This window comes from Colwellia sp. SU-HH01217 (genome assembly GCF_057543495.1).
This window is the reverse complement of sequence record NZ_BAAJLX010000009.1, coordinates 57,239-156,383: the sequence shown is the minus strand read 5'-3', so window position 1 is coordinate 156,383 and position 99,145 is coordinate 57,239. Positions and strand designations below refer to the sequence as shown.

89 protein-coding genes (1 of these 89 only partly in view) are annotated in these 99,145 nt (G+C 38.5%); 61 read left to right on the top strand and 28 right to left on the bottom strand.

Translation table 11 applies throughout. The annotated features are described in order from the left end of the window. On the bottom strand, positions 1-92 hold a 92-nt coding region (locus AC27G3_RS12525), incomplete at its 3' end, for a transposase (RefSeq protein WP_487122024.1). Positions 93-481: 389 nt separating this feature from the next. Then, on the bottom strand, positions 482-724 hold the full coding sequence (locus AC27G3_RS12520) for a hypothetical protein (RefSeq protein WP_487122012.1): 243 nt from the start codon (positions 722-724) through the stop codon (positions 482-484). A gap of 751 nt (positions 725-1,475) precedes the next feature. Here AC27G3_RS12520 and AC27G3_RS12515 point away from each other — a divergent pair. The 7 genes from AC27G3_RS12515 to AC27G3_RS12485 all read left to right on the top strand — a co-directional run bounded on the left by AC27G3_RS12515 (position 1,476) and on the right by AC27G3_RS12485 (position 12,228). Continuing rightward, on the top strand, positions 1,476-3,821 hold the full coding sequence (locus AC27G3_RS12515; protein ID WP_487122010.1) for a S9 family peptidase: 2,346 nt from the start codon (positions 1,476-1,478) through the stop codon (positions 3,819-3,821). A 347-nt stretch (positions 3,822-4,168) separates the two neighbouring features. Next, positions 4,169-4,936, top strand: a complete 768-nt coding sequence (locus AC27G3_RS12510) for a gamma-glutamyl-gamma-aminobutyrate hydrolase family protein (RefSeq protein WP_487122008.1) — start codon at positions 4,169-4,171, stop codon at positions 4,934-4,936. A gap of 4 nt (positions 4,937-4,940) precedes the next feature. Then, positions 4,941-6,293 carry a glutamine synthetase family protein gene (locus AC27G3_RS12505; RefSeq protein ID WP_487122022.1) on the top strand — a complete coding sequence of 451 codons (1,353 nt, stop codon included), beginning with the start codon at positions 4,941-4,943 and terminating at the stop codon, positions 6,291-6,293. Between the two features lie 13 nt (positions 6,294-6,306). Continuing rightward, positions 6,307-7,692, top strand: coding sequence for an aspartate aminotransferase family protein (locus AC27G3_RS12500; protein ID WP_487122007.1), 1,386 nt, complete (start codon positions 6,307-6,309; stop codon positions 7,690-7,692). 84 nt (positions 7,693-7,776) lie between these two features. Beyond that, positions 7,777-8,631, top strand: a complete 855-nt coding sequence (locus AC27G3_RS12495; RefSeq protein WP_487122005.1) for a hypothetical protein — start codon at positions 7,777-7,779, stop codon at positions 8,629-8,631. Between the two features lie 236 nt (positions 8,632-8,867). Then, on the top strand, positions 8,868-11,000 hold the full coding sequence (locus AC27G3_RS12490; RefSeq protein ID WP_487122003.1) for a TonB-dependent receptor: 2,133 nt from the start codon (positions 8,868-8,870) through the stop codon (positions 10,998-11,000). Between the two features lie 115 nt (positions 11,001-11,115). Further along, positions 11,116-12,228: a PepSY-associated TM helix domain-containing protein gene (locus AC27G3_RS12485; RefSeq protein ID WP_487122002.1), complete on the top strand. Its 1,113-nt coding sequence runs from the start codon at positions 11,116-11,118 to the stop codon at positions 12,226-12,228. A gap of 88 nt (positions 12,229-12,316) precedes the next feature. Here the strand turns inward: AC27G3_RS12485 and AC27G3_RS12480 are convergent, their stop codons facing one another. Together AC27G3_RS12480 and AC27G3_RS12475 are read right to left on the bottom strand one after the other, a co-directional pair. Next, positions 12,317-14,035 (bottom strand): amidohydrolase, encoded by a 1,719-nt coding sequence (locus AC27G3_RS12480; protein WP_487122001.1) that lies wholly within the window; start codon positions 14,033-14,035, stop codon positions 12,317-12,319. A 45-nt stretch (positions 14,036-14,080) separates the two neighbouring features. After that, positions 14,081-15,373, bottom strand: a complete 1,293-nt coding sequence (locus AC27G3_RS12475) for an NAD(P)/FAD-dependent oxidoreductase (RefSeq protein ID WP_487121999.1) — start codon at positions 15,371-15,373, stop codon at positions 14,081-14,083. Positions 15,374-15,579: 206 nt separating this feature from the next. Here AC27G3_RS12475 and AC27G3_RS12470 point away from each other — a divergent pair, with 206 nt between their 5' ends. The 3 genes from AC27G3_RS12470 to AC27G3_RS12460 all read left to right on the top strand — a co-directional run bounded on the left by AC27G3_RS12470 (position 15,580) and on the right by AC27G3_RS12460 (position 18,930). Further along, a complete protein-coding gene (locus tag AC27G3_RS12470; RefSeq protein ID WP_487121997.1) occupies positions 15,580-16,128 on the top strand; it encodes a cupin domain-containing protein in 549 nt (182 codons plus the stop codon). A gap of 336 nt (positions 16,129-16,464) precedes the next feature. Further along, positions 16,465-17,247 (top strand): substrate-binding periplasmic protein, encoded by a 783-nt coding sequence (locus AC27G3_RS12465; protein ID WP_487121996.1) that lies wholly within the window; start codon positions 16,465-16,467, stop codon positions 17,245-17,247. Positions 17,248-17,295: 48 nt separating this feature from the next. Next, positions 17,296-18,930, top strand: coding sequence for a methyl-accepting chemotaxis protein (locus AC27G3_RS12460; RefSeq protein WP_487121994.1), 1,635 nt, complete (start codon positions 17,296-17,298; stop codon positions 18,928-18,930). A 306-nt stretch (positions 18,931-19,236) separates the two neighbouring features. Here AC27G3_RS12460 and AC27G3_RS12455 read toward each other — a convergent pair whose 3' ends face one another. Next, positions 19,237-21,681 carry a TonB-dependent receptor gene (locus AC27G3_RS12455; RefSeq protein WP_487121992.1) on the bottom strand — a complete coding sequence of 815 codons (2,445 nt, stop codon included), beginning with the start codon at positions 21,679-21,681 and terminating at the stop codon, positions 19,237-19,239. 453 nt (positions 21,682-22,134) lie between these two features. Further along, positions 22,135-23,628 (bottom strand): aldehyde dehydrogenase, encoded by a 1,494-nt coding sequence (locus AC27G3_RS12450; RefSeq protein ID WP_487121990.1) that lies wholly within the window; start codon positions 23,626-23,628, stop codon positions 22,135-22,137. Positions 23,629-23,831: 203 nt separating this feature from the next. Here AC27G3_RS12450 and AC27G3_RS12445 point away from each other — a divergent pair, with 203 nt between their 5' ends. Then, positions 23,832-25,124: an NAD(P)/FAD-dependent oxidoreductase gene (locus AC27G3_RS12445; protein WP_487121989.1), complete on the top strand. Its 1,293-nt coding sequence runs from the start codon at positions 23,832-23,834 to the stop codon at positions 25,122-25,124. A gap of 17 nt (positions 25,125-25,141) precedes the next feature. Here AC27G3_RS12445 and AC27G3_RS12440 read toward each other — a convergent pair whose 3' ends face one another. Then, a complete protein-coding gene (locus AC27G3_RS12440; protein ID WP_487121988.1) occupies positions 25,142-25,555 on the bottom strand; it encodes a hypothetical protein in 414 nt (137 codons plus the stop codon). A 186-nt stretch (positions 25,556-25,741) separates the two neighbouring features. On the opposite strand from AC27G3_RS12440, the gene AC27G3_RS12435 reads away from it, so the two are divergent. Both AC27G3_RS12435 and AC27G3_RS12430 read left to right on the top strand, forming a co-directional pair. Then, complete coding sequence (locus AC27G3_RS12435) at positions 25,742-26,164, top strand: hypothetical protein (protein ID WP_487121986.1); 423 nt, start codon at positions 25,742-25,744, stop codon at positions 26,162-26,164. Further along, positions 26,161-26,361 (top strand): helix-turn-helix transcriptional regulator, encoded by a 201-nt coding sequence (locus AC27G3_RS12430; protein ID WP_487121985.1) that lies wholly within the window; start codon positions 26,161-26,163, stop codon positions 26,359-26,361. Before AC27G3_RS12435 ends, AC27G3_RS12430 begins: the two co-directional genes overlap by 4 nt. 4 nt (positions 26,362-26,365) lie before the next feature. On the opposite strand, the gene AC27G3_RS12425 is transcribed toward AC27G3_RS12430, so the two are convergent. After that, the gene (locus AC27G3_RS12425) at positions 26,366-26,968 is read right to left on the bottom strand and encodes a pentapeptide repeat-containing protein (protein ID WP_487121984.1); all 603 of its coding nucleotides are present in this window, start codon (positions 26,966-26,968) and stop codon (positions 26,366-26,368) included. 147 nt (positions 26,969-27,115) lie between these two features. On the opposite strand from AC27G3_RS12425, the gene AC27G3_RS12420 reads away from it, so the two are divergent. The 5 genes from AC27G3_RS12420 (at position 27,116) to glpG (ending at position 31,686) form a co-directional block, all read left to right on the top strand. After that, a complete protein-coding gene (locus AC27G3_RS12420; RefSeq protein WP_487121982.1) occupies positions 27,116-27,928 on the top strand; it encodes an alpha/beta hydrolase in 813 nt (270 codons plus the stop codon). 240 nt (positions 27,929-28,168) lie between these two features. Continuing rightward, on the top strand, positions 28,169-29,362 hold the full coding sequence (locus AC27G3_RS12415) for a glycine C-acetyltransferase (protein ID WP_487121980.1): 1,194 nt from the start codon (positions 28,169-28,171) through the stop codon (positions 29,360-29,362). Positions 29,363-29,431: 69 nt separating this feature from the next. Further along, on the top strand, positions 29,432-30,466 hold the full coding sequence (tdh, locus tag AC27G3_RS12410; protein WP_487121978.1) for an L-threonine 3-dehydrogenase: 1,035 nt from the start codon (positions 29,432-29,434) through the stop codon (positions 30,464-30,466). Between the two features lie 22 nt (positions 30,467-30,488). Next, positions 30,489-30,821, top strand: a complete 333-nt coding sequence (glpE, locus tag AC27G3_RS12405; protein WP_487121976.1) for a thiosulfate sulfurtransferase GlpE — start codon at positions 30,489-30,491, stop codon at positions 30,819-30,821. A 4-nt stretch (positions 30,822-30,825) separates the two neighbouring features. Beyond that, positions 30,826-31,686, top strand: coding sequence for a rhomboid family intramembrane serine protease GlpG (glpG, locus tag AC27G3_RS12400; RefSeq protein ID WP_487121974.1), 861 nt, complete (start codon positions 30,826-30,828; stop codon positions 31,684-31,686). A gap of 207 nt (positions 31,687-31,893) precedes the next feature. Here the strand turns inward: glpG and AC27G3_RS12395 are convergent, their stop codons facing one another. Beyond that, complete coding sequence (locus tag AC27G3_RS12395; RefSeq protein ID WP_487121973.1) at positions 31,894-32,286, bottom strand: flagellar basal body-associated protein FliL; 393 nt, start codon at positions 32,284-32,286, stop codon at positions 31,894-31,896. A gap of 220 nt (positions 32,287-32,506) precedes the next feature. Between AC27G3_RS12395 and AC27G3_RS12390 the strand changes: the two genes are divergently transcribed. Together AC27G3_RS12390 and ubiA are read left to right on the top strand one after the other, a co-directional pair. Then, entirely contained in the window at positions 32,507-33,094 is a 588-nt protein-coding gene (locus AC27G3_RS12390; protein WP_487121971.1) for a chorismate--pyruvate lyase family protein, read from the top strand. Further along, the gene (gene ubiA / locus AC27G3_RS12385) at positions 33,087-33,947 is read left to right on the top strand and encodes a 4-hydroxybenzoate octaprenyltransferase (protein WP_487121969.1); all 861 of its coding nucleotides are present in this window, start codon (positions 33,087-33,089) and stop codon (positions 33,945-33,947) included. Before AC27G3_RS12390 ends, ubiA begins: the two co-directional genes overlap by 8 nt. A gap of 54 nt (positions 33,948-34,001) precedes the next feature. On the opposite strand, the gene plsB is transcribed toward ubiA, so the two are convergent. Next, positions 34,002-36,455 carry a glycerol-3-phosphate 1-O-acyltransferase PlsB gene (gene plsB / locus AC27G3_RS12380; RefSeq protein WP_487121968.1) on the bottom strand — a complete coding sequence of 818 codons (2,454 nt, stop codon included), beginning with the start codon at positions 36,453-36,455 and terminating at the stop codon, positions 34,002-34,004. Positions 36,456-36,646: 191 nt separating this feature from the next. Here plsB and AC27G3_RS12375 point away from each other — a divergent pair, with 191 nt between their 5' ends. Continuing rightward, positions 36,647-37,120: a LabA-like NYN domain-containing protein gene (locus AC27G3_RS12375; protein WP_487121966.1), complete on the top strand. Its 474-nt coding sequence runs from the start codon at positions 36,647-36,649 to the stop codon at positions 37,118-37,120. Positions 37,121-37,152: 32 nt separating this feature from the next. On the opposite strand, the gene AC27G3_RS12370 is transcribed toward AC27G3_RS12375, so the two are convergent. Continuing rightward, a complete protein-coding gene (locus AC27G3_RS12370) occupies positions 37,153-38,058 on the bottom strand; it encodes a LysR family transcriptional regulator (RefSeq protein ID WP_487121964.1) in 906 nt (301 codons plus the stop codon). A gap of 168 nt (positions 38,059-38,226) precedes the next feature. On the opposite strand from AC27G3_RS12370, the gene AC27G3_RS12365 reads away from it, so the two are divergent. After that, positions 38,227-38,754 carry an NADPH-dependent FMN reductase gene (locus AC27G3_RS12365; RefSeq protein WP_487121962.1) on the top strand — a complete coding sequence of 176 codons (528 nt, stop codon included), beginning with the start codon at positions 38,227-38,229 and terminating at the stop codon, positions 38,752-38,754. A gap of 30 nt (positions 38,755-38,784) precedes the next feature. On the opposite strand, the gene yegD is transcribed toward AC27G3_RS12365, so the two are convergent. After that, positions 38,785-40,143, bottom strand: a complete 1,359-nt coding sequence (gene yegD / locus AC27G3_RS12360; RefSeq protein WP_487121961.1) for a molecular chaperone — start codon at positions 40,141-40,143, stop codon at positions 38,785-38,787. 253 nt (positions 40,144-40,396) lie between these two features. On the opposite strand from yegD, the gene yghU reads away from it, so the two are divergent. Further along, on the top strand, positions 40,397-41,269 hold the full coding sequence (yghU, locus tag AC27G3_RS12355) for a glutathione-dependent disulfide-bond oxidoreductase (protein ID WP_487121959.1): 873 nt from the start codon (positions 40,397-40,399) through the stop codon (positions 41,267-41,269). On the opposite strand, the gene AC27G3_RS12350 is transcribed toward yghU, so the two are convergent. Then, positions 41,252-41,449, bottom strand: coding sequence for a hypothetical protein (locus AC27G3_RS12350; RefSeq protein ID WP_487121957.1), 198 nt, complete (start codon positions 41,447-41,449; stop codon positions 41,252-41,254). The two genes, yghU and AC27G3_RS12350, sit on opposite strands and share 18 nt — an antisense overlap. 98 nt (positions 41,450-41,547) lie before the next feature. On the opposite strand from AC27G3_RS12350, the gene AC27G3_RS12345 reads away from it, so the two are divergent. From AC27G3_RS12345 to AC27G3_RS12320, 6 genes are all read left to right on the top strand, one after another. Further along, the gene (locus AC27G3_RS12345) at positions 41,548-42,384 is read left to right on the top strand and encodes a hypothetical protein (RefSeq protein WP_487121955.1); all 837 of its coding nucleotides are present in this window, start codon (positions 41,548-41,550) and stop codon (positions 42,382-42,384) included. Between the two features lie 159 nt (positions 42,385-42,543). After that, a complete protein-coding gene (lexA, locus tag AC27G3_RS12340) occupies positions 42,544-43,158 on the top strand; it encodes a transcriptional repressor LexA (protein ID WP_487121954.1) in 615 nt (204 codons plus the stop codon). A 705-nt stretch (positions 43,159-43,863) separates the two neighbouring features. Beyond that, positions 43,864-45,342 (top strand): cytochrome c oxidase subunit II, encoded by a 1,479-nt coding sequence (gene coxB / locus AC27G3_RS12335; protein WP_487122020.1) that lies wholly within the window; start codon positions 43,864-43,866, stop codon positions 45,340-45,342. 12 nt (positions 45,343-45,354) lie between these two features. Beyond that, positions 45,355-46,965, top strand: a complete 1,611-nt coding sequence (gene ctaD / locus AC27G3_RS12330) for a cytochrome c oxidase subunit I (RefSeq protein WP_487121952.1) — start codon at positions 45,355-45,357, stop codon at positions 46,963-46,965. A gap of 2 nt (positions 46,966-46,967) precedes the next feature. Next, positions 46,968-47,549 (top strand): cytochrome c oxidase assembly protein, encoded by a 582-nt coding sequence (locus tag AC27G3_RS12325; protein ID WP_487121951.1) that lies wholly within the window; start codon positions 46,968-46,970, stop codon positions 47,547-47,549. 33 nt (positions 47,550-47,582) lie between these two features. After that, a complete protein-coding gene (locus AC27G3_RS12320; protein ID WP_487121949.1) occupies positions 47,583-48,467 on the top strand; it encodes a cytochrome c oxidase subunit 3 in 885 nt (294 codons plus the stop codon). A gap of 429 nt (positions 48,468-48,896) precedes the next feature. Here AC27G3_RS12320 and AC27G3_RS12315 read toward each other — a convergent pair whose 3' ends face one another. Next, on the bottom strand, positions 48,897-49,106 hold the full coding sequence (locus AC27G3_RS12315; protein WP_487121947.1) for a DUF2909 domain-containing protein: 210 nt from the start codon (positions 49,104-49,106) through the stop codon (positions 48,897-48,899). A gap of 48 nt (positions 49,107-49,154) precedes the next feature. Here AC27G3_RS12315 and AC27G3_RS12310 point away from each other — a divergent pair, with 48 nt between their 5' ends. From AC27G3_RS12310 to rsgA, 6 genes are all read left to right on the top strand, one after another. Beyond that, the gene (locus AC27G3_RS12310) at positions 49,155-49,970 is read left to right on the top strand and encodes an SURF1 family protein (RefSeq protein ID WP_487121946.1); all 816 of its coding nucleotides are present in this window, start codon (positions 49,155-49,157) and stop codon (positions 49,968-49,970) included. Next, positions 49,963-50,562, top strand: coding sequence for a hypothetical protein (locus AC27G3_RS12305; protein ID WP_487121944.1), 600 nt, complete (start codon positions 49,963-49,965; stop codon positions 50,560-50,562). The genes AC27G3_RS12310 and AC27G3_RS12305 overlap by 8 nt, the downstream gene beginning before the upstream one ends. Next, positions 50,563-51,570, top strand: a complete 1,008-nt coding sequence (locus AC27G3_RS12300; protein ID WP_487121943.1) for a COX15/CtaA family protein — start codon at positions 50,563-50,565, stop codon at positions 51,568-51,570. A 22-nt stretch (positions 51,571-51,592) separates the two neighbouring features. After that, the gene (cyoE, locus tag AC27G3_RS12295; protein WP_487121942.1) at positions 51,593-52,525 is read left to right on the top strand and encodes a heme o synthase; all 933 of its coding nucleotides are present in this window, start codon (positions 51,593-51,595) and stop codon (positions 52,523-52,525) included. A gap of 14 nt (positions 52,526-52,539) precedes the next feature. Next, entirely contained in the window at positions 52,540-53,184 is a 645-nt protein-coding gene (locus AC27G3_RS12290) for an SCO family protein (protein ID WP_487121940.1), read from the top strand. Between the two features lie 260 nt (positions 53,185-53,444). Further along, entirely contained in the window at positions 53,445-54,485 is a 1,041-nt protein-coding gene (rsgA, locus tag AC27G3_RS12285; RefSeq protein WP_487121938.1) for a ribosome small subunit-dependent GTPase A, read from the top strand. A gap of 155 nt (positions 54,486-54,640) precedes the next feature. Here rsgA and AC27G3_RS12280 read toward each other — a convergent pair whose 3' ends face one another. From AC27G3_RS12280 to AC27G3_RS12265, 4 genes are all read right to left on the bottom strand, one after another. After that, entirely contained in the window at positions 54,641-55,201 is a 561-nt protein-coding gene (locus AC27G3_RS12280) for an SOS response-associated peptidase (protein ID WP_487121937.1), read from the bottom strand. Positions 55,202-55,208: 7 nt separating this feature from the next. After that, on the bottom strand, positions 55,209-56,462 hold the full coding sequence (locus AC27G3_RS12275) for a Y-family DNA polymerase (protein WP_487121936.1): 1,254 nt from the start codon (positions 56,460-56,462) through the stop codon (positions 55,209-55,211). Then, positions 56,450-56,863: a LexA family protein gene (locus tag AC27G3_RS12270; RefSeq protein WP_487121934.1), complete on the bottom strand. Its 414-nt coding sequence runs from the start codon at positions 56,861-56,863 to the stop codon at positions 56,450-56,452. Before AC27G3_RS12270 ends, AC27G3_RS12275 begins: the two co-directional genes overlap by 13 nt. A gap of 225 nt (positions 56,864-57,088) precedes the next feature. After that, positions 57,089-58,141 carry a polysaccharide deacetylase family protein gene (locus tag AC27G3_RS12265; protein ID WP_487121932.1) on the bottom strand — a complete coding sequence of 351 codons (1,053 nt, stop codon included), beginning with the start codon at positions 58,139-58,141 and terminating at the stop codon, positions 57,089-57,091. 155 nt (positions 58,142-58,296) lie between these two features. On the opposite strand from AC27G3_RS12265, the gene AC27G3_RS12260 reads away from it, so the two are divergent. After that, positions 58,297-59,670 carry an MATE family efflux transporter gene (locus AC27G3_RS12260; protein WP_487121930.1) on the top strand — a complete coding sequence of 458 codons (1,374 nt, stop codon included), beginning with the start codon at positions 58,297-58,299 and terminating at the stop codon, positions 59,668-59,670. Here AC27G3_RS12260 and AC27G3_RS12255 read toward each other — a convergent pair. After that, positions 59,667-59,927: a hypothetical protein gene (locus AC27G3_RS12255; RefSeq protein ID WP_487121929.1), complete on the bottom strand. Its 261-nt coding sequence runs from the start codon at positions 59,925-59,927 to the stop codon at positions 59,667-59,669. The genes AC27G3_RS12260 and AC27G3_RS12255 overlap by 4 nt on opposite strands. Before the next feature lie 6 nt (positions 59,928-59,933). Further along, on the bottom strand, positions 59,934-60,512 hold the full coding sequence (nfuA, locus tag AC27G3_RS12250) for a Fe-S biogenesis protein NfuA (protein WP_487121927.1): 579 nt from the start codon (positions 60,510-60,512) through the stop codon (positions 59,934-59,936). Between the two features lie 240 nt (positions 60,513-60,752). Here nfuA and AC27G3_RS12245 point away from each other — a divergent pair, with 240 nt between their 5' ends. Beyond that, positions 60,753-63,329, top strand: a complete 2,577-nt coding sequence (locus AC27G3_RS12245) for a M14 family zinc carboxypeptidase (RefSeq protein WP_487121925.1) — start codon at positions 60,753-60,755, stop codon at positions 63,327-63,329. A 12-nt stretch (positions 63,330-63,341) separates the two neighbouring features. Here AC27G3_RS12245 and AC27G3_RS12240 read toward each other — a convergent pair whose 3' ends face one another. Continuing rightward, complete coding sequence (locus AC27G3_RS12240; protein WP_487121923.1) at positions 63,342-64,109, bottom strand: ComF family protein; 768 nt, start codon at positions 64,107-64,109, stop codon at positions 63,342-63,344. A 63-nt stretch (positions 64,110-64,172) separates the two neighbouring features. On the opposite strand from AC27G3_RS12240, the gene bioH reads away from it, so the two are divergent. The 3 genes from bioH (at position 64,173) to AC27G3_RS12225 (ending at position 66,332) form a co-directional block, all read left to right on the top strand. Further along, positions 64,173-64,994 carry a pimeloyl-ACP methyl ester esterase BioH gene (bioH, locus tag AC27G3_RS12235; protein WP_487121921.1) on the top strand — a complete coding sequence of 274 codons (822 nt, stop codon included), beginning with the start codon at positions 64,173-64,175 and terminating at the stop codon, positions 64,992-64,994. Between the two features lie 99 nt (positions 64,995-65,093). Next, positions 65,094-65,390, top strand: a complete 297-nt coding sequence (locus tag AC27G3_RS12230; protein WP_487121920.1) for a hypothetical protein — start codon at positions 65,094-65,096, stop codon at positions 65,388-65,390. Positions 65,391-65,399: 9 nt separating this feature from the next. Next, entirely contained in the window at positions 65,400-66,332 is a 933-nt protein-coding gene (locus AC27G3_RS12225) for a putative metalloprotease CJM1_0395 family protein (RefSeq protein WP_487121918.1), read from the top strand. Positions 66,333-66,438: 106 nt separating this feature from the next. Here the strand turns inward: AC27G3_RS12225 and pyrE are convergent, their stop codons facing one another. Further along, positions 66,439-67,092 (bottom strand): orotate phosphoribosyltransferase, encoded by a 654-nt coding sequence (pyrE, locus tag AC27G3_RS12220; RefSeq protein ID WP_487121916.1) that lies wholly within the window; start codon positions 67,090-67,092, stop codon positions 66,439-66,441. 41 nt (positions 67,093-67,133) lie between these two features. Continuing rightward, a complete protein-coding gene (rph, locus tag AC27G3_RS12215) occupies positions 67,134-67,847 on the bottom strand; it encodes a ribonuclease PH (RefSeq protein WP_487121915.1) in 714 nt (237 codons plus the stop codon). Between the two features lie 187 nt (positions 67,848-68,034). Between rph and AC27G3_RS12210 the strand changes: the two genes are divergently transcribed. Genes AC27G3_RS12210 through AC27G3_RS12200 form a run of 3 tightly spaced genes read left to right on the top strand, consistent with a single transcriptional unit; the run spans position 68,035 to position 71,003 of the window. After that, entirely contained in the window at positions 68,035-68,541 is a 507-nt protein-coding gene (locus AC27G3_RS12210; RefSeq protein WP_487121913.1) for a thioredoxin family protein, read from the top strand. Between the two features lie 18 nt (positions 68,542-68,559). Further along, positions 68,560-69,288 (top strand): gluconate 2-dehydrogenase subunit 3 family protein, encoded by a 729-nt coding sequence (locus tag AC27G3_RS12205; RefSeq protein WP_487121911.1) that lies wholly within the window; start codon positions 68,560-68,562, stop codon positions 69,286-69,288. After that, positions 69,285-71,003: a GMC family oxidoreductase gene (locus tag AC27G3_RS12200; RefSeq protein ID WP_487121909.1), complete on the top strand. Its 1,719-nt coding sequence runs from the start codon at positions 69,285-69,287 to the stop codon at positions 71,001-71,003. Before AC27G3_RS12205 ends, AC27G3_RS12200 begins: the two co-directional genes overlap by 4 nt. Positions 71,004-71,021: 18 nt before the next feature. Here AC27G3_RS12200 and AC27G3_RS12195 read toward each other — a convergent pair whose 3' ends face one another. Together AC27G3_RS12195 and AC27G3_RS12190 are read right to left on the bottom strand one after the other, a co-directional pair. Beyond that, positions 71,022-71,702: a Fe2+-dependent dioxygenase gene (locus AC27G3_RS12195; protein WP_487121907.1), complete on the bottom strand. Its 681-nt coding sequence runs from the start codon at positions 71,700-71,702 to the stop codon at positions 71,022-71,024. A 141-nt stretch (positions 71,703-71,843) separates the two neighbouring features. Further along, positions 71,844-74,087 (bottom strand): TonB-dependent receptor, encoded by a 2,244-nt coding sequence (locus AC27G3_RS12190; RefSeq protein WP_487121906.1) that lies wholly within the window; start codon positions 74,085-74,087, stop codon positions 71,844-71,846. Positions 74,088-74,387: 300 nt separating this feature from the next. On the opposite strand from AC27G3_RS12190, the gene AC27G3_RS12185 reads away from it, so the two are divergent. From AC27G3_RS12185 to AC27G3_RS12115, 15 genes are all read left to right on the top strand, one after another. Next, positions 74,388-75,290, top strand: coding sequence for a DUF3450 family protein (locus tag AC27G3_RS12185; RefSeq protein ID WP_487121904.1), 903 nt, complete (start codon positions 74,388-74,390; stop codon positions 75,288-75,290). Next, positions 75,290-76,696 carry a MotA/TolQ/ExbB proton channel family protein gene (locus AC27G3_RS12180; protein WP_487121902.1) on the top strand — a complete coding sequence of 469 codons (1,407 nt, stop codon included), beginning with the start codon at positions 75,290-75,292 and terminating at the stop codon, positions 76,694-76,696. The genes AC27G3_RS12185 and AC27G3_RS12180 overlap by 1 nt, the downstream gene beginning before the upstream one ends. After that, on the top strand, positions 76,693-77,190 hold the full coding sequence (locus tag AC27G3_RS12175; RefSeq protein ID WP_487121900.1) for a MotA/TolQ/ExbB proton channel family protein: 498 nt from the start codon (positions 76,693-76,695) through the stop codon (positions 77,188-77,190). Before AC27G3_RS12180 ends, AC27G3_RS12175 begins: the two co-directional genes overlap by 4 nt. 2 nt (positions 77,191-77,192) lie before the next feature. Then, complete coding sequence (locus AC27G3_RS12170; protein ID WP_487121898.1) at positions 77,193-77,600, top strand: ExbD/TolR family protein; 408 nt, start codon at positions 77,193-77,195, stop codon at positions 77,598-77,600. A 9-nt stretch (positions 77,601-77,609) separates the two neighbouring features. Further along, complete coding sequence (locus tag AC27G3_RS12165; RefSeq protein WP_487121896.1) at positions 77,610-78,305, top strand: energy transducer TonB; 696 nt, start codon at positions 77,610-77,612, stop codon at positions 78,303-78,305. Between the two features lie 10 nt (positions 78,306-78,315). After that, complete coding sequence (locus AC27G3_RS12160; protein WP_487121894.1) at positions 78,316-79,743, top strand: tetratricopeptide repeat protein; 1,428 nt, start codon at positions 78,316-78,318, stop codon at positions 79,741-79,743. A 163-nt stretch (positions 79,744-79,906) separates the two neighbouring features. Continuing rightward, positions 79,907-80,770, top strand: a complete 864-nt coding sequence (locus AC27G3_RS12155; RefSeq protein ID WP_487122018.1) for a YicC/YloC family endoribonuclease — start codon at positions 79,907-79,909, stop codon at positions 80,768-80,770. A gap of 168 nt (positions 80,771-80,938) precedes the next feature. After that, complete coding sequence (locus AC27G3_RS12150; RefSeq protein ID WP_487121893.1) at positions 80,939-82,126, top strand: tyrosine-type recombinase/integrase; 1,188 nt, start codon at positions 80,939-80,941, stop codon at positions 82,124-82,126. Positions 82,127-82,191: 65 nt separating this feature from the next. Next, entirely contained in the window at positions 82,192-82,365 is a 174-nt protein-coding gene (gene mads1 / locus AC27G3_RS12145; RefSeq protein ID WP_035850715.1) for a methylation-associated defense system helix-turn-helix domain-containing protein MAD1, read from the top strand. A gap of 45 nt (positions 82,366-82,410) precedes the next feature. After that, entirely contained in the window at positions 82,411-85,428 is a 3,018-nt protein-coding gene (locus AC27G3_RS12140; protein ID WP_487121891.1) for a type I restriction endonuclease subunit R, read from the top strand. Further along, on the top strand, positions 85,421-86,731 hold the full coding sequence (locus AC27G3_RS12135) for a restriction endonuclease subunit S (RefSeq protein WP_487121889.1): 1,311 nt from the start codon (positions 85,421-85,423) through the stop codon (positions 86,729-86,731). The genes AC27G3_RS12140 and AC27G3_RS12135 overlap by 8 nt, the downstream gene beginning before the upstream one ends. After that, entirely contained in the window at positions 86,728-87,912 is a 1,185-nt protein-coding gene (locus AC27G3_RS12130; protein ID WP_487121887.1) for an AAA family ATPase, read from the top strand. Before AC27G3_RS12135 ends, AC27G3_RS12130 begins: the two co-directional genes overlap by 4 nt. Then, a complete protein-coding gene (locus AC27G3_RS12125; RefSeq protein WP_487121886.1) occupies positions 87,909-89,537 on the top strand; it encodes a type I restriction-modification system subunit M in 1,629 nt (542 codons plus the stop codon). Before AC27G3_RS12130 ends, AC27G3_RS12125 begins: the two co-directional genes overlap by 4 nt. 500 nt (positions 89,538-90,037) lie before the next feature. Beyond that, on the top strand, positions 90,038-90,868 hold the full coding sequence (locus AC27G3_RS12120; RefSeq protein ID WP_487121884.1) for a plasmid recombination protein: 831 nt from the start codon (positions 90,038-90,040) through the stop codon (positions 90,866-90,868). Continuing rightward, a complete protein-coding gene (locus AC27G3_RS12115; RefSeq protein WP_487121882.1) occupies positions 90,865-91,437 on the top strand; it encodes a hypothetical protein in 573 nt (190 codons plus the stop codon). Before AC27G3_RS12120 ends, AC27G3_RS12115 begins: the two co-directional genes overlap by 4 nt. A gap of 79 nt (positions 91,438-91,516) precedes the next feature. On the opposite strand, the gene AC27G3_RS12110 is transcribed toward AC27G3_RS12115, so the two are convergent. The 3 genes from AC27G3_RS12110 to AC27G3_RS12100 are packed head-to-tail and all read right to left on the bottom strand — an operon-like array spanning position 91,517 to position 92,467. After that, the gene (locus AC27G3_RS12110) at positions 91,517-91,936 is read right to left on the bottom strand and encodes a hypothetical protein (protein WP_487121880.1); all 420 of its coding nucleotides are present in this window, start codon (positions 91,934-91,936) and stop codon (positions 91,517-91,519) included. Continuing rightward, the gene (locus tag AC27G3_RS12105) at positions 91,933-92,274 is read right to left on the bottom strand and encodes a hypothetical protein (RefSeq protein WP_487121878.1); all 342 of its coding nucleotides are present in this window, start codon (positions 92,272-92,274) and stop codon (positions 91,933-91,935) included. The genes AC27G3_RS12110 and AC27G3_RS12105 overlap by 4 nt, the downstream gene beginning before the upstream one ends. Before the next feature lies 1 nt (position 92,275). Beyond that, positions 92,276-92,467: a helix-turn-helix transcriptional regulator gene (locus AC27G3_RS12100; RefSeq protein ID WP_487121877.1), complete on the bottom strand. Its 192-nt coding sequence runs from the start codon at positions 92,465-92,467 to the stop codon at positions 92,276-92,278. A 117-nt stretch (positions 92,468-92,584) separates the two neighbouring features. Here AC27G3_RS12100 and AC27G3_RS12095 point away from each other — a divergent pair, with 117 nt between their 5' ends. From AC27G3_RS12095 to AC27G3_RS12085, 3 genes are all read left to right on the top strand, one after another. Further along, positions 92,585-93,724, top strand: a complete 1,140-nt coding sequence (locus tag AC27G3_RS12095; RefSeq protein ID WP_487121875.1) for a hypothetical protein — start codon at positions 92,585-92,587, stop codon at positions 93,722-93,724. A 547-nt stretch (positions 93,725-94,271) separates the two neighbouring features. Then, a complete protein-coding gene (locus AC27G3_RS12090; protein ID WP_487121873.1) occupies positions 94,272-97,478 on the top strand; it encodes a DEAD/DEAH box helicase in 3,207 nt (1,068 codons plus the stop codon). Between the two features lie 502 nt (positions 97,479-97,980). Continuing rightward, a protein-coding gene (locus AC27G3_RS12085) for a serine/threonine-protein kinase (protein WP_487121872.1) crosses the window boundary here: on the top strand, positions 97,981-99,145 show its beginning. The gene runs 1,301 nt beyond the window's last position; 1,165 of the gene's 2,466 nt are visible here — the first part of the coding sequence; the start codon lies at positions 97,981-97,983; its stop codon lies off the right edge, out of view.

Sequence of the window (99,145 nt, the reverse complement as noted above, 5' to 3'; positions counted from 1 at the left end):
CCCGAAACTTCAGCAACTGAATAACCACGCTCAGTGATTTGTTTTACTGCTTCTATTTTAAATTCTTGGGTATACCGTTTGCCTTTGCTCATAAACACCTCTAGTTGAAGTTACAATATAACTCATTTGGTGTCTAGCAAAGTCTGGGAAGTCCATTTGTTCTTTACGATAAGCGTTGCATTGAAGATAAACTAACATCCTTTGCCGTGGTTTCATCACGATGTTTATATCCATGACTGATAACTAACTTTGCACATTCACGTTTAAATTCTGCTGATAATATTTTCTTTGGTATTTTGACCTCGTTATTTTAAGTAATAATACTTCTAACGAAGTCTCTAGTTAAATTATACCGTTCACCTTTGATAATGCTGTTATTTGAAGATTTCGACTTTGAGCTTGTTAGCTGCGAAACTGTCCAGTTCTTTTCAGGTGTTGATGAAGAATACTTTAACAGCTCAATGATAACTTTTTCAGCTTGCTATACTGTATGACCACCATAGAATAAGCCACAATCAACAGAGTCCCACTCTGTTAACTCCTGCTTATTTTTATCATCAAGATTTATACCTTCAACTGTTACAGCAGTTAATGATGTGTCTGGTTCTAGTAAGTGTAATGATAAACGAAGTGCCCACCACTCATGAAAATCATCGCCAGTATTGGAGGCTCTGATACCTAGATATTCTGGCTTTATATTCTGATAATGTCTTAAAAAATCCATCTGACACATCCTGCACCTATAGGGTATCTACTTAATTAATAGGCGGAGAATGTCCCTGTAATAAATCAACTAAACACATAATGCTTCATTACAAAAATTAGGGCAAGTAGAGGCTTATAACAGTACGGTGAATAGCAATTTACAATGATTTGATGGTATAATTGAGTTGGATGTCATTCAATAATAGATCTAACGAGGAGCTAGAAATACAGCTCTAAGTGGTGGTTATTTTCTGGAAAATGGTATTATCAAAAAACTAATATTTAGAGAAAATAGCGTAAAATAGCTACTTTTCTGGAGAAGGCTCATAAGCCTTATAATGAAAACCTTTCCAGATTTATTTCAGAATCTACTTGTAATGGTGGTTTGTTACTATGACTTGATAGCTCTGAAAAGTTACTCTCACATGTTTAGAGCTTCGGAAATATAAAGGCTCTAAACTGTAACAACTCAATTTTATTGATAGGTTTATAATTAATATAACAGGTAGTTTTTCGTGAATAACCAATTGTTATCTGTTTGTCATTTTTAACATAAACCTTTTTATAAAACTCCCTTAAAGATAACCTTACCGCATATATTTAACCGCTTGACGTATTGATACTTCGTCCAAATTCAAAACTATGTTATTTTTGTAACATACAAAACAGGTGGAAAGTTGAATCAATTCATCGCCTGTATCGTGGTAATTATTTCTCTTTTCAAAAACACTATTATGGAAACGCATATGCAAAAAGCTAGGCAGAAAAATATGTCAACAAAATCACTTGTGATCAGTGCCATGTTTGCAGCAGGTTTATTAACTTCTGGGTGTGGTAGCACTGATAATACAGGCTCTGCAACTAGCCTAACTAAAAACCATGTCGCTGCACCACTTGAAAACTTAACAAAAGTTGATTATCAACGCGCAGAAAAGCAATTACGCGCCACTACGTCCTCGCTTGTTTTTGGTACAGTTGAATCGCCAAAGTGGTTAGACAACAACCGTATGTCGTATCGTGTGCCTACTGAAAACGGGCATCAATTTATTATTGCCGATATGAAGTCAGGGACTAAAAAACCAGCGTTTGATCATAAGGCAATTGCCGATGCTTTATCGTCTGATAAACAGAAGTATCTTGGAGAAAACTTACCCTTTACTCAATATCAGTTTAATGATGATTATTCTGTTATTACATTCAAAGTAGCAGACAAGTCTTATAACTGTGAGTTAACGTTAAAACAATGTGGCGTAGAGGCAAAGAAGCCTGATTACAAAAATGAAGTGTTATCGCCAGATGGCACACAATCAGCATTTATTCGGGAGTTTAACCTTTGGGTACGCGACACAGAAACATTGGTAGAAACACAATTAACTACCGATGGTATTCAACATTTTGGTTATGCAACGAATAATGCTGGCTGGGTTAGAAGTAAAACACCTGTCTTGTTATGGTCTCCAGACTCTAAAAAAATAGCGACTTTTCAGCACGATTCAAGAAAAGTGGGCGACATGCATTTAGTGAGCACTAAAGTCGGCCACCCTGAACTGGATTCATGGAAGTATTCATTACCGGGTGATAAAGCTATTTTTACTGTGCAACGGGTTATTATTGATGTCGCGGCAAAAAAAGTGACTCGATTAAAAATGTCACCGGATGCACAACGTTCAACTATTACCGATCATATTTATAGCCGAGGCAAGTTTCTCGATGTGCAGTGGAGTGAAAATAGTAAGTCGTTAGCCTTTGTTTCGGTGTCGCGTGATCATAAACAAGCGACTTTACGTATTGCTAATACGAGAACCGGCAATGTTAAAACGATTATGGACGAAAAAGCGCGCACCTTTTTTGAGTCGGGCACTGGAAAAGTTAATTGGCAGTACTTGCCTGAGTCGAATGAAATTTTATGGTTTTCTCAACGTTCAGATTGGGGGCATTTATACCTTTACGATCTAACAACCGCCAAGCTTAAGCATACTGTTACACAAGGTGATTGGAATGTATTACAAGTCGTTAAAATAGACAAAGCACAACGTGTTTTATATTTTACTGGCGCTGGACGAGAAGCAGGGGACCCTTACTTTCAATACCTATATTCGGTTAACTTCGATGGTAGCAACCTAACGTTACTTACGTCTGAACAAGCCAATCATAAAATTACCTTGAGTGAAAAGGGTGATTATTTCTTAGATCGCTTTTCAACACCTTCCACACCTGAAGTTTCGCAAATAAAACGTTTCAACGGCGAATTAGCTTTGGCGCTTGAAAAATCCGACATCTCAGCATTAGTGGCTAATGGTTGGCGAGCGCCTGAATCGTTTGTTGTTAAAGATAGAAATGGCAAGTTTGATATTCATGGCTTGATGTACAAACCGAGTAATTTTGATGCCACTAAATCTTATCCGATTATTAATTACTTATATCCCGGTCCACAAACGGGCAGCATTGGTAGTCGCTCTTTTTCAGCTTCTCGTGGTGATAAACAAGCGATGGCGGAGCTTGGTTTTATTTTAATCGAGATTGACGCTCTAGGAACACCTATGCGTTCTAAAAGCTTCCATGAGTTTTATTATGGCAATATGGGCGACAGTGGCGTACCTGATCAAAAATCTGCCATAGAACAACTTGCAAAGAAATACTCATGGCTAGATCTTAATCGTGTCGGTATTTGGGGGCATTCGGGTGGTGGGTTTGCATCAACTAATGCAATTTTAAAATACCCTGATTTCTATAAAGTGGCCGTTTCTGGTGCTGGTAATCATGATAACCGCCTGTATGCTGATCCATGGGGTGAAAAGTGGCAAGGGTTATTGGTAACTAATAAAGACGGTAGCACTAATTACGACAACCAAGCGAATCAGTTATTGGTGGGGAGTCTTAAAGGTAAATTATTATTAGCTCACGGCACATTGGACGATAATGTACCACCTAACAATACTTTAGTCGTGGTTGATGCGTTAATCGCAGCGAATAAAGATTTTGACTTGTTAATGCTACCTAATCGTCGACACGGCTTTGCTCGTGAAGCATATATGATGCGCAAGCGTTGGGACTATTTTGTTAAACACCTAATGGGTGCTAATCCGCCAAAAGAATATGCTTTTGATAAACAATAAGCGCAGTTAAGTGTTTTACCTGAACTCAAATGGCTATTTGCCATTTGAGTTCACCTATTAGTTTTATCAGCTGATTCTCATTAACTCTCCATCCTTTTTTGTAAACTATTTCAATCAAACTTCCTTCTGCTCCTGTTCAATATATTTAACTGTTTTGCGAGTGAACGCTAATTAATTATTGGTTTTTGTGCTTTGAACCTCTTTGTTAATGGTTCTTTAGTCTTTTTTGTTAGGCAAAATTAATAATGTATTAAATTTTAATAGACGTTCATTATTTTAGTGTGCTACTGTTTGTTAAATCGAACACTTGATGTTTTATCTTGTGGAAAATGAATAATGAGCGTTTTATGAATCAAGCTAAGTTACCCGTTGTTGGCGTTATTTGTGACCGAGATATTATCGGACCACATCCATTTCACATCGCAGGTGATAAATATCTTCAAGCAATTATTTCAGGCAGTCATTGTTTACCCATACTTATTCCGGCGTTAGCAGACGACAACACCATTGAACAATTAATGACCATGGTTGATGGCGTTTTACTAACGGGCGGTTATTCAATGGTGGATCCTCAGGAATATCAACAAGAAGCGCTTACTGGTACGCAACTTGATACAGCAAGAGATAACACCAGTTTGCCTTTAGCAAGGTTGGCTGTAGAAATGGGCATACCTGTATTGGGCATATGCAGAGGGTTTCAAGAAATGAATGTCGCATTTGGTGGCAGTTTGCATCAAGCGCTTCATCAGCATGGTCAATTTTTTGAACACCGTGAAAATAAAAACTTACCGTTAGAAAAACAATATGCAGATAGTCATAAAGTTAAGTTAACGTCTAACGGTAAATTAGCTGAAATACTAAATGAAAGTAGTATTGAAGTTAATTCACTACATACTCAGGGCGTTGATCGTCTTGCGGGAAATTTATTAATAGAAGCGGTTGCAGAAGATGGCTTAATCGAAGCTTTTTCTGTTGTTAACGCAACAACATTCGCAATGGCTGTTCAGTGGCATCCAGAATGGCAAATTCATAATAATCCTCATAGTACAAAATTATTTCATGCATTTGGTCAGGCATGTTTAGCAAAACAACAAACGAGAGAAAGTCATGAGTAATTCAATGAAAAATATCAGTGCTTGGTTAAAAGAGCACAAGGTTAAACATGTACAAAGTTTAATTGGCGACCATACCGGCATTGCCCGCGGTAAAGTTTTTCCTGTTGATAAATTTATTGAAGATGGTGGCTGTCGTTTAGGTGAAACGATTCTTTTACAAGGTGCTACTGGTGATCTTGCCGCAGGAAAGTACTTATACACTTTAGCGGATGAACGCGATATTGATATGATTTTACAACCAGATGCTAATGCGTGTTACATGCTGCCTTGGGCAGATGAGCCGACTGCAATGATTATTCATGACTGCGTTGATAATGAAAATAATGGCATTGAACTCTCGCCTCGCCATTTATTAAGAAAAGTTATCGCGCTGTACGCAGACAAAGGTTGGAAAGCAGTGGTAGCCCCTGAAATGGAGTTGTATTTAACGAAAACCAATATTGATACCAACCAACCACTAGAAGCACCATTAGGTAAATCGGGTCGGGCAGAAATTGGTCGTCAATCTTTTGGTATCGATGCGATTAGTGAATTTGATCCGCTATTAAAAGATATTTATTTGTGGGCAGGCGAACAAGGTTTAGAACTTGATATTGTGGTTCATGAAGAAGGGCGTGCTCAATTCGAGTTTAATTTTAATCATGGTGATCCACTTAACTTAGCTGATCAAGTGTTTGTTTTTAAACGCACTGTTAAAGCCGCAGCCGAAAAACACGGAGTTACCGCCACTTTTATGGCAAAACCGATTTCGGATCAACCCGGCAGTGCTATGCATATTCACCAAAGTATTGTTGATATAGCAAGTGGTACAAATATTTTTTCAGATGAAAATAGTGATTCTGGCTTTAGTGAAGCTTTTTATCATTATATGGGCGGTTTACAAAAATACACGTCGCAAGTGATGCCAATGTACGCGCCTAATGTGAATTCTTATCGTCGTTTTCTATTAGATCAAGCCACGCCTACTAACTTACATTGGGGTATTGAAAATCGCACCGTTGGCTTACGTGTACCAGATGCACCAGCTATAGCTAAACGCGTTGAAAACCGCTTACCAGGCGCAGATGCGAATCCTTATTTAGCCATTGCAGCCACTTTAATTTGTGGTTACATCGGTATGATGGAAAAAATTACACCGTCAGCAGAAACCACGCATAAAGCCAATAAAGAGCCAAATGAACACTTGCCAAGAAACATAGAAGCATCAATAGAGATGATGGGATGTAGTGACACCTTGCGTGAATATTTAGGTGACACCTTTGTTGATGGCTTTTTGGCGACAAGAGAAGCTGAATATAACAATTTCAAAAGCGTTGTCACCTCATGGGAACGCCATTATTTACTAACGACCGTTTAATTGGGAGAGCGAGATGAGCACTACTTCAACGAGTAAAGCCAGCAGCTTTAACGACATACAAACCAAAGATATTAACCATCATTTTTCGCCGTTTAGCGATAACAAAGAGTTAGCTGAAATTGGCTCACGCGTTATTACTAAAGCAAAAGGCGTTTATATTTATGATGATAATGGCAATAAATTACTCGATGGTATGGCGGGTCTTTGGTGTGTCAATATCGGCTATGGTCGTCAAGAGTTAGTTGATGTGGCGTCAGCGCAAATGACAGAGCTACCTTATTACAACTTATTTTTTAAAACGACCCATGCGCCTGCTGCTAAATTGGCAGAAAAAATTACCTCGTTAGCGCCTGCGCACATGAATAAAGTATTTTTTACTGGTTCGGGCTCAGAAGCAAATGACACGGTATTTAGAATGGTACGTCGTTACTGGGATCTAAAAGGCAAACCGACTAAAAAAACATTTATCAGTCGAGAAAATGCTTACCATGGTTCAACGGTGGTTGGTGCCAGCCTAGGCGGTATGGGTTATATGCATGAGCAAGGTGATTTACCGATTGAAGGTGTTACACATGTTGAACAGCCTTACTTTTTTAAGGAAGGAGGAGACTTAACCCCTGAAGCTTTTGGTATTAAAGCAGCACAAAGCTTAGAAGCTAAAATTTTAGAGTTGGGCGAAGACAATATAGCGGCATTTATTGCTGAACCTTTTCAAGGGGCAGGTGGCGTAATTATTCCTCCGGCAAGTTATTGGCCTGAAATTAAACGCATTTTATCAAAATACGATATTTTATTGGTCGTTGATGAAGTGATTTCAGGGTTTGGCCGAACAGGTGAATGGTTTGCTAGTCAGTACTATGATTTAAAACCTGATTTAATGCCTATTGCCAAAGGATTATCATCAGGCTATTTACCTATTGGCGGGGTAATAGTTGGCGATCGTGTGGCTGATACCCTTATCGAAAAAGGCGGTGATTTTAATCACGGTTTTACTTATTCAGGACACCCTGTTGCGGCCGCAGTAGCATTAAAGAATATTGAAATTTTAGAGTCTGAAGGCATTGTTGATCGAGTTAAAAATGACATTGCTCCTTACTTACAAAAAAGATGGCAAGAACTAGCTGCTCATCCAATTGTTGGAGAAACACGCGGTTTAGGTATGGTGGCAGGTCTTGAACTCGTTAAAGATAAAACGACCAACAAGCGCATAGCGCCTAACTGTAAAGCGGGTGGTGTCTGCCGTGATTATTCAATGGCGAATGGCTTAATTATGCGACCTTGTGGCGATACGATGATTATTTCACCACCGCTTATTATTACACGTGAAGAGGTTGACGAATTAATTGAAAAAGCGGTTAAAACACTAGATGAAACTGCAAAGTTTTATAACTTGATGTAAATATTCCTATTAAGCCACTTTTATAGTGGCTTAATTGTTTTTGTGCTTTACAAAGAGAAGAACCGAATTATGGCGGAAGTAACAATGAATCAAACCTTTATGAAACATTTTCATTCATGGGGCTATCAAGGATTTAAATACCTTATTTATACGTTATTAGCGATCAATGTGTATTTATTTTTTAGTGAAGAATGGTTAGCCAGTAAGGTTATTTTTGCTTCTGGTATTACGCTAGATTCGGTTATTGAAGCCTTTTCTTCAACCATTGATACTGCCGCTTGGCTAGTGTTGTTATTATTGTTTGAATTAGAAACCTCGGTAATTGACGATGAAAATTTAAAAGGTAAAGTGAAATGGACGTTACATGGCGTGCGAGCATTTTGTTATATTTTTATTGTTTACTCACTCTACGGCTACATGACTAAAATTGGCTTAATCTCCCAATTTTCTCCTCATCAAATTAAAGATTTATGTACCTTAGCGTCAGATTGGCGCTTTATGGATACGCTTAATGTGTATAACGAATTCACCAAAGAAACCTGTAAAACCTTATCAACAACAGGTACAGAGTTTTTCTCTCATGTAAAATTTAAAATTATTACCAATGAAACAAAACTGTCAGAAGTTAACGCGCTAGCTTGGGTAGATGTGATCAATGCTTCTGCATGGGTGTCTGTAGTTTTAATGCTAGAAATTGATGTTCATACCCAACTCGGTAATATTTCCAGTAAATTTTGGGAAAAATATAACCGCTTTGTAAAAGTTACGGTATATGGCGTATTACTTATTGCAGCTATTTTTTGGGGCGTTACCGGTAACTTTTTAGAATTTTGGGATGCATTTCTGTGGATCGTGGCATTCGTACTAATAGAAATGAATATGTTCGAGTGGCAAGCAGAGGTTGCCGAGCGTAAGCGTCAGGCAAAGCTTAACTCTTAATAAGTTAAACCTTCATTACATAGCAGTATAAAAAATAGCCAAGCATTATTCAGTGCTTGGCTATTTTTTTATCGAATTTTGATAGACAAAAATTACCGAGTCACTAAAAGCTAACTTCATTTTTGATCAATGATTAATTTGTTCATTATAAAAACAGAGTAAAAATAACTTGAGAATAATAACGATTACTATTAACATTTGTGCGAATTTTTTAATGCCCCCCAAACGGAACGATAATGATCAAAACAAGACTATCCTTAATTGCTCTGCTATTAACGCCGAGTGCCATAGCACAAACATTGCCGCAAAACGAATATACAGACGAACAAAGCTTAGAGCGTATCGTTGTTACTGGTAGCCGAATTGTTGAAAGTATTGATGAAGTCCCTGCTTCGATTACCATTATCACTCGTCAGCAAATTGAAGCACAACTGAAAGTATCACCAGAGCTGCAAACATTATTAGCGACTTTAGTGCCGGGCTTAGCGCCAAGTACAGGTACGTCAAGTAACTCAAGTCAAACCTTGCGTGGGCGTTCTCCACTGGTGATGATTGATGGAGTTCCACAGTCAACACCATTACGTAATGGTGCATTAGGAATTAGAACAATCGATGCCAATGCCATAGAGCGTATTGAAGTTATAAAAGGAGCAACGTCTATTTATGGTAATGGTGCCGCAGGCGGTATTATTAACTACATTACTAAAAAAGCGAATGACGATAGTAAGTTAAGCGGAATGATTGGTTTGTCTAGCCGCTTTAGCGCGGTAAAGTTAGAAGACAGTAACGGCCAACGAATAGAAGGCATGATTAACGGACAAGTTGACAAATTTAGTTATGTGGCCAGTGGAAGCTATGAAGAAAATGGCTTGCAAAGAGATGCCGAAGGCGATGTTATTGGCCTGAAATACGGTTTGTCTGATGCGAAGATGCAAAACTATTTCACCAAATTAGGTTATCAATTTACTGACGATATCTCATTACAATTTGTGTATAACTACTATAAATCTGAGCAAGACAGCAACCTTATTGATGTCGTTGGTAGCGTTAATACTGGTGTGAAAACATATGCGATCGAAGCGCCAGCAGGTAGCTCGGCACTTGGAGAGCCTCAAGGGCCTAATAACAGCAACATGATGTTGAAGTATACCGATGAAGCGCTGTTTGAAAATACTCAATTAGTGGTTGATGCTTACGCACAAGAAGTAGAAAACGTGTTCTTTTACTCGCTAACTTTAGCCAACCAAGATGAAGGATACGGGGGAGGCCAGTCGGTAATTAAATCAGATAAAAAAGGATTACGTGTCACTTTTAATAGTCAAGTTGAATGGGACAATATCGAAGGCACATTTATTTATGGTATTGACGCACTTAACGATGTTACGTCGCAACCTATGGTTGATGGCCGCATCTGGGTGCCTGAAATGGATATGGAGAATCTTGCTGGCTTCTTTCAAACTAAGTGGGTATTTAACGACGACTTTATCGTTAAAGCAGGTATTCGACGTGAAGAAATAGACTTAGGTGTGGATGATTATCAAACACTAAAATTATGTAAATCGGTTAATGTGTGTTCTGTACCTGTAGATGTAACCGGCGATACTCTTAATTATCGTGCAACCACTTACAATGTTGGTATTCGTTATAACATGGCCGACTACTTTCAGCCTTTTGCTAGTTACTCACAAGGATCTGATATTTCAGATATCGGCCGTTTATTACGTACAGCAACGGTTACTGATATTGCTTTAATACAAACAGAAGCTTCAATTATTGATAACTATGAAATTGGTTTTACCTCACAGTTTGAAAAACTGCGTTTTGAGTTTTCAGCTTATCGTAGTACTTCTGAATTAGGCACCACGAATCAGTATGATCCAGCTACAGGTGTTTATATGCCTGTGAGAGCACCACAAGAAATATATGGTTATGAAGCCGTGGGTTTTTATAATGTGAGTGATACGTTAGATATCACTGCAACTTATTCTTGGATAGAAGGTAAGGATACAGCCAATGATGTTTATTTAGGTGCTCAGCAAATTAGTGCTCCTAAAGCTACGGTAAACATAAACTGGCAACCAATTGATGATGCAAACCTAAATATTAGTTATTTGTATGTGGGTGATCGTAAAAAATTCGAACCAGTAAATGGAGAATATGTCGGCGATAAAGCACCAATTGACAGTTATCATGTGGTTAATCTTAGTGGTAATTATTACTTTAACCAAGATTGGTCAGCGTTTATCGGGGTAGAAAACTTGCTTAATCAAGATTACTACCCAGCAAAATCGCAAGCGTATGCTTATAGCGGTTATAACGTGAAAGGACTAGGTACGACAGTAAATATTGGCGTGGATTATCAGTTCTAAAGAGGAATTGATATTTCAAATGAAAAGCAAAGTCAGTAGTATGGCTTTGCTTTTTGAGTTTACATAACTCGTATTTACAAAAGCACTATTATTTTTAAAACGTGAGAAACCTATTTTGTTAAAGCTTGTTCTGCGGCGTCTTCATTTAATATTAGCCTTTGCCAGTGGTTTATTTTTAATTAATCTGAGTATTTCTGGAGCTCTCTTAGTCTATGGCAAAGAAATACAAAGCTTTATTAATCCTCAATATTGGTCACTTTCAAAGAGCGAATATGATACTGCACCGCGCCGGTTAACTTTAGCTGAACTTATTGCAAAAATTGAGCAACAAACCGACGAAAAAATACAATTTATTCAACAAGAAGACGATCGCTTGCTACCTTGGCAAGTCAGGTTGGTTAATACTAATTATCTCAGTGTTAACCCTTACACTGGAGAAATTATACTCAGCTATCAATACACGGATACATTCTACGGCTTTATTATGTCTTGGCATCGTTGGTTAATTTATACTGATGAACGTGACGAGAAGCCAATGCAGTTATGGGTAGCAATTGCGAGTCTCATTTTAATTATTGAAGTGCTGGTCGGGACAATTTTATGGTTAAGGCCTAAGCATAGAATTAAACGTCTTAAAGTGAGATGGCAGGCAAAAAACAAAATACGTATAACTCAGTTACATGGCACTTTAGGTTTACTTTTTGGCTTACCTCTGCTGCTTATAGCATTTTCAGGCATTGGCTTTTTTTGGCAAGATGCCACTAAACAGGTAGTACAATGGTTCAGTTTTAGTGAAGTAGAGCAGCATGACTTTAAACCGCCAGTGTTAAAGACAAGCAAAACGCTTCAATTAGATAAAGCTTATGAAACAGCAAGCGCTGCACTACCAACTGGACAAGTTTTTCGAGTATATCCACCACAAAATAGTGAAAGCCCGTTAGCTTTACGTATTAAAATGCCTAACGAAACTCATGGCTATAGCTGGAGTTGGGCAAACCCTTATACCGGACAATTACTGCATGCTTATGATGCCAGTAAAGCATCTATGGCGACAAAGGTTTGGCATTTTAAATATAAATTTCATATCGGAGAGTTTATCGGTTGGCCAGTTAGAGTATTGTGGCTGTTTATTTGTTTACTTCCCTGCTTTTTTATTATCTCTGGGGGGTACTTATGGCTTCAACGTAAACCCAACAAGAATCTAGCAGTACAGAACAAAGCGCATTAACTTTAATCATAGCGTTAATAAAGCCAATGCAATACAGCATTAGCTTTAGTGAGGTTGATGTTGTTAGTGCGCACCTAGTGCGAGTATATTATTGTGAATAAACAGATTTACCGCCAAGTATGGTTTCAACAACTTTCACGTTATGGATATCATACTGGTCTACTTCAAATAAGTTTTTGTCTAGAATAACAAAATCAGCTTTTTTCCCCACTTCAATAGAGCCAATTTTTTCATCCATATGAATTTGATAAGCGCCGCCCAAGGTGTAGCCTTTAATTAACGACGCAATATCTAAACGTTCATGTTTTCCTGGTTGGATCGGTGCATTTGCTTGTTCTGGTGTTTGGCGGGTGTGGCCTATTTCCATATTGAAAATTGGCGACATGCCTAACGAACCTGCACCTGAAGCAGGGAAGTCACTGCCAAATGATAATTTAACGCCTGCATGGTTCAAACTATTGAAACGAAAATAGCGGTTAAACTGATCTTCACTAACGAATTCTTTACCAAATTCATCATAAGATGCCCATAAAGGCGTACTTTGGGCGATTACATTTAAGCGCGCAAAGCGTTTAATATCATTATCTGTCATTACTTGAATATGACAAATAGCAAAGCGACTAGTGCTGTTATTTTGCGTCGGGTCATTGCGGACTAATTCAATGGCATTTAAGGTTTCTGATATGGCACGTTCACCTAATGCATGAATATGGACATCAATATTTTCATTACTTGCTTGTGCGATCAAAGTATTCATTTGTGCTTGGCTGAATACGGTAACACCTTTATTGCCTGGTTCGCCTTGGTAGTCTTCAAACATACCGGCAGTTTTGCCTTCAATAGTGCCATCATTCATTATTTTTAATGTATTGATGTGGTACATATCGTGTTTACTGGTTTTGCGTTTATTAGTAATAATGTCAATTGCCCCAGCGGCTTTGTCAGCATGACCAATCATATGCGAACCAACCATTCTTACGGTCATTTCACCACGGCTATCTACTTTTTCTAACACTTTCATTTGCAGCGATTCAACATCTGACGCGCCTGCATCAAAAACTGCGGTTATGCCATAGCTGTTCATTATTTTAATCACGTCAGCGGTACCAAGAGCGACACTGTTAACATTGATAATATCGAGCTTTTCAATGCCGTCCATTGCCGTTGCTTCAAGTAAATAGCCCGTTGGATTACCCTGTTTATCACGTTTGTAGTAACTAAAATCAGGAACAGGATCTGGTGTCTCTTTATTAATGCCTAATAACTGCATCGCTTTGGTATTTGCCCAAGCCCCATGAAAGCCTTCATCCATAATAAAGACAGGGCGATCTGATACGACTTTGTCGATCATTTTGCTCGTAGGACCTTGAGGGCCAAATGCACTCGCTAAAAAGCCATAACCAAAAAGCACTTTGGCATCAGGGTTTTGCTGTGCATATTCTTTAATTTGTTTGTTCCAATGTTCAGGACCCGCAAAGCTGTCTAAAGAAAGGCTACGAATATAAGCCCCTCCCATAACAGGGTGAGCATGTGAGTCGATAAAACCGGGCAACATCATTTTACCGTTTAAGTCTTGTTTTTTAGTCTCTTTGCCAACCCATTTTTGAGCGTCGGTTAAACTACCAGTAAAGACAATATCACCGTTTTTTACCGCAACGGCTTCTACCCAAAGTTGCGTGTTATCTACCGTATAAATTTTGCCGTTAAATAGCAGTAGATCAGCATCGCTAGTTGCAGAGGTTTGGGCGAATACCGCCGTTGTCATCATGAACAGTACAGTAACAATAATGGTTTTACATAGTTTCATAGAGTTCTCGCCATGGTTAATTGTTTTTGTTAGTTGGTTTATTTGTTAAAACTTGTCGATCATTTTGTGATACATCATGCCTAAAGCCAGTAGTGGTGAACGTAAATGTTTACCGCCGGGAAATGTAAGATGTTTTACTTTGGCAAATGTATCAAAACCTTCTGATGGGCCATCAATGGCTTGTGCAAGTAATTGTGCAGCAACATGGGTGATATTAACGCCATGACCAGAATAGGCTTGAGCATAGTAAACATTACTGGCTAAACGGCCTATTTGCGGTAATCGATTCGCGCCTATGCCAATCATGCCGCCCCATTGGTAATCAATGTTTATACCTTGCAATTGTGGAAATACATTAAGCATTTTAGGTTTGAGTGCTGCTTCTATACTTTTAGGGTCGCGTCCTGAGTAGTTGCACATGCCGCCAAATAACAAACGCTTATCAGCTGAAAGTCGGAAGTAGTCTAGATCGATTTTTAAATCACAAACCGCATGGTTACCGGGTAATAATTGTTGATAAACAGCCTCTTCTAGCGGTTCTGTAGCAATAATGTAGCTACCTGCGGGTAATATTTTATTTGATATTTTAGGCATTAAGTTACCTAAGTAAGCGTTCCCGGCGAGGATAAGGTTTTTCGCTAAAATTTGTCCACCAGCTGTTTTAATCGTGAGTATGTCGCCTTGAATAATTTCTTCAACGCTTGAATTCTCAAATATTTGTACACCCAAGTTAGCCGCAGCTTTGGCTTCTCCTGTACATAAATTTAGTGGGTGTAAGTGACCACTTCCTTTGTCTTCCATGCCACCAATGAAGTTTTCAGAACCAATGACTTTATTTTTTAACTCATGGCTGTCTAGCAGGGTTATTTGATGGGGGTAATCGCTAGCCGATAAAATTTCATAATCTTCTTCTAACGATTTTAGATGCTTTGAACGCGTCGCTAAATCGCAATACCCCATAGTAAGATCGCAGGAAATTTTATATTTATTAATACGATCAATGACAATATTATTGGCGGTTCTACCTAATTGTGTTATCGCGTTAATCCCTTCTTGGCCAATTGTTTGTTTAAAGCCGTTAAGGTCATGGCCTATCCCTCTAATTATTTGCCCGCCGTTTCTGCCTGAAGCACCCCAACCAATTTTATGTTGCTCTAATAAAACAACCTTATAACCACGCTCAGCTAATTCAACAGCACTCGCTACCCCTGTAAAACCGCCCCCTACAATACAGATATCAACACTTAAAGATCCCTGTAAACTTGGGTAACTGTTTGAGTTATTCAAAGAGGCAAAGTAATAAGATGCGGGATAATTATCATTATGAATGGCTGTCATTATTCTTACCCTCAGAAGGTGTTAATTGCTCAGTAAAAAAGCGAGATATACGATTGATAAAATGTAAATTATAATAATCAGTGTAAAGTATATCGAACGATACTAACTCAAACAATGACTTATGCCAAGCAATTGATATATAATCTTGTTAATAATGTTAACGCACTGAAAAATGGCGTTAATGGTTAATTATCGGGGAAATTCAAGTGGACGTAGGCGCAAGATTAAAAGCAATAAGAACGCTGAGAAATATTTCACAACGCGAGTTGGCAAAACGCGCTGGTGTAACCAATAGCACCATTTCTATGATAGAAAAAAATAGCGTTAGCCCTTCAATTAGTTCGTTGAAAAAGGTCTTGAATGGTATTCCAATTTCTTTGGTTGAGTTTTTTAATGAAGACTATAACAGCGAACAAAACAAGCAAGTGGTTTATACCCAAGACGAATTAATGGACATTGGTGCTGGCGATGTTCAAATGAATTTAGTGGGTAAATCTTTCCCGCGTCGCCAAATGACATTTTTAGTTGAAACATATCCGCCTAATGCCGACACTGGTACAGAAATGTTGCAAAATGATGCCGAAGAGGGCGGTTATATTATTGAAGGGCAAATAGAATTAACTGTTGGTAGTGATGTTTATATCTTAAAAGCCAATGACAGTTATTATTTCGATAACAATAAACCCCATCGCTTTAGAAATCCGTTTGATGAAGTATGTAAAATTGTCAGTGCGACCACACCCGCTAATTTTTAATTAATGGACGATGGCAGCTTTTTATAAATTAACAAAAAATTTTTCGTTAAAATTTAAACAAAAAAAAGCTCAGCTAAAATAATTGCTGAGCCGTTTAATCAGGGAGATATAACAAAAAATACTTTTCAACCTCTTCGTTGAGCAGTGAATCTATCTTAAAATCTCTTCGTGTTTCTTACTGTACCCATTACGTAAAAGTTTGTAACCAAACTCATTTACCTCTTCTTAATAACTCCTAATCTGGCGGGTAATTTTTGCGATTAATTTTAATTAGACTAACCTTACTGGTATACAACAAATAAGTGGGAATAAGCATATCGTTCAGGGAGATTGATATTGAAACTAATTATATTTTTAACGACGTTAATTTTATTGTTAGAAGTTGCTATTGCACAAGATGTGCAGGTGTTTACGGTCAATGAACCGCCAGCTAATTACATTAATGGTGCAGGTGCAGCAGAAGGTTATGTGGTCGATATTGTTAACTTGTTGCAAAAAAAAGTAGGTAACCGTTCAAAAGTAATTTTTTTACCTGAAGCAAGAGCATTAGAAATGGTAAAAGAAACGCCAAATGTGTTGTTTTTCAGCTTGTCGAAAACAGTACCGCGCGAAGAAAATTATCATTGGATCGGTCAGGTAATGTCGAAAAAGTGGCAAGTGTACGCATTAGAGTCTAACGATATAACAATAAATAACTTACGTGATTTAGAAAATTTATATTCAATTGGCTTAGTAAGAGGGGATGTAAGAGAAGAATGGCTGCAGAGTCAAAACTTTACCAATTTACATTCAGTTACTCAGCATAATCAAAATATATTGCGTTTACTGATGGGGAGAGTACCTGTCATTGTGTACGAAGAGCAAGGGTTAGCTTATTTTAGTCATGAAATGGGCATTGATTTTACTTTATTTAAGCCTGTTTATACCTTGCGTCAGTCAGCGGTTTATATCGTTATGTCAAAAGCAACACCAACCCACACTGTTAAGCTGTGGCAAGATGCATTTGAGCAGTTAACGCAATCGGGAGAGATTAAAAAAATATCGTTGGCTTGGCAACAAAAGTTAAAACAAGAGTTCAATATTTCTAGTGAGATATCAAAGGGAATTTTGTTCTTTTAAAACCGAGTTACAACCCCGCAGGGAATTTAAATAAAACAAGGTAGCAAGATGAATATTAATTTAATACGAGTTCGTTACACGCTTATTTTTAGTAGCTTAGCAGTATTTTTTATTGTGTTAGTGGTTATGAACTTTAGTTTGGTTTCAATGACAGAAAAAAGTTTAATCCGATTTGGCAGTAATTTTAATCCAGCGATTTCGGCGGTGATTAATGCCGACAGAGATCTCTATCAAGCTAAAGTTGCTGAATTAAAAATGCTTGCTGCTCCACCGAATAGCCAACAAGCCAGTGATCTTTATCAAGCGTATCAAGAAAATGCAAAACAAGCTTTTGATCGAATGAATCAATACAAGCAGTTGCTGTCTCAATACCCTGATATTATTACTAAGTTATCTAAATTTGAAGCAAGCTTTAAAATTTGGCAACAAGCATCTGAGCAAGTGTTTGCTTTAGTCAATAACAACCAAGTAAATGAGGCAATCGCCTATAGTGAAGGAGAAGCAAATTTACGCTTTGATCAACTAAGAGAGTTTTATAACTTAGCAGGTGAAGAAGCAGACAAAAAAAGTCTTTTAGTCAGTAAAGAAACTATTTCATCGGTTGATAATCAACAAACGTTTCTCTTTATCATTAGTACTATTGTAGTGCTACTTACGCTTGTTACCGGTTATGCAGCACCAAAAGCGATGGCAGATGCATTAGACGATTTATCGTCAAAACTGAAAGCGTTAAATAATGGCGACGGTGATTTAACGCGCAGAATAAAAAGTAGTAGAAAAGATGAAATTGGCACAGTAGCGAATGACTTTGACGAATTTGTTGATAGTTTAGCTATTTTAATCAAATCTATTGTTGAGCAATCTTCGAAAGTGATTGAAGGCGTGGATCAATTAGACGGTGGTGCTAAAAATATCAGTCACACTAGTGAGAAGCAGTTAGAGTCAGTTGAAATGATCGTCACAGCGGTTAATGAAATGTCTTATGCTATCGCTGAGGTCGCTAAAAACGCCCAATTAACCTCAACGGATACTTTAGAAGTCAATCGTTTATCTCAAGAAGGCAGTGAAATTACTAAAGAAGCGGTTGCTGAAATAAAAGGCTTATCAGTTGCAGTTGAAGAAGCGACAACGGTGATTTCAGCATTGTCAGATAACTCTCAAGATATTGCTTCTGTACTCGATGTGATCAGAGGGATTGCAGAACAGACCAACTTATTAGCATTGAATGCTGCTATTGAGGCCGCCAGAGCAGGCGAGCAGGGACGGGGCTTTGCAGTAGTTGCCGATGAGGTTAGAAATTTAGCTAGTAAAACACAACAGTCTACAGAAAATATTCAACTGATGATCGAAGCGTTGAAGCAAGGAGTAGAACAAGCCGTGACTGCAATTAACAAAGGTAATGCAGCAACGCAAGTCAGTGTTGAGTTATCGGAAAAAACATTAGAAGCGCTAGAGAAAATTCATGATGCGTCGAATCGAGTATCTGATGTTGCTGCACAAACAGCAACAGCGACAGAAGAGCAAAGCCAAGTGGCAGACGATTTAAGCCAAAATTTAACTATGATGTCAGATCAAACTAAAGAGAACCATGATGTCTCTCATGAAAACAGCCAATTAGCTGAATCGACCATGCACTTAGCGACCGCATTGAGTAACTCTGTAACGCGATTTAAATTGACTTAACAAGTGCAAAGCGCTGATTTACTAAGATAACCTGAGCTAGGCTTAACAAATATTTCTCTAGCAGCTATTTTTCCTTACTTCTTCGTTAAATTTCTGCAATAGGGCAGCTATTGACGCGAAATTTGCCTTGAATTAAGAAAAACTATCAAGCTAGAGCGGAGTAAAATAATTATTTACTTATTTTTCAAACTGTTAACCCTCTCTTAAATCGAGTTCAGGTTAAGATAGGTTTTGAGTAAGTGGTGGTGATTAAAAAGGCGAGTAATTAGCAACTACTCGCCTTTATTCATTAGAGATATGTAGTATCTAGAAAGAATATTTAACTTTCACACCGCCATTAATTCCACGACCAATACCAAAGTTATTAACTCCGGTGTCATCTAAACCAGTATCAAAATACTCTTCATCGGTAATATTGTTGATGTAAGCGGATAATGACCAAGACATACTGCTCGCACTAAACTGCGCTCCCAGTAAACCGTATGAGGGTTGAGCAAAAATATCATTACCGCCCATAAATTCATCGCCAAAAGTTTCCGTTTGCCAGTTATAAGATACTTGCATTGATAAGTCGATGTCATTGTCTAGGTACCAATAATAGCTACCAACAAAACTAATAGTAACATCAGGAGCAGCCAACTTTTGCCCAACCAGTGATGAGCCATCTAAGTCTAAACCTTCCTTTACTTCAGAGTCTTGTACGGCTGAAGCTAGGAATAATCTTAAATTTTCTGTCGGTAGGTAAGTAATATCAAATTCAATACCTTGACCTGCAGCTTGACCAATGTTTTTGATGACACTACCGCCATTAGCAGCGAAAAGTCCTTGGAAGTCTTGGTAGTCGTAGTAATAAAGACCGACATTAACTTTTACTGTGTTATCGTAAAAATCACCTTTCATACCAATTTCATAGCTATCAACAATTTCGGGGTCGTAACTTGCTAACGTGGTGCCTGCTGGCATTTCGCCACCATAAAATTCATCACCCCAAAAACTAACATCGGTTTCGTCAATCACGCCATCTGGTGTGTAATCATACCAATCGTCAGCATCACTCCAACCTGTCCAATCTTGGTAGTTAATATTGAAAGCGAAAGTATTAAAACCACCAGCTTTATAACCACGAGAGTAGTTAGCATACACGTTTATATCGTCAGTAAGTCGGTGGTTTAAGGCGATTCGAGGAGTAAACTCAGACCAATCTTGCTCTTGATCTATCCATTGCCCGCCTGTGTGACCGCCAACTAACCAATAGTGGCCTAACCAGCCGTCAGGCTCAGGTAAATTCAAACCAAATTCTTTATTGTCATAAGAAAAACGACCACCGACAGTTAAGTCTGTTTTGCTGGTCATTGACCAAGTTACGTCACCGTAAATGCCGTAACCTGAGTTAGTGCCACGAGCATATATTTCTTCTCGTACGCCGTTAACACCATCACCTGGTCCTGGAATTTCACCGTCTGCAACAAGTTGATCTATTTCCGCAGCATCGGCGATAGGGTCTAAACCATACCAACCGTCTACCATAAATTCATGACAATCAGCGTAGTAGTTATCTGGTTGGCTAGTATGAGAAGCCATGGGCTGATCCCATTCTTCTAAATTAGGTAGTTGGGCACAAAAAGCATCGTCATCGTAGCCATTGTAAAAGTATGAACTGACTTTTTCTTGATAAGCACTTACGCCGATAAACCAAAAAATATCAGAGTCGTTATTAGAGGTAATTCGAAATTCTTGGCTGAGGTATTCGTTGTCATCATTTTGAGCGTAATTACCTAGCGCCATCGCTGTACCGTCGTAATCCTCTAAATAGTTCCAAGTATTGTTTTTCATCGCCGTTTGCGAAAGAAAGGTAACGCCATCAAAGTCGTGCGTAAAATCTACGGTAGCGGCAAAAACTTCAGCAATATCTTGCCCATCTTTACCTAAATCTGATGAAACGGTGCGCTTATCACTTTCTTCCCAAATCGAGCGATAAATACCACCGTCTTGATCTCGGTCTTCATAATTTAAACTCACTTTAAGTTGGCTATCAGTCCACCCCTCGTAAGTAAAGTTAACACGCAAGGCACTAACCGATTTATCGCGAAGTGTGCCGCCTTCAGAGTTATTAATATAACTATCTTGAGACTGGTGATAAGCCGCAAAGCGAATATAAGCATCGTCATTTACTGTAGTATTAAATACCCCGGTAAAGTCGTACATGCTGTCACTGCCAACACCAAACTCAACGCTACCTTCAGTGGCATCAATGGCTTCATTGGTGTACATACTGATTGCACCTGAAGCAGCATTTCTACCAAATAATGTCCCTTGTGGGCCCTTGGTAACCTCTACCCGAGACATATCATAAAAACTTGATAATGCTCCGCCGCTTCTGCCTTGGTACACACCATCAAGGTATAAACCAATCGATGCATCGCCGCCAATACCGTAATCTGAGGTAACAATACCGCGAATGCCAATACTGTCAATGTAACTATCGTTTTCACTACCACCATTTAACCCCGGTGTGTACTTGGTTAAATCAACCGCATTAGTGACGTTAAAATCATTAAGAAAATCTTCGCCATAAGCACTTACCGAAACGGGGACTTCTTTTAGGGTTTGTACACGCTTTTGTGTAACAACGATAACTTCATAATCGTTTTTAGCTTTTTTCTCTGTATCGGCTTCTTCGGCTGCAATAGCTGAAGATCCTCCTATGACAGAGATAACGCTAAGTGCGAGTAGTGATTTACGATAATTCATTGGTTCTTTTCCCCATTAAGGTTAAAACGAGTTGAGCTTTTTAAAGCGAGCATGAAAAGCAAAACGACGTAATGTTTAAAAACATTTTATTTTTTATTTTTAATTCATCACTCTGACATGACGATTAGCTTGTTAGTCTGTATTTGATAATACACACAGTGTAAAATAAATCAAACAATAAAGTGTAAATGTGTAAAATTTATTCACCAAATGTTTGAAATATAGTAAATTTAATTACTTTTTAGTGGCTAAGATTTAATTAATATTGTTAATTTTCAGGTGGATAGGTTTGTTTTGTAGGTGTGCGTAATTTCACTCGCTGAGCGTAAAAAATAGACGTTTTTTGTTAAATTTTATTTACAAAAAAAGAAACTCACGCTAAACCAAGGCTGAACGTGAGTTGCTAAGATTGATAAATTTGTAACTTAATATGCCTTTGGAGAGGTCACTTTTTTATAATTTGATCCAAGTCGCTTTCAGTTCAGTATATTTATTAAAGGCATGGAGTGATTTATCTCTGCCATTACCAGACTGTTTAAATCCGCCAAATGGCGCTGTCATATCTCCACCGTCCCATTGGTTTACCCAAACAGAGCCCGCTCGAACCGCCTTTGCCATTTTATGAGCTTTAGAAAGATTGGTGGTCCAAATACCTGCGGCTAAGCCATAAGGTGTGTCATTAGCAATTTCTATCGCTTCTTCCATGGTGTTAAAAGGAATAACACAAAGAACGGGGCCAAATATTTCATCGGCAGCAATTGCCATAGAATTTTTAACATTGTTAAACATGGTAGGTTGAATGTAAGTGCCCTTGGCAACAGGTTCAGCTTTAGCTCCGCCATGACTAAGTGTGGCGCCCTCGTTCTGGCCTTTATCAATGTAGCTTAATACTCGTTCGTATTGTGTTTGATCAACAATAGCACCCACATTGGTCTTAGGATCTAATGGGTTGCCAGGTTGCCATGCTTTCATTGCTTGGGCGACTTTTTCGACAAACTCGTCTTTAATACTTGCTTCAACTAAAAGCCTTGAACCTGCAGTACATACTTCTCCTTGGTTGAAGCAAATAGCACCGGCGGCAGCTTGCGCCGCTTTATCTAAATTCGGGGCATCGGCAAAGACGATGTTTGGGCTTTTACCGCCAGCTTCTACCCAAACACGCTTCATATTGGATTGTCCGGCATAAATGAATAATTGCTTCGCTACGCCCGTTGAGCCAGTAAAAACCAACGTATCAACATCATTATGTAAGGCTAAAGCTTTACCAACATCGTGACCAAAACCTGGTAGCACATTTAATACACCATCAGGAATACCCGCTTCTTTGGCAAGTGCTGCAAGTTTAATTGCGGTAAGCGGCGATTTTTCTGAAGGTTTTAAGATAACACTGTTACCTGCGGCTAGTGCAGGGCCTAGCTTCCAACTAGCCATTACTAGCGGGAAGTTCCAAGGAACTATTGCGGCAACCACACCAACAGCTTCTCGTGTAATTAATCCTAGCTGTCCCTCAGGTGTAGGTGCAACTTCGTCATAAATTTTATCGACAGCTTCTGCGCTCCAGCGGATTGATCGTAAAGTACCTGAAATATCAACATTAAGGGAGTCGTTAATTGGTTTACCCATGTCTAAGGTTTCTAACAATGCTAATTCTTCGGCATGTGCTTCGATTAAATCAGCTAGCTTTAATAAGATAGATTTACGCTTAGCAGGGGCTGCTTTCGACCAAGTGCCTAACTCAAATGCTGCTCTTGCGGCATTAACTGCTTTGTTTGCATCAGCACTTTGGCATAAGGCAATATTTGCTAAATGACGACCATCCACAGGGCTTTTGCATTCAAAGGTTTGTGAATCATCAGCATTAATATATTGGCCATTTATAAATGCTCGGCCTTCAATGGTTAATGATTGTGCTTTTTGTTGCCAATAGGCAAGGGTATAGTTTGTCATGGTCACGTCCTAATTTATTGCTTGGCACTAAACTACCTAACCCTTACCGATAATTCAATATATTTTACACTTGCAATAGGGGAAATTAAAACAATCTACTGTTTTTGCTTTATTATTGGCGCTTTTTGCCATAGACTGCTTTCGGGTGTTTGATATAAAGAACACTTGTATTTAATTATAGTGTCCATAGCGGAGTAAAAAAAATGACCTCATATCCAGATTCATACTATGCAGCCTCTTCAAATAGAGCGGTCGATTATCCTGAACTTAAAGAAGAAATTACCGCTGATGTTTGCGTGGTTGGAGGAGGTTATAGCGGCTTATCTACCGCCATCGCTTTACAGGAAAAAGGCTATCAAGTGGTGTTATTGGAAGCGGCAAAAATTGGTTTTGGTGCATCAGGTCGAAATGGTGGCCAGCTAGTGAATAGCTTTAGTCGCGATATAGATCATATTGAAAAACATTATGGGCAAGTTACAGCGCAAGCTATGGGAGATATGGCGTTTGAGGGGGCAGATTGTATTCGTGACTTGATCAAGCGCTACGATATTGATTGCGATTATAAACAAGGTGGATTTTTTGCTGCATTTACCGATAAGCAAATGAAAGGTTTAGAGCAAAAACAAGCATTATGGCAAAGATACGGCAATAATAAACTTGAGATGGTGACAGCTAGTAATATCTCAGACGTTGTTAACACCGATGCTTATGTTGGAGGGTTAGTCGATAAGCATTGCGGGCATATTCACCCTTTAAAACTTGCACTAGGTGAAGCCGCTGCTTTATGTTCAATTGGCGGTAAAATATATGAACAGTCAAAGGTAATAAAAATTGATGAAGTTAAAGAAGGTTTAACAGAGTCAGTTATTGTTAAAACAGCAAAAGGGCAGGTAACAGCAAAAACACTCGTGCTTGCCGGTAATGCTTATATGGGCGGACTTTCGCCAGAGCTTTCTAAAAAGTCTATGCCTTGTGGCACGCAAATAGTTACCACAGAAGTGTTACCAGAGGCATTGGCTAAATCATTAATTCCTTCACAGTATTGTGTGGAAGATATGAATTATAAGTTAGATTATTATCGGGTAACTGCTGACAACCGCTTACTCTTTGGTGGTGGTGTAACTTATGGTGGTGGCGATCCGGCCAGTATCAAACGATTTTTAAAACCGCATATGGATAAAATATTTCCGGCGATGAAAGATTATAAAATCGATTACGCTTGGGGCGGCGATTTTCTATTAACGTTAAGTCGTTTGCCGCAATTGGGTCGTATGGGTAATAATATTTATTATGCCCAGGGATATAGCGGTCATGGGGTGAACACTTCTCACTTGGCGGGTAAGTTATTAGCCGAATCTATTCATGGCGAACATAGTCGTTTTGATGTGTTTGCTCAATTACCACATCACAATTTTCCTGGTGGAAGAATGTTTAAAGTTCCTGCGGTAATTATGGGCGCATGGTACTACGGGTTACGCGATAAACTCGGATTTTAAGCCTTGATCAGAGCGTGTTAAATGGTTTGTAAAGACAGCTTAGTGGCAATTAAGTTAATAACTTTTAATACTTTTTTTTGTAAGTAGCCGGCAAGAATTTTATCTTGTTGGCTCAGTAGTGCTAGCTCTGCATCAGTAATGGCAATATAGCAAGTTAACTGCTTGTCTTTTTCTTGGTGTAAACAAAAAACATCATCAGCAAAGTAGTGAAGTTCGCCGCTGTGATCCTGTGATTGTTCGAAGGCAAAATCTTCGGGGGACTGCAAATATAGGCTGACTAATAGAATATTCTCTTCATCACCATACCAAGCAGCCGCTAATGTTTGAAAATTCAATTGAGCTTCCAATTTGTTGGCAATACTACGCAGCGAGCTGAATTGGTTATATAATTCTTCACTCGCTTTTATGGTAATAGGCAGTTCTTCAGTCATTATTAAACCTAAAATTGTAATGGTAATCAGGTAATTACTTTTTATATTAGCAGAATTTCTCTTGAGTGTTTATTTAATCGCAAGTTAAGCTAATTAAACTTTATGTAAAGTATGCTTGACTTTGTTGGGGGTTGTTTTTATATTTAAGTCAAGCTCACTTTACATAAAGACAAAGGAACTAAACTTATGAGTAAAATAATAGACGCAATTCTTTGCAAAGGCTTGCCAGCAAGAGATATAAAAAATGCTAATCGAGTTAACTTAATTGCCCTTGTGTGGGTAATTAGCTTACTGATTTCAGATTTTTGTTCAGCGTATCCATGGTTTACAACGCCTGCGGTTATCACGGTATTTTTTCTACATGCTATTATCGGGATTTATATGGTATTTTCGTATCGGAAATTTTTAAAAGCGCTGGATGACTTAGAAAGAAAAATTCAACTAGATGCTTTGGCTTTATCGGTAGGAGTTACTATTATCAGTTTTTCAAGCTTTTCGATTTTGAGTAAAGCTGGCATAATCAACACCTTAGAGCAATCGTCATTGATTATGTTAATGGCCTTGTCTTATATGGTCGGTATTATTGGTGGTAGGATTAAATATCGATGAAAAATCGCTTAAAAGTATTACGTGCAGAACGAGACTGGACTCAGGCAGATCTTGCCAATAAGCTTGAAGTGTCGAGGCAAACGATTAACGCGATAGAAAAAGGCAAGTTCGATCCGAGTTTGCCAACAGCTTTTAAAATTTCGCGATTATTTTGCTTACCCATAGAGGCAATTTTTGAAGAAGAAGCAGAGGATTAATCAGTTAATCGATTAATTCAATGTTCAAACCTTCGAGTAAGGCAACGGCTTCGTAGCGACTAAACTTTGCTTCGGTGATGGTGTTTGTGTAAATATCAATCTGATAGTTACTTGCATCAGTAAAGTTAACTTTTGTTAAATTAGTTTTACTAAATAGGCTGTTAGTAAAATCGCTGAGGCTGAAATCACTTTGGCTAAAGTCACCTTCTCTAAAATCTACTTCGTGAGCTTTACACGACTCAATGACCAGCTCTTTAAGTTCTAATCCAAAAAAAGCACAGTCATTAATAATACATTGGCTAAATTTAATGGGCGAAAAAAGCATTAAATTTGGCCAGCTGGCTTTGGTCCAATCGATGCCAATTATTTTGCAATGGCTGAAAAGTACTTCATTAAATTGACTATAAGCAATGTTAACTAAACTTAAATTACACTTGATAAAGTGGCAGTCGATAAACTTACATTGTTTAAAAACGGCATTACTGAAGTTGCATTCATTAAAAGTGCATTCTTCAAATTCAATCGCTGTTAGTGTTTGATCAGATACATCTAAATCTTGAAAATTTTTAGCATAAAAAGTTTGCTCTGAGGGATCAAGTAGTGACATTATTTTTACTTATCGACAGTAATGTTTGACGCTAGTTTAAGCTAAATGATAAAACAAAAACATAGCCACCTTAATTACTCTATAATAATCAACATCTGCTTGTTGTACATAACAGTGCAAAGAGCTTTTTATGAAAAGAGGATAACCTTGAATAAATTTCTTGCTGCTAAAAAAACGAACCTGCTGGCCGCTATTGCTTATTTACTCTGTCAAAGTGCAATGGCTTATCCTCAAACAGCGACTGAAACAACCAAAGGTAAGTTAACTGATAACACTGCACAGTCGGTAAAAATTACCACACCTGATGATTTTCAACTTGGTGCCAATTATTACGCTGGTGAAAACAACAATACAGGGGTTTTACTCTTACATGGCTGTGAAGAAACGAGTAACCGTTATACCAACTTAGCAGACAAATTAACCAATAAAGGGATACATACCTTAGCACTCGATCTGAGAGGCTTTGGTGAAAGTCGTTCTGAAGTTTATTCTCATGAGGATATAAAGAAAAAAGCAAAAGATATAATTTCTTATCAAAATGATGTTGCCGCTTTAACCTCTTACTGGGAAATAGATGTATTAACGGCATTTAATTACTTGCGCACTAAAGTTAATAAACAGCTAGGAATTTCAGTCGTTGCTGTGGGGTGTTCATCTGTTTATGCCATCGCACTAGCTGAAAAAATGCGTTTATCGTCAATGGTCTTTATTACGCCCAAAATGACTTACAGTGGAAAAGAGCGTTATAAAAATTTGATAGACATCCCGAGTTACTTTATTAGTTCGAGTCGTCATGTTGAAACATTGCAAACTGCGAAAGAGCTATTTGAATGGAATGGCTCTGACCAATCTACATTTCAAATATTCAAAAATGACGGTTACGACTATAATTTACTTCGTCGAAATACTTATTTGTTGGACGATATCAGTGCTTGGTTAAAAACAACCCTTGAACCTTGATTTAACAGCATTTTAGTCAAATAAAAACTAACTCTATTACCAGTATTGTTCTTGAATATTTACACTTTCTTCCTATTTATGAATATTTTCATCTGCTATTTCATTTCTTAGTCTGCAACGGCGTGTACCGATAAAAAAAATGGCGTACAATAACGCCAATTTTAGCCACTAGGCTCTATACTTGAGATGATTCTAAAAAGGAACGTCTTTTAAAGCACCCATACAATTGTTGAGGCTCTTATGTCATCGAATTTTTATACCCATATTCAAACTGAAATTGATCAAGTGAAAGCCGACGGCTTATACAAAGCTGAGCGCGTTATTACAACAGCACAACAAGCTAATATAGCAGTAAGTTCTGGAGAGCAAGTTCTTAACTTTTGTGCAAATAATTATTTAGGACTAGCAAATCACCCTGACCTTATTGCTGCGGCAAAAGCTGGACTAGACGAACATGGTTTTGGTATGGCGTCTGTGCGTTTTATTTGTGGTACGCAAGATATTCACAAAACATTAGAAAATAAGTTAAGCCAATTTTTGGGTATGGAAGATACCATTTTATATTCTTCTTGTTTTGATGCTAATGCTGGTTTATTTGAAACACTGCTTGGCGCAGACGATGCCATCATTAGTGATTCGTTAAATCACGCTTCAATTATTGATGGTGTACGTCTATGTAAAGCGAAACGTTTTCGTTATGCCAATAACGACGCTGCGGATCTAGAAAAACAATTAATTGCGGCAGACGAAGCTGGTGCGCGCTTTAAATTAATTGCCACTGACGGTGTTTTTTCAATGGATGGTGTGATTGCTAATCTAAAAGCTGTTTGTGACCTAGCCGATAAATACAATGCGATGGTAATGGTTGATGATTCACATGCCGTTGGTTTTGTTGGTAAACAAGGGCGAGGTAGCCATGAATTTTGTGATGTTATGGGGCGAGTTGACATTATCACTGGTACTTTAGGTAAGGCTATGGGCGGCGCTTCAGGCGGGTTTACTTCAGCTAAAAAAGAAGTTGTAGAGTGGTTACGTCAGCGCTCACGTCCGTATTTATTTTCAAATTCACTAGCGCCTGCCATCGTTAATGCTTCAATTAAAGTACTTGATTTATTAGCCGAAGGCGACGAATTACGCCAAACATTAACCGATAATGCTGCTTATTTTAGAAACAATATGGAAGCGGCTGGCTTTACTTGTGCAGGTGCTGATCATGCAATTGTGCCTGTTATGCTTGGAGATGCCAAAGTGGCAAGTGATATGGCTAGCCGTTTATTAGCTGAAGGCATTTATGTTATTGGCTTTTCTTTTCCTGTGGTACCAAAAGGCCAAGCACGTATTCGCACACAAATTTCAGCGGCGCATACCAAAGAGCAACTTGATAAAGCCATTAATGCGTTCACCCGTATTGGTAAAGAAATGAATATTATTTAATGACTGGCGTGGTCATAACATTGGTAACAGCTAGTCAGCTAACCCCTTACATGGGTATTGAGAGTTAAAATGAAATCATTAGTAAAACTAAAAGCCGAAGTTGGCATTTGGATGCAAGAGACCGATAAGCCAACGCTTGGTCACAATGACTTGTTAATTAAAATTAAAAAAACAGCGATTTGTGGTACCGATATCCACATTTATAATTGGGATGAATGGGCGCAAAAAACCATACCAGTACCAATGGTTGTTGGTCATGAATATGCCGGCGAAGTGGTAGGAATTGGTCAAGAGGTAAAAGGTTTTTCCCTTGGAGATAGAGTCTCTGGTGAAGGCCATATTACCTGCGGACATTGTCGAAACTGTCGTGGCGGTCGTACCCATTTATGTCGTAACACTGTAGGTGTTGGCGTTGATCGCGAAGGCTCTTTTGCTGAGTATTTAGTTATTCCAGCGTATAACGCTTTTAAGTTGCCTGATGAAATAACCGATGATTTAGCGGCAATTTTTGACCCTTTTGGTAATGCAGTTCACACCGCATTATCTTTCGATTTAGTGGGGGAAGATGTACTTATTACAGGTGCTGGCCCTATTGGAATTATGGCAGCAGCTGTTGCTAAACATGTTGGTGCTCGCCATGTCGTTATTACCGACGTTAATGAATATCGACTAGATTTAGCTAAAAAAATGGGTGCAAGTCGCGCAGTTGATGTAAGTAAGGAAAAACTGAGCGAGGTAATGACTGAACTTGGTATGACCGAAGGTTTTGATATCGGCATGGAAATGTCTGGTGTGCCTTCTGCGTTTAAAGACATGTTAGCTAATATGAACAATGGTGGAAAAATTGCCATGCTAGGTATTCCTGGTGAAGATATGGCGATTGATTGGAGCCAAATTATATTTAAAGGCTTAACCATTAAGGGGATTTATGGTCGCGAAATGTTTGAAACTTGGTACAAGATGGCGAGCTTAATTCAATCTGGTTTAGATTTAACCCCCATTATTACTCATCAATTTAATATTGATGATTTTCAACAAGGTTTTGATGCGATGCGCTCTGGTCTGTCGGGCAAAGTTATTTTAAACTGGGACCAAGAATCGTAGTTAAGCAAGTATAGGAAGTCGTATGTCGGCCAGTGAAGAAGTTTTTAAGCATCTTTCAATAGATGAGTTACATCAAGTTTTGTCTGAAGGCAACCATGTAATCGTTGATATTCGAGATCCAAACTCGTTTCAAGCAGGTCACATTCCAGGTGCTACGCATTTATCGAATGAAACCATTGCTGATTTCATGAGAGCTGCCGACTTAGACGCGCCAGTGGTCGTTTGTTGTTACCATGGGCACTCGAGTCAACAAGCCGCGCAATTTTTAGTGAGCCAAGACTTTACCGAAGTTTACTCACTGGACGGTGGATTTACGCAATGGCAGTTAGAACACCCAACAGAAGTTGAGCAATAAGTTAATGCCAAACCAAGGTTTAGAGCTGCTTGTTAATATCAAGCAGCATAATATTGCTTTATTGTTTGCTAATTACATTGTGTCGCTAGGTGTTAACGCTAAAGTGGTTGAAGAAGCGCAAGGCTTTGCCATTTATTGTGATAGCAACCAAATGTTATTGGCGAAACAAGAGTTTGAAGCGTTTATTGAGCAACCTCATCATCCTAAGTACCAACAAGCTGCGTGGCAACATGGCGAAATCAGTGAAGTAAAAGAACAATATCCTGCCTTTAGTACAGTATTTAAACAACAGTTTTTAGCTCATGCTGGTGTGGTAACTTTGTCTATTTTTGCAATTTGTTGGCTAGTTTTTGCTTTTTCTATTGCAGGTTTTGAGCGCACTATTTTCAACCAGCTGCACTTTTATTCACAATTGTCATTAAATAACCTTTTTACTGATCCGTTAAGGTTAATTGGACCAGCATTTTTTCATTTTTCTCTAATACACATCGCTTTTAATACTATGTGGTGGTGGCAATTAGGAGGAAGTATAGAAAAAAACTTAGGTAAAATAACCTTGCTGAATTTGTTTTTTGTTTCAGCTATTGTGTCAAATTTAGGGCAATTTTTAATGTCGGGTCCGGCATTTGGCGGTCTGTCAGGTGTGGTGTATGCATTAGTGGGTTTTGTTTGGTGGCTAGGTTGGCTTGCCCCTGAAAAAGGCTTGTCGTTATCAAAACCTATTATTGGCTTCTTATTATTTTGGTTAATACTCGGTTTTGCCGATTTACTACCAGTTAATGTAGCTAATACAGCACATTTGTTAGGGTTAGTATCTGGTTGTTTGTTGGCACTATTTCATGTGAAGTTTGCCAAACAAGCTTAGCAGTGTCGGCTAATTAACCTGAGCTCGGCTTAACAAATATTTCTCTAGCAGCTATTTTTCCTTACTTCTTCGTTAAATTTCTTGCAATAGGCCAGCTATTGACGCGAAATTTGCCTTGAATTAAGAAAAACTATCAAGCTAGAGTGGAGTAAAATAATTATCTACCTATTTTTCAAACTGTTAACCATCTCTTAAACCGAGCTCAGGTTAATTATCTAGCCATTGGGTAAATAAAAGTTTTTTAACCAATGGCTTGCCTGTTTCTTCTGTGAGTAAGACTTTCACTTTATCTTCGCACTGCTTTAAAATTTCTGCACGCCCTTTAATCGATTTTATTTTATCTTCGGTTTGTTTGCCGATAATGTCGATAATCGCGTCGCGTAATAATGGCGCATGGTGTTCAACTACTTCAAAGTTATTCGGTCCCTCAATCATTAACTCAACGGTTAACCGTACGTAACCAATTTTCTTTTTTACTGCCGTGTAGTTGGTGACGATTTGAGGCTCAAAGCCATAATAAACATACTCTGCCGCTTTAACTTGATTAAATGCTGAGGAAAAAAGCCATAAAATGTAAAAGAGGGCGATAGATTTTGTCATAACGGAAGATCTCAATGGAATGTCAAATAATAGTCTCTTTATAATAACCCTATTTGGCAAAATAACTTAAATTTTATTGTAATTTATCGCCATAATTATTTTTTGAAGTCTGTCTAACCTTGTAAATTGTTATTAAGCGGTTATCTTGAACTTGCTTGGGTATACATAGCATTAAGGTAATTGTTATGATGTGCCTGTTTTATATTAAATGTCGTACGTTATGAGTCAACAACACTTACTATTCCCTATTAACCTCGTTTGTCAGTGGCAATCTCCTGCACATTTTAAAGGAGAAGAACACTTACGTCATTGGCTATTAGAGCCTAGCTCGTTAACGGCTAAACTAAAGCGCCATTGTCATGATTTTAGAGTGGTGGTGTTGGGACAAAAAATTGAGCCGTGCGATGCTCTTGAGGCGAACCATGTGATCAAGGCTGGTGATAAGGTTTTAATACGGGAGGTCGTGCTATATTGTGATGATGTTCCACAAGTATTTGCGCGTAGTTTAATACCTTTATCAACACTGACCCATGAAGAAAAGCAATTGGCCACCTTAGGTACTCAGCCTTTAGGGCAAGTATTATTTAACGATCCATCTCTTGAGCGAAAACATTTAGAGCTTGCCTCGTTCGACCAACAAAGCACGGTTGGTCAGCTTATTAAAACATTACCAATTAATACTGCTAATGCACCGCTAATGTGGGGGCGTAGATCTTTATTTTTTATTCATCAAAAACCTTTAATGGTCGCTGAAGTATTTCTGCCCGGTGCTTTTGCTTATCAACAGGAAACGTTAATCCATGAGTAGTATTGCAATGAAGTGGCAGGCCATTCAACAAATTACCCGCTTAGATAAACCTATCGGTACTTATTTATTGTTATGGCCGACGTATTGGGCGTTATGGATTGCATGTGACGGCTGGCCTAATTTTCATATTTTAGTTGTGTTTAGTTTAGGCGTTGTTGTTATGCGAAGCGCTGGCTGTGTGATTAACGATTTTGCTGATCGTCATGTCGATGGGCAGGTTGAACGAACTAAAAACAGACCTTTAGTGTCAGGTACAATGACTAGTCAACAAGCGATAAACTTGTTTGGTTTTTTAATTGGTATTGCACTGGCGCTAGTCTCAACCTTAAGTTGGTACACCATCAGCTTATCTGTTATTGCAGTGATTCTAGCGATGATTTACCCATTTATGAAGCGTTATACACAGCTGCCACAAGTGGTATTGGGTGCTGCTTTTAGTTGGGGGATGATAATGGCATTTGCCGAAGTAGAAGGGCGAATTCCGTTAGTGGCGTGGCTGTTATTTAGTGCTAATGTCTTGTGGACGGTTGCTTATGACACTATGTATGCCATGGTCGATCGAGAAGATGACCTTAAAATAGGAATCAAATCTACAGCTATTTTGTTTGGTGACAACGATAAACGTATCATCGGATTTTTACAACTAACCACACTGGCGTTACTTTTAACGGTAGGGGAAATTTTGGCCTTTGGTTGGCCATATCAATTAAGTTTAGTGACCGTAGCCGGTTTATTCTGTTATCAGCAGATGTTAATTGCCGGTCGCGACCGTCAGTTATGTTTCAAGGCGTTTTTAAATAATCACTTTGTTGGTTTGGTGGTGTTTATTGGCATTTTAATCGAAACCTTATAAAAAAAGCACGAGTGCGCCAAAACGCATTCGTGCTTAATTCATACTAATCGCTCTTTAACGAGCAATACTTTGTAAAACTTCAATATCTACCAATGTGGTGACTATGGCTCGAACGTTTTCTAACGTGCTATTTGCCACGAGTTTTCCGTCATCATCAACGCCTAAATAACCATGAGTTTTCATCGCATTAATTAAAGTGGCTTGCGCCTTTTTATCAATAAATTCAGGCGCATTAATATTGTTTAATACCGATAAACGCTTGGCGATGGAGACGACTTGCTCTTCAAGTTCAGCTTTAGCAATAGGCGCTAAACGATTCACCAGTGAGGTAATAATGGCAAAGCGTTGCATGGTTTCATCAATACATTCACCCATAGTTCGAATATTAGTGAGTAACTCTGTGTCGTCGGTAAGCGAAATATAGCCAGCGTTACTTTCTTTGGCGATATTGGCTTCAACAAGTGTTTGTAAAGTAGATTCTACTTGTTGATTAATGATTTCAGGGGTTTGCCATAGAAATAAGTCGTTTTTAATTAACGCCATTAACCGTTGAACATGAGCGTTTAATTCGTCTTTACTAATTTTGGCGGTCCGCTCTAAAATTCGGCAAATAAGTGCAGGCAGCATATAAACATGCAAAATATTGTTGCGATAGTAACGCATTTCAAGTGTGGCAGACTCTGACAAAGAAATAATAGCACCAAAGCTGTCGTCGTTTACCGTAACCTTACCTAAAGAAATAACGTGGGCTAATATGGCTTCGCCTGTCTCCTCAGGTATTGAAAGTTGCTTACTGTATGGCGATTTACGTTGCATCATTAAGAAAAAATCAAGCTGGGTTTCAAGATCAACTTTTGATAACGCTTTGTTGTCAGTGGTATGCAGAATTAAAGCAACAAGGGCAACAGCATTCAACGCGGTTGCTTCGTTGATCGACGTCATTACCTCATTAGCTAGCACATTAACTGTCGGGGTTAGCCAATTAGGTTTTTTAGGATCAAGCTCATCAATATCTTCTTTCCACTCAGGTACTTCTTTATTTAAAAACTGGTTAATATTAATGGGTTCACCAAAGTTAACAAAACCATGTCCATAGTTTCTTAAGTTTTTAATCGCTTTAAATACGCCAAAAATAGATTCATTTTTCTTTTGACTACCGCTAAGTTCTTTATGATAAGTGCCGACTTCCATCACGTGCTCATAACCAATATAAACAGGCACTAAAGTTAAAGGTCGATCTATACCGCGCAGTAAACTCTGTATCGTCATGGCGAGCATGCCTGTTTTAGGTGATAACAAACGACCTGTACGGCTGCGGCCACCTTCTGAATAGTATTTAACCGAGTAGCCGCGCTCGAATAACAATCCTAAATATTCACGAAAAATCGTTGAATATAAACGGTTTCCACCAAAACTACGGCGAATGAAAAAGGCGCCAGCTTTTCTAAAAATTGGTCCTGCTGGCCAAAAGTTTAAGTTAATACCTGCGGCGATACGCGGTGTCACTAAGCCTTCATGAAAAATAACATAGGTTAGTAACAGATAGTCCATATGACTGCGATGACAAGGTACATAAATTATTTCGTGGCCTTCTTGGGCTAAATCACGTAATACTTTAGCGTTTTGCACTTTAATACCACTATAAACTCGATTCCATAACCAGTTTAGAATGCGCTCACCTAAGCGAACAATGGAGTCTCGATAATCACCAGCAATTTCGTTCATCATGGCTAGTGCTTCTTTTTTTACTTGCTCTTCACTGACGCCTTTACTTTTTGCTTCTTCTTTAATGACACGTCTAACAGCTGGGTTGGCAAATAATGCAGTGAACATTTGTTTTCGGTGCATTAAGCGTGGACCTTTTGCCGCAATAGTTTGACGATGAAAATGAAAACGTGCGATACGCATAAGTTTATGGGCAGCAGCTTCGTCACTACCATGTTGATCGACCATGTATCGAAAAGACAACGGATCGCTAAATCGAACTAAGGTATTGCGACCTAAAAATAATACGATAAAAAATTTGCGTAAAAAATTAGGTGACTCTTGATCGGCAAGTACAGTACCCACACTAGCATTACGTTTTTCTTTTGTTGGCTTACGCCCCCAAATAAGGTTGGCAGGAATTAATTGAGCATCTAACTCTTGAGAAAGTGCGTGCAAATTAAGTAGTGCTGCACCTTGTTGAATCGCTTTAGTTTTACTGCGCTGACACTTAGTAAATATTGAGCTTGGTTTTTCTAAACAAAAGGTGCGAGGGAACATCTGACCGTTAACATTCACTTGGCTGAGTGGATCGGGCAGGTTCTTTTGCTGACAAGCTTTTTGCAGCGTTAATAGATCACTGGCTGATTGATGACGAACCACATAAAAAGTAGGTTGGTCATTGCTAATAGCCACTTCACTGTTGGCTTTTTCAAAAGAACTATCAGGGACAATTTTACATCGAACTAATAGCCTAACCGGTAATTTTAATAGTAAATAGAATAATGAACGCAATGCTAACATGTTGTTTCGCTCGAATTTATCGGAACACTTATTCTAACAGTATTCTTAAAAATAGTCGCTATGTGCAATTAAAGAATTCCTTCGAAAAAGGTGTCATTACGCACAACTACCGGATTAATTTCTCTGTAATGGCAGGTATTTTGTTATGCTTAGGTTTTTAAATTAACAGTGTTGTTGTTAAGGAAGTTACTTTGCAAAAAATTGCTATTTTTGTCGATGTTCAAAATATTTATTACACCACACGTGACACCTTTGCTCGACAATTTAATTACCGAAAGTTCTGGGAAAGTATCAGTGAACAAGGTGATATTGTTACGGCTAATGCTTATGCCATTCAGCGCAGTGACGATGCGCAACATAAGTTTCAAAAAGCCCTTAAACATATTGGTTTTAACGTTAAGCTTAAGCCTTTTATTCAACGTCGAGATGGCTCTGCTAAAGGAGATTGGGACGTAGGAATTACTATCGATATTATGGAAGTTGCTCAACAGGTAGATACCGTTATTTTATTATCTGGCGATGGGGATTTTGACCTATTACTGAATAAAGTGATTAATGATTATGGCGTTCGTGCCGAAGTTTACGGCGTAAATGCATTAACGGCTAACTCGCTAATTAACGCTGCCTCTGTGTTTCATTCAATTGACGAAACGTTTTTAATGTAGCAATTGCGTTCGGGCTCAGTGCTATCTTTGAGTTACCGCTTTGCTAGTTGCTCTACTAATAAGTCAATCAATAACCGTACTTTGGGCGATAAATGTTTTCGGCTGGGGTAAACAACATACACATCAATGTCGGTTGCTTGGTATTGGGGCAGTAAAATTTCGAGTTGGTTGTTTGCAAGCGCACTTTCCATGGTAAATTCTGGTAATCGGCAAATTCCATGGCCATCAAGTAACATAGCGACTTTCATTTGAGCACTATTACATAAAATAGCTTGAGGTACGTCTATTTGTTCTTCAATACCTTGGCTACTTTTAAACGACCATATACTCGGCGTTTTTAAATTAGTGTAGCAAATACACGCATGGCGCGATAACTGGTCGGGAGTTGTTGGTCTGCCATGTTTGTTTAGATATTCTGGCGTTGCCACCACATAACTTTTACAGCTGTATATTTTTCGACAAATAAGGCTAGACTCTTCTAGTTGTGAGGTTGCCCTTATTGCAATATCGAAGCCGTCTTGTACTACATCAACTTTACGGTCGTTAAGATCAAGATCAAGGGTTACCTTGGGGTGCCTTTTTAAAAACTCTGACAACACCGGTTGTAGATAACCCAAGCCGAAATCAACCGGACAACTAATTCTTAATAAACCGCGAGGTTCGACATTGCCTTCAGTTATTACTCCTAATGCTTGTTCCGCATCGATAATCATTTGCTGACATTGTTGAAAATACAATTTTCCTTCGGGTGTTAAACTAATCGAACGAGTGGTTCGATTAAGCAACCTCACTCCCAATCGTGCTTCTAGTTTATTAACCTCTTTACTAATGTAGGAAGTTGAATGGCCGGTAATTTCAGCTGCAGCAGAAAAACCCCCACTGGTTACCACCTGAGAAAAAATGATAATGCCATCAAATAATTTTGTATTGGTAGCCATATGGAAACAGTGTCTTAACTTTTAAGGTATTAATAATTATTTGGAACTAATATACACTGAACGTTATCAAGTTGCAGCTAGCTTTTTTGTGTGAAGTTGAAGTATTAACTCATGAAATGATTAAGCGCTCGAATAAAGCTGCCAAGTTAACTAAATAAGAGGAATATTATGAAAGTATTAACGTTTGCCGCTAGTAGTAGTTCAACATCTATCAATAAACAGTTAGCTTTTTATGCTGCATCATTGTTGCACGATGTTGATATTGAAACACTGGATATTAACGATTATGAAATGCCGTTATTTAGTGAAGATAAAGAGAGGGAGTTAGGACAGCCAGAACAAGCGAAACGTTTTTTTGAAAAAATCGGACAGGCCGATGCCATCATTATTTCGTTTGCTGAACATAATGGTTCTTATACCGCGGCTTATAAAAATTTGTTTGATTGGACTTCGCGCATTGACCAAAAGTTGTTTCAAAATAAACCTATGGTGTTATTAGCTACGTCACCGGGTCCAGGTGGTGCATCAAGCGTGCTTGCCGTGGCCCAAGGTTCTGCCCCTTTTTTTGCAGGAGAAGTTAAGGCCGCATTATCAATATCTAGTTTTTATGACAACTTTGATCCTAAGCAAAAAGTATTAACTAACACAGATTTACTGAAGCAACTAACACAAGCTGTTACTCAATTAAAATCTTGATATAGCTTGTGCGTTAATTTCTGGTTTTGCTTAGCTAAATATTCGCTGTGCCCAACGCGTTAAGCCTGCTGTTACACTGCCAAAGTGATCGCCAATAACTATGGCACTATTAGGCATTTGTTGCTGCAAAAATTCATTAATTACTGGAGATTTTGCCGTACCACCAGTAACAAATACAACGTCAGGTTGACAACCAGCTTGACTAATTGCTTGTTGGATAAGCTCGGCTATTTTAGTTAATTCTCGATGTGAGGCTTTTTGCATTAATGTTCGACTCAGCTCAACTGACAAGCCTTGATGAATATCTGCTAAGTTAGTTTGTGTAGCATTAGAATCTGTGAGGGCAATTTTACCTTGTTCTGCGCCGTTTACTAATCGATAGCTTAATTTGTTTTTATGGACGCTGATCAAACGGTCTATTAATTCAGGTTGTTGAGCATCACGTTGTAATTGTTCAAGGTAACGTAGATTTTGTTGGCTATAAAACTCGGTTTGTTCATTAATGTTGTTAATTGCCATGGCTTGCCAAAAGCTGTTACTTGGCACTGGTTTATTACTTTTAAGCAAACTGTTTAAGCCAAAACTTGGCATTAATCCTTTTAACGCTAGTTGTATGTCAAAATCGTTACCGCCAATGCGGATTCCGCTGTGTCCTAATAAATGATTAGAGCGATCGGTTAATTCACTAAAAGCAGGACCCATTAATAACATGGAACAATCGGTTGTACCGCCGCCAATATCAACGACAAGCACTTTGGTTTCTTTGGTTAAGGTACTTTCAAATTCAAACCCAGCAGCTACTGGTTCGTATTGAAACTCAACATCGTTAAAGCCAACACGTTTAGCTGCATTGGTTAAAACAGTGAGTGCTTGTTGATTACTTTGCTCACCTTTTAATCCTTGAAAATTAATAGGGCGGCCGATAACGGTTTGACTAACTTCTCGGCCGAGTTTGGCTTGAGTAAGTTGCTTGATGTTGTGCATCATGGCAGCGACGATATCTTCAAACAGATTAATTTGTTGGGGAAGTAACCCACTTGCTCCTAAAAAAGATTTGGGTGATTTTATATAATAGCCTTCATCAGGCTCTGCAAGGTAAGCGTTAAGTGCTGTTTGGCCAAAATATAATTCAGTTGAAATGCCGTCAAGTTGTAGCTCTCTTGCAACGTTTTGTCCTTTTCTCAATGGCACTAAACGTTGATTTTTAAACTCTTCTTGTGCTTCTTTAGGCAGGTTTTGATACAACCAATGGCTGATGATGTCACGACTTGGCGCATATAAAGTAGAAGAGATAAAACGGCTGGTGTCCGTTAAGGAGATAAGTTCAGGTTGGCCATTAGCCATAACACCGACAGCACAATTTGATGTGCCATAATCAAAGCCAATCATAATTGACACCACATTAATGAAAAAGGCCGCGTAGGATACTTGCTTGAAACACAAGGCGCAAGTTAAGTATGGTTTCAGTCAACGAGGAGGGATCTTAAATGAAATGAAATATCCCTCAGTGCTGTCTACTTTCAAAACCTTTGTTACTAATTTATAGGTTAGTGTTAGGTTAATGGTTAGATAAAAATTAAAACGACTTAATCGCGCACAACTCATGTGTGAGTAAATTCATCAAAAATAGTAAGGAAATTAAATGTCTGAATCAAGTTACACTCCGCCTAAAATTTGGCAATGGAATAATGAAAGTGGCGGTAAATTCGCCAGTATTAATCGTCCTGTCGCTGGGGCAACACGCCAAAAGGAGTTGCCTGTAGGAAAGCATCCTTTACAACTGTACTCATTAGCAACACCTAATGGGGTTAAGGTGACTATTTTATTAGAAGAATTATTAGCCGCAGGTGTTAATGGTGCAGAATATGACGCACATTTGATAAATATTATGGAAGGTGATCAATTTGGTTCAGGGTTTGTTCAGGTAAATCCAAACTCTAAAATTCCCGCGTTAGTTGACACCAATGAGGGGAGTCATTTACCTATTTTTGAGTCTGGTGCAATCTTGTTGTACTTAGCAGAAAAATTTGATGCATTTATTCCTAAAGCGCAAGATCTGAAAGCACAATGCTTATCTTGGTTATTTTGGCAGGTGGGGAGTGGACCATATTTAGGTGGTGGTTTCGGCCATTTTTATGCCTACGCACCAGAGAAATATGAATATCCAATTGAACGATTTACTATGGAAGTTAAACGACAACTCGACGTTCTCGACAGACACTTAGCGAATAATAAATATATGTGCGGTGATCAATACACTATTGCAGATATGGCCATTTGGCCTTGGTATGGTGCATTGGTTGAAAACAAAGTGTATGAAGCAGCAGAATTTTTACAAACACACACTTATAAAAACTTAGTGCGTTGGACAAAAGCAGTTGGCGAACGAGCAGCCGTTAAGCGTGGGGTTATGGTAAATCGTACATGGGGAGAGCTAAACGAACAATTACATGAGCGCCATAACGCCAGTGATTTTGAGTTAAAAACACAGGATAAATTAGTTGATACAAAATAAAACTAGGGTGTAACTTAACGCGCAACTGATCACTTTACGTGAGTATAAGCTCATAATGTTCGCTAAAAACAACCGACCTTGCAGTGTACGGATATAGGTAATATCGTCTGACCACGAAGTATTTATATAATCAGGATTAAATTGTCGATTTAAGTAATTCTGTGCAATAAACGACGTCATACTATCTGCCTTCTTCAGTTTTACAGTTATAGTTAATAAATTGTAAAACTGAAGAGGGAATGTTAGTTTTTCGTTTTTTGTAAATGGAAAAAATTAGTATGCTAAAATGGACTTCAATTGTAATTATAGTTACTTCGTATTTTTTATATAATTATATTTCAAGCACTTCAACAGAAACACCAAATATCCTATTCAGCGAATATGAATCAGAACAAGTTAATAAAGATAATACGATTGCATCCAACATCTCAATTACAGATAAAAATAATAGCCAATGCTTAACAATTGAAGAATATAAGAATCTGGAAGAAGTGATTGAAGGAAATGCTTATATTAATGAAAATTTACTTATTGCAAATGCTGTAGATCAGAGTTTGACTTTCTTGAGTGAAGACGAATTAATTAGAGAATCCAATAGTGGGAATGCACAAGCGATGTTTGTTTTAGGAATGAACTATCAATGGTTTTCTCATCGAAGTTCATTTTATAATCCTTCTCTATCTCTTAGAGATTTTAATGACACACATAAAGAATTAGATATATCTATACTTAAGAAAGCTCGTTTTTGGTTATGGGAAGCGGCTTTAAACGGTGTTTTAATATCAATTCTTGAGCTGGCTAACACATATAAACTGGAAGATGATCTTGGCAAAACCTTCAATGATGAACTCAAAATTAAGTACACTTTGTATAAAGCACTTTATTATAAAGTAAGCCCCAATATAGCTATATTTGAAAATAATACTGCAGAGAAACAAATTAACACATTGAAAAATATAAATAAAAATGAGCTGTCAGAGTTGTTTGAACAGTTATCTCAAAAATGGGTTGATGACAGAGCTGAAATTGGTCTAGGGAAATATATTGAATTGCCTAGACCACCATTAGTTGGAAATGAAAAAACTATAATTTTTTGTAATACTATAAATTTATAAAAAAAGGATTTTTTATAAACAGAGTTTACATATTATTTTTTATATTACTTACTACAACATACAGTAGTGACGCAAATACCCACAAAAAACAAAACACTTGCCATTATTTACAGCCTGTATATACTGACAGTATTTGTCGATAAATAATACAGGACCGTTATGCGCCCTTTAACCCCCAGACAACAGCAAATTTTCGATTTTATTAAGGAAAACATCTCAGCAACGAGCATGCCTCCTACCCGTGCTGAAATCGCTGTCCATTTTGGCTTTAAATCTGCGAATGCTGCGGAAGAGCATTTAAAAGCCTTAGCCAAAAAAGGCTACATAGAAATGTTGGCGGGCACTTCTCGAGGTATACGGTTGGCTGAAGAATTTGCTGAACAAGAAGGTTTGCCGCTTGTTGGCCGTGTTGCCGCGGGTGAACCTATCCTTGCACAAGAACATGTAGAAGAGCACTACAAGATCGATGGCAGCTTATTCCATCCTGCAGCAGATTACTTATTGCGTGTTAACGGCGATAGTATGAAAGATATTGGTATTTTAGATGGTGATTTGCTGGCGGTTCATCAAACAACTGATGTACAACAAGGACAAGTAGTAGTAGCACGCGTTGAAGAAGATGTGACGGTGAAACGTTTTAAACGCGAAGGCAATGTGGTTTACCTACACGCTGAAAACGAAGATTTCTCGCCAATTGAAGTGGACTTAACTAGTCAGCATTTTAATATTGAAGGATTAGCTGTTGGGGTAATTCGTGCGGCAGACTGGATGTAAGTGATCTACTGTTTTTCATGAAATATAATCCTTTATTCGTTGTGAAATTACCTAGGCGTAAAAACCAATGGTGATTTCACGTCTTATACTATGTTCCTAAACTCGGTTTAAAATATAGTTAACAATTTGAAAAGTAGGTAAATAATTATTTTACTCCCCTCTAGCTTGATAATTTTTCTTAATTCAAGACAAATTTCGCGTCAATAGCTGCTAGAGAAGTATTTGTTAAGCCGAACTTAGGTTAAGTTATATTTCTGTATAAAAAACAACCGCTAACTGTTGTTTTATTCTTCTCTTAAATTATTTTAATTTCTACTGAACAAAAAACGCACAGCCCTTGTGTGTATAGCTTTTCATTCTTTTTAGAGTTAATACTCAATTGAATTTATTAAAGTTTATTTCTTTTCTCTTCAAATTATGGATTGACCTAGATCAAATTTTAAGTGATTCTAGATTAGAAACCGTACAAAAATAGCACGAAAAATAATAATAAAAGTGTGAAGATTTCTGTTTGTTTTTTCGTCACACTGATTTAGCTAAAATAACAATAACAAGTGGCAAAACATTTGATCCAGTGAGTTCGGATTTACACTGTGACCTCGTTTTGTTTTCTACTTCAAGAGGAAGAGGGGATGTCGAGTGAAGAGAGGTAACCTAGGTTGGCTGTTGCTGGGAAGTTTATTTACCAGTTCAGCTTGGGCCGATATGAGTTTAAATTTAACCAAAGGTGTGACTAAGATCAGTGAAGAAGTTTACGATCTTCATATGTTAGCCCTTTGGATATGTACTGCAATTGGTGTGGTTGTTTTTGGCGCGATGTTCTGGTCTATGGCTTTTCATCGAAAGTCAAAGGGTCATAAAGCTGCAGACTTTCATGAAAGCACCACTGTCGAAATTTTATGGACAGCAATCCCCATTGTTATTCTTATTGCTATGGCAGTTCCTGCCACTAGCACGCTTATTGAGATGGAAAATAACGATGACTCTGATGTGACTATTCAAGTCACTGGCTCTCAGTGGAAGTGGCATTATAAATATTTCGATCAAGACTTAGAGTTTTATTCAGTTTTATCTACGCCTCGCGATCAATATGAAAACAAAAATGGTGCTGGTACTCAAAAAGGCGAGCATTATTTACTCGAAGTAGATAAAGCACTGGTTGTGCCTATCAATAAGAAAATACGTTTTCTAATTACTTCAGACGATGTTATTCATTCTTGGTGGGTGCCTGCTTTTGCAGTAAAACAAGATGCTAATCCTGGATTTATTAATGAAGCTTGGGCGATTGTAGATAAACCTGGTGTATATCGTGGCCAATGTGCAGAGCTTTGTGGTAAAGATCATGGCTTTATGCCCATTGTCGTTATTGCGAAGACTGAAGCTAATTACGCTAAGTGGTTAGACGAACAACATCAATTAGCAGCCAATGCCGCGCAAGCTGAACAAGCATCACTTAATGCATCTGCTTCTATGGATGACTTAATGGCGCTGGGTGAAACAACTTACACTGCACACTGTGCTGCATGTCATCAGCCTTCTGGCTTAGGTTTACCACCTGCATTTCCTGCATTAAAAGATAGCCCTATTGTTACTCAAGGTTCAATTGATGAACATATTAATATTGTCTTCAATGGCCGCGCTGGTACGGGTATGCAAGGCTATGGCAAACAGCTTAGCTTAAAAGAAATTGCTGCTGTAGTAACTTACGAGCGTAATGCGTGGGGTAATAATACGGGTGATGCTGTACAAGCTTCAGATGTTAAAGCAGTATCTGGGGGAGACTCAGTTAAGGCAGCACCAGTTGAAGAAGCAAAAGCGGTAGTTGAAGAAGCGATTGCCGAACCAGCTGAAGATTTATCAAAAACCTATTCAATGGCTGAAATGATGACCATGGGTGAAGAGGTGTATAACAAGGCGTGTGTTGCATGTCATCAACCAAACGGGAAAGGCTTACCGCCTGCATTCCCTGCACTTGATGGTGGTGTTATTGCAACGGGTGATGTAGCTAAGCACTTAGACATGGTGATTAATGGAAGTGCTAAAAATCCAGCAATGGCAGCATTTTCATCTCAATTATCAAAGACAGAAATTGCTGCGGTTGTTACCTTCGAGCGAAATGCTTGGGGTAATAAAACTGGCGATTTAATTCAAGCTGCAGATGTTGCTGCCGCAAGTGCGAAATAAGGAGTTATTTAAATGACTACAGACGTTTTAAATGATCAAGATTCGCATGGCGGTGACCATCATGACGATTCTCATGACCACGGTAAAATGACTGGCATAAAACGCTGGTTATATACAACGAACCATAAAGATATAGGCACATTGTATTTATGGTTCTCTTTTATCATGTTACTTACAGGTGGCGCCTTAGCCATGGTGATCCGAGCTGAGTTATTTCAGCCGGGGTTACAAATTGTAGAGCCTGATTTTTTTAATCAATTAACAACAGTTCATGGGTTGATTATGGTGTTTGGTGCCATAATGCCGGGCTTTGTTGGTTTTGCTAATTGGATGTTACCTATGATGATCGGTGCTCCAGATATGGCATTACCAAGAATGAATAACTGGAGTTTTTGGATTTTACCATTCGCTTTTGCCATTTTATTAAGTTCATTTTTTATGGAAAGCGGAGCGCCTAACTTTGGTTGGACTTTCTACGCGCCGTTATCAACGACTTATTCAAATGGTAGTACGGCATTCTTTGTTTTTGCTGTTCATATTATGGGTATATCTTCAATAATGGGCGCGATTAATATCGTAGTGACCATTATGAATATGCGTGCTCCAGGTATGACTTACATGAAAATGCCATTGTTCGTATGGACCTTCTTTATTACCGCTTATCTATTAATAGCGGTGATGCCGGTACTCGCTGGTGTAGTCACTATGGTATTAACAGACACGTATTTTGGTACGAGCTTTTTTAATGCTGCAGGTGGTGGTGATCCCGTTATGTTCCAGCATATTTTCTGGTTCTTTGGGCACCCTGAGGTTTACATCATGATATTGCCTGCCTTTGGCATTGTATCTACGACTATTCCTACTTTTGCTCGTAAGAAGTTATTTGGTTATAGCTCAATGGTTTATGCAACAGCCTCTATCGCATTGTTGTCATTTATCGTTTGGGCGCATCACATGTTTACCACGGGTATGCCATTATTTGGTGAACTGTTCTTCATGTATTGCACCATGCTAATTGCTGTACCTACAGGAGTAAAAGTCTTTAACTGGGTTGCAACCATGTGGCGAGGTTCAATGACATTTGAAACACCTATGTTGTTTTCTATTGCCTTTGTAATTTTGTTTACCATTGGTGGTTTTTCAGGGTTAATGTTGGCATTAACACCGGTTGATTTTCAGTATCATGATACTTACTTTGTAGTGGCACATTTTCATTATGTATTAGTAACAGGTTCTCTGTTTTCAATGTATGCAGGAGCTTATTATTGGATGCCTAAATGGACAGGGCATATGTATAACACCACCTTGGCGAGCTGGCATTTTTGGTGTTCATTAATTTCAGTGAACTTATTATTCTTCCCTATGCACTTTTTAGGTTTGGCGGGTATGCCGCGTCGTATTCCTGATTACGCGTTGCAATTTGCAGACTTTAATAAGTGGGTAAGTATTGGCGGATTTGCTTTTGGCTTATCACAATTAATTTTCTTGGCGGTAGTCATCAAATGTATTAGAGGTGGTGAAAAAGCACCAGCTAAACCATGGGATGGCGCTGAAGGATTAGAATGGACTGTGGCAAGCCCAGCGCCATATCATACTTTTTCTACACCACCAAAAGTTGATTGATAATGACAAAAAGTACTGATAAAAAACCAGAACACGTTACAGACGTGACCAAATCGACCAATGGCAAAGTAGTTAAAAAACTCTTGCTTATCGTCTTTGGTATGTTTGGTTTTGGTTTTGCATTAGTACCTTTATACGATGTGTTTTGTGATATCACTGGATTAAATGGAAAAACCAATACGGCTGCAGTTGTTTATGCTGCAGACGGTGTTGATACTTCTCGTACAGTCACTGTGCAATTTATTACTCGAAATTCCAAGGGAGTTCCTTGGCAGTTTGAACCAACAATAAATGAAATTGAAGTACATCCCGGTGAAGTCAAATTTGTAAATTTTTACGCTAAAAATGAATCTACACACGACATAGTTGGACAAGCCGTTCCATCTGTGTCGCCAGGTATTGCTGCAGGGTATTTTCAAAAAATTGAATGTTTTTGTTTTACCCAACAGCCATTGAAAGCCAATGAAGATGTTGAAATGGGATTGCAGTTTTATGTCGATTTAGAGTTACCTCCTGAGATAACAACACTGACATTGTCCTACACACTCTACGATATTACTGGTAGTACAAATTCATCCTCCTAAGGGAGTGAGTGTAAATACTAAATGGGGAATAAAATGACAACAAAAGAATATGAAACCTATTATGTACCCTCTCAGAGCCATTGGCCAATTGTGGGAGCTATTGCGCTGTTTTTTATTGCAGTTGGTGCAGCAAATTATGTCGCTGATCTTGCAAAGGATCAAAATGGTTTTGGCGGCTATTTATTATTAGCCGGTATCGCTTTAATAATTTTTATGATGTTTGGCTGGTTCAGTAATGTTATCAACGAGTCAATGTCGGGTAAATATAGCCATCAATTAGATCATTCATTCCGTCAAGGCATGAGCTGGTTTATATTTTCAGAAGTTATGTTTTTTGCTGCTTTCTTCGGCGCATTACTATACGCCAGAACGTTTTCAGTGCCATGGTTAGACGGTGCTGGTAATAATGCCATGACAGGGGAAGTATTATGGCCAGATTTTACAGCAACATGGCCATTACTAAAAACACCAGACGGCACAGAAACTACTGCCATGGGTTGGTATGGCTTACCGCTAATTAATACCATTTTACTGTTAACATCTTCTGTTACTGCTCATTTTGCTCATGTAGCACTAGAAAAAAATAAACGCCCACAGTTAAAAGCCTGGTTAGCAATAACAATTTTATTAGGTATCGTCTTCCTAGGTTTGCAAATGCTCGAATATTCCCACGGATATTCTGAAGAAATGCAGCTTTATTTAACCAGTGGTATCTACGGGAACACCTTTTATTTATTAACGGGGTTCCATGGCATGCATGTTACTTTAGGTACCGTAATGCTACTCGTAATGTTTTTGAGGATTTTAAAAGGACACTTCACACCAGATAACCATTTTGCTTTTCAAGCTGCTAGCTGGTATTGGCACTTTGTAGACGTAGTATGGGTTATGCTGTTTGTCTTCGTGTACATTATTTAACGGTATATATCACACCTAGTTTGCATGATTACTACGTTGAAAGTGCTCATTGATAGGTATCAACTGCGCGCTTTCGCCTTGTACTCATGCAAACTAGGTGCAATCTATATTTGAAAGGATTAGAGTAAAAAATGATTACTGCGTTGAAAGTGCTCATTGATAGGCATCAACTGCGCGCTTTCGCCTTGTACTCATGCAAACTAGGTGCAATCTATATTTGAAGGGATTAGAGTAAACATGATTACTGCGTTGAAAGTGCTCATTGATAGGCATCAACTGCGCGCTTTCGCCTTGTACTCATGCAAACTAGGTGCAATCTATATTTGAAAGGATTAGAGTAAAAAATGATTACTGCGTTGAAAGTGCTCATTGATAGGTATCAAATGCGCGCTTTCGCCTTGTACTCATGCAAACTATTCACATAGATGGTTAATATGGGCGAGGATTTGGCGTGATAACGCCAGTAAGTAAACCAAGAATTAGTAATAAAACAATGGCGACAGAAAGATAAAGTCGTCTACCAATAAATTTAGTCATAGATGGTTTGTTAGGATCATTTTTATTCATTAATATTAATGCTTTGAATAAGTTATAAACCATAAAAGCTAACATGATGACGATAATAATTTTTAATATCATTTAAACCCTTCCTAAGTAGGATTGTTGTAGTAAGGAAGTAAAACTCAAGTGCCGAGCAGTAATTTTTCTATCTTAAAACGCATTAAAATTAGCTTATCAAATATTAGCTTACCTTGGTTAATCTTTACGGTGATTATTTTTTCAGGTTTACTTAAATTAGGCATATGGCAAAGTGAACGTGCTATTGAAAAGGAATTACGATTAGAAAAAATGGTCGAACTTGAACAGCAAAGTGCCTTGTCATTAGCTGAAGTTCTGAACTTGAAAGCAACCAATACAGATCTCGATTACATAAACGACTTTCCAATAACAATTGACGGTAATTTTAATCCCGATATTGTTTTTCTATTAGATAATCAAACCCATAATAATTCATTAGGATATCGAGTATATCAAGTAGTTACAGTGGGTGAGTATAGTATTTTAGTGAACTTAGGCTGGATACAAGGCTCAATTAATAGGCAAGATATTCCTAAAGTTGAAGCATTGGTGGGTCAATATAATTTTACCGGACACGTTCGTTTTATAGAAAAAGGCATGATGTTAATGAAACAAGAATTAACGCCTAATAAATCCCCTTTACGCGTTCAACAAATAGACTTGGAAAACTTTTCCACATTAATTGGCACTCAGCTATTGCCCTTTGTTGTTTACTTAGATAAAAATGAAGCGTTAGGTTTTGAAAAAAATTGGCAGCCCATCGTAATGCCACCTGAAAAACATCGCGCATACGCGTTTCAGTGGTTTAGCTTGGCAGCAGCATGGTTACTTTTAATGATTTGGGCCAGTTATCGCTTTGGCCAAGACACAGAGATTTTAGAACAACAACACAATAATAATAAAAAGGTCGAGTCGAATGAGTAGCAATGATCCCATAGACAATAATAACGAAAGTGAGTTATCCCAAAAAAACAAGGCCTCATCACGACGCAGTTTTATTCTAATGTTACTGGCTTTTGCACTTCCGGTAATTTTGGCCAAACTTGCACTGGAAAATAATTGGTTGGATTATGGCGTAACCAATCAAGGCGATTTAATCGCAGGTGAACTAACACTTAATAAACTTGGCTTAGCAGAGCAAAATTTCAATCAACATTGGCTAATTCTTTATGCAATGCCTGAACATTGCGATCACCATTGTGAGCAAACTCTTGAAAGTGTACACAACAGCTTTGTAGCCTTAGGCAGAGAAATGCCAAGAGTGACACCCGTGGCGTTAAGTCAGGGCTTATCACAACAACAACTCGAACGAATTAACGAAAGCCAATGGCGAGTCGTTGATATGCCTTCAATAGCAAAAACACACATTGAATACCCACAAATTTTAGTAGCAGATCCTCAAGGCAATGTATTTTTAAGCCATAATATCCCAGAAAATGAGTCAGAATTATCAGCCTTTGGTAAGCAAATTTTGGCAGACATGAAAAAATTATTAAAATATTCAAGGATTGGCTAAATGTACCATCAAAAAAGTTTAGTCATTAGAAAACTGGTTTTCGTCAGTATTTTATTAGCGTTAGTTGTGGTAACTCTCGGTGCATATACACGGTTAACTCATGCAGGGTTAGGCTGTCCTGATTGGCCTGGTTGTTATGGCATGATGGATGTTCCAGAAAGTAGCGTTCAGTTATTAAAAGCGAAAGAAGCGTTTCCTGATCATACCGTTGAGCCTGAAAAAGCCTGGAATGAAATGATCCATCGTTATTTTGCCGGAGCTTTAGGGTTATTTATATTAGCGATTGCATTTCTTTCTTTTAAAAACCGTAGCCAAGGCACTCCACTTAGGCTACCGCTGCTAATTTTATCGATTGTCATTTTTCAAGCCGCTTTAGGTATGTGGACGGTCACCATGAAGCTTATGCCCATAGTTGTTATGGCACATTTACTGGGCGGCTTTACTACCTTGTGTTTATTATTTTTACTCTACTTGAGGCTTAATCCGTACCGAATGACCAGTGGTGACTTTTCTGTTAAAAAATATGGACGTTACGGTTTAATCGGTATTGTAATTTTAACGGCACAAATAGCATTGGGTGGCTGGACTTCGTCTAATTACGCAGCTTTAACTTGTACCGAGTTGCCCATTTGTCAGTCAGGCTGGGTAGAGCGCTTAACTTTTGAAGACTCGTTTGATCCTATCCCTCCAGAAAAGGCCACCTATGAACATGGTCATTTGGGTCATAATGAACGATTAACAATTCATGTGGTTCATCGTTTCGGCGCAATAGTCACTTTTATATATTTAGCTTGGTTAGCTGTAATGGTTTTTGTGAAATCGCAAACAGCATTTTTCAAAAATTCAGCCATTGTTTTAGCGATAGTCTTGCTGCTTCAGGTAAGTTTAGGTATTAGTAATATTTGGTTTTCTTTACCTTTATTTATTGCCGTTAGTCATAATGTCGTAGCGGCTTGTTTAATGCTTGCTTTGATCGCCTTAACTTACAGCTTACGCCGTAAGATATAACAAAACTTTTTAAGGATTGTACATGAGTGAATCTTCAGTATTAGTTGAAACTAAGCAGCAAGTTATAAAATCCAAACCCTCAATAATGAGCAAGTGTCGTGCTTATTATGATATTACCAAGCCACGAGTAGTCGCCTTATTGGTATTAACGGCTGTGGTTGGTATGAGTTTATCTGTACCTGGAGGCTTACCTTGGCAGCTATTTATACCTGCAATGTTAGGTATAGCACTTTTGTCATCGGCGGCGGCGGCAATTAATCATATTGTTGATGAAAAAATTGATGCCGTTATGGGGCGCACGCATAACAGGCCTTTACCCGAAGGAAAAATAACCGCAAACAATGCCATAGTTTTTGCTGCAACTATTGCAATACTTGGTTTTGTTATTTTGTACTTTTTAGTCAATCCGCTTACAGCATGGTTAACTTTTGCCGGGCTTGTGGGTTATAGCTTTATTTATACGCTCTATTTAAAGCGAGCAACACCACAAAACATTACGATTGGCGGCCTAGCGGGCGCTATACCTCCTTTATTAGGGTGGACGGCAATGACCAATGAAGTACATCCAAACGCGCTTCTTTTGGTGTTACTTGTCTTTACTTGGACGCCTCCTCATTTTTGGGCGTTGGCAATTCATAGAAAAAGTGAATACGCCAAAGTTAATATCCCAATGTTGCCTGTAACTCATGGTATTAACTTCACCAAAACACAAATATTGTTATATACGGTATTACTTTTTGTTGTTGGCTTGTTGCCGTACTTGGTTGGTATGAGTAGTTGGATATATTTAATTGGTGCAGTGGTACTAAATCTAGTGTTTTTTATGTATGCATGGAAACTTAAATTCAACGCAGATGAAAACACCGCCATGGACACCTTTAAATTTTCTATTGTGCATTTAATGGCGCTATTTATTATTCTGTTACTCGATCACTATATTTTACCTTTAAGCTAGGAAACCTTAGATAAGTGAATAAAATACTTTATATTACCGTCGCAATTGCAGCCCTTGCTGCAGGTTTATTAGGATTTAATAAATCGTTTAATTTAGCTCAACCAGAGCATTCGCTTTATTATCAGCAAACCAGAGATCTTAAGCCTTTTGAGCTTACTGATCATCAAGGAAAAGCGTTTACCAATAACGAGCTCAGGGGCAAATGGTCGTGGGTATTTTTTGGTTATACTTCTTGCCCTGATGTTTGTCCGGTAACCTTACAAGAACTTAACTTTATTTATGACGACCTTAAAGCAATTGCCGATAATCAAGTGTTATTAGTGTCTGTAGATCCACAGCGTGATAGCCAAGAAAAACTCGCTAAATACATTGCTTATTTTAATCCTGAATTTAAAGCGCTTCGTGCTGATCATGGTGTGTTGTTTCCCTTTGCTCGCAATATGGGCTTAATGTACGCCATTACAGAGCATGACCACGAAAGTGATCAAGGTAAAGCAGATAGTTACTTAGTGGATCACAGTGCTTCTATTGTGCTGATTAACCCTGAAGGGAAAATAGCAGCGATTTTCAAACCCGAACAAGAAATTGGCCAAGTGCCTAGTATTAATGGTCAATACTTAATTGATGACTTTGCTAAGATAGTGCGCTTGTACGATTAATTACATTTGATTGATTGTTGGATATTTCTCGCTTTGTTATTATTGCGATAACAACAGTCTTTTAGACTAGTTTATCCTTATTTTATATATCACCTAACGGAGAATTTTAATGATTGTATTAACTAACTCCCGGGTAAAAATCGTTTAATATTGTCGATTTTATAACCCGGTTTATTTTTTAATTACCGGGGCTCATTTTACAGCCCTAAATTTTATAAATTTAAACGCTATTTCAATGAAGAAATACGCGAGGGTTAACGATGTCATTATTATCATTACCACAAATGGGCTTTACTGCCTTTTTTCAACAACAGTTGTCACTTGAACAACTTACATCTTTTCAATTAGCTCGCATAAGCGCGCAGCATCGCGGACATATTGAAGTGATGACCGAGCAGAATGCTAATCTTTCAATGCCAATAACGCCGTCAATGACAGGATTAACTGTTGGCGATTGGTTGCTACTTACTGAGCAAGGGGAATTTGCACATCGGCTTGAAAGAATGTCTTTGTTTGCTAGAAAGTCTGCAGGCTCTAAAGTTGATTTACAATTAATTGCAGCCAACATTAATACCGTATTTATCGTGTGTTCTCTTGATAAAAACTTCAATTTAAATCGTATTGAACGTTACTTAGCATTGGCGTATGAGGCAGAAGTAGAGCCGGTAATTGTACTGACGAAAGCAGATAATTGTGATGCCGTTGAAGACTATCGTTCTCAAGTATTGTCGCTCGATCCTATGCTAATGGTAGAAGCGGTTAATGCTTTAGATCCTGATAGTATAGCGCCATTGAAATCTTGGTGCACCACAGGAAAAACTGTCGCTTTTATTGGTTCTTCTGGGGTAGGAAAGTCTACCTTAGTTAATACCTTGCTTGCTGCTCATTCGCAAAGCACAGGTGCCTCAAGAGAAGATGACAACCGAGGGCGACATACCACAACATCGAGATCCTTACATTTAATGCCTACAGGTGGTCTGTTGTTAGACACACCTGGCATGAGGGAGCTACAACTTGTTGACTGTGAACAAGGCATTGCTAAATCTTTTGCAGAAATTGACGCTTTAGCTTCACAATGTCGATTTGCTAATTGCCAACATCATAGTGAACCCGGTTGTGCGGTTAATAAAGCAGTCGAGTCGGGTGACTTGTCACAACGTCGTTTAGAAAATTACAATAAATTATTGAAAGAGCAAGCCAGAAATGGAGAAACTTTGGCACAAAAGCGCAGTAAAGATAAAAACTTAGGGCGTTTCTATAAATCGGTTATCAAGGAAAATAAGCAAAGAAAAAACAAGTAGTAAAGACGTTTAATGCAGCGGCAAAATAAACTTTGTCGCTGCAAAAATGATTAAAGTGAATAAGCCTTAACTTGATCTGTAAGGTTCAACCAATAGGACTTAATCAAAGCTGACAGTCTCATATGTGCTCACAGCAGAATATTGATACATTAAGGTCAATCAGCACGTTTAACATGTATAACTCTATCTTCCACATGTTGTAGAAATAACTCTTGAGGTGATGAGTTAAACCAGTAGTCTTTATCTTTCGCTAAAACCAAAGCGGGCATACGTTTATGGTATTGGCCACATTTAGCATTAGGTTTTATCGTTAAAGTTACAAGCTCGGTATGCTCATGGTGAAATAAAATACCCGCCATATACAAAGGCATTTTATTAGCATGCTCAAATAAATATTTAACCTTTTTACCTTCTTCATTTCTCCATTCAAACCAACCATTACACGGTACTAAGCACCTTTGGTTTTTAAAGGATTGCTTAAACGTAGGCTTGATAGCAACTGTTTCAGCTTGGGCGTTAATTATCAATTTTTTAGACCAGCTTGGCTTTATACCCCACAATGCATCAACTTGTTTATAGCTTGAACCATTATTAATGATAGTTGCTACTGACTGGCTGGGGCTTGAATTAGTGTTAGTTTCTACGTTAAATGGGGTATTAAATAGCTCGCTCACTATTGGTGTTAATGCTTTATCTACACTAAATCGACCACACATACTTGCCTCAACAAATTATCTTAGGTATTTCTGTCCATTTACTGGTGTAACTGGGTGATAAAAAATTACGCCTCATTACCCATTTATCATTTTTTTCAGCCGCCGCAACTTCAATCGTGCCACTGCCATAACGATGATTCAGGTTATCATAGCACTTCATCAATTGTGGGTTATTCTCATTCACGTTGAACATATCATGTTGCTGAAATCGGCTATTTTCTAATTCAACAGCACCAACTCCACAGCGATAAAATAGTACGCCACCCATATAGATTTTTTCAAAAACAAATGAAATAGCGGAAACTATCTTCAAGGTATTGTCAGTAGCAACAGGGAACTCATAGATTATAGATTTTTTATAATAGTTATCATCATGAGGAGAGCTTGAGGCAAAAACAATTAATCGCTTAATTAAAGAGCGTTGCTTTCTGGTATTTTTGGCGACAATACTGGCGTGACTTGATAGTGCTGCTTTAAGTGCGTGACCACATGTAACCCGCTGACCAAAACTACGTGTAGAAAATATCTCTTTTTTATCTTGTCCTATTTCATCCCAGTTTAAGCATGGCGTACCATTGAGCTCATTAACAGTACGCTCAACAACGACACCAAACTGACCTCTCATTGATTTAGGTGACTGATTTGCCAAATCCCAACCATTTTTAAGGCCTAATATACTCAAGCGCTGACCAAGCTTTGAGCCAATACCCCATATGTCAGTGAGCGTCATTCGAGATAGTATTTCTTTACGAGAGTCGTTATCGTTAATAACTGCTACACCATCAAAGCCAGATAACTTTTTAGACGCATGATTTGCCGCTTTTGCTAATGTTAATGTAGTGCCAAAACCAACTCCAACAGGTAATCGCGTTTCACGCCAAACAGCTTTCCTAATAGTATGACCGTAATCATGCCAATCATTAATACAAGCAAAATTTCTAAAGTGTAAAAACGATTCATCAATAGAATAAACGTAATGCCTATCAGAGTATCTAGCGATGACATTCATCATCCTCTCACTCAAATCAGCATATAACTCATAGTTTGATGAGCGAATGACTACATTATGCTTTGCTAAAAATGACTTAACTTTAAAGTATGGTACAAATTTAGGAATACCGAGCTCACGACCCATAGGGCACACAGCACAAATACAACCGTCGTTATTCGTGAGAACAACAACGGGCTTGTCGCGTATTGTTGGGTCAAACACTTTTTCACAGCGAGCATAAAATGATACAGCATCAATTAAGCTAAACATGACAGTAATGCAGGTGCTTTTTTATGTAGTCTAAATGATACGTTCACCACTCCTTCTATTTGAAAACTGTCAGCTTCTGTAATAGGGATAGGCATATGCTCATCTGATGCAGATAACAATAAAGCATTATCAGTATCTATTATTTTACAAACAAAGCAGCCGTTAAAGTTAGCCACAATAATAGAGTCATTACTGATGTGCTCAGCTCTGTCAACAACGAGTACATCACCATCAAATATACCTCTCCCTTCCATAGAACGTCCGTTAGCCAACCCAAAGAAAGTGGCATTAGGGTGCTGAAGAAGTAACTCTTCTAAGGATAGTTTCAATTCTTTATATTCAGCAGCTGGACTTTCAAAGCCAGATATTCCTGCTTCAATATATACGGGTATCACTTTCATAAAGCATTATACTGTAAATTTATACAGTATAATGCTTTTTAAATAACTTTAGAAGGGATAATTAGATATTCAATTTTTCGGGAGAAAACTGTCAGTAATGAAATGATTTCAAAGCCTGCTATCCGTTTACCATAGTACTTCTCAAAAGTGCTGTGAGTTCAAGCAATCTATGCAGTCAAGCTGTAAGATCAGATATGAGCTATTACCATTAAAGCCATGTGATATTTATAGTGGATACCACTGACCATTTTCTTTTAAAATAAACCAAGGTTTTGAATACCAATAATAACGACCAGGTTTACTTAAACTCGGCGCGGTACAGTTGCAGCGTACTCGTCCTGTGGGTAAATCTTTAGTGAAGTTAATGGTAAAACTGCTATCGTTTTGCCAATTGATTTTTTGACGGCCCAATCCTGAAATATAACAGTTTAATTGGCCGGGATTAAAGTCCTCAACTTCCACGTTAAATGTGATCGACTTTGAGGTGTTTTTCTTAAATATTGTTTGTTTATTTTCATCACTTAAAGCGATATTAAGTGGCAAAGAATTTAGCTTGTCCCGTAACCCAGAAATTTGATCATAAGGCTGTGAGGCAGGAAAGCGCGGAATAATCGTAAAATCGGTTCCTAACCCAACTGCGCCAGATTGCTGAGTAAAGGCGAAATAGTCATTTTCTTTAAGCCATTGTTGTCCTGCGGGCGTATATTCTCCATAAGGGTATGCAAAGTAATGCCAACTTTGGCCCGTATGTTCTTCAATAATTTTTTCGGCGTCTACTATTAATTGGCTGTATTGCGCTATCCATTGTTCTTCACTAAGTTCGTCGGGCTTTCTTGCCATAGAGTCATGTGCGTAACCATGATTAGCAATAATAACGCCTTCATCTGATAATGCTTTTAACTGTTGCCAAGATAGATGACCTTTAGCACCTTGATTAATGACGCTTGGGTTAACAAAAATAGTATAAGGGAAATTAAATTTATCGAGTAAAGGCTTAGCGAATGTCATATTATCTTGATAAGCATCATCAAAGGTAATGGCAACAGTTTTATCTTTGAGTAGCTGCTGAGCATTAATTGCTGTCACTATTTTAGATAATGGCACAACAGTGAAGTTATTATCTTTAAGATATTGTAGATGCACTTCAAATTGAGCGGGAGATATACTCGTACTTTTTGGCGTTTTGTCACTCACATGGTGATATTGTAAAATCACCGAAGCCAAGCTATTGGTGTTGAAAAAAAAGCAGCATAAAATTGCGAAGATTATCTTATTCATCAAGGTGAACTCCAAAAAATGAGAGTTGCTAAAACTAACGCGTTTAGCAATAAAAGCCCAGTATATTTTATTGTTTAACAAAGTGTCACTTCGGGTGCCACCTTGAAAGTAATTTAGGCTGTAACTTAAAGTAGCATTAACAGTAGGACATTTTCTTGTTTAACATCAAAAACGTTGTACAGCATAAACATTTATTTATGTTAGCAATCCCGATGATATTTTCAAATATCACTGTGCCATTATTGGGGCTTGTTGATACTGCCGTTATCGGACATTTAGAGCATGCATATTATTTAGGCGGTGCAACCATTGGTGCCATGGTGATCACTTCAATTACTTGGCTTTGTGGCTTTTTAAGAATGTCGACTACAGGTTTATCCGCGCAAGCATATGGCGCTGAAAACAATAAGCTCAATATTATAATATTATTGCGCGGCATTTTAGTGAGCTGTTTAGTTGGTGGCAGTTTAATCATTTGCCAAGGGATATATTTAGATGGGGCGCTCTTTCTTGCAGGAGGATCGGAGCAGGTACAATTTTATGCAAGACAATACAGCGATATTCGCATTTGGGGTTTGCCAGCGGCATTATCTAATTTAGTGATTCTAGGTTGGCTGTTAGGCAATCATCATGCGAAAGCGGTAATGTGGATATTAATCGCTACTAACATGATTAACTTAGTTTTAGATTTATTTTTTGTACTTGTTCTGCAGTGGCAAGTAGAAGGCATCGCTTTTGCAACAATTATTGCTGAATATTCAGGCTTTATTCTAGGACTTTTAGTGATATTTGCTAAGTTTAAAGCACCATTTAAAGCAGTCTTTGAAGATCAACGGTTATTGTTAAGCTCGGTCTTCGAACGAAGTGAATTACTGGCTTACTTTAGGCTAAATGCCGATATATTAATTAGAACCTTGTGCTTAGAGCTTTGTTTTATCTTTATTACCTTTCAGGGGGCTAGGCTTGGCGATAATGCTGTTGCGGCTAATGCGATTTTGCTTAATTTTATTTTACTCATTTCATTTGGTTTAGACGGCATTGCTAATGCGGCTGAAGCTATGGTGGGTAAAGCAAAAGGTGCGAAAAACTACTGGCTGCTCAATACAACGGTTAATATTTCCCTATTTTGGACCGCTGTTTTTGCCTTTTGTTATTCTTTGTTATTTTGGCTGGCGGGTAAAACGTTTGTTTATTGGATTACTGATATTGAAGCGGTACGTGTCTTTACGGAACAATATCTTTTTTGGCTGGTGCTATTACCGGTATTAGGCTGTTGGTGTTATTTATATGACGGTATTTATGTCGGCTTAATGAAAGCAAAAGCGATGCGAAATAGCATGATAATTGCAACTTTTGCCTGTTTCTTCCCAGTATGGTTTATCTTGAAAGATTACGGTAATCATGCGTTATGGGCTGCACTGTCGGTATTTTTGTTAGCCAGAGGTGTGACGCTGGCGTGGCATTATCATTATCGGGTAAAAGAGCTTTGCAAAGAGAGTTTTAAACGCGGGGCGCAACCAAGCGATTAAAACAGGTTGTCGTTGTCGGACTTATTTCTTGAAAGAATGTTTAACCATCGGTTGGCAAAAATCCCCAAATATCCCCAAGCGGCAATTAGGCAAGCAATTACCAATAAAATGAGCCCTGGAATTTGCCAAAGATGGTGATAAAAATAGCCTAAACTAATACATAGTACACTTAAAACAAAAAGACCAAGACCACGAAGAAATATCGATAAACTTCGTTGTGGATCTTGGCCTAGTTTTTCAAGCAAGCTTGTTAACATAAGAGATTAGTAATATGAATGCTCGCCACGTTCGTGTTCAGTCATATCTTTAACGCCTACAATTTCTCCGTGCATAACTTCAAGTAGTTGTTTTTCAATGCCATCTTTAACTGTTACATCTATCTGGCTACAACCATTACAGCCACCACCAAATTGTAATACAGCATAACCGTCGTCAGTAATTTCCATTAAGGTACACTCACCGCCGTGGCCAGCTAATTGAGGATTAACTTCGGCTTGTAAAAAGTAGCTAACACGTTCAAATAACGGTGCATCATCTGCGACTTTTCGTAATTTGGCATTTGGTGCCTTTAACGTTAATTGCGAACCCATTTGATCGGTTGTGAAGTCGATCTCGGCTTCTTCTAAAAATAACTTGCTTGGGCCATCTACTAATGCAGAGAATCCATTAAACTCTAAAACAATGTCGTCAGGCTCAACAGCATCGGCAGGACAATAAGATACACCACATTCAGCACTCGCCGTTCCAGGGTTAACAACAAAAACACGAATATTAGTGCCTTCAGCTTGCTGTTCTAATAATTTCTTAAAATGTGACTGTGCGCTTTCTGAAATACTGATCATGATAATTACTCTTGCTCGATACGGATAAACTAATTTAGTGGTATATACCTGACTAAATTACTCAAGTATGGTTATTTTACTCTTGAATTTAACTCACGGCTAGTACCTGTTGTTATTTTTAGGATCTTAATGGTATAAAAACCAAGCCCTGACTTTCTGGACGGTTATTTTAATTCAGTTTCTAGGTGATTATTCATTAATATAATACAATGTGTTGTGTTCACATTTTGAGGATTTCGAATGAGTTTATTGCGTTTAATTGGACAAGTTGTATTTTTCATCTTAACCATCAGTTATTCATCGCTAATGTATGCAGCAAGCGTTTTGGATTTTCTCCCCGAAGCTGAAAATTATCAAGAGTCGGTTATAACACCTGAATCATCTTTGGGATTTGGTTTAGGCGAGCGCCACATTAGACACGATCAATTAGAAAGCTACTTTGAAGAACTCGCATTAACTTCACCACGGGTTAAGCTAACTGAAATTGGCAAAACAACTCAATTAAGACAACAATTTTTAGTGACTATTTCGTCGCCTGAAAATTTAACGCACTTAGATAAACTACTTACTAATGATAAATCGGCTACAAGCAATGCTAGCTCACAGTCTAACAATAAGCCGCTAGTCATTTGGCTAGGCTATAGTGTACACGGTGACGAAGCCACTGGTGCAAATGCCGCATTAGCAGTGGCTTATCATTATGCAGCAAGTCAATCTCAAGAAATGACCCAATTATTAGCGAATACTATTATTGTATTAGAGCCTAGTATTAATCCTGATGGCTTAGACCGGTTTGTTAATTGGGTGAACACCTTTCATAACGATGCAGCCAATGATGATCCCAATGATATAGAGCATCATCAAGACTGGCCCACAGGTAGAACCAACCATTATTGGTTTGATTTGAATCGAGACTGGCTGTTATTAACCCAACAAGAAAGCCAAAATAGGCTGAAGTATTTTCATCAATATAAGCCGCATGTAGTGGGCGATTATCATGAAATGTCGCACGATAGCAGCTATTTTTTTCAGCCAGGAGTGCCAAGTAGAACTCACCCTTTAACACCGCAGGACAATGGCGAGTTATCTCAATTATTAGCAACTTATCATGCAAAGGCGTTAGATAAAGAACAGCGTTTGTATTTTAGCGAAGAAGTCTTCGATGACTTTTTTTATGGCAAAGGCTCTACATATCCTGATATTAACGCCAGTGTCGGTATTTTATTTGAACAAGCCAGTAGTCGAGGTATGCAACAACAAGGGGTGAATGGCTTAGTTACATTGGCGTATGGCATTAAAAATCATGTATTAACTTCGCTTTCGATTGTGGAAGGGGCTTGGCAAAATAAGGCAAAATTCTTAGCCTATCGCGATGATTTTTATCGCCAGTCAATTAAACTTGCTGAAAATGAAAAGTTTGATGGTTATCTTATTCATGCCGATAACGATAACTATAAAATGAACCGTTTCTTAAATACATTAAAGCAACATCAAATTGAAATTTACCCTTTAACTAACGACTTTCGCTACAAAGGCAAACGTTTTGCAGGTCAGAAAAGTGTTTATATTCCTTTAGAACAACCACAATATCGAGTTATTCAGGCACTGTTTAACCAGCAAAAAAACTTTAAAGACAATACGTTTTACGATGTATCTGGTTGGACGTTTCCACTGGCAATGAATATTGAGTTTTATCCAATCGATAAAACCCGAGGGCTTAAATTAGCAGAAAGACAATGGCAACAGCCAGAGCAGGTGCACGCTAAATTTGATCCCAATGCTTATGCTTATGCATTCGAGTGGCATCACACACTTGCCCCTAAATTGCTTGAAAATTTATTAAGTAAAGGTATTAAAGCGAAGGTCGCTAATAAACCTTTTATTAGCCTTGTTAATGGCAAAGAGCGAACATTTAAAGCGGGTAGTGTGGTGGTTGCTGCAGGTTGGCAAACCATGAAGAATTGGCAAGAGGTATTAGCGAGTGCGAGTATTGCCAATAATATTGATATTTTCAGTTTACCTACTGGGTTAACACCTAAAGGAATAGATTTAGGCAGTCCGTCGTTTTCTTTAATTGAACCCGTGAAAGCGTTACTTGTTGGCGGAAAAAATATTTCGCAATATGAAGCAGGAGAAGTGCGTTATTATTTAAACCAAATTTTACATATTCCTTTAACCATTGTTGAACAGGCGCGATTAAATGATCTTGATTTATCAAGCTATAGCCACGTAATTTTAGTTGATGGCAATTATAACCGCTTTAACAGTAAAACGATGGCAGCGCTTAGTCGTTGGGTAAAAGAAGGCGGTGTTGTTTTTGCTCAAAAAAGAGCGGCTAAATGGTTAGCCGACAACGAACTATTATCGGCAAATTTTGTTAGTAACCACCAAATAAATCAAATGTTTGATAGCAGTAATTCAAGCTATCAAGATAAAGAAAAATTAGCGGCTCGCAAACGTATTGCTGGAGCAATTTTTCAAACAACAATGGATACTAGTCATCCATTAACTTATGGTTATGAAAGTGATAACTTACCATTTTTTAAAAATAGTACGCTTATTATGAAACGCCCTAATCGTGCTTTTACGAGTGTAATTAACTACACCGACTCACCATTGTTAAGTGGTTATACGGATAAAAATTTAGTAAATACCATAGCTCATCACTCTGCGTTAATTGCTCATAGCTTTGGCAAAGGACGAGTTATCGCAAGTAGTGATAACTTAGCTTTTCGAGGGTATTGGCTTGGTACGGCTAAGATATTAGCGAATAGCTTGTATTTTTCTAACGCTTTTAATGTGCCAATTCAAGACTAACTATTGTCACTATTAAAGTGGGAGTGATAGGCAAAGTGCAAGTACTGTCACTCTTTTTACACCGGCCTGTTTTAAGCAACGACTAATTTCACTAGCTGTCGCGCCTGTTGTCACCACATCGTCAATAAGTAAAACATGTTCGGGGGCTGTTGTTTGGCTAAATTGCACATTAAAAGTATTTCTTAGGCTTTTTCGTCGTAATGCGCCTGATTTTCCTACTTGGCTAGTTGTCGACTTATTACGCGTTAATGCCTTGTTATCGTATGGAATAGTATGCGGACTAACTCCCTCTTTTGCTAATTCTTTAGATAAAATATCTGCCAATAAATGGGCTTGGTTAAAACCTCTTTGCTGCCATTTAGTTATATGAAGCGGCACACTGACGATAAGCTCTGCTTGAAGGTGCATGTGTTGTTTTATAACTAATTGATAATGCTCGGTAAGTAGCATGGCGAGCAATTTAGCTATGTCAAATCGTCCGTTATATTTAAACTGGCTTAGCCATTGTTTGTAAGGCGTATCGTAGGGCGCTAAACAAATTAAATGATCGAAATATACTTTAGGTAATATTTGATTAACCGCAGGCCAGTTAAGTAAATCACCTTGTATTACCTTTGTGTTAAAACGAGGTAAATCTGCTAAGCAATTCTGACAAAGCAATAAATAGTGATGACAGGCTTCACCGCATAAATCACAACTACTGAGTTTGAGTAGCATTTGATGGTAAAACTGCTTTAAAACATCACATAGTTTTAAGTAATTATTGGCGAGTAATTCCATTTAACTTAGCCTTTTTGTACACTAGCCGCACTTTTTAGTGAGAACATTAGTCGTTAACTAAGCATGGCAGAAACTTTAAAAATTACGAGCGTTGGACAGGGATTACCCATTGTTTTAATTCACGGTTGGGGATTAAACTCAGGTGTGTGGCAACCTCTAGCGGAAAAACTATCTGGGCATTACAAAGTCATCACTGTTGATTTACCCGGCTATGGCTTAAATATTCACAATTCCACACCTACTTATACCTTGGCAAATATTAGCCAAAAAATAGTTGAAGCGGTTAAAGAGCCTGCCGTATATGTAGGCTGGTCACTAGGAGGGTTAGTAGCAACCAATATTGCGAAGCATCACCCTGAGGCAGCTTTAGCGTTAATTACGGTAGCGAGCTCGCCATGTTTTACCGAACAACTGTCTAGCGATGAAGAAAAAATGTGGCCCGGTATTAAGCCGGTTTTGCTTAATGCGTTTCATCATCAATTATCTCAAGACACTAAAAAAACCATTGATGGTTTTTTAAAAATACAAGCTATGGGTAGCCCACAAATACGCCAAGATTTAAAAGAAATAAAAGCGTTAATTTTTCAATACGACATGCCGAGTAGGCAGACCCTTGATGACTCTTTAGCCTTGTTAGAAGAGGTTGACCTTCGCGAAGCGCTAACTTCATTAACACTGCCTTTTTTACGTATGTATGGTCGATTAGACTCCTTAGTGCCGAAAAAAATATCGACCAAGGTAACGGCGATAGTACCTAATAGCGATTGTCATATATTTGAGCAGGCTTCCCATGCACCATTTATTTCACATGCAGATGATTTTTTTGACGTTTTAACGTCTTGGCTGTTAAAGCAAACGTTAATAATAAACAGCACGGAAGATTAATAAATACAAGCATTCAAGCAATAATCTAGACTTTACTTTTTACCGTTTTTGGTTAATAATTAAACAGGTAATTGTTATGTACATAGTGAAGAGGTGAGTATGGAAATACAGTCAGCATTAAATGCAGGATTTGAAGGATTCCAAAAAGCGACCGAAAAAGCCAATGAAGCGGCGGCTAGTATCGCGGCTCAAACATCCATTACGCCAAGCGACTTCAAAGTAGGGCAAGAGGATAATGTTGCGACGACTGATCAAAATCAACAGTCGGGCGATTTAGCTAGTATTAATCAGTCTATCGTTGATTTAAAAGTGGCAGAGTTCCAAGCCAAAGCTTCAGCGCAAGTTATAAGTACTGCAGATGAAAACCTCGGCACCTTGCTCGATGTTAGAGTTTAGAAAGACCTAATGAATATTTCGTCGCAACTGCCAAGTTTACCTATTTCTACCGTTGTTAATCCACCGACAGAAACACTACGTCGTGAAAATAACCAACGTGAAGTTATTGTTAAACCTGAAGCTGCTGCGCAATCTGCCGCGGAAAAAGGCGTAGGTACTGATAAAGATCGAGCTAAAACCCCGGCGCAAAATAATGAACAAGTCGATTTTGCCAATCTCAGAAAACAGGCAGAAGAAGCTAATACCACTATTTCTAACAGTAATGAAGATAGTGAGCAGGGTGATAAAAGGCAACAGAAAGAACAACAACCTTCATCAGATACTGAAAAAAACGCCCAAGATGTTTTTGTTGAAGAAAAAATTATAAATGAATTAAAGCAACGTGATGCTGAAGTACGCTCTCATGAACGTGCACATGCGGCTATTGGCGGCGCGGCTACAGGCGCACCATCATATTCATTCACCACAGGACCTGATGGGAAAAAATACGCGACTGATGGCGAAGTCTCGGTTGATCTTTCTCCGGTACAAGGCAATCCCCGAGCAACTATCGCAAAAATGCAAAAAGTGCATGCCGCTGCTCTGGCTCCTGCAAATCCTTCTATTCAAGATACGCGAGTTGCGGCTTCTGCTGCTAGATTAATAGCCCAGGCGCAATCGGAATTGTTGACTGCTGGTCTTGAAGATGTACAAAATTCTACTTCGTCAACACAACACATTAAACCTAATGACGTATTTGCTTATTCGCAAGAAGCCAATAGTAGTAGCGACAGCAATGAATTTGATAACTTAATTAATCAAACCTTAGCTTCACAAGAAGCGATAGCGCCTTCACGTTCTCAAGATGTTGCTGAGCGGGCAGTGCGCATTGAAAATTTTTATTATCAAATTAATCAAGCCTACGAAAAGCCAGACAATCATAGGTTTGAGTTAACCGCTTAATCTAAATAAACAATATAAAAAAACGCCTGCATTTAGCAGGCGTTTTGGTTAAAAATGAGTTATTTTACTAGCTTAAGTAAATGATAATTTAGAGTGACGTAACACCCTAGATTCCGTAATTTTCACGATACTTTTTAATACTTAACAAACTGTCATTAAGTGCAGGTTCATCAGCAACTTTTTCTTCTAAGTAAGTAATTACATCGCCTAGCGTTACTATTGAAATAACCTTTGTGCCAAAGTCACGTTCAACTTCTTGAATAGCAGATAATTCACCTTGGCCCTTTTCTTGGCGATCTAAGGCAATTAATACTCCTGATAATTGTGCGCCATGGTTTTGAATGATATCCATCGATTCTCTAATTGCAGTACCGGCAGTGATTACATCATCAACTAGCATAACCTTACCTTCGAGGGCTGAGCCAACTAAGCTACCACCTTCACCATGTTTTTTAGCTTCTTTACGATTAAAGCAATAAGGCATGTCAGTGTTATGGTGATCATAAAGAGCAACAGCTGTTGTGGTAGCAATAGGTATACCTTTGTAGGCAGGGCCAAATAACAAATCAAATTCAATGGTTGAGTCAGTTAATGCTGACGCGTAAAAGCGACCTAACTTAGCTAAATCACCGCCGGTGTTAAATAAACCTGCGTTAAAAAAATAAGGGCTTGTACGGCCAGATTTTAGGGTAAATTCACCAAAACGTAATACCTGTTTTGATAAAGCAAATTCAATAAAATCGCGTTGATAATCTTTCATAGTTTTCTCAGTGTTTGTGCTTAATATTCGCCGAAAAGGGGTTAGTTTAGTGCAGATTTTTGCGCATCAAATAACTCATTAATGCCATTTTTTGCTAACACTAACATTGCTTGCATTTCATCAAAGGTAAATGGCGCTTCTTCCGCAGTACCTTGTACTTCAATAAGCTTTCCGGTGTCGGTCATTACTACGTTCATATCTGTATCAGCAGCAGAATCTTCAGGGTAGTCAAGATCGGCAACCGCTTCACCTTGATAAATGCCAACAGAAACAGCAGCAATCATGTGTTTTAAAGGGTTGGTTTTAATAATATCTTTAGCGCGCATGTAATTTAACGCGTCAACTAATGCAACACAGGCGCCAGTAATCGACGCGGTACGCGTACCACCATCGGCTTGAATAACATCACAATCAATACTAATGGTGTTTTCACCCAGTGCTTTTAAGTCTACTGCTGCGCGAAGTGCACGAGCAATTAAACGAGAAATTTCTAATGTTCGGCCGCTTTGTTTACCTGATGCTGCTTCGCGGCGCATACGAGTGTGAGTAGAGCGAGGTAACATGCCATATTCTGCCGTTACCCAGCCTTTTCCTTGGCCTTTAAGAAAACGAGGAACACCTACTTCAACCGTTGCGGTACAAATAACTTTAGTATCACCAAATTCTATTAACACCGAACCTTCAGCGTGAGTAGTAAATTGACGAGTAATAGTAACGGGACGAATTTGCCCTAATGTTCTGCCGCTTGGACGCATGATGTATTCCTAATAAAAGCTAAAAGAGTATTTTTATATAGCGCGTATTATATACGCAAACTCTTTGGTGTTCATCTTTGATTGAGAAATATGCTGACTAATATTTTATTCTGATAAATTTTGAAATATAGTGAATTGACCACGGGTCTGTATGACAGGGCGTATAGACGTTAACGATTGAGAGCCAATGAAATTTATAATTACTGTATTAATTTTGCTAACAAGCAAGCTATTGAGCTTACCTGTTTATGCAGAAGACAATTTAACCTTACCAGCTTTTAGTAAAGTGTATTCATCACAACGAGACCCATTTAAAGATGCGGTTGCCGCGATAAAATTGGCAAAAGATACGCATCGTAATGTGTTAATTGAAGTGGGTGGTACCTGGTGTACATGGTGCCATAAAATGGATAGTTTTTTAGCTGACAATCCAGTGATATATCGCCAACTCCACAGTAAATTTGTCTTACTAAAAATTAGTGTGAGTGATGAAAATGACAACGAAGCTTTTATGAAATCACTACCGCCCGTACTAGGCTATCCACATATGTATGTCTCGACTCCTGACGGTAAAATGATTTTATCTAAAGATACTGCCGAGCTTCTCGAAGACGGTGAGTATTCGAAGGAGCATTGGCTAACGTTTATCAACGACTGGCAAGTAAATAACAACCCTGCTACCGACAAAAAATAGGGATAGACAGTGAAACTAATGAGCTCATTTTTTGATAAAACGTATCAAACGCCCACTTGGTTAAAAGACAAATTAACGGCTAAAAAGCAAAGCCGACGTCAAATGCTTAAAGGCGCTCTTAAATCGGCAGGAGGAGCTAGTGTTGCGCTATCAATACCTTTTAGTGCTTGGTCGACAAGCCCTGCAAACTTATCAGATAAGGTAAACGACGATCCTTGGTTAACGTTAGATGCCGTGTTGAATCATTTATTACCGTCATCTGCTACTGGCCCAGGCGCTAAAGAAATTCAAGCAACACGCTATCTCTTTAATATTGTGCACAAACAACCTACCGAACAAGACGAAATCGACTTTATTTATAAGGGTGTAGGTTGGTTAAATGGCTACAGCCAAAGTCAATTAAAGCTCAATTTTGTTGCGCTAACTGAGCAAGAAAAAGAAAAATTATTACGAGGTATTAGCCAATCTAGAGCAGGAGAAAATTGGTTAAACACCTTGATCGGTTATATTTTAGAGGCAATGTTAACGCCGCCCATTTATGGTGGAAATACCAATAAGATAGGTTGGCAATGGTTAGAGCATCAAGGCGGTTTTCCTTTACCAGCCCAAGGCACTCGTTTTTATGAATTACCTAGCCCTCAAACCAATTCGAGGCTAATTAATATTTCAGTCATGCCTAACAATATTCCATCTTCTGCTGTTGTTGCGCAAAATAAAATTGCTGCCGCAAAAGGGAGAAAAGCATGAGTTACGATATTTGTATAGTAGGCAGCGGCGCAGGTGCTTCACCAATAGCTTATAGCTTAGCTAAGGCAGGTGCCAAAGTTTTAGTTTTAGAAAAAGGTCCTTGGCTTACAGAAAAAGAGTTTTATAAAGACGAATTGGCGATTAGCTTACGCAATGTGTACAACCCGAAGCTCGAAGATGAACAACATGTTATTGAGGAAGAGTACCAAGATGAAAACGGCCAAACATATTGGCATAGCGAGCCAACAAGTGAGTCGGGTTGGAGTTTTTGGAATGGGACTGTCGTGGGCGGCTCATCAAATTTTATGAGTGGTTATTTTCATCGATTAAAGCCAATCGATTTTCGATTAAAGTCGGAATTTGGTGCTATTGCCGGTGCAAATATAGAAGATTGGCCGATCAGTTATCAAGACTTGGAGCCTTATTACTCACAGGTTGAACGTGATGTTGGTGTGTCAGGAAAAACAGTGTCTCATCCCAATCAAGAGCCGCGTTCAACTGACTTTGTTTATCCTCCGTTGGCAGAGCATGCCATTTCATCATGGATAGATAAAGCAGCCCAATTAATTGGTTATCACTCAGTTCCTGTTCCTCGTGCCGTTTTATCAAAACCTGCTATGGGGAGAAATAGCTGTGAATATTCAGGATATTGTAGCAGTTATGGTTGTTCATCAGGTGCTAAGGGGAGTGGTAGAGCTGCTTTGTTAAATCATGCGGTTGCTAGCGGAAACTGCACCATAAAGCCGAATTCGAAAGTTTACAAAATAGCCACCGATAATAAAGGTAAAATTAGTGGTGTATTGTATTACGACAAGCGAGGCCGTAAGCAAGTAGCGGCCGCAAAAATTTATGTAGTTGCTTGTCAGGCAATAGAAACGTCTCGTTTATTGTTGTCTTCAACAGGCGAAAAATTTGAGAATGGTTTGGCTAATAATAATGGTCAAGTAGGAAAAAACTTAGTCTTTAGCGCTGGCGGTACAGGCAGAGGTGACTTTGTTTATTCAGATTTATCAGAACAACAAGTGAATGAGTTAAATCAAGTAGGGCCATTTATTAATCGTTCGTTGCAAGATTGGTATCAAATTAACGATAAAGCCTTTACTGGCGCTAATAATAAAGGTTCAGCTAAAGGCGGCACTATTGATTTCTTATTTCATCAAAACCCTGTTGCTCGCGCAGGTGGAAGTCAATGGGGACAAGATGATAACGGTAATGAGCAATTAGTATGGGGCGAGCAGCTAAAGCAAAATCTTAAACAAGAATTTACTACCTATAAAACCCTACGGTTTGAAGTGTTTAATGATTGGCTACCAAACGACAATTGCTTTGTGAGCTTAGACGATGAAGTAACAGATAAGTGGGGCGATCCCGTCGCTAAAGTACGTATTGGCTACCATGAGCACGATCTTAAAGTGGGCGAATATCTGTCGAAAAAAGCAGAAAAGCTATTAACGGCAATGGGCGCAACTAACGTCTCGTCTTCGGTTAGTGGCTATCCTCCATCAAATTTAATGGCAGGCGGTTGTCGCTTTGGCGATGATCCGAAAACATCTGTCTTGAATAAAAATTGCCAAGCGCATGAAGTGGATAATCTGTATGTAACCGACGGTTCATTTATGCCAACAGGCGGCAGCGTACCTTATACATTTACCATTTATGCTAATGCTTTTCGGGTAGCGGATAAAATAAAGGCTCATTTATTAGCCATTGGCTAGAGGCACACTGTTAACGCGCTAAGTTTGGCTCCATTGACGAAGCATATTATGGTAAACACCGGTTAATTGAACAATTTCAGGACTATCATTCACTTTGGTGCGTAGCGATTGAATTGCAGTATCCATGTTATACAAAATACTGCGTCTTTCATCACTATTGACTAAACTTTGTAACCAAAAAAATGACGCTAAACGTCGGCCTTTAGTGACAGGGGTTACATGGTGTAAGCTAGTAGCTGGGTATAAAATCATATCGCCGGCGGCAAGTTTTACTTTTTGCGAGCCGAAAGTATCTTCAATGGTTAACTCCCCACCTTCATATTCATCGGGTTCAGAAATAAATAATGTCATTGAAAGATCCGTACGTACTTTTACAGGTGTGCCAGGTACTTGGCGAATCGCATTGTCGATATGTACACCAAAGCTGCCACCGCCTTGGTAACAATTAAACAGTGGCGGGAATATTTTTAGCGGTAGTGCTGCTGACATAAACTGATTACATTGCGCTAGTGCTGTTAGAATCAAATCGCCCATTTCTATTGCAATTGGCGTGTTTTCTGGCAGTTGTAAATTATTTTTAGTCTGCGAACTTTGATAACCCGCGGTAATATTTCCGTCGGCCCAATCGGCTGCCAACATGGCTGCTTTAATTTGTTTTACTTGTTCTTTAGTCAGCACATTTGGGATTTTGAGTAACACAGTTATTTTTCCTTAAAAATCAAATTGTAAAAACAAAAAAATTGACCCTAATTACATAGAGTCAATATATTAAAGGTTACCCATTAATAAACAAAAGTATTATGAATGGGCTTTTACCATTTTGTGACAGCTAACGACTACTTAAAATGAGTAGCTTGCATTGATACTAAAGTAACGGCCGTCACCTGGTACAAAGTGTCCGCCACCAAGTTGGTCAACGTATTCTTCGTCTGTTAAGTTTTCACCGTTAGCTTGAACAAGGAATTTATCAGTCACTTGGTAAGAGGCCATAAAGTCGAAAATTAAGTAATCATCTGCTAATTCACGTCCACCTGGATCTGAACTATTGTAACGTTCACCCATGTATTCTGCGCCTAAACCGACAGCAAATTTCTCTGTTATCGTGTAGTGACCCCATATTGACGCTGAATTTTCAGGCGTTCTTGGTAGTTCGTAACCGATTTGCACGGCATCGTCACCTGATGCTGAATCTACTTTACTTTGTTGATATGTATAAGCGGCGGTTAATGAAAAGTTTTCATTAATTTGTCCAACGGCACTTAACTCTAAACCAGTCACACTTTGTTCACCGTTAAGTATCTCATCACTACCATCTGATGCAAACGGATCATCGGTACGTGCATTGTTTTTTTCTGAACGGAAAATAGCGGCACTCAACAGTAAATCATTATTGTAAAATGCCCACTTTGTGCCAACTTCGTAGCTTATAATCTCTTCTGGATCTAAACTGGCAGCATTACCACGTGTTGATGCGGTTAAGTCTTCAGCTGCGGAACTAAAGGCATTGCCCGCTCCCAAATAAATACTACCATTTTCAGCTGGCTTATAAACTACACCTAGGTTCCAACTTACTACGCCTTCATCACCCTCTAATTTAATCGATGGATCACTACCATCTAAATCGTAAAAGTATTCAGTATCGAATTTGTCGTAACGTAAACCTGCAGACACTTGCCATTGTGAATTAATAGTTACTGTGTCAAACGCATAAAATGCCGTTGTATTACCGGTCGCTTCATTACTTTTATCAGTACGTGCGTACTGCCCAGTAAAAGGTACAAAATTATCAGGATTGTACATGTCAGTGTTAATGTCTTCTAAGTTATCAGCAACCACATCAACATAATTCCAACGCTCAAATTTTTCTTTGGCAAATTCAGCTCCAACAACAACATCATGTGTCATATTGCCCCAGTTGTATTGACCAATTAAGTCTAATTGCAGTACCGACATAGAGTCTTTAGTATCACGGGTTTTCTCTCCACCTAAATCAATTTCTTCATCAGCACCATAGGTTGTTACACCATTTTCGGCCGTTGAAGTGAAACGTGGCGCATTTACAATCGACTGTCTTTCAATACTACCGGTTCTACCTAACACGCGAATTTTAGTGGCAGTAGATAAATCTTTTTCATATTTAACGGTAATTGATGAACCTTCAATGTCTTCAAAGTCACGGAAAACGTTTCCGTAAAAATTCGTATAATCAACTGGCGCTGGTCCACCCTCATAAGGGGCAAGGTTAGGGGCAATTTCTCGATCTGCTCTATTAGAATAATTGCTTACCCAAGGAATACCGTAATCTGGCATATTATCTTGTTTTTGATAATCAGCATTAACACTTAAACGCGAATCTGTACCTAAACCGTAAGCAAAAGCGAGTGCAATGGCATTATTTGATGTTTCAACATTATCACGGCCTGCGGTATCACCGTCATCTGATAATACGTTAAGGCGTAATGCAGAGGTTTCACCAACGGTTATGTTGCCATCAACTTGTCCTCGGTAATCACCTTCTGAGCCTAAGCGTAAACTTACATCAGCAAAGTCGTCTAATTTTGCTGTTTTAGTTTCTAAATTAACAACACCACCTGCAGCGCCGCGACCATAAATAGCTGAACCGGGGCCTTTGGCGACTTCAATAGCTTCAATGTTGTAGGTATCACGATTGTAACCTGCGATATCACGCACGCCGTCAATCATAATATTGTTACTGGCGTTAAAACCACGAATAGACATGCTATCACCCGTTGGTGCGCCACCTTCACCGGCTGCCATACTAATGCCAGGCACGCTACGTAATGCATCACGCAAACTATCAACGTTGCGATCTTTCATCACTGATTCGGAAATAATGGTAATAGTTTTTGGGGTGTTAACTAATTCTTGCGTGTATTTTTCAGAGGTAGATTTATCTACTTTGTAACTTTTTTCAGCTTCTACTGAAGCTGTAGATGTTGCTAATTCTTTAATTTCTTCAGCGAATACAGATTGAACTGGTAATGTTGCGGCAATGACTAATGTTAACGCACTTAACTTGAAGCCTTTTTGACTAAGTGAGGTCGTCCCTAAAGTGTTTTTCATATACATAAACTCCTATTATATAGTGTGGTATTCTCATTATTCTTAACGTAATAGATAATATTTTTTAATATAACTATCAGCGAGTTATTGCATCATTGTGCAATATTCACTTCTGTTTTTCTGAGCAAATACTTTAAATTTCGGACGCATAATAGCAAAGAATAAAATAAGATCAAATGATAATCGTTCTTATTTGTGTTTTTGTTGTTGATTGTGTATTATCATCTCGAATTTATACACTGGCACAGTCAGCACTAACACAATGACGCTTTGGCTATTTCCCTTTTTAAGGAACACCTTTTGAGTAAAATAATGCTTCGTACACTATTTAAATCGGTACTTTCCCCAGATCTGCGCATGAAAAAATTGCTATTGATAAATCGCTTTTGTGGCAGCCTATTTATTTTTGCTGCTTTTTCGGCAAACGCCTTAGATACAGCACAAATTGATGTATTAACTGAACAGTGGCTAGCGATCGAAAAACAAAGCTCTGCACTGCAACGTGATTGGCAGGAACAACAACCGATACTTAAACAGCAAATCACTTTGTTAAATGAAGAAAAATTACAATTAAGCCAAATGTTAAATGCCGATACCTCAAGCCAAGAACAGGTCGAAGTAAAGCGTGCTGAACTATTACAAGAGCAAAGCAACCTTGAGCAGCAACAAAACAAATTAACCACGCAGTTAACGGCACTAAATAAACACTTACTGGTATTAAACGATATGTTGCCACCGCCGTTAATTAGCGCTTGGCAAAATGAAGAAGAGGCATTAGGTGCTGAGCCAACCTTGTCATTACAACTACAAGTGGCTTTAGCTAAACTGGCCAAGTTAGACGCATTTGAGCAGCGTATTTCAGTATATGAAATGCCAATAACCTTACCGAGTAATCTACAAACTGACAAAGCGCAAACAACAGTAGATAACGCAACAGGTTCAGAAAAACAGTCACAAATACTCGTTAAACAATTTTATTTAGGTATCAGCAATGCTTGGTTTACTAGTGCTAACGGTGAGTATCGTGGATGGGGACAAGCAACCACGAGCGGTTGGCAATGGCACTTTGATGAACAAGTCAATGCTGATGATGTTAAGCAGGCTATCGCTATGTTTGAAAAGAAAAAGCAAGCCGACTTTATTTCACTCCCAATGTCATTACAGACTTTGTCTGCACAACAAACTTCAGGGGAAGTTAACTAATGCGTAGTCAAAAAATCAGTAATTACCTAACACTTTCCCTTTTTGTTATTACGTGTTTATTAGCGCCGCTATCGTTTAGTACATCGGCGACAATGGTTATTGAAAAACAGTTAGTCGATAAAATATCACAAGCGAAATATCGACTATCAACCATTGAGAAAAACCTTACCGCTGAACGTGTTGAACTTGCTAAAAAGTTGAATAAACTAGAGCGTAAAGTGATCAAATTACGTAATGAAACCGCAGTGGCAAGAAGGCTAGCCGATGAAAAAACATTAAGCATTACCAAACTTGAACAGCGCCTTTCTACTTGGAAACAACAAAATATATTCCAAAAGAACCTATTGCATAGGTATCTACAAAACACAGGCTTAAAAAGTACAAACACTTCACAAAATGTTAATGAAAAAAGCGATGTAAGTAGTCAGTTGGCGCTAGTGCTTGAGCACGGTGACAAGCTAAAGCAGCAGTTTTCTCCGCAATGGCAATCGCACCAAGTCGTGATGCCCAATGGTGAAATGATTACTAACCCAACGTTAAGCATTGGTCCTATTACTTGGTATTGGGACGAAAAAACGCAACAAATAGGCTTAGTGGCTGCTCAAAAATCGTTACTACAACCGTTGTTTCAACATAAGGTGTATTTAAGTCATAGCGATGGCATGGAAACATTACGTACCTCGTTAACGGGTAACATAGTCTTTGATCCCAGTTTAGGACAAGCTATTACGCGCGAACAGCAATCTGAAAGCGTGGTCGATCATGTAATTAAAGGCGGTGTGTGGGCAATTCCTATTTTATTGTTTGCCTTATTCGCTTTAATTATCGCGTTAATGAAAGTTATACAACTGGCAAGATTACCTAAATTTGTACATTTAACACCCTCAATTTTAGTGTCGTTAGTACAAAATAAATCAGCTAACGCAAGCGTAAATGCTGCAGCGATTAAATCGGTTAAATCAATTAAAGGCATGCAAAAAGACTTACTTGAAATAACCACAAGTCATGCCTTATCTAGCCAGCGTGACGATTTATTATTCATTAAATTACAGCAATGCAAACACGTGTTAGATAAACGTATTAGCGCCATTGCTATTACCGCAGCAATATCACCACTTTTAGGTTTATTAGGTACAGTTAGTGGCATGATAGAAACATTTAAGATGATGACAATATTTGGTTCGGGCGATCCGGAAGTGGTATCGGGTGGTATTGCTCAAGCTTTAGTTACCACCGAACTGGGTTTAGTTGTCGCTATTCCGGCATTAATTTTAAATGCGGTGTTATCACGCAAAGCCAAAGCTTACTACGCCGACTTAGAAAACTTTGCCATTTTAGTGAGTAAGTCAGATGAACAAGAAAAAAGTGATACACAAGTCAATAACATTGAAGGAGCAAACGCATGATAGAGCAAATAGCTAACAGCATTATTTGCTGGTCGATTCTTGTCCTCGCCTTATTTTGTTATCAACAATTATTTCACCAGTATTTAATGCTTAGTAACAGCAATAGTTCTGACCTTATGGCAGAACATACTCAACATGAATTCACGAGTACCTTAATTGGTGCTCTGCCATTACTTGGCTTATTTGGCACTATTGTCGGCTTACTTGAATGTTTCGTAGGTCTTGCAAGCCAAGGCGCTAATAGTCAATTAATGAGTTCAGGTATTTCAGACGCACTATTAACCACACAACTTGGTTTGGTGTGCGCAGTGCCCGCTTGGCTTTTACAGGCTTGGGTACGTACTAAAACTGAAACTAAAGCGCGTTTAACAGCCGAAAATACCGTAGTGAACTCAAAAAGTAATTTCCAAGGTGTGGCGACCACAGCCATTATCAATTCAACTGAACACTCGATCAATGAGACTAATTACTCAACCGATGTTGAGGCTGCTTAATTATGCAAAGCAGATTACAGCGCAGGCTTGAGCAACAACACAACGAGTCTATTGATATGTCGCCACTGCTTGATGTGGTGTTCATCTTATTAATTTTCTTTATTGTGACGACTGTTTTTGTGAAAGAAACAGGAGTTGAAGTAGACAAACCGCAAGCTATGACAGCCCAACAACTTGAAAAAACAGTGATATTACTGGCGATAACCGACAGCGGCGAAATATTTTATGATTCAAGCCCAATAGGTGTTGCAGGTATTCGCGGCACCCTTGAGCAGTTATTACGTAGCCAAGAGCGACCAGTGGTTATTCAAGCGGATAAAAATGTGCCTACACAACTGCTACTTGAAGTTATTGATGAAGCCAAACTCGCTGGTGCGGCATCTGTTAATTTAGCTGCATTAGCGCCATAGGTTTTTATCATGGAAAATAACACCAAGATATCGGATCAGGCATTACCTTTGCAGATGCAAACAATACAGCCTAAATCAAAAGTAAAAATGAACCCGCACTTACTAGCAAGTTTAGTCAGTTTAACTATTTTAGCAGCAGCTTTAGGTATTTTGTGGGTAGGCAGTAATATAACCAACAGCATTGAACCTAAAATAACTATACGCGAAGTGTCGGTAGTACCGACCACGCCACCTCCGCCACCGCCACCAGCACCTTCGCAACAAGTGATTGAAACACCGTTAAATTTACAAGTGCAAGGTGCAGGCCCTTCAGTTGAAATGTCGTTGGCTGATCCAACTATACAAATGGACCAGCCAGACCTACCTGAAATGACGACCACAATGCCGAAATTTCAGTCACTGGAAATTGACTGGCAAGCGTTTGATTTAAATGACCTAGACGGATTACCGTCATTATTATCGCCATTAAAGGTCAAGCTACCTAAAAGTTTAGTCCGACGAGGCATTAACAATATATTAATCAAATTAGACGTGATGATTGACGAACAAGGAAAACTCACCTTGATTAACGTTATTCAAAATCCTCACCCTGAATTAAAACCCGAAATTTTGCGCCTAATACGTAATACACGCTTTAGCGCACCTAAAAAAGACAATGTACCTGTACGTGCTCGCTTTATTTGGCCCGTAGAAATTACTTCATAACGAGAATCTTATGCCGAATTTTTCATCTTTCTTCACTGCATCATTCATCTCAACATCAATATTAGTGACCGCTTTTATTGGCAATCCTGCTAGCGCTTCAGTTAATCAAACAATGCATACTAATGGCAATAATATCCAAGTCGCATTACAACAGCCAAAGTGGGAATTTTTATTACAAAACCAACCGTTAGCACAAACACAAGCGCGCATTAGCCCCAAAGAAAAAGATTTTGCAGAGCGCATTCAACCTTTATTAGAAAAACAAGATTACGCCGCGGTAATGCAAGCGTTTTCAAGTCGCGATATAACAGAAGACAGCGCCGCATTATGCCAATTACGTGGGCAAATACAGTTAATGCAAAAAGACTACGCTGGCGCAGAAACCAGCTTAAAACAAGCGTTATCCATAGTACCTAATTTGTCTTTAGCACACCGTAGTTTAAGTATGGTTTACATGGTGCAAAAGTCTTACAAAAAAGCACAAGTACACTTAAAAAAATCTATTGAATTAGGTGTAGCAGACGCACAAGTATTGGGACAACTTGCATATATTAATTTACAACAAGGGCAAGCTGCCAGCGCAGTGTCTGGTTATCAACAAGCGCTGTTTCTTACTCCTAACGATAAACAATGGCAACAAGGTTTGTTATATGCACTAATCAATAGTCACGCGTTTGATCAAGCACAAGCCTTACTTGAGGAAATGCTGCAAAATAATATAGAAAACAATGAACTTTGGTTACAACGTGGGCAACTTGCATTAAAACAAAGTCGCATACCTCAAGCCATTTCCAGTTTAGAAATGGCGTTATTATTAGGTAATAAAGACGTAGAAAATCTTGCTACAACCGCAAAATTACATATTCAAGCCGGTAGTCCAAATCGCGCCGTTGACATTGTAGTAGCTAACTTAGGTACATTTTTTGGTAAAGCTTCTGGTAGTAAACTTGATGTGGAAACCGTAGATAATATCAGTGCTTGGTTAGCTAGCCAGCAACAGTGGCAGCAACTAACGGTTTTACTGAACGCCGTAGACAAATATACAGCTAACAAATCAATTTCAGACAAATACCAAGCAAGGTTTGACGTACATCACGCACAAATGGATATTGCCAATAACAACATTAAAAGTGCGCAAAAACGCTTAAAACATGCCATAGCTATTGAGCCAACTCATGGTGAGGCATTGTTAAGTTTAGCAACATTATTTAAAAGCCAAAATCGCGATGAGCAAGCATTACAATACTACATACGTGCGCAAGCATTAACTCACTATAAAGAGCGAGCTTTATTAGGTCATGCGCAATTAGAGATTGATAGACAAGACTATGAACAAGCAATAAAACTACTACGAAAAGTGGTACAAATGAACCCTGAACGTCGTGATATATTAGCTAATATCAAATCATTGAAAAATATTGTGCGAAATCAAATTTAATCAAAGAAATGCTTTTAAGCGGGTATTAATCTACTCATTACTGTAGTTTAACGGGTTAAAATATTGGATACCTAGCTTATGCTAAGGCATAATCAGCTAAATTTATATTGTCAGCAAATTTTCATTGTTGGCGCTTAGCTGGAACACAGTAATGACAAAAAATATGATACACAGCATGACAGCTTTCTCACGCGTAGAAGTGAAAGGCGACTGGGGTAACGCTGTTTGGGAAATTCGCAGTGTAAATCAACGATTTTTAGAAACATACTTTCGTTTACCTGAGCAATTTAGAGGGATTGAACCCGTATTACGCGAACGCTTTCGCAAACAACTTAACCGCGGAAAAGTAGAGTGTAATTTACGTTTTAATGCTAATTCTGAAGCGAAAAGCGAGTTAGCCTTAAATGAAAAACTAGCACTACAACTTGTGCAACATGCGAACTGGATTAATGAACAAACACTTAATAGCCAAGTAAATCCACTTGAAGTAATGCGCTGGCCTGGCGTAATGGAAGCACCAGAAGCTGATATGTCTGCCATTCAAGCTGAACTACTTGCTGCGTTTGACCAAGCATTGAAAGACTTTATTAGCGCAAGAATCAATGAAGGTGAAAACATGAAAGCCTTAATTGAACAACGCTTAAGCGGTATAGAAGCCGAGTCTGAAAAAGTAACCGCCCACATGCCAGAAGTAATCGCATGGCAGCGTAAACGCATTACCGACAAATTCACCGATGCCAATATTGAACTAGACTCAGCCAGAGTTGAACAAGAGCTCGTGTTGCTTGCACAAAAAATGGATGTAGAAGAAGAGCTAGATCGCCTACATAGCCATGTAAAAGAAACACGAAATATCTTAAAGAAAGGTGGCGCCCAAGGTCGCCGCTTAGACTTTATGATGCAAGAATTTAATCGTGAAGCTAATACCCTAGGCTCTAAATCAATTAACGCAGATATCACCGCAAGTGCGGTTGAATTGAAGGTATTGATTGAGCAGATGCGTGAGCAGATCCAGAATATCGAGTGATGTTCATATGTGTTTGCGGGTGTTAAAAAAGCCATTTTAATTAACGCATTACAGTTATTTTTGTTTTATTTTGTTTATAATTGTTCATGTTTGTTTATGAAAAATGGTGACAAGAGTGGTGACAAGTAATAGTATTGTCACCACCCGATATAGTTATTGTCACCACATATGAATGCACAACAAATAAAATCACTTGTTAAAAAAGCAGAGGTTGGAAGGCACCAAGTCGATGACAATCTATATCTGCGGATTTCTACTAGCAAAAGCGCTTCATGGACTTTTCGCTATAAACTAAATGGTAAGAGGAAGGAAACGACATTAGCGAAGTATGGTGAAGAACCACTTGGTCTCCCCTTAGTTAAAGCAAAGGCCTTGGCCGCTAACTGGAAAGCTCTCGTTAGAGATGGTATTGATCCTAAAATTCAAAAAAACAGGCATGCCTTTTCCGATATACGAACGGTTAACCATCTTGCAAATGATTGGTTAGAGGATTGCCACCAGAGACTTAAATATCCAGAAATTCCCGAGCGAGTCTATCGTAAAGATATAGCTCCCCATGTTGGCGAACTTCCTATAGGCGAAGTCAATCCTTTGGATATTAAGCGTGTTTTAAAGCACATAAATGATAGTGGTCGCCCAACCATTGCCAATGACGCTCTAGTTTACTGTAAGCAGATGTTCAATCAAGGGATTAAATTGGGACTGTTAACAAATAATCCCGCATCAGCATTCGATAATAGAGATGCTGGTGGGAAGGAGAATTCACGAGATAGGTTTTTAACGGTTGATGAAATAGAAGAAGTCTTTAATACTTTTAGAGAGAATCAGAACTGTTTTGTTAGGCAAAATTATATCGCTTGCGTACTTCTGCTCTGCCTTGGCGTCCGAAAAGGGGAGTTGTTAGCTGCACCTTGGTCTGAATTTGATTTAGATGAGAAAGTTTGGAAATTGCCCAAGCAACGAAGCAAAAATGGCATTCCAATTGATTATCCGTTGCCCGACCTTTTAGTCCGTTATTTTGAAGAACTCAAAGTATTATCCGTTGGCTCAGATTTTGTTTTCCCAAACCGACGAGCCAGTAAGAGGTTTCCTTACATATCCCCCGATACTTTAAATGCCGCACTAGCAAACTTATTTAAAAAAGGTCAACTTAAGGTAGATCATTTTACGTTGCATGACTTACGGAGAACCTGCCGTACAATGTTATCTAACATAGGAGTTCAGCCACATGTTGCTGAGAGGTGTTTGAATCACAAATTACCAAAAATAATGGGTACATACGACAAGTACGATTACTTTGATGAAAGAAAGGAAGCACTCCAAAGGCTTACTGACAAGTTATCTCAGTTCTTTTAGCATTGGCCATTGTTCTTTCCTCTATTTTCTCATATCATCCCCAATAGTCTTATGGTGAGTAAACTATGTCTGACGAAATACTAACCTTGAAAGAGGTCGCAGAATATCTGAAATTGGCTGAAAAAACCGCATACCGTCTAGCTTTAGAAGGTAAATTACCGGGTTTCAAGGTCGGGGGAAGCTGGCGCTTTAAACGAGAAGATATCCTCAAATGGATTGAAGAGCAGAAAAATAAATAGGCTTCAGAATGAGTATTAGCTACAACGCTATATTAGGGAAGTTTCATGACTAAAGAACAACAAATAGAAAATGCTTTAATCGCAAAGCTTCAAGACCTCAAATATAACTATCGAGAAGACATACGTGATAAAGCTAGTCTTGAGCAAAATTTCCGTGAAAAGTTCGAGGTTCTCAATCACGTTCGTCTTACTGATTCAGAATTTGCTCGCTTGCGTGATGAAATCGTTAATTCAGATGTATTTGCCGCAGCTAAAACACTGAGAGAACGTAATACTTTCCAGCGTGAAGACGGAACACCATTGCAATACACTTTGGTCAATATCAAAGACTGGTGCAAAAACGAATTCGAAGTAATTAACCAATTGCGCATCAATACCGATAATAGTCATCACCGCTATGACGTTATCTTACTGATAAACGGCGTCCCAGTAGTGCAAATTGAGCTGAAAACGCTTGGCCTAACACCACGCCGCGCCATGGAACAAATTGTCGAATATAAAAATGACGTGGGGAATGGCTATGCCAATACACTGCTCTGTTTTATGCAGCTCTTTATTGTCAGCAATCGCGATAACACTCTTTATTTTGCCAACAACCACAACCAGCATTTTAGTTTCAATGCAGATGAGCGATTTTTGCCCATTTATCAGCTGGCTAAAGAAGACAATACTAAAATCACTCATCTTGATGATTTCGCAGATAACTTCTTAGCCAAATGTACCTTAGGCCAAATGATCAGCCGCTATATGGTGCTGGTAGCCAGCGAACAGAAGCTCATGATTATGCGCCCTTACCAAATCTATGCGGTAAAGGCGATTGTCGATTGTATCCATCAAAATCGCGGCAACGGCTATATCTGGCACACCACAGGCAGTGGTAAAACCCTTACGTCGTTTAAAACCTCAACATTATTAAAAGACAATCCAGACATTGATAAATGCCTGTTTGTGGTAGACCGCAAAGATCTTGATCGCCAGACACGCGAAGAATTCAATAAATTTCAAGAAGGCTGTGTTGAAGAAAACACCAATACCGAAGCCTTGGTTCGCCGCATGTTGTCGGAAGATTACGCCGATAAAGTCATCGTTACCACTATACAAAAGCTTGGCCTTGCACTTGATGAAAACAGCAAACGCAATCAGCAACACAAGCAAAACGGCAAACAGACTTACAAAGAGCGCCTTGAGCCACTACGTGCTCAAAGGATTGTCTTCATATTTGATGAATGTCACCGTTCTCAGTTCGGTGATAACCATCAGGCCATTAAAGCCTTTTTTCCTAAAGCACAATTGTTTGGCTTTACAGGTACACCGATCTTTGAAGATAACGCTACCTATAAGAAAATTGACGGGACAATTGGTTCATACAAAACCACCGAAGATATTTTCCAAAAGCAGTTACACGCATATACCATAACCAATGCCATTGATGATCGAAATGTCCTGCGCTTCCATATTGACTACTTTGGTGAAAAGCCCAAAAACGATACAGGAGACAATAAGAAGAAAGCAAAATCTAAGCTGCCATCACCTGAATCCGTTGTGAGTGAAATACTTAAAAAGCACGATGCCGCTACCAATCAACGGAGATTTAACGCGGTATTGGCTAACGCTTCTATTAACAATGCTATTGAATACTATGAATTATTCAAACAGGCGCAGGCAGCAAAGGTGCAGGAAGATGAAAACTATATTCCATTGAATATTGCCTGTGTATTTTCGCCTCCAGCCGAAGGCAATAAAGATGTACAACAGTTACAAGAAGATTTAGTAACTGAGAAGGAAGACAACAAGAAAAATCCAGAAGAAAAGAAGAAGGCGCTTAAACAAATCATTGATGATTACAACGCGCAATACGATACAAACCACACGATAAGCGAATTCGATCTGTATTATCAGGACGTGCAGCAACGCATTAAAGACCAGAAATACACCAACAAGGATTACCCACATAAAAACAAAATCGATATTGTGATTGTGGTCGATATGTTGCTGACGGGCTTTGATTCTAAATACCTCAACACTCTATACGTGGATAAAAACCTTAAATATCACGGCTTGATTCAAGCTTTCTCGCGCACTAATCGCGTGCTTAATGATACTAAGCCCTATGGCAATATCTTGGATTTCCGCTATCAGGAAGATGCGGTTAATATCGCGATTGCTCGTTTCTCAGGGCAAGATAAAGACCGAGCCAAAGAAATCTGGCTAGTTGATCCTGCGCCTCAGGTCATCGAAAAGTTAGACTGTGCTGTGAACGATCTTGAGAAGTTCATGGACTCGCAAGGGCTGGCTTGCACTCCTGAGAACGTCAATAACCTTAAAGGCGATGCTGCAAGGAGTGAATTCATAAACCGCTTCAAAGAAGTACAGCGCTTAAAAACCCAGCTTGATCAGTACACCGACCTTAATGAACAGCAGGTAAATAGCGTAGACACATTATTACCCGAAGAGCAATTACGCGGCTTCCGTGGCATGTATCTGGAAACAGCGCAACGCCTCAAAGCGCAACAAGCCAAAGGTAGTGACAACCCCGAAGATCCAGTACAGCAACTAGAGTTCGAATTGGTGCTGTTTGCTTCTGCCGTTATTGATTACGATTACATTATGGGTTTAATTGCCAAGTCTACGGATGATGATAAACCCAGCAAGCATAAAATGAGCCGTCAACAACTGATCGACTTGATCAGCTCTAGCGCCAACCTGATGGATGAGCGTGATGATATTGTCGATTACATCAACAGCCTGCCGACCGATAAAAGCCTGAATGAAAAGACTATTCGTGAAGGCTATCAACAATTTAAAGCCGAAAAATCCGCCAATGAACTTGCCGCCATAGCAGATAAACACAGTATTGCTCATGATGCCTTGCAAGGTTTCATAGATAACATTCTGGATCGCATGATTTTCGATGGTGAAAAACTCAGCGAACTATTAGAGCCGCTAGATTTAGGTTGGAAAGTGCGAACAAAGGCAGAGCTTGCATTGATGGAGGAATTGGTGCCATTACTCAATAAACTTGCTCAAGGGCGTGAGATTTCAGGGTTGGCAGCATATGAGTAAGAATATGAAACAAGGGTTAGTTCCTAAGTTACGGTTTCCTGAATTTAAGAAAGCTGAAGGATGGGCTAAAACAAAACTTATTAGTGTCGCGGATAAAAATATTAAGTGGAGCTTTATTGGTGGGCCTTTTGGTTCCAACCTAAAATCATCCGACTATGTTTCAAAAGGCGTGAGGATTATTCAGCTTCAGAATATAGGTGACGCTGAATTTAAGGATGAATACCAAATTTATACATCAGAAGAAAAGGCTGATGAGCTTCTAAGTAATAACATATATCCCGGTGATATTATTTTATCAAAGATGGGTGATCCCGTTGGAAGGGCATGTTTGATACCTGATACTCACCCACGGTATGTAATGTGCTCGGATGGGATAAGGCTAGTTGTAGATAAAAATAAGTTTAGTAAATATTTTATTTATATCCTCATTAACTCTGATTGGTTTAGAGCATCGGTAGAGGCGAGCGCTACAGGCTCCACAAGAAAGCGTATAGGTTTAGATGTTCTGAAAAAATTACCATTGGTCGTGCCGAGAAAAATAGAGGAACAACAAAAAATCGCTGATTGCATATCTTCTCTTGATGAGCTTATCACTGCGCATATCCAAAAACACGAAGAACTCCAATCCTATAAAAAAGGCTTAATGCAAAACCTCTTCCCCGCCGAAGGTGAAGCTTTGCCCGCACTACGCTTTTCTGGATTGCATGAACCATGGAAAACGAAAGAGTTAGGGCGTATCTCTAAAGTTTTACGTGGAGGCTCGCCACGCCCCATTGATGAATATATTACCAGTGAGCCTAGCGGTTTGAACTGGTTAAAAATAGCTGATGTGGATAAAAAATCTAAGTATGTTGTATCGACTAAAGAAAAAGTTTTGGTAACCGCATTGAGTAAGACTAGGGTGGTTAATAAAGGCGATTTAATTATGTCGAACTCAATGAGTTTTGGTCGGCCTTATATCCTGAAAATAGAATCATGCATACATGATGGGTGGATTGCCATTACAGAAATAAATGAAAAGATATATCGGGATTACCTGTATTACTTAATTTTATCGCCAACGAGTCAATCCTATTTTTTAAATAATGCGGCTGGTAGTGGAGTTCTAAACCTGAACGCTGACATTATAAAACTGCTCCCGATTCCGTTCCCTGATCATGTAGAGCAGAAAAAAATAGCAGGCTTATTATCTTCTGTTGATGATTTGATTGCAGCACAAGCGCAAAAGATTGCAGAGCTGAAAACCCATAAAAAAGGTTTGATGCAACAACTTTTTCCTGCCATGAATGAGGTGACAACATGACAGGTATTCGCACCTATCAAAATTTAAGAGGACTTGTCACTCGCCTTCGTGATGACTTGAATGATAAAGAGCTTGTTCTTTTATATGCTTACAACCGCACCGGAAAGACTAGGCTTTCGATGGATTTTAAGGAACGCGGAAAGCGCAATGACAGTTCTAAGCCGGATACTCTCTATTTTAATGCCTTTACTGAGGATTTATTTACTTGGGAAAACGACTTAGAGAATGACGCCTCTCGCGGTTTGCAAGTAAATCAATTTTCTAAGTTTTTCGATGGATTTACTAATTTAGGGCTTGAGCCAACAATTGATGAATACCTTAGTCGGTATGCTGATTTTGGCTTCGACTTTGAATACAAAGACATTCAGCAAGGTAGTGAAACATTTACAAAACCACACTTTGTAAAATTCAGTAAAGACGGGCAGGAAAATATTAAAATTTCCCGAGGTGAAGAAAGCCTTTTTATCTGGTGTATATTCATGGCTATCTGCGAGCGGGTGCTCGATGGTCATGAATCTTATCAATGGGTAAAATACATTTATATTGATGATCCCGTTTCGTCGCTTGACGACAACAATGCAATCTCAGTTGCTTGTGATTTGGCTAAACTTCTTCGTCGAGCGACTAACCGTAAGAATGATGACGGTACTCTCAATCCGATGAAAATCGTGGTCTCTTCGCATCATTCACTCTTTTACAATGTCATGTGTAATGAGATAGGCAGAGCAAAAGATAATGAACCAAAAGTTAGGCACAAGCGGTATTTTCTTCATCGCCCAAATAGTGAGAATCGATACACGCTTCGCGCCACTGAAGATACGCCATATTTCCATCACGTTGCGACACTTTCAGAGCTACAAAGAGCCGCCAATCCAGATGGCGGAACGCTTTACACATTTCACTTTAATGCCCTGCGTAGCATTATGGAGAAGACGGCAGCCTTCTTCGGCCATGCCGATATTAGCTTCTGCCTAAAAGCCATTGATGACGATGAGAATAGCGCATTATTTAATCGTGCACTCAATCTTCTCAGTCATGGAAAATATGCTATTCACGAGCCAACTCATATGGGCGAAGATAATCAGGATTTATTCCGGCAAATCCTAAGAGCGTTCGTCACCAGTTTTCAATTTTATCTGCCGGAAATACTTAGCGATAATACAAGAAGGGCAACACCATGACAGAACAACAATTAAAAGACTTAGGTAAAACCTTATGGGATATCGCAGACAACCTGCGCGGCGCAATGAACGCGGACGATTTTCGCGATTATATGCTTTCCTTCCTGTTCTTACGCTATTTGTCCGACAACTATGAAGCCGCTACGAAAAAAGAACTGGGTTCAGATTATCCAACTCTGGACGAAGATGATAAACGCGCTCCATTAAGCGAGTGGTATGAGAAAAATAAAGAAGATGCTCCAGAATTTGAAAAGCAAATGCGCCGTAAAGTGCATTATGTGATTGAGCCAGTACATTTGTGGAGCAGTATCGCAGAGCTTGCCAGAACTCAGCATGATGACTTGTTGCTTACGTTGCAACAAGGCTTTAAGTACATTGAAAATAAATCGTTTGAAAACAGCTTTCAGGGCTTGTTCTCAGAGATTAATCTGGATTCAGAAAAGCTAGGTAAAAACTACAGCCTGCGTAACGCTAAACTTTGCACCATCATTACCAAAATCGCAGAAGGTATTTCAGGATTTTCAACCGACAGCGACACCCTTGGTGATGCTTATGAATATTTGATTGGCCAATTTGCTGCTGGTTCAGGAAAAAAAGCTGGCGAGTTTTACACTCCACAACAAATCTCGACCATATTGTCAGAGATCGTAACACTGGATAGTCAGGAACCTGCAACAGGCAATAAGAAAAAACTCAATAACGTATTGGATTTCGCTTGTGGCTCTGGCTCGCTCTTGTTGAACGTGCGAAATAAACTGAAAAAAGACGGTGGCAGCGTTGGCCGTATATACGGGCAGGAAACGAATATTACGACCTTCAACCTTGCCCGCATGAATATGCTTCTGCACGGAATGAAAGATTCGGAGTTTAATATACACCATGGTGATTCATTGCTTAATGACTGGGATGTGCTCAATGAAATGAATCCCGCTAAAAAGCTAAAATGTGATGCCGTTGTCGCTAACCCACCATTTAGTTATCGTTGGGAGCCAACAGAGGCACTAGGCGAAGACTTCCGCTTTAAGAGTCATGGTCTTGCACCTAAATCAGCGGCAGACTTTGCCTTTCTACTACATGGCTTTCATTTCTTAGGTGATGAAGGCACCATGGCAATTATCTTACCTCATGGCGTGCTGTTCCGTGGCGGTGCAGAAGGCCGGATTCGTACAAAACTATTAAAAGATAACAATATTGATACGGTAATCGGTTTGCCTGCTAACCTGTTTTTCTCAACGGGTATACCCGTCTGTATTCTTGTTTTGAAAAAGTGCAAAAAGCCCGATGACGTGCTGTTTATCAACGCCAGTGATGAAGAGCATTTTGAAAAAGGAAAACGCCAAAACCGATTGTTGCCAGAACACATCCATAAGATTATCGATACCTATCAATTCCGCAAGGAAGAGGATCGTTACGCTCGCCGTGTATCAATGGAAGAAATCGAGAAGAACGATTTCAACCTAAATATTTCAAGGTATGTGAGTACTGCTAAGCCTGAGAAAAAGATTATTCTGGCAGATGTTAACAGCTCATTGAGTAAGATTGAGAAGAGCATAGTAAGTGCAACTAAGACACATAATAAGTATCTTGAAGAATTAGGGCTGCCTATACTCCCAATAGGCGAATAACTTTAATTTGCACTGCATAACTTAAAGGCCGAAATTTTTAAAAATTTTCGGCCTTTTCTTTGAAATCAAATTATTTATTAAACCCCGTTTCTATCGAAACGAATAGTTCTATATTGGGGTGTTATTAGTGAGATATTTCTTTAAATGAAAGATATTTGAACAAAATAAGAAAGAAAAACAAGAACTCTAAATCAGAAGAAATCTAATAACCCACCGTCTGAAGACGGTAAAAATTAAGCTTAACGTTCTGATACTGATTTTAGTCGATAAAAATCTAAATGTCAACACTTTTCCATTATATATCAACGTATTACATATAAGTATTATGCGATGGAATTTGACTTCATCTGTCCGAAAGTGGTACCGTAAAGACTTAAAGCTAGTGACCGACTAGGCTTATATACTACGTACATAAGCGGTCGGCCTTGCAGGGCTTCGAACCCCAAAAAACACAGTCATGACGGATGAATTAACTTTAAACTAATATCCGTGGTGAATACATGCATAAAAATAGCTATCAATTCCTGCATATAGAAACGTATGCAATTAATCAAAGAAAAGGCTCAAAACGCCCAACAGCAGAAGCTGTAGCGCGAGAATGTCAACGAACTGAACATTCTTACCCCCACATTCAAAACCCACATGCACCGGAATTACTTTTCGGTATAACTCCGCTAGAAGCAGTAGAAAAAACTCGAGAACTTATTAAGAACTGTAGAGATGCTCTTGGACGGAAAATTCGTTCAGATGCACAAATAATCTCTTTTGGTGTTGCATCGGTTAAAATCGAATCAACACCGGAAAATTGGGAGTTGCCAGAGGTTAAAAAATGGCTCACAGACACTGAGAATTTTCTCAAAAAACGATTTGGCGATTCGTTTGTATCGTTAGAAAAACATTCGGATGAGAGATTTTGTCACATTCATTTTTGTATTATGCCAAAACTAAACGAAGATGGTCGATTGGACTTAAACTCTTTTCACCCCGGCCTTGCAGCTCAAAGAGCAATAAAATCAAATTCAAAGTCTAAAAAAGACTTCGCTTATAAAGAGGCTATGCGTGAATTGCAAGATGAATATTTTGAGGAAGTGGGTCTGAAAAATGGTCAGCTACGTTATGGGCCTCGACGCAGACGTCTCACTCGCCACGAATGGCATGCACAAAAACGTTATGCCAGTTTTATTAGTAACATTGTTAATGAACAATCTGAAGTTATTCATAAGCTTTCAGCAAAACTTGAAAAAGCCAAAAATATGCTGACACAGCTTATTACCTCAAAAATTTTTAGCACAAAACGAAGCATAAGCGTTTCTGAGGAGCGTTCGTCATGATTGATGCAGGTATTACTATATTTACCAAATTAGATGCTTACGAGAAGCTGTACGCATCATATGAACCGACAAAGAAAAACTCTTTGGCATACAGAGTACACAATCTAGTAGGACTTCTAATATCCGCTCATTTCTCGCAAGCAGCAGAGATGGAGGATCTAATTCAACTGATTCGCGAATTTGAGGGTTTTCTCAGAGAGTTAAAAGCTGAATTTGATCTCATCTATCATGACTTGGACGATCATTGTTACCCTGCTTTTGTTCAAAAGTTTGCTGGAGCCAAATATGGTGGAGTATTTGGCGAATATCACGAAAAGGTTATCGATACTCTAAAACTACTTCTCTTCAGAATTGAGACTGATGCCAATCCAAAAGATTTAGAAGATGAACTTAATCAATTTGTTAGCGCCAGCATTGAACTCTACAAACCGAAAAGTAAGACTATTGTGCGATTCAGTCCATCAGTGAAACCTTGTCCGGTTAAAAAATCAGAGAAGAGGCTTTGCACACCAGCAGAAAAAGTACAGGAATATGTTCAACGTCAAATCGATATTGCTCTAGATAAATGACACTTTAGAGCAGTAAAAGGCTGATCAATCGACCAGCCTTGCTTATAGATTCATTCGCACAGCGGGGTAACTATCGTTACTATTTTATTATATGGTTGCTAGACAAATGTTGTGTTGCGAAAACATAAATTTCATTTTTTTTGTGACTCAAAGAATCACTATCAATAGTAACTTTAAAGCTACCGCGACGGATTGCTTTTGTTCGTTCAAACCCTGATGCAATCCAAACACCCGCTTTCCTGCGGATTATGCATTGAGTATGCTGAGGAGTTCCTCTATAAAGCGGTGAAAAACCCTCATAATAAGGCATGACCGTAGCAGAAATATCGTTCCATTTTTGTTTACCAACTAAATTTTCTAGTATCGAATCAGCAATTTTAGTTGAGAGTTTTAGGTCTTCATACGAAAGCAATCGTTCTCTACATCCTGATTGTAAATTGTTCAACATATCGCTAATAAATTCTCTGTTATCAGATTTAACTTCGAACTCACGACTCATTTGATACCTCCTTGGTTATAAGTGAAAAATTGAGCTAACACTTCCACCTTAGAATCTTCAAGTTTTGAATTAGCCATTACATCAGTAATAATTACTCCTAAGCACACAAGTTCCGAGGGAAGCTTTGTATGACATTCTCTCGTTTTATTTTTACAAATTTTTGAGTGAACAAAGTGTGTCAAATCAATGAGTTGATTGTCACGAAGATGTATTCCGAAATAAAATTCAATAATTAGTAAACAGTGAGCACAATCCAGATAGAATATTGTATTCTCATCAATGTTAAACTTAGACATAATTTGGTCAAGAATCTGTTTTCCTCTCATTTGATAATTCATGTTACGCAGCCTCCCTTTGCAACGAGTCTAGCCATTCCGTAACTGCTTCTTTTCTCCAACCAATAATTTTTTCTTTGATCATGAGTGGCTTGGGAAAGTTTCCTTCTCGCCTCAACTTCCAGAAGGATGTCCGAGACATTCCTAGTGCTGTTGGTGCTTCTTTTAATGTTAAGATGTATAAATTATTCAACATATTGAGTTCTCTCTATAATGCTTGCCGTTCATTCGGAAAGTGCGTACATCATAAGTACTCAAAGAGAGTGATATCATGGCGTAAAAAAGTTTTTTTTACGCACCAGAGGAAGTGGTAATGGGTCAACATAACAAGTCAAATACTATTCGTACTCAGTTTTGGATACGTGAGGTGATTTCAGTATTGGGTTTTAACTCACACCTTGATTTGGACAAGCTTGTTAGCACAACCTGTTTCGAACCCAAGAAAAATGCTGACGTAGAAGGAGCATTTTGGGATCTGGTTAAAAGTGGAGCTGATAAAGAAAAAGCGAAAGAGGTATACAAAGTTTTTTCAAAAGAAAGTATAGATACTAGAAATTGGGGAAAATACTTCAACGGAATTCAGCCTCGCTCAAAGAAAAAAAAGGCTCTAAACGAAGCTTTTGACGAATTACTACCTAAAGCTGCTAAGGTCTTCAAACATGGCAAATACAACATTCTGTCCATTATCGAAGCAAATTTTGTTGAGCAAGCTATCGTACTATTTGCAAAAGGGCTAACGGAACTACACGAAGAACTGAAAATAGCTAGGACACAACGGTTGGTTCAATCCAATAGATATACAAATGTCGTGATCAAGCTAGAAAAATTTGGATACGATCAGGAAAACCTGTCAACGTCCGACTATGACGTTTTATATCATCAAGCAATGCGCGAATTGCAGAACGGTCAATTTGAAGCAGCATTTTATTTATTGAGCCTTTCTATCCCTCTTTTAACCAAGTTTCCATCTGATAATGACATTCCATTACTGGACTTTCATATTCTAGATCTCGCTGCTAAAGTCATAAAAGCTAACTATTTTTCAGGCGGATTTCAGGAACTAGCAGATGAACAAAATCTTACGCTACAGCAGTTAGCCAATGTCAAAGAGTTGTCTTCTTCGCGGAAACTTCAGTATTTCCTCAGCTCCGAAGAGCATTCATTTTGTCTCGACTACATCAGAGACCAATATGGGATAAAAAAATCATTATGGTCTACAAGTTATAGAATCTTTGAATACTCCAATCAATTCTGGAATCCACCTCAAGCTTGTGACCAATTTGCTGAACAGCATAGGGAAGAAAACATTGCGAGACTTGAAAAGATCTTGTTGGCTAATAGAAATGTAACTGAAGAGCGTATAGCTGAAATCAATTCATTAGACCCAGAACCGGAAACAATGAGCGATGTTCAGAGTGCGAAAACTAGAAATAAAGCCTTGAAAGAATGGTGACAATAATGGTGACAAAATACTTAAATAAACACAATACAAATCCCCATGCATCTGATTTATATATATAAAGAAAAAATATTAAATAAACAGATCCAAAACATAGAGTAGGAATTCTGTAACCTTTATAATAAGTTACAAACCTTCATTTACCGTCATAAGTATTTACTTAAATGCTTTGACGGTATACTGGAACCTTCACAAGCCCTTATAAATCCTCACTAGCCGTCATTTTACTAAATCGAAAAACGAGTCAAATGGCTAGTTAGCCTTTTTTCACTTTGCTATTCCATATTCTAGTAGGTTTTTTTTAAAAGTTTAGAACTAATTTTCTAATAACTCAGAATACATGAGATTACTTCCATGATATTTTTAAAAACATAAGACGAGAATACTAAAAATGTGGCGTTTAGAGTGATAAAACATCATGTTTTTAAAAAATCATGGATCTAATAATTAGAATATGGCTAATTACCAACCGTTATAACTTTTTGCCAAGTTAATTATTTAAGTTATCCTAGCAAGTAAAATTAAGTCGAAAAGGGTTTTCATGAATCAAACGGGTATCTACGAACAGCTAATAACTCAGTTAGTTGAACAAAACTTAGATCGTGAATCCTTTTATGTTGGTGAACGAGCATTAGAAGCTGCTGAAGCGGCAACATGGCTGTCTCGTTTCTTAACTCGCATTATTGAAATTGCCATGGATTCAGTTCCAGGTGGCGATAATCGCATTAGTGAACAAATAAGCCTCGCTAATACCATTGTTCAATGGCTTAGCAAGCATATTCGAGATGAAGAGTTAATCAGCGAAAACCTACTAGATAGCCAAGGAAAAATTCTTACCGCATTATTTGATAAAGCCAACCCTATTGCTGCTGATTTACCCAAATACGTAGATTCTATAATGCCTATAACAGGGCTAACTCAGAGTGAATTGTTCTGTGGTAGTAACGTTGGTGTTTCGTTAGAAACGGAGATAAAAAGAGAGATCCAGTCTTCTGATAAAATCTATTGGCTAGTATCATTTATTAAATGGGCTGGCATTCGAATATTCAAGAATGAACTGGAGTCATTTACGCGAAGTGGCAAAAAACTAAAAATTATAACCACCTCTTACATGGGCGCTACCGATGCAAAAGCAGTGGAGTTTTTAGCATCGTTACCTAATACCGAAGTTAAGCTTAGCTACAATACTAACCGTGAAAGGCTTCACGCAAAATCCTATTTATTTATGCGCAATACTGGTTTTCATACCGGATATATCGGTTCATCTAACCTATCGCATTCTGCTTTAACAAGCGGGTTAGAATGGAACCTTAAAATCACTTCACAAGAAATACCACACATTATTGAAAAGTCACTTAGTACGTTTGAAACTTATTGGGAGTCACCAGACTTTGAATACTTCGATGGTGAAGTTGAAAGTAGGGAAAAATTAACAAACGCACTGCAAGAGGCAAAAGGAAGTTTTAATAACTCAACACCTAGTTTTTATTTTGATATCAAACCTCATTCCCACCAACAAACCATACTTGAAAAGCTTCAAGTTGAACGAGATCTGCACGAACGCTATAGAAACTTAGTAGTTGCTGCAACAGGTACTGGTAAAACTATCATTTCAGCTTTCGACTTTGCGCGTTTTTATAATGATAACCCTGAAGCAAAATTCTTATTTATTGCACATAGAGAAGAGATCCTAAAGCAGGCACAAGGTGCGTACCGTGGCGTGTTAAAGAATAGTTCCTTTGGTGAACTATGGGTTGGGAACAATAAGCCAAACAAATATCAGCATCTATTTGCCTCAATCCAAAGCTTAAATAATCAAATTGATACATTGGCGTTAAGTGAAGGTTACTTTGATTATATTGTTATTGATGAAGTACATCATATTTCTGCAAGTAGCTACCGTAGTGTATTAGAGCATTTTAATCCGAAGATTTTATTGGGGTTAACTGCTACCCCTGAACGACACGATGGTACGGATATTTTATGTGATTTTTGTAATGCTATTGCTGCGGAAATTCGGTTGCCAGAGGCTATAAATCAACGTCACCTTTCGCCATTTCAATATTTTGCCATAGATGATGATACTGATCTCACTAAAATTTCATGGTTAAAGGGGCGTTATGATGTTGCTGAATTAACACACCTATATACCTACAACGATCAGCGTGTGTTACGTATTCTGCAAAGCCTTGATGAAGTGGTTACTGATATTTCCCAAATGCGAGCGTTAGCGTTCTGTGTCAGTAAAGAGCATGCGAACTTTATGGCGCAAAAATTCACATTGCATAATATTGCTTGTGGCGTATTAACGAGTGATAACAGTAAAGACCGTGAGATTCAGCAACAGCGACTTAAATCAAAACAAATTAACGTGCTTTTTGTAGTCGATATATTTAATGAAGGTGTTGATATCCCAGAGTTAGATACCTTGCTATTTTTACGTCCCACTGAGAGTTTAACCATTTTCCTTCAACAGCTTGGGCGGGGTTTGCGGTTAACTAATGATAAAGAATGCTGCACTATTTTAGATTTTGTCGGTAATTCACGACCAGAATACGACTTTTCACATAAGTTTAGAGCATTAGTTGGAAAAACAAATCAAGCAATAGCAAAAGAAGTTAAGAAAGGTTTTCCACATCTTCCTTTAGGGTGTCGAATTGAGTTACAAGAAAAAACTCAAACAATGATCCTTAAAAACATTAGCCAAGCAACACTAAACAAAAATAAGTTAATTAGTCTGATAACGAATTTCCCTCATGTTACTCATTTGCCGTTAACGCTAAGTAACTTTTTACATATTTACCCTAATATTTCATTGGAAGATATCTATAAGGTAAAAGTTGGGAAGTTTGGAGGATGGACAACTTTACTTGCTGCAAGCAAGGGAGCAGAAATAATTGATGAGGATAAGGAGCTTTATACTGCCTATTACAGAGCTATTAATAATAGATTGATTAATTGTACATCACTCTCATATTTACGGTTTATTAAAGTGCTTTGCGATAATAACTTCTCAATATTAGATGCCTCTGAAAGAACTCTACCAAGCAATGATTCCTTAGAAGAGCCGCTTTTTTCTTTGATGTGTCATTATGATTTTTGGGATAAAACAGGTAAACAATTGGATTTTGATAAACTAACTGAAAGTTTATCTGCTTTGAAAAATACAGCGTTACAGAGTGAGCTAAGTGAAGCTATAGCAATTCTTATTGAGCGATTAGATGTAAGTGAATTTGATATGCCAATCGTTGGTAATGACAAGGTAGATACATCACCACTCAATATGCATGTTCGCTACCCTAAAGAGCATATTCTTGTCGCTTTTGGTGATAGCACTTTTACCAAAAAATCATCTAGCCGAGAAGGTGTATTAAATATTGCTGATGCAAACACCGAGCTGCTTTTTGTAACTCTTAATAAGTGTGAGAAACAGTTTTCAGCAACCACTATGTATCACGATTATGCTATTAGCCCTACCTTGTTTCATTGGCAAACCCAAAACAGCACTAAACCAAGTTCAGGCAGAGGATTAGGCTATATAAAGCAAAAAGAAAATAAGAAAACGTTCCTTTTATTTGTGCGTGAACAAGCCAAAGATGAAAACGGTAGAACAATGGGGTTTGTAAACTTTGGCCCAGTAGATTTTGCTAAATATGAAGGCAGCCAACCTATGAATATTACATGGAAGTTAAAGCACCCTATGCCAGCATATTTGTGGCATGAGACTGCGAAGTTGGCTGTTGGTTAAAAGCTATCAAAAAGTGATGTTGTATTTCCTAACCCATCTCCCAGACCTCCTATTTTAGGTCAAGCATTACAGCTTGAGCAGACTTTATCTTTAAAGCAATCTTTGAAGAGAGAGTCTGATCAAAATAGAAAAAGGCGATACCAACCTTAAGCTCACCAACAAAATCAAAGTGATGGAGTACCTTGGTTTGTCATTCAGTATTATTACTGATGAACAGACACAAAGTAACAAGATTACCGGAGAAAGCGATGACCAGTGGTATTAATGTAAATAATTTATATGTATTCATCATTACCTTCTATGAAAGAGTTACTTGAATAAAGGGAATTGTACTAACTTATTCTGATTTAGTTGTGTAGAACTGTTAATTTCATAGTTGTAGTTATTTTAAAGCACCTTAACTTTTAATAATCCCACACTATCTATTTCAATAAGTATTAAATTATTGGTAAACTCATTCGTTAGTGTTACCTACAATAATAATAAAGGCCTTTAAAGGTACATGAGTCAACGTATTCTCCCATTCTATAAAACGGGTTGGTTTTACCTTCTACTAATGTTGTGGGGGTTAGCTTATTGGTCTTTATCTCAAGGTGGCTTTAATCGTCTTAATCAATTTAACCTTTTTGTTTTATTTCATAGCAGCGATTTACAACCTAAAAAACAGCCTGTATTACGTATTCAGTCTTCACTTACCGAGCAAAATATACAAAGTATTGAGCAGTTATTACTAAAAAGCCCAAATACCGCAGTGTTATTAACTGGTCAGCCTTCTTTAAGGTTTATCAAAAGGTTACAGGTGTTTTTACGTAATCATCCTCGACAATCTAAAGTGATTATTGCTACTGAGAGCCAGTCATCGAATGTTGCATTAACGCACGAGTCAAATTCATTATTCAATCCTGTTTTGTCTTGGTATAGAGAATTGCCCGTACTTGATGGGGTAAGTCAAAATAATTCAAATATTATTTACTCCCCTTTATTGCTTAGTAAACGCAATAAAGCTCCAATGTTTTTGCAGTCTAACGATGATATTTATCTGGCTTTAATGGGAGAAGTTATTAGGCAAGTTGAACATGAAGAAACCGTTAAGCTTGTTGAAGATTGGCAATTAACGTTAATGCACAATAATACCAGTTGGCCGGTAGGCTTTAGCGGTGAGGTGATCAGTGCAGGAAAAATTCCTAAGTTAACTTCTATACAGGAGTCGGCTAATTATTTATCGAGCGCTGCGGCGAGTGAGGTTAAGCTACTTATTTTTGACGGTTATGCTAGCGAGCATACCGAGACTATTAGCCGAGTTGCTCTGGGATTATTAACACACCATTATTTATATCAAACTGTGCCAATAAAGCTAATACAATATTTATTGTTGTTTGTCGGGTTATATTTGCTTTGGTTTATGCAAAATAAGTTAGCGAGTACACAGTTTACATTATTGACGGTTTTTGTGTTGTTGATAGGGGCTTTGCAGTACTTTTTGGCAACCCAAAATTGGTGGTTAGAAATACTCCCTAGTGTTGTTATTTGGTATTGTTCTTGGGGGGTATTATTGGCTTTTCAAAAAGAAACGCAGCTAATTTCAACTTATAATACGCGTTATAACCAATTACTAGCCGCTACATTAACGAGTTTTAATCAACAAGGTGATATTACCAAATTGCTGC

Coding starts and splice junctions, on each gene's coding strand:
- AC27G3_RS12520 (WP_487122012.1), bottom strand. CDS start 724: ATGGATTTTTTAAGACATTATCAGAATATAAAGCCAGAATATCTAGGT.
- AC27G3_RS12515 (WP_487122010.1), top strand. CDS start 1,476: ATGTCAACAAAATCACTTGTGATCAGTGCCATGTTTGCAGCAGGTTTA.
- AC27G3_RS12510 (WP_487122008.1), top strand. CDS start 4,169: ATGAATCAAGCTAAGTTACCCGTTGTTGGCGTTATTTGTGACCGAGAT.
- AC27G3_RS12505 (WP_487122022.1), top strand. CDS start 4,941: ATGAAAAATATCAGTGCTTGGTTAAAAGAGCACAAGGTTAAACATGTA.
- AC27G3_RS12500 (WP_487122007.1), top strand. CDS start 6,307: ATGAGCACTACTTCAACGAGTAAAGCCAGCAGCTTTAACGACATACAA.
- AC27G3_RS12495 (WP_487122005.1), top strand. CDS start 7,777: ATGAATCAAACCTTTATGAAACATTTTCATTCATGGGGCTATCAAGGA.
- AC27G3_RS12490 (WP_487122003.1), top strand. CDS start 8,868: ATGATCAAAACAAGACTATCCTTAATTGCTCTGCTATTAACGCCGAGT.
- AC27G3_RS12480 (WP_487122001.1), bottom strand. CDS start 14,035: ATGAAACTATGTAAAACCATTATTGTTACTGTACTGTTCATGATGACA.
- AC27G3_RS12475 (WP_487121999.1), bottom strand. CDS start 15,373: ATGACAGCCATTCATAATGATAATTATCCCGCATCTTATTACTTTGCC.
- AC27G3_RS12460 (WP_487121994.1), top strand. CDS start 17,296: ATGAATATTAATTTAATACGAGTTCGTTACACGCTTATTTTTAGTAGC.
- AC27G3_RS12455 (WP_487121992.1), bottom strand. CDS start 21,681: ATGAATTATCGTAAATCACTACTCGCACTTAGCGTTATCTCTGTCATA.
- AC27G3_RS12450 (WP_487121990.1), bottom strand. CDS start 23,628: ATGACAAACTATACCCTTGCCTATTGGCAACAAAAAGCACAATCATTA.
- AC27G3_RS12445 (WP_487121989.1), top strand. CDS start 23,832: ATGACCTCATATCCAGATTCATACTATGCAGCCTCTTCAAATAGAGCG.
- AC27G3_RS12440 (WP_487121988.1), bottom strand. CDS start 25,555: ATGACTGAAGAACTGCCTATTACCATAAAAGCGAGTGAAGAATTATAT.
- AC27G3_RS12435 (WP_487121986.1), top strand. CDS start 25,742: ATGAGTAAAATAATAGACGCAATTCTTTGCAAAGGCTTGCCAGCAAGA.
- AC27G3_RS12430 (WP_487121985.1), top strand. CDS start 26,161: ATGAAAAATCGCTTAAAAGTATTACGTGCAGAACGAGACTGGACTCAG.
- AC27G3_RS12425 (WP_487121984.1), bottom strand. CDS start 26,968: ATGTCACTACTTGATCCCTCAGAGCAAACTTTTTATGCTAAAAATTTT.
- AC27G3_RS12415 (WP_487121980.1), top strand. CDS start 28,169: ATGTCATCGAATTTTTATACCCATATTCAAACTGAAATTGATCAAGTG.
- tdh (WP_487121978.1), top strand. CDS start 29,432: ATGAAATCATTAGTAAAACTAAAAGCCGAAGTTGGCATTTGGATGCAA.
- glpE (WP_487121976.1), top strand. CDS start 30,489: ATGTCGGCCAGTGAAGAAGTTTTTAAGCATCTTTCAATAGATGAGTTA.
- glpG (WP_487121974.1), top strand. CDS start 30,826: ATGCCAAACCAAGGTTTAGAGCTGCTTGTTAATATCAAGCAGCATAAT.
- AC27G3_RS12395 (WP_487121973.1), bottom strand. CDS start 32,286: ATGACAAAATCTATCGCCCTCTTTTACATTTTATGGCTTTTTTCCTCA.
- AC27G3_RS12390 (WP_487121971.1), top strand. CDS start 32,507: ATGAGTCAACAACACTTACTATTCCCTATTAACCTCGTTTGTCAGTGG.
- ubiA (WP_487121969.1), top strand. CDS start 33,087: ATGAGTAGTATTGCAATGAAGTGGCAGGCCATTCAACAAATTACCCGC.
- plsB (WP_487121968.1), bottom strand. CDS start 36,455: ATGTTAGCATTGCGTTCATTATTCTATTTACTATTAAAATTACCGGTT.
- AC27G3_RS12370 (WP_487121964.1), bottom strand. CDS start 38,058: ATGGCTACCAATACAAAATTATTTGATGGCATTATCATTTTTTCTCAG.
- AC27G3_RS12365 (WP_487121962.1), top strand. CDS start 38,227: ATGAAAGTATTAACGTTTGCCGCTAGTAGTAGTTCAACATCTATCAAT.
- yegD (WP_487121961.1), bottom strand. CDS start 40,143: ATGATTGGCTTTGATTATGGCACATCAAATTGTGCTGTCGGTGTTATG.
- yghU (WP_487121959.1), top strand. CDS start 40,397: ATGTCTGAATCAAGTTACACTCCGCCTAAAATTTGGCAATGGAATAAT.
- AC27G3_RS12350 (WP_487121957.1), bottom strand. CDS start 41,449: ATGACGTCGTTTATTGCACAGAATTACTTAAATCGACAATTTAATCCT.
- AC27G3_RS12345 (WP_487121955.1), top strand. CDS start 41,548: ATGCTAAAATGGACTTCAATTGTAATTATAGTTACTTCGTATTTTTTA.
- lexA (WP_487121954.1), top strand. CDS start 42,544: ATGCGCCCTTTAACCCCCAGACAACAGCAAATTTTCGATTTTATTAAG.
- coxB (WP_487122020.1), top strand. CDS start 43,864: ATGAGTTTAAATTTAACCAAAGGTGTGACTAAGATCAGTGAAGAAGTT.
- ctaD (WP_487121952.1), top strand. CDS start 45,355: ATGACTACAGACGTTTTAAATGATCAAGATTCGCATGGCGGTGACCAT.
- AC27G3_RS12325 (WP_487121951.1), top strand. CDS start 46,968: ATGACAAAAAGTACTGATAAAAAACCAGAACACGTTACAGACGTGACC.
- AC27G3_RS12320 (WP_487121949.1), top strand. CDS start 47,583: ATGACAACAAAAGAATATGAAACCTATTATGTACCCTCTCAGAGCCAT.
- AC27G3_RS12315 (WP_487121947.1), bottom strand. CDS start 49,106: ATGATATTAAAAATTATTATCGTCATCATGTTAGCTTTTATGGTTTAT.
- AC27G3_RS12305 (WP_487121944.1), top strand. CDS start 49,963: ATGAGTAGCAATGATCCCATAGACAATAATAACGAAAGTGAGTTATCC.
- AC27G3_RS12300 (WP_487121943.1), top strand. CDS start 50,563: ATGTACCATCAAAAAAGTTTAGTCATTAGAAAACTGGTTTTCGTCAGT.
- cyoE (WP_487121942.1), top strand. CDS start 51,593: ATGAGTGAATCTTCAGTATTAGTTGAAACTAAGCAGCAAGTTATAAAA.
- rsgA (WP_487121938.1), top strand. CDS start 53,445: ATGTCATTATTATCATTACCACAAATGGGCTTTACTGCCTTTTTTCAA.
- AC27G3_RS12280 (WP_487121937.1), bottom strand. CDS start 55,201: ATGTGTGGTCGATTTAGTGTAGATAAAGCATTAACACCAATAGTGAGC.
- AC27G3_RS12275 (WP_487121936.1), bottom strand. CDS start 56,462: ATGTTTAGCTTAATTGATGCTGTATCATTTTATGCTCGCTGTGAAAAA.
- AC27G3_RS12270 (WP_487121934.1), bottom strand. CDS start 56,863: ATGAAAGTGATACCCGTATATATTGAAGCAGGAATATCTGGCTTTGAA.
- AC27G3_RS12265 (WP_487121932.1), bottom strand. CDS start 58,141: ATGAATAAGATAATCTTCGCAATTTTATGCTGCTTTTTTTTCAACACC.
- AC27G3_RS12255 (WP_487121929.1), bottom strand. CDS start 59,927: ATGTTAACAAGCTTGCTTGAAAAACTAGGCCAAGATCCACAACGAAGT.
- nfuA (WP_487121927.1), bottom strand. CDS start 60,512: ATGATCAGTATTTCAGAAAGCGCACAGTCACATTTTAAGAAATTATTA.
- AC27G3_RS12245 (WP_487121925.1), top strand. CDS start 60,753: ATGAGTTTATTGCGTTTAATTGGACAAGTTGTATTTTTCATCTTAACC.
- AC27G3_RS12240 (WP_487121923.1), bottom strand. CDS start 64,109: ATGGAATTACTCGCCAATAATTACTTAAAACTATGTGATGTTTTAAAG.
- bioH (WP_487121921.1), top strand. CDS start 64,173: ATGGCAGAAACTTTAAAAATTACGAGCGTTGGACAGGGATTACCCATT.
- AC27G3_RS12230 (WP_487121920.1), top strand. CDS start 65,094: ATGGAAATACAGTCAGCATTAAATGCAGGATTTGAAGGATTCCAAAAA.
- AC27G3_RS12225 (WP_487121918.1), top strand. CDS start 65,400: ATGAATATTTCGTCGCAACTGCCAAGTTTACCTATTTCTACCGTTGTT.
- pyrE (WP_487121916.1), bottom strand. CDS start 67,092: ATGAAAGATTATCAACGCGATTTTATTGAATTTGCTTTATCAAAACAG.
- rph (WP_487121915.1), bottom strand. CDS start 67,847: ATGCGTCCAAGCGGCAGAACATTAGGGCAAATTCGTCCCGTTACTATT.
- AC27G3_RS12210 (WP_487121913.1), top strand. CDS start 68,035: ATGAAATTTATAATTACTGTATTAATTTTGCTAACAAGCAAGCTATTG.
- AC27G3_RS12205 (WP_487121911.1), top strand. CDS start 68,560: ATGAGCTCATTTTTTGATAAAACGTATCAAACGCCCACTTGGTTAAAA.
- AC27G3_RS12200 (WP_487121909.1), top strand. CDS start 69,285: ATGAGTTACGATATTTGTATAGTAGGCAGCGGCGCAGGTGCTTCACCA.
- AC27G3_RS12190 (WP_487121906.1), bottom strand. CDS start 74,087: ATGAAAAACACTTTAGGGACGACCTCACTTAGTCAAAAAGGCTTCAAG.
- AC27G3_RS12180 (WP_487121902.1), top strand. CDS start 75,290: ATGCGTAGTCAAAAAATCAGTAATTACCTAACACTTTCCCTTTTTGTT.
- AC27G3_RS12175 (WP_487121900.1), top strand. CDS start 76,693: ATGATAGAGCAAATAGCTAACAGCATTATTTGCTGGTCGATTCTTGTC.
- AC27G3_RS12170 (WP_487121898.1), top strand. CDS start 77,193: ATGCAAAGCAGATTACAGCGCAGGCTTGAGCAACAACACAACGAGTCT.
- AC27G3_RS12165 (WP_487121896.1), top strand. CDS start 77,610: ATGGAAAATAACACCAAGATATCGGATCAGGCATTACCTTTGCAGATG.
- AC27G3_RS12160 (WP_487121894.1), top strand. CDS start 78,316: ATGCCGAATTTTTCATCTTTCTTCACTGCATCATTCATCTCAACATCA.
- AC27G3_RS12155 (WP_487122018.1), top strand. CDS start 79,907: ATGATACACAGCATGACAGCTTTCTCACGCGTAGAAGTGAAAGGCGAC.
- AC27G3_RS12150 (WP_487121893.1), top strand. CDS start 80,939: ATGAATGCACAACAAATAAAATCACTTGTTAAAAAAGCAGAGGTTGGA.
- mads1 (WP_035850715.1), top strand. CDS start 82,192: ATGTCTGACGAAATACTAACCTTGAAAGAGGTCGCAGAATATCTGAAA.
- AC27G3_RS12140 (WP_487121891.1), top strand. CDS start 82,411: ATGACTAAAGAACAACAAATAGAAAATGCTTTAATCGCAAAGCTTCAA.
- AC27G3_RS12135 (WP_487121889.1), top strand. CDS start 85,421: ATGAGTAAGAATATGAAACAAGGGTTAGTTCCTAAGTTACGGTTTCCT.
- AC27G3_RS12130 (WP_487121887.1), top strand. CDS start 86,728: ATGACAGGTATTCGCACCTATCAAAATTTAAGAGGACTTGTCACTCGC.
- AC27G3_RS12125 (WP_487121886.1), top strand. CDS start 87,909: ATGACAGAACAACAATTAAAAGACTTAGGTAAAACCTTATGGGATATC.
- AC27G3_RS12120 (WP_487121884.1), top strand. CDS start 90,038: ATGCATAAAAATAGCTATCAATTCCTGCATATAGAAACGTATGCAATT.
- AC27G3_RS12115 (WP_487121882.1), top strand. CDS start 90,865: ATGATTGATGCAGGTATTACTATATTTACCAAATTAGATGCTTACGAG.
- AC27G3_RS12110 (WP_487121880.1), bottom strand. CDS start 91,936: ATGAGTCGTGAGTTCGAAGTTAAATCTGATAACAGAGAATTTATTAGC.
- AC27G3_RS12105 (WP_487121878.1), bottom strand. CDS start 92,274: ATGAATTATCAAATGAGAGGAAAACAGATTCTTGACCAAATTATGTCT.
- AC27G3_RS12100 (WP_487121877.1), bottom strand. CDS start 92,467: ATGTTGAATAATTTATACATCTTAACATTAAAAGAAGCACCAACAGCA.
- AC27G3_RS12095 (WP_487121875.1), top strand. CDS start 92,585: ATGGGTCAACATAACAAGTCAAATACTATTCGTACTCAGTTTTGGATA.
- AC27G3_RS12090 (WP_487121873.1), top strand. CDS start 94,272: ATGAATCAAACGGGTATCTACGAACAGCTAATAACTCAGTTAGTTGAA.